General features: G+C 42.5%; 82 protein-coding genes and 1 tRNA gene (2 of these 83 running past the window's edge). 17 read left to right on the forward strand and 66 right to left on the reverse strand.

Going from position 1 to position 115,343, the window contains the following annotated elements:
* The 3 genes in view from NQ505_RS04655 to NQ505_RS04665 are tightly spaced (at most 27 nt apart) and all read left to right on the forward strand, a layout consistent with a single transcriptional unit that may run on beyond the window.
* A protein-coding gene (locus NQ505_RS04655; RefSeq protein ID WP_009001380.1) for a SusC/RagA family TonB-linked outer membrane protein crosses the window boundary here: on the forward strand, positions 1–1,262 show its 3' end. Its footprint begins 2,101 nt before the window's first position; only the last 1,262 of its 3,363 coding nucleotides appear in the window; its start codon lies beyond the left edge, outside the window; the stop codon is at positions 1,260–1,262.
* A 4-nt stretch (positions 1,263–1,266) separates the two neighbouring features.
* Complete coding sequence (locus tag NQ505_RS04660; protein ID WP_009001379.1) at positions 1,267–2,856, forward strand: RagB/SusD family nutrient uptake outer membrane protein; 1,590 nt, start codon at positions 1,267–1,269, stop codon at positions 2,854–2,856.
* 27 nt (positions 2,857–2,883) lie between these two features.
* Positions 2,884–4,989, forward strand: a complete 2,106-nt coding sequence (locus tag NQ505_RS04665; protein ID WP_009001378.1) for a sensor histidine kinase — start codon at positions 2,884–2,886, stop codon at positions 4,987–4,989.
* 562 nt (positions 4,990–5,551) lie between these two features.
* Here the strand turns inward: NQ505_RS04665 and NQ505_RS04670 are convergent.
* From NQ505_RS04670 to metK, 16 genes are all read right to left on the reverse strand, one after another.
* Positions 5,552–5,622 (reverse strand) — tRNA-Gln (locus NQ505_RS04670).
* A 108-nt stretch (positions 5,623–5,730) separates the two neighbouring features.
* A complete protein-coding gene (gene tyrS, locus NQ505_RS04675; protein WP_009001377.1) occupies positions 5,731–7,023 on the reverse strand; it encodes a tyrosine--tRNA ligase in 1,293 nt (430 codons plus the stop codon).
* 86 nt (positions 7,024–7,109) lie between these two features.
* Complete coding sequence (locus tag NQ505_RS04680) at positions 7,110–7,802, reverse strand: TatD family hydrolase (protein WP_009001376.1); 693 nt, start codon at positions 7,800–7,802, stop codon at positions 7,110–7,112.
* Positions 7,803–7,826: 24 nt separating this feature from the next.
* Entirely contained in the window at positions 7,827–8,102 is a 276-nt protein-coding gene (gene yidD, locus NQ505_RS04685) for a membrane protein insertion efficiency factor YidD (protein WP_004298909.1), read from the reverse strand.
* Entirely contained in the window at positions 8,099–8,488 is a 390-nt protein-coding gene (gene rnpA, locus NQ505_RS04690; protein WP_004298908.1) for a ribonuclease P protein component, read from the reverse strand. Before rnpA ends, yidD begins: the two co-directional genes overlap by 4 nt.
* A gap of 5 nt (positions 8,489–8,493) precedes the next feature.
* Positions 8,494–9,240: a uroporphyrinogen-III synthase gene (locus NQ505_RS04695; protein WP_004322581.1), complete on the reverse strand. Its 747-nt coding sequence runs from the start codon at positions 9,238–9,240 to the stop codon at positions 8,494–8,496.
* 4 nt (positions 9,241–9,244) lie between these two features.
* The gene (locus NQ505_RS04700) at positions 9,245–10,078 is read right to left on the reverse strand and encodes a DUF4271 domain-containing protein (RefSeq protein ID WP_004324188.1); all 834 of its coding nucleotides are present in this window, start codon (positions 10,076–10,078) and stop codon (positions 9,245–9,247) included.
* On the reverse strand, positions 10,075–10,662 hold the full coding sequence (locus NQ505_RS04705) for a TIGR00730 family Rossman fold protein (protein ID WP_008646994.1): 588 nt from the start codon (positions 10,660–10,662) through the stop codon (positions 10,075–10,077). Before NQ505_RS04705 ends, NQ505_RS04700 begins: the two co-directional genes overlap by 4 nt.
* A gap of 79 nt (positions 10,663–10,741) precedes the next feature.
* Positions 10,742–12,982 carry a carboxypeptidase-like regulatory domain-containing protein gene (locus NQ505_RS04710; RefSeq protein WP_009001375.1) on the reverse strand — a complete coding sequence of 747 codons (2,241 nt, stop codon included), beginning with the start codon at positions 12,980–12,982 and terminating at the stop codon, positions 10,742–10,744.
* Positions 12,982–13,989 (reverse strand): DUF4249 family protein, encoded by a 1,008-nt coding sequence (locus NQ505_RS04715; RefSeq protein WP_004313691.1) that lies wholly within the window; start codon positions 13,987–13,989, stop codon positions 12,982–12,984. The genes NQ505_RS04710 and NQ505_RS04715 overlap by 1 nt, the downstream gene beginning before the upstream one ends.
* A 15-nt stretch (positions 13,990–14,004) precedes the next feature.
* Entirely contained in the window at positions 14,005–14,997 is a 993-nt protein-coding gene (locus NQ505_RS04720) for a DsbA family protein (protein ID WP_009001374.1), read from the reverse strand.
* 73 nt (positions 14,998–15,070) lie between these two features.
* Entirely contained in the window at positions 15,071–15,766 is a 696-nt protein-coding gene (locus NQ505_RS04725; RefSeq protein WP_232293072.1) for a hypothetical protein, read from the reverse strand.
* 2 nt (positions 15,767–15,768) lie between these two features.
* Positions 15,769–15,972 carry a hypothetical protein gene (locus tag NQ505_RS04730; protein ID WP_232293071.1) on the reverse strand — a complete coding sequence of 68 codons (204 nt, stop codon included), beginning with the start codon at positions 15,970–15,972 and terminating at the stop codon, positions 15,769–15,771.
* A 929-nt stretch (positions 15,973–16,901) separates the two neighbouring features.
* Entirely contained in the window at positions 16,902–17,273 is a 372-nt protein-coding gene (locus NQ505_RS04735) for a DUF3244 domain-containing protein (protein WP_009001373.1), read from the reverse strand.
* Between the two features lie 126 nt (positions 17,274–17,399).
* Positions 17,400–19,067 (reverse strand): tetratricopeptide repeat protein, encoded by a 1,668-nt coding sequence (locus NQ505_RS04740; protein ID WP_009001371.1) that lies wholly within the window; start codon positions 19,065–19,067, stop codon positions 17,400–17,402.
* Between the two features lie 180 nt (positions 19,068–19,247).
* Positions 19,248–20,540 (reverse strand): methionine adenosyltransferase, encoded by a 1,293-nt coding sequence (gene metK, locus NQ505_RS04745; protein WP_004298895.1) that lies wholly within the window; start codon positions 20,538–20,540, stop codon positions 19,248–19,250.
* 230 nt (positions 20,541–20,770) lie between these two features.
* On the opposite strand from metK, the gene NQ505_RS04750 reads away from it, so the two are divergent.
* Positions 20,771–20,959 (forward strand): hypothetical protein, encoded by a 189-nt coding sequence (locus NQ505_RS04750; RefSeq protein WP_009001370.1) that lies wholly within the window; start codon positions 20,771–20,773, stop codon positions 20,957–20,959.
* On the opposite strand, the gene folK is transcribed toward NQ505_RS04750, so the two are convergent.
* From folK to NQ505_RS04845, 19 genes are all read right to left on the reverse strand, one after another.
* On the reverse strand, positions 20,934–21,419 hold the full coding sequence (folK, locus tag NQ505_RS04755; RefSeq protein ID WP_009001369.1) for a 2-amino-4-hydroxy-6-hydroxymethyldihydropteridine diphosphokinase: 486 nt from the start codon (positions 21,417–21,419) through the stop codon (positions 20,934–20,936). The two genes, NQ505_RS04750 and folK, sit on opposite strands and share 26 nt — an antisense overlap.
* A complete protein-coding gene (queA, locus tag NQ505_RS04760; protein WP_004298889.1) occupies positions 21,419–22,477 on the reverse strand; it encodes a tRNA preQ1(34) S-adenosylmethionine ribosyltransferase-isomerase QueA in 1,059 nt (352 codons plus the stop codon). Before queA ends, folK begins: the two co-directional genes overlap by 1 nt.
* A 17-nt stretch (positions 22,478–22,494) precedes the next feature.
* A complete protein-coding gene (gene truB, locus NQ505_RS04765) occupies positions 22,495–23,217 on the reverse strand; it encodes a tRNA pseudouridine(55) synthase TruB (RefSeq protein ID WP_009001368.1) in 723 nt (240 codons plus the stop codon).
* Positions 23,217–24,071 (reverse strand): undecaprenyl-diphosphate phosphatase, encoded by an 855-nt coding sequence (locus NQ505_RS04770; RefSeq protein WP_009001367.1) that lies wholly within the window; start codon positions 24,069–24,071, stop codon positions 23,217–23,219. Before NQ505_RS04770 ends, truB begins: the two co-directional genes overlap by 1 nt.
* Positions 24,072–24,073: 2 nt before the next feature.
* Complete coding sequence (locus tag NQ505_RS04775; RefSeq protein WP_009001366.1) at positions 24,074–24,316, reverse strand: DUF3098 domain-containing protein; 243 nt, start codon at positions 24,314–24,316, stop codon at positions 24,074–24,076.
* Positions 24,317–24,429: 113 nt separating this feature from the next.
* Positions 24,430–25,311, reverse strand: a complete 882-nt coding sequence (locus tag NQ505_RS04780; protein ID WP_009001365.1) for a cell division protein FtsX — start codon at positions 25,309–25,311, stop codon at positions 24,430–24,432.
* Between the two features lie 3 nt (positions 25,312–25,314).
* Positions 25,315–26,214, reverse strand: a complete 900-nt coding sequence (locus tag NQ505_RS04785) for a methyltransferase domain-containing protein (RefSeq protein ID WP_009001364.1) — start codon at positions 26,212–26,214, stop codon at positions 25,315–25,317.
* A gap of 192 nt (positions 26,215–26,406) precedes the next feature.
* A complete protein-coding gene (locus NQ505_RS04790) occupies positions 26,407–26,535 on the reverse strand; it encodes a hypothetical protein (protein ID WP_015531948.1) in 129 nt (42 codons plus the stop codon).
* A gap of 186 nt (positions 26,536–26,721) precedes the next feature.
* Positions 26,722–26,979: a hypothetical protein gene (locus NQ505_RS04795; RefSeq protein WP_008641562.1), complete on the reverse strand. Its 258-nt coding sequence runs from the start codon at positions 26,977–26,979 to the stop codon at positions 26,722–26,724.
* Between the two features lie 4 nt (positions 26,980–26,983).
* Complete coding sequence (locus NQ505_RS04800; RefSeq protein WP_009001363.1) at positions 26,984–27,214, reverse strand: hypothetical protein; 231 nt, start codon at positions 27,212–27,214, stop codon at positions 26,984–26,986.
* 242 nt (positions 27,215–27,456) lie between these two features.
* A complete protein-coding gene (locus tag NQ505_RS04805) occupies positions 27,457–27,639 on the reverse strand; it encodes a hypothetical protein (protein WP_009001362.1) in 183 nt (60 codons plus the stop codon).
* A gap of 141 nt (positions 27,640–27,780) precedes the next feature.
* The gene (locus NQ505_RS04810) at positions 27,781–28,056 is read right to left on the reverse strand and encodes an Imm27 family immunity protein (RefSeq protein WP_008641559.1); all 276 of its coding nucleotides are present in this window, start codon (positions 28,054–28,056) and stop codon (positions 27,781–27,783) included.
* Entirely contained in the window at positions 28,056–32,366 is a 4,311-nt protein-coding gene (locus tag NQ505_RS04815) for a polymorphic toxin type 10 domain-containing protein (RefSeq protein WP_009001360.1), read from the reverse strand. The genes NQ505_RS04810 and NQ505_RS04815 overlap by 1 nt, the downstream gene beginning before the upstream one ends.
* Positions 32,363–35,368, reverse strand: a complete 3,006-nt coding sequence (locus NQ505_RS04820) for a hypothetical protein (RefSeq protein WP_009001359.1) — start codon at positions 35,366–35,368, stop codon at positions 32,363–32,365. Before NQ505_RS04820 ends, NQ505_RS04815 begins: the two co-directional genes overlap by 4 nt.
* Before the next feature lie 98 nt (positions 35,369–35,466).
* On the reverse strand, positions 35,467–35,562 hold the full coding sequence (locus NQ505_RS04825; RefSeq protein ID WP_005681936.1) for a smalltalk protein: 96 nt from the start codon (positions 35,560–35,562) through the stop codon (positions 35,467–35,469).
* Positions 35,563–35,567: 5 nt separating this feature from the next.
* Positions 35,568–36,095 (reverse strand): N-acetylmuramoyl-L-alanine amidase, encoded by a 528-nt coding sequence (locus NQ505_RS04830; RefSeq protein ID WP_009001358.1) that lies wholly within the window; start codon positions 36,093–36,095, stop codon positions 35,568–35,570.
* 84 nt (positions 36,096–36,179) lie between these two features.
* On the reverse strand, positions 36,180–36,683 hold the full coding sequence (locus tag NQ505_RS04835; protein WP_009001357.1) for an HU family DNA-binding protein: 504 nt from the start codon (positions 36,681–36,683) through the stop codon (positions 36,180–36,182).
* Positions 36,684–36,805: 122 nt separating this feature from the next.
* Positions 36,806–37,696 carry a DUF4373 domain-containing protein gene (locus NQ505_RS04840; protein ID WP_009001356.1) on the reverse strand — a complete coding sequence of 297 codons (891 nt, stop codon included), beginning with the start codon at positions 37,694–37,696 and terminating at the stop codon, positions 36,806–36,808.
* On the reverse strand, positions 37,684–38,004 hold the full coding sequence (locus NQ505_RS04845) for a hypothetical protein (protein WP_008641543.1): 321 nt from the start codon (positions 38,002–38,004) through the stop codon (positions 37,684–37,686). Before NQ505_RS04845 ends, NQ505_RS04840 begins: the two co-directional genes overlap by 13 nt.
* Before the next feature lie 441 nt (positions 38,005–38,445).
* Here NQ505_RS04845 and NQ505_RS04850 point away from each other — a divergent pair, with 441 nt between their 5' ends.
* Positions 38,446–39,159 carry a helix-turn-helix domain-containing protein gene (locus NQ505_RS04850; protein ID WP_009001355.1) on the forward strand — a complete coding sequence of 238 codons (714 nt, stop codon included), beginning with the start codon at positions 38,446–38,448 and terminating at the stop codon, positions 39,157–39,159.
* A 196-nt stretch (positions 39,160–39,355) separates the two neighbouring features.
* Here NQ505_RS04850 and miaB read toward each other — a convergent pair whose 3' ends face one another.
* Entirely contained in the window at positions 39,356–40,738 is a 1,383-nt protein-coding gene (gene miaB, locus NQ505_RS04855) for a tRNA (N6-isopentenyl adenosine(37)-C2)-methylthiotransferase MiaB (RefSeq protein ID WP_009001354.1), read from the reverse strand.
* Positions 40,739–41,074: 336 nt separating this feature from the next.
* Between miaB and NQ505_RS04860 the strand changes: the two genes are divergently transcribed.
* Positions 41,075–41,557, forward strand: a complete 483-nt coding sequence (locus tag NQ505_RS04860; RefSeq protein WP_009001353.1) for a hypothetical protein — start codon at positions 41,075–41,077, stop codon at positions 41,555–41,557.
* A 151-nt stretch (positions 41,558–41,708) separates the two neighbouring features.
* Positions 41,709–43,208: an acetyl-CoA hydrolase/transferase family protein gene (locus NQ505_RS04865; protein WP_009001352.1), complete on the forward strand. Its 1,500-nt coding sequence runs from the start codon at positions 41,709–41,711 to the stop codon at positions 43,206–43,208.
* Positions 43,209–43,430: 222 nt separating this feature from the next.
* On the opposite strand, the gene dacB is transcribed toward NQ505_RS04865, so the two are convergent.
* The 4 genes from dacB to NQ505_RS04885 form a co-directional block, all read right to left on the reverse strand.
* On the reverse strand, positions 43,431–44,837 hold the full coding sequence (gene dacB, locus NQ505_RS04870; RefSeq protein ID WP_009001351.1) for a D-alanyl-D-alanine carboxypeptidase/D-alanyl-D-alanine-endopeptidase: 1,407 nt from the start codon (positions 44,835–44,837) through the stop codon (positions 43,431–43,433).
* Between the two features lie 46 nt (positions 44,838–44,883).
* A complete protein-coding gene (locus NQ505_RS04875; RefSeq protein WP_009001350.1) occupies positions 44,884–46,086 on the reverse strand; it encodes a TlpA disulfide reductase family protein in 1,203 nt (400 codons plus the stop codon).
* Positions 46,087–46,150: 64 nt separating this feature from the next.
* Positions 46,151–47,494 (reverse strand): dihydrolipoyl dehydrogenase, encoded by a 1,344-nt coding sequence (lpdA, locus tag NQ505_RS04880; RefSeq protein ID WP_009001349.1) that lies wholly within the window; start codon positions 47,492–47,494, stop codon positions 46,151–46,153.
* 41 nt (positions 47,495–47,535) lie between these two features.
* Complete coding sequence (locus NQ505_RS04885) at positions 47,536–47,988, reverse strand: PH domain-containing protein (protein WP_009001348.1); 453 nt, start codon at positions 47,986–47,988, stop codon at positions 47,536–47,538.
* 106 nt (positions 47,989–48,094) lie between these two features.
* On the opposite strand from NQ505_RS04885, the gene nadB reads away from it, so the two are divergent.
* Positions 48,095–49,666, forward strand: coding sequence for an L-aspartate oxidase (gene nadB, locus NQ505_RS04890; RefSeq protein ID WP_008641519.1), 1,572 nt, complete (start codon positions 48,095–48,097; stop codon positions 49,664–49,666).
* A 110-nt stretch (positions 49,667–49,776) separates the two neighbouring features.
* Here the strand turns inward: nadB and rbr are convergent, their stop codons facing one another.
* Positions 49,777–50,355 (reverse strand): rubrerythrin, encoded by a 579-nt coding sequence (rbr, locus tag NQ505_RS04895; RefSeq protein WP_004302842.1) that lies wholly within the window; start codon positions 50,353–50,355, stop codon positions 49,777–49,779.
* A gap of 249 nt (positions 50,356–50,604) precedes the next feature.
* Here rbr and NQ505_RS04900 point away from each other — a divergent pair, with 249 nt between their 5' ends.
* Entirely contained in the window at positions 50,605–52,284 is a 1,680-nt protein-coding gene (locus NQ505_RS04900) for a SulP family inorganic anion transporter (RefSeq protein WP_009001347.1), read from the forward strand.
* A gap of 108 nt (positions 52,285–52,392) precedes the next feature.
* Here the strand turns inward: NQ505_RS04900 and NQ505_RS04905 are convergent, their stop codons facing one another.
* From NQ505_RS04905 to NQ505_RS04915, 3 genes are read right to left on the reverse strand one after another with little or no spacing between them, the layout of a single operon-like run.
* A complete protein-coding gene (locus NQ505_RS04905; protein WP_009001346.1) occupies positions 52,393–53,757 on the reverse strand; it encodes an efflux transporter outer membrane subunit in 1,365 nt (454 codons plus the stop codon).
* A gap of 12 nt (positions 53,758–53,769) precedes the next feature.
* Complete coding sequence (locus tag NQ505_RS04910) at positions 53,770–56,949, reverse strand: efflux RND transporter permease subunit (protein ID WP_032854078.1); 3,180 nt, start codon at positions 56,947–56,949, stop codon at positions 53,770–53,772.
* 14 nt (positions 56,950–56,963) lie between these two features.
* Positions 56,964–58,070 carry an efflux RND transporter periplasmic adaptor subunit gene (locus NQ505_RS04915; RefSeq protein ID WP_009001344.1) on the reverse strand — a complete coding sequence of 369 codons (1,107 nt, stop codon included), beginning with the start codon at positions 58,068–58,070 and terminating at the stop codon, positions 56,964–56,966.
* A gap of 223 nt (positions 58,071–58,293) precedes the next feature.
* On the opposite strand from NQ505_RS04915, the gene NQ505_RS04920 reads away from it, so the two are divergent.
* Positions 58,294–59,208 carry a helix-turn-helix domain-containing protein gene (locus NQ505_RS04920; RefSeq protein ID WP_009001343.1) on the forward strand — a complete coding sequence of 305 codons (915 nt, stop codon included), beginning with the start codon at positions 58,294–58,296 and terminating at the stop codon, positions 59,206–59,208.
* A 538-nt stretch (positions 59,209–59,746) separates the two neighbouring features.
* Here NQ505_RS04920 and NQ505_RS04925 read toward each other — a convergent pair.
* Genes NQ505_RS04925 through NQ505_RS04955 form a run of 7 tightly spaced genes read right to left on the reverse strand, consistent with a single transcriptional unit; the run spans position 59,747 to position 72,402 of the window.
* Positions 59,747–61,786 carry a fimbrillin family protein gene (locus tag NQ505_RS04925; RefSeq protein ID WP_009001342.1) on the reverse strand — a complete coding sequence of 680 codons (2,040 nt, stop codon included), beginning with the start codon at positions 61,784–61,786 and terminating at the stop codon, positions 59,747–59,749.
* Positions 61,787–61,815: 29 nt separating this feature from the next.
* On the reverse strand, positions 61,816–62,289 hold the full coding sequence (locus tag NQ505_RS04930) for a hypothetical protein (protein WP_009001341.1): 474 nt from the start codon (positions 62,287–62,289) through the stop codon (positions 61,816–61,818).
* A gap of 12 nt (positions 62,290–62,301) precedes the next feature.
* On the reverse strand, positions 62,302–63,483 hold the full coding sequence (locus NQ505_RS04935) for a glycoside hydrolase family 88 protein (protein WP_009001340.1): 1,182 nt from the start codon (positions 63,481–63,483) through the stop codon (positions 62,302–62,304).
* A 14-nt stretch (positions 63,484–63,497) separates the two neighbouring features.
* Positions 63,498–65,429 (reverse strand): heparinase II/III family protein, encoded by a 1,932-nt coding sequence (locus NQ505_RS04940; RefSeq protein WP_009001339.1) that lies wholly within the window; start codon positions 65,427–65,429, stop codon positions 63,498–63,500.
* A gap of 24 nt (positions 65,430–65,453) precedes the next feature.
* A complete protein-coding gene (locus NQ505_RS04945; protein ID WP_009001338.1) occupies positions 65,454–67,268 on the reverse strand; it encodes a heparinase II/III family protein in 1,815 nt (604 codons plus the stop codon).
* Between the two features lie 20 nt (positions 67,269–67,288).
* Positions 67,289–69,100: a RagB/SusD family nutrient uptake outer membrane protein gene (locus NQ505_RS04950; protein WP_009001337.1), complete on the reverse strand. Its 1,812-nt coding sequence runs from the start codon at positions 69,098–69,100 to the stop codon at positions 67,289–67,291.
* A 29-nt stretch (positions 69,101–69,129) separates the two neighbouring features.
* A complete protein-coding gene (locus NQ505_RS04955) occupies positions 69,130–72,402 on the reverse strand; it encodes a SusC/RagA family TonB-linked outer membrane protein (protein WP_009001336.1) in 3,273 nt (1,090 codons plus the stop codon).
* A gap of 266 nt (positions 72,403–72,668) precedes the next feature.
* Here NQ505_RS04955 and NQ505_RS04960 point away from each other — a divergent pair, with 266 nt between their 5' ends.
* Both NQ505_RS04960 and NQ505_RS04965 read left to right on the forward strand, forming a co-directional pair.
* On the forward strand, positions 72,669–74,102 hold the full coding sequence (locus NQ505_RS04960) for a sialate O-acetylesterase (RefSeq protein WP_009001335.1): 1,434 nt from the start codon (positions 72,669–72,671) through the stop codon (positions 74,100–74,102).
* A gap of 167 nt (positions 74,103–74,269) precedes the next feature.
* The gene (locus NQ505_RS04965) at positions 74,270–78,238 is read left to right on the forward strand and encodes a hybrid sensor histidine kinase/response regulator transcription factor (protein WP_009001334.1); all 3,969 of its coding nucleotides are present in this window, start codon (positions 74,270–74,272) and stop codon (positions 78,236–78,238) included.
* Positions 78,239–78,581: 343 nt separating this feature from the next.
* On the opposite strand, the gene NQ505_RS04970 is transcribed toward NQ505_RS04965, so the two are convergent.
* The 10 genes from NQ505_RS04970 to NQ505_RS05015 form a co-directional block, all read right to left on the reverse strand.
* Entirely contained in the window at positions 78,582–79,355 is a 774-nt protein-coding gene (locus tag NQ505_RS04970) for a radical SAM protein (RefSeq protein ID WP_004302827.1), read from the reverse strand.
* Positions 79,356–79,435: 80 nt separating this feature from the next.
* The gene (locus tag NQ505_RS04975) at positions 79,436–81,493 is read right to left on the reverse strand and encodes a DUF5117 domain-containing protein (protein WP_009001333.1); all 2,058 of its coding nucleotides are present in this window, start codon (positions 81,491–81,493) and stop codon (positions 79,436–79,438) included.
* Positions 81,494–81,518: 25 nt separating this feature from the next.
* Positions 81,519–83,867 (reverse strand): zinc-dependent metalloprotease, encoded by a 2,349-nt coding sequence (locus tag NQ505_RS04980; RefSeq protein ID WP_008646934.1) that lies wholly within the window; start codon positions 83,865–83,867, stop codon positions 81,519–81,521.
* A gap of 15 nt (positions 83,868–83,882) precedes the next feature.
* Positions 83,883–85,550 (reverse strand): PKD-like family lipoprotein, encoded by a 1,668-nt coding sequence (locus NQ505_RS04985; protein ID WP_004308449.1) that lies wholly within the window; start codon positions 85,548–85,550, stop codon positions 83,883–83,885.
* 16 nt (positions 85,551–85,566) lie between these two features.
* Positions 85,567–86,247: a DUF4843 domain-containing protein gene (locus tag NQ505_RS04990; protein WP_009001332.1), complete on the reverse strand. Its 681-nt coding sequence runs from the start codon at positions 86,245–86,247 to the stop codon at positions 85,567–85,569.
* A gap of 9 nt (positions 86,248–86,256) precedes the next feature.
* Positions 86,257–87,780: a RagB/SusD family nutrient uptake outer membrane protein gene (locus tag NQ505_RS04995; protein WP_009001331.1), complete on the reverse strand. Its 1,524-nt coding sequence runs from the start codon at positions 87,778–87,780 to the stop codon at positions 86,257–86,259.
* A gap of 16 nt (positions 87,781–87,796) precedes the next feature.
* Positions 87,797–91,147 (reverse strand): SusC/RagA family TonB-linked outer membrane protein, encoded by a 3,351-nt coding sequence (locus NQ505_RS05000; RefSeq protein ID WP_009001330.1) that lies wholly within the window; start codon positions 91,145–91,147, stop codon positions 87,797–87,799.
* 132 nt (positions 91,148–91,279) lie between these two features.
* Positions 91,280–92,455, reverse strand: coding sequence for a FecR family protein (locus NQ505_RS05005; protein ID WP_009001329.1), 1,176 nt, complete (start codon positions 92,453–92,455; stop codon positions 91,280–91,282).
* Positions 92,456–92,494: 39 nt separating this feature from the next.
* A complete protein-coding gene (locus NQ505_RS05010) occupies positions 92,495–92,998 on the reverse strand; it encodes a sigma-70 family RNA polymerase sigma factor (RefSeq protein ID WP_009001328.1) in 504 nt (167 codons plus the stop codon).
* A 43-nt stretch (positions 92,999–93,041) separates the two neighbouring features.
* Positions 93,042–95,090 carry a helix-hairpin-helix domain-containing protein gene (locus NQ505_RS05015; protein ID WP_009001327.1) on the reverse strand — a complete coding sequence of 683 codons (2,049 nt, stop codon included), beginning with the start codon at positions 95,088–95,090 and terminating at the stop codon, positions 93,042–93,044.
* Between the two features lie 144 nt (positions 95,091–95,234).
* Between NQ505_RS05015 and NQ505_RS05020 the strand changes: the two genes are divergently transcribed.
* A complete protein-coding gene (locus NQ505_RS05020; protein ID WP_004324145.1) occupies positions 95,235–95,813 on the forward strand; it encodes a DUF4294 domain-containing protein in 579 nt (192 codons plus the stop codon).
* Positions 95,814–95,850: 37 nt separating this feature from the next.
* Here NQ505_RS05020 and NQ505_RS05025 read toward each other — a convergent pair whose 3' ends face one another.
* Both NQ505_RS05025 and NQ505_RS05030 read right to left on the reverse strand, forming a co-directional pair.
* The gene (locus tag NQ505_RS05025; protein ID WP_009001326.1) at positions 95,851–96,768 is read right to left on the reverse strand and encodes a DUF4380 domain-containing protein; all 918 of its coding nucleotides are present in this window, start codon (positions 96,766–96,768) and stop codon (positions 95,851–95,853) included.
* Complete coding sequence (locus tag NQ505_RS05030) at positions 96,765–99,044, reverse strand: GH92 family glycosyl hydrolase (protein WP_083852357.1); 2,280 nt, start codon at positions 99,042–99,044, stop codon at positions 96,765–96,767. The genes NQ505_RS05025 and NQ505_RS05030 overlap by 4 nt, the downstream gene beginning before the upstream one ends.
* Before the next feature lie 413 nt (positions 99,045–99,457).
* On the opposite strand from NQ505_RS05030, the gene NQ505_RS05035 reads away from it, so the two are divergent.
* The 4 genes from NQ505_RS05035 to NQ505_RS05050 are packed head-to-tail and all read left to right on the forward strand — an operon-like array spanning position 99,458 to position 107,558.
* Positions 99,458–102,517 carry a SusC/RagA family TonB-linked outer membrane protein gene (locus tag NQ505_RS05035; protein WP_009001324.1) on the forward strand — a complete coding sequence of 1,020 codons (3,060 nt, stop codon included), beginning with the start codon at positions 99,458–99,460 and terminating at the stop codon, positions 102,515–102,517.
* 19 nt (positions 102,518–102,536) lie between these two features.
* Positions 102,537–104,147 (forward strand): RagB/SusD family nutrient uptake outer membrane protein, encoded by a 1,611-nt coding sequence (locus NQ505_RS05040; protein WP_004324141.1) that lies wholly within the window; start codon positions 102,537–102,539, stop codon positions 104,145–104,147.
* A gap of 2 nt (positions 104,148–104,149) precedes the next feature.
* Positions 104,150–105,916 (forward strand): hypothetical protein, encoded by a 1,767-nt coding sequence (locus tag NQ505_RS05045; protein WP_004324140.1) that lies wholly within the window; start codon positions 104,150–104,152, stop codon positions 105,914–105,916.
* Between the two features lie 7 nt (positions 105,917–105,923).
* Positions 105,924–107,558, forward strand: a complete 1,635-nt coding sequence (locus NQ505_RS05050; RefSeq protein WP_004324139.1) for a family 78 glycoside hydrolase catalytic domain — start codon at positions 105,924–105,926, stop codon at positions 107,556–107,558.
* Positions 107,559–108,226: 668 nt separating this feature from the next.
* Here the strand turns inward: NQ505_RS05050 and NQ505_RS05055 are convergent.
* The 3 genes in view from NQ505_RS05055 to NQ505_RS05065 are tightly spaced (at most 35 nt apart) and all read right to left on the reverse strand, a layout consistent with a single transcriptional unit that may run on beyond the window.
* Positions 108,227–111,475 carry a glycoside hydrolase family 2 TIM barrel-domain containing protein gene (locus tag NQ505_RS05055; RefSeq protein ID WP_259827696.1) on the reverse strand — a complete coding sequence of 1,083 codons (3,249 nt, stop codon included), beginning with the start codon at positions 111,473–111,475 and terminating at the stop codon, positions 108,227–108,229.
* A gap of 35 nt (positions 111,476–111,510) precedes the next feature.
* The gene (locus NQ505_RS05060) at positions 111,511–115,143 is read right to left on the reverse strand and encodes a hypothetical protein (protein ID WP_009001322.1); all 3,633 of its coding nucleotides are present in this window, start codon (positions 115,141–115,143) and stop codon (positions 111,511–111,513) included.
* Positions 115,144–115,169: 26 nt separating this feature from the next.
* On the reverse strand, positions 115,170–115,343 hold the end of the coding sequence (locus tag NQ505_RS05065) for a glycoside hydrolase family 105 protein (RefSeq protein WP_009001321.1). It continues 1,638 nt past the right edge of the window; 174 of the gene's 1,812 nt are visible here — the last part of the coding sequence; the start codon falls outside the window, past its right edge; its stop codon occupies positions 115,170–115,172.

A 115,343-nucleotide genomic window follows, 5' to 3' on the forward strand; every position in this document is an offset into this window, starting at 1 on the left:
GGGTTTCTTACGGGCAAGTGGGAAACGATAACTTCGGAAGCAGTAATGGCCTGTACCAGTGGATGTCTCTCTACGGCTCTGCCGTCAACGGTGGAGAAGCCGCTTACTACAAAGTGCAGAACGAAAACCCGGAACTAAAATGGGAAACGAATTCTTCGCTGAATATCGGTCTGGAAACTCGTCTTTTCAACCGTGTGAACCTAAGTTTCGAATACTATAACAAGCATTCGGACGACTTGCTGTTCAAGTTTATCCAACCACTATCTGCCGGTGCCACTGACTCATCGACAGGCCTTTCCACCGTCTGGCGAAACATTGGAGACGTTTCCAATAAAGGATGGGAATTCTCTGCCGACGGGGATATCATCCGCAACCGGGAATGGGAATGGAATGTAGGTTTGAACCTTTCCAAAGTGAAAAACAAGATCGGAAAACTGCCGGATAAAGATCGGGAAGAGGGAATTACGAACGGAGATTTCCAGAAGTTCAAAGAGGGACACAGCATTTATGAATTCTGGCTGTACCAGTATGCTGGCGTAGACCAGATGACAGGTCGCAGTGTATATCTGCCGGACTTCAACGCTTATTACATTGCCGGAGAGGATGGAAAAACACCCGTAAACGGAGAAGAGAGCACCGAAGGCAAAAATCCGATTCCGACAGACAGTTGGGTAGACATCAACGGACAATATTATACAGGCGACCCGAGATATGCACGCAAAGACTGGTCGGGCAGTTCATTACCGAAGATAAACGGCTCGGTCACCACCTCTCTCCGCTGGAAAGACCTGACTCTGTCCGCCCTGATGATTTTCAGTTGTGGTTCCAAAGTCTTCGACCAGCCTTATCAGACACTGACATCGGTAGGCGTACATTCATTGACTCCCGATTTACTGAATGCATGGACAGCAATCCCCGAAGGCATGACGCCCACATCGCCCAACCGTCTCGATCCATCGGGTATTCCGCAAGTGAATCTGGATGCAACAATCAATGGATATAACAGTCAGAAAGCATCTACACGCTATATTGTAAGCGGCGACTATCTAAGCATCAAGAACATCACCCTCTCCTATCGGCTGCCCGCCACATGGAGCAAACGATTGACACTCGGTGGCATCCGTTTGCATGCTGCCATAGAGAATGTCGCCCTGTTCAGCAAACGCAAAGGACTGAACCCGGTACAGACCTTTGACGGAATCGTCAACAATTATACGAGTATCGCCCGTGTTTTCTCGTTCGGAGTCAACATTAACTTATAGCCCTATGAAGAAAGAAGCCATACACATGAAATTCATGAATCACTCCATAGAATTCTGCCTGCTCCTGACGCTGTTGTGTTACTCCTGCGCCAGCGACTATCTGGATACCGCCCCTACCAATCAGGTATCTCCTGCCGATTTATTCAAGGATGAAGCATACGCTGCCTACGCCGTCAGCGGATTGGAGAAGTTGATGAAAACCACTTACCCCACTAATAAACTCGATGGCGTGTCATTCAACGGTGAAGGTTCTGTCAAACTGATGTATGCCGAGTATCAGGGGGCTGACATGTATTGTCCCCGCAACAATTTCTATACGATATTCAACGGGGCTTCTCATGCCATACCTACCAGTGGTTACACGGAGTATATGTGGCATTATTACTACAAAGTAATCAGTAATGCCAACGCTATTATAAACTATGTCGACCCCGAAGGTAGTCATAAATTCAAATATATCTATGCGCAGGCACTAACCTACCGTGCCTATTGTTATCTGCAACTGCTGCAGTTCTACTCGCCACGCTGGTGTGATTCGCAAAACGGCAGTGCTGACGGGGTGGTTCTCCGGCTCAATACATCTTCTACCGGCGACTGTCCTCTTTCTTCTATGCTGGCCTGCTACGAACAGATTTACAACGACCTTAACCAGGCCATCACCTATTATCAGGCATCCGGAATTGCCCGCAAAGAAGACGAGAATCACAAAATCAATGTGAATGCCGCTTACGCCACCTATGCCCGTGCCGCACTCACCCGTGAGGATTGGAGTACTGCCGCCCATTACGCTGCACTGGCACGTGCCGGTTATCCGCTTATGAATGCCGATGAATATTTCGACGGATTCAGTACCGTCAACCGCGAATGGATATGGAGTATCTATGACAGTGAAGAAGAATCGCTGGGAAACTCATCCCTCGCCGCACGCCTTGCATACAACTCCTCCTCTACTCTTGTATGCACTTATCCGGCCTGTATCAACCGTGAACTGTACGATGCATTACCGGAAAGTGATATCCGTAGGGGACTTTTTCTCGATCCGCTCGAATATACTTATAACACGGGTGGTATAACAAACAATGGTCTGGGCGGAAGTGCACTCACCAGTTACGCCCAAGGGTTGTATCCCGACCTGAATACTTCAGCAAAAATATACGCTTATATGTCGTTCAAATTTAAGTGTATCGACAAAGTAGGTGCCATGCCTTTCAACCTTTTCCGCAGTTCGGAGATGTATCTCATCGAAGCAGAAGCCAACTGCCACCTGACGCCTCCAAAAGAAGCGGAAGCAAGGCAATTACTGAAAGAACTGATCCGCGACAGCGGACGCGACCCTCAATATACTTGCGACAAGAGCGGTCAGGCACTGCTCGACGAAATAAAGTTCTACCGCCGCATCGAACTATGGGGCGAAGGATTCAGCTGGTTTGACTTCAAACGGCGCAAAGACACCATCGTACGCCACACCTTCGAAGACGGAGGAAACTACATGACCAACGCAGCCGTAACTATCAACCCGGAAGACGCCAACAACTGGATGTGGGTGATTCCCGCCAAAGAATACGAATATAACAATGCCATAAATAAACAATAAGAACACTGTAAATCCATAGTAATCAAGATGAAAATAGTCAGGTACATCAGTATATGTTTGTTGTTCACCTTTATCGGATCTCTCCTTCCAACCAAGGCGCAGGACAATCCGTACAAGATAGACCACTCTCTTTATCTACTTTATGAGGAGGCAACTAAACACCGTAACAACGCAACCGGACTGGAAATAGCTGATACTATCTATACCAAAGCCATCCGGATCAACGATAAAAAGGCACAATGCCTCGCTCTTACCATTCCGGTAATCTACTATTTCAATAATGGGAAAACGGAATTACTGGAGAAAGCAATCAGCAGGCTTCAGGAAATATCCCGAAAGAACAACTACCTGCAATATTACTACTTTGGCAGCATCTACAAAGTTAATTACCTGATGAACACAGGTAATACCCTGCGCGCGCTCCAGGAGGCTGAACTGACCAAAGAACAGGCATTTGCCGACGACTATCCCTACGGTATCTCCACTTGCCTGCGAATGATGGGAAACATTTACTTTGCGCGCAGGGAAAACCGGACGGCACTGGATTACTACCAACAATCACTGGTATACACACAGGAGAAGCTCCCTGAACAGGATATATCTTATATATACTGGAACATATCCATGCTCCAACAAAACCTGAAACAATATGAAGCAGCCTACGAGAATGCCGAGAAAGGAATCAAGTGTGCCAAGACTTCAACCAACAAATATGCCTGTATGCTGCGCAAATGCACACTTTTATACGCGCTCGACAGGGAGGAGGAATTCAAAAGCTATTATCAGGAATGTTTAAAAGCGACCGAAAAACATGGTGAAACCAGAAGGAATGAACTGAATAAGTTGAAGATATACAATTATATACTCAACCAACAATATGATAAAGCGCATGCTCTCGCCGACTCCACCTCTATCTTACATGAGAGAATAGCTTTTCAGGCAAATATTTACGCAAAAGAGCAGAAGTACAAAGACGCTTACCAGGCGCTTCAGAAGCTCCAGAGTTTACAGGATTCTCTGAACCAACTCATACAGACTGCCGACCTGTCGGAACTGAATGTGCGTATCGGCAACGAACAACTGAAAAGAAAAGCGCAAGCCTTGCAGCTGGAAAACACACAATTAAACCTGCAAAAGACAACGCTCGAACTGCAACAAACAAAATCACAAGTGGAAATCGAGAAGATGAACGCCGAAAATAACGAGCTACTACTAAGAAACCGTAACCTGGAGCTTGCACAATTCAAAGCGGAAACCGAACGTACACAGAGTCTTATGGTAGCTAAACAGGCAGAATCCGAACGCCAGCTGATGATATTGAAATTCATCCTGATATTCTTCTGTTTCTTTGCCATAGCCCTCACACTCTACCTTTATCTACGCAGAAAATCAATCAGACAACTGCAAGAGAAAAACGAAGAACTGACGATTGCCCGCGACCGTGCCGAACAGGCAGACAAGATGAAGACTCATTTCATGCAGAACATGAGCCACGAAATCCGTACCCCGCTCAATGCCATCGTAGGATTCTCACAATTATTATCCAACCCGGATCTGCCATTGGAAGATGAAGAAAAGCTAGAATTCAGCTCGCTCGTCCAACACAACTCCGAGCTGCTCACCACGCTTGTCAACGATATTCTTGACCTTTCCGCACTGGAAAGCGGCAAATACACCATGAACCTGACTTCCTGCCATTGCAACGAAATGTGCAGGCTCATACTCTCTACCGTGATGGATCGAAAAGCAGAAGGAGTGAAGCTTTATTATACCTCTGAAGTGGCAGACGATTTCCAGATCACCACAGATGAGCAACGCCTGCAACAAGTGCTTATCAACTTCCTTACCAACGCAGAGAAGCACACGGAAAAAGGGGAAATCCATCTGCATTGCTCACTGACCGAGCATCCCGACAGAATCACGTTCTCTGTCAGCGACACCGGACCGGGCATTCCTGCCGATAAGATGGATAGTGTATTCGAACGCTTCAAGAAGTTGGATGAGTTCAAACAGGGATCAGGACTGGGACTAAATATATGCCGCACCATAGCCGAACGATTACATGGAGAAGTTAAAGTAGACAAGAGCTACACCAATGGTGCACGTTTTTTGCTTATACTGCCATTAAAATAAGATTAGCTATTGACTTTCCTCTTTTTATTTTGTATCTTTGAGGAACAGAAAAAGAAAAAAGTAATATGAGTTATATAAAAATCAAGACATAATAACACATTATCAAAACATATATTTCCATATATGGAAGAACCGAATGGGAGAAAATCAGTATTGATTTTCTCCCATTTTGTATATATAAATCACAAACATTCTGATAATTCTCTGAAAATAGTTTCTAATAAACTCAGATACCGTTCTTAATAAACTCTCCCACTATTTATTAAAAACAGTATTCGGATTTATTATAGAACTGTAAATATATTATTGCTAACAATATAGAAGTCTATTCAAATATGAGTAAGGCAAACATCGAAACAGTCAATATTACGTACAAATAAGCTATAACAAATTTCTTACATCCTAATAGAGGGATACTTCTTCAAGGCATATAAAGATTCATCAAAAGACGGGAAATAGGTACGTGACCATAAATAGATCATCGTATTAGCTTAAGAGGTGACTTTGTATCCACACAAAAAGAAAAAGCCCCGAAAGATATTCTCTTTCAGGGCCTCTCTTGTTGTCCTACCAAGATTCGAACTTAGACAAACAGAACCAAAAACTGTTGTGCTACCATTACACCATAGGACAAACTCATTGTGCTTTCTGTTAAAAAGCGGTGCAAAGATAGAGATTTGCAAGCAAACCTCCAAATATTTCGTTCACTTTTTTATATTCTATCGAGTGAATCGTGCATTATTACTTTGCAATCAGCAGATAATAGTTCTTTTTACCGCGCTGAACAAGCAGATATTTCTCATCGAGCAGGTCGGCAGTCGTAATTACCTCATCAAAGGCCGCCAGCTTCTCCTTATTCAACGAAACGCCACCGCCCTGAACCAACTTACGCATTTCACCTTTCGACGCAAATACGGCCGCATTATCAACGAATAGATCAACAGCCTTTACTCCTTCTGCCAATGCATCACGGGAAATCTCAAACTGAGGCACTCCTTCGAATACAGCAAGCAGCGTATCTTCATCCAATTTGCGCAGAGCTTCCGAAGTCGCATTACCGAACAAAATGTTCGATGCGTCTACTGCTGCGTTATAATCATCTTCAGAATGAACCATCACAGTCACTTCCTTAGCCAGACGTTTCTGGAGAAGACGCAAATGCGGAGCTTCCTGATGTTCGGCAATTAATGCTTCAATTTCTTCTTTCTCGATAGAAGTGAAGATTTTAATATAACGTTCGGCATCGGAGTCGCTTACATTCAACCAGAACTGATAGAACTTGTATGGTGAAGTATAGCGAGGGTCCAGCCAGATATTTCCGGATTCTGTTTTACCAAACTTACCACCATCAGCCTTTGTAATCAGCGGGCAAGTCAATGCGAATACCTCTCCCCCATTGGTACGACGGATCAATTCGGCACCGGTAGTGATGTTTCCCCACTGGTCGGAACCACCCATTTGGAGTTTACAACCCTTTGTTTCATACAAATGAAGGAAGTCATATCCTTGAAGTAGTTGGTAAGTGAACTCGGTAAATGACAATCCATCACGCGCTTCACCATTCAGACGACGTTTCACAGAGTCTTTCGCCATCATATAGTTTACAGTGATGTGCTTACCTACTTCGCGAACAAAATCGAGGAAAGTGAAGTCTTTCATCCAGTCGTAATTGTTCACCAGCTCGGCACGGTTAGGTACATCCGACTCGAAGTCGAGGAACTTGGCAAGCTGATTCTTGATACATGCCTGATTGTGACGCAATGTTTCTTCGTCCAGCAGGTTACGTTCTGCCGATTTACCGGAAGGGTCACCAATCATACCTGTAGCGCCACCGATCAGTGCCAACGGCTTATGACCGCAGCGTTGGAAATGACGAAGGATCATCACTCCACAAAGGTGACCAATGTGTAGCGAATCGGCAGTCGGGTCGATACCCAAGTAGGCAGTCACCTGCTCTTTGCTTAACAACTCTTCTGTTCCCGGCATGATGTCCTGCAACATGCCACGCCATCTCAATTCTTCTACAAAATTCATCGTATTACTCTTTAATTATTTGGTTTTTATTGTATTTCAATTCCATGTGCGACAAAAGTACGACTCTTTCTCGGAAGATACAACTCTTACGCCCTAAAAAAGACATTTTGGATATTCCGGCGAATCACCTCACGCAACGCTTCCACTTCTACCCCACGCACCCCGGCTGCCTGACACAGGATATCTTCAATATCAAGCAAGCTGTCATCCGTTTCCAAAAACAGGCGTTCATCGGGGACTATCCGTATTGTTTCATCGGGGTAATATTCTCCAAAAGAAAGATAAAACCCTTTCTTCAACAACTGTACAGCCTGCTCCGGTTTTCCACGAAAGCCATGCCATATCCAAGGTTGTTGAGGGCGAGATTCTTTTTTCACACCCAGCAGTTCTTCCATTGCTTTCACGCAGTGGATAATCAACGGCAAACCGAGCTTTTCCGACAACTTTACCTGTTCCTTAAACACCGCTAACTGAAGCTCCATCGAGGCTTTTGCCAATTTATCCAGCCCCGCCTCTCCTACAGCTACAAACTGCTTTCTCTGCAGCTGCTGTTGAAGAAAGCTCAATTGCTGACTGACATTATTCTCTCTCACCTCCCAAGGATGAATACCGATAGAATAATAAGATCCTCTACCCACAGCCACTTCCACATTCTCTGCCAGAGGCATATACAATGGAGAGTCTGCCAATAACGGATAATTGATGATGGATTTTCCTTGGGAATCAACTTCCTGTTTATGAGTATGGATATCTAAAATATCAGTCACCTTCTTTTTCATTTCCTATTTCTCGTTTCAGTTGTCTCAAGGCACGGGATCATAACCGGAACCACCCCAGGGATGGCATCGCAGAATACGCCGCACAGCAAGATAAAGTCCCTTTATAGGACCATGTTTCTTAATTGCTTCGAGCGCATACGCTGAACAAGTAGGCGTGAACCGACAAGAGGGAGGAGTAAGGGGTGAAATACAAATCCGGTAAAAATAGATGGGAACAAGCAGGAAGAAGGAAAATACCTTTCTCAAAATTCCCGTAACGAATACCCACGCGGTAGATATCCGGGAGTTATGAGGTTTCATGAGAATAGTTTTTCGGAGATGCGCGCAAGCGCTATTTTCATTTTCTCTTCCAGCTCGGCAGTAGCAACAAGCTCGTCCGACAGATAGATAAAGGCAACGGCTAACCGTTGCTCCCGGCGTTGCAGTTCGTCTACCAGAAGAGACTTGTTCTTCCGGTAGGCTTCACGTATCTGGCGTTTCACCCGGTTGCGTTTCACCGCCCGTTTAAAACGACGTTTCGATACACTGATTAATATGGAAGCAGGAGCCTCGCCCTGCTCGACAGGCATATATACAACGCGTATCGGAAAGATGGAAAACGATTTAGAAACACCGCCTTCAAACATCTTTCCGATCAAAATTTTACTATTCAGCCTTTCGGCTTTACACAAAGTATATATACCCACTCTGTTTATTTATTGTTTTCCTTGATAAACATGTCAAGTGCGGCAGTCATTGACGGAGCCTGCACCGTAGGAGCCTCAAGATCCAGACGGAGACCTGCGTCACGTACAGCCTGTGCGGTAGTAGATCCGAACGTTCCGATCTTAATCTCTTTCTGATTAAAATCCGGGAAGTTCTTCTTCAAAGAAGTCACTCCGGCAGGGCTGAAGAACACTAACATATCATAATCAAACTCTTCGTCCGGTGTAAAGTCGTTGCTCACCGTGCGATACATCACAGCTTCCGTATGCTGAATGTTGTTCTTGTCGAGCAGGTTTTTCACATCGTCATTATGTACGTCTGACATCGGAACGAGATACTTCTCCGTTTTATGCTTCACGATGGAAGGAATCAGGTCTTCAATCTTTCCAGTAGCTCCAAAGAAGATCTTACGCTTACGATATTGCACATATTTTTGAATATACAATGCAACAGCTTCCGTCACACAGAAATACTTCATAGTTTCGGGAATTGTCACGCGCAATTCAGTACACAAAGTGAAAAAATGGTCAATAGCATGGCGCGAAGTGAATATTACGGCAGTGTGGTCGAGAATCGAAATTTTCTGTTGCCGAAATTCTTTCGCCGAAAGACTTTCAACCTTAATAAAGGGCCGGAAATCTATTTTAACGCCATACTTTTCAGCTATGTCGTAATAGGGAGATTTCTCTGACGCAGGCTTAGGCTGCGACACTAGTACTTTTTTAATTTTCAACGTCCTAAAATTTTATTAGCAAAATATTGTTCATTTGAATCATACCCTGATACAGTAAAAGACAAGGTACTATTTCAAGAGCGCAAAAGTACAAAATTAATAGGAAAAGCCCGCTAAATTGATGAAAAAAAAGCTTTATCCACTTATAAAACATCAATATTTTAGTGAAAATTAAAATAATAGACCCAATTATAACCAAATTCGTTAGACTCAAATCAAAATAAACTAGGAAAAGAACGAACGGAAAAAGGGCAAATCCGACATAATATATGAGCGCAGAATACGATTCCAGCCATATATTTGTCTTATTTTTATCAAAAAACGTCCACCCCAGAAACATATAAAGCAACCATTTTAGTAAGAAATAAGCGAGGCAAAAACCAACGTAAATACCCAGCAAAAGGAGGGAGGATACATGGTCCATCAGAGCAGGACATGTATCATGAAAATAATTGAGAAATGTGATGCCCGACAAGACACAGGTCTGCAATACAAGCACAAGGAGATAACGCACATCAGCCGCCGTAGAGCTATCAAAAATGCTCGTCCGTTCGCGATGTAACACAAAGTCTTTCACCTGTTGGGAGAGAAATTTCTTTCCACGTGCCAAGGCAATGGAGGAGAGAAAGAAGCAAACCAGCAATGTCAGCGCAATAGCATCATCCGTACGGGGAGAGTAGGAGATAGGGGTTCCTTCAAAGCCAGAATCAACCTCTTGTACAGCATGAAGATCGGCCAACTGCAGGCTATCACTGTCTGCCTTTGCCGGACTAATCTGTTTCTGCTGGAGAAGAGACAAGGTATCCGTGTTCTGGGAACTTAGTGTATCACCTATCATATCGCTGCAAATTTACGAATGGAAATATCCCATACAGGAGTCTCATAAAGCAGCTGAACTGCTTCTTCCGGTGTCTGCGCCACTTTCCATATATCACCGTGTTGGCGTCGCATAAAGTTTTCATCGATTGCTTTTTCAAGCATTTCGAGCAATGGATCGAAAAATCTGTTTGTATTGAGAATTATAATCGGATTGAGATACAACCCCAATTGTTTCCAAGTGATAATTTCCAGCAATTCTTCAAGGGTACCGCATCCACCCGGCAAAGCGATGATACCATCACTCAAATTGGCCATCTTCTGTTTGCGTTCGTGCATGGATTCTACCTCGATCAGCTCTGTCAGTCCAGTATGATGCCAGTTTTGTTCCACCATGAAGCGGGGAATCACTCCGGTCACTTCACCGCCATTTTTCAACACAGCATCTGCCACAGAGCACATCAGACCGATACTTCCAGCTCCGTTTATCAAACGGATATGGTGTTCGGCAAGCAGACGGCCGAGAGTCTCGGCTGCTTGAAAGTAAACAGCATCTATCTTGGTACTGGAAGCGCTATATACGCATACGGAATTTATCTGGTTCATCACTCTTTACGGGGTTTATGGTTGTAACGAGTGCAAAAGTACAAAAAAACATAGAATAACAGACTATAGTTCAAACTAACTAGAATGTAAATTGATAAGAGATAGATGGCAGTGCACCATACAAATACATTTTATGCATGCCAATATCAGAGAAATCATAGTCATCTCTACTCGTATAGATAGTAAACACATTTTTTCTGTTATATACATTCATCACAGAAAGAATCAATCGACCTCTTTTGCCAGTTTTACAAGTCATGGATAAATTCAATTCATGAAAGGCAGGAGCACGATAACCATTTCTTGTAGAATAGATATAGAAAGCTGTACCGTTCACCCGGTAATGAGCAATAGGCAATGTCAGATTCATCCCTGAATTGTACGAGAAGGTAGCTGCAAAAGCACACCTCCGCTTACGTCCGGCCTCATAATTCAGAAATATCTTCAAGCTATGTGGACGATCATAGACAGGCGGATATTCCTTATCTTCGAGAGCAGCAATATAATTTCGGGCATGTGAAAGAGTATAGCTAATCCAGCCGGTTAGCCGCCCTCTGTTTTTAGATACATAGAATTCCGCTCCATAGGCCTTTGAATAACCTGTGTTCAACTGTGTTTCTATCTGATTATTTAAAAAGATATTTGCATTATCTACAAAATCAACGATATGATCCGTCTTTCTATAATAAGTCTCCAGAGAAAATGTATACATTCCTTTTTCCAGACTTTTCTCATACCCTAAAGCCACTTGTTTCATCACTGCAGGTTTCAGTTGTCTATTAGCAGGTACCCACATATCTGAAGGAATACCGACAGAGGAATTAGACAACATATGCAGGTTTTGTGAAGACTGCGTGAAAGCTGCATGCAAACGGTTCCCGGTTCCGGGAGAGTAGGACAACTCAGCTCTCGGTTCAGGCATTATGTAACCCTTTTGCTTGAGTTCTCCCACTTTAGGAGTATAAAAAACGGGGAAACGAATTCCTCCACTCAGCCGCCATACTGATGAAATCTTATAGGTTGCTTCTCCATAGGCTGCCATATCCAACAGGGACCGCCTATCCATTCGATAAGGAACCACATTACTAAAGTCTCCCCAGCTACTAATACTCCCAGGCATTGTGGTAAATACATGCGCAGAGAGACCACTCCTGATATGCAGTACATTGTTAACAGCATAATCTGCATCATATTTCAATTGATAAGATTGGATATTCGATTTCCATAAGAACTTCATTCCATCTGTTATTGATTTATAGCGATAATAATAATTGCTAAAAATAGCACTGAAGTTTCCCGACAACCGATCTGTCCAAACATGATTCCATCGGAATGTAGCAGTAGTATTTCCCCAATTCATACCATAACTGCGTACCAGTTGATTAAAAAAAGTATGATCGCCGCCATTATATACTGAAAAGAAAATCCGGTTCCGGTCATTTAATGTAGAATTAATTTTGGCGTTCACATCATAAAAGCTCATTTTAGTACCACGAAACTGTTTCAGTACGTTAAGTACAGCTCCCGGATAAGCAAACCTACCAGCTACCAGGTAAGATGTTTTCCCTTTCTTTATCGGACCTTCCAACTGGATTTTGGAGGCGACAACTCCAATTGTAGCACTCCGGTGTTTCTCCTGATTGTTTCCTTCGCGCATTTTGACATCAATAACAGACGAAGTTCTTCCACCATACTTCAATGGAAAATAAGATTTATAAAGACTCACTTGCTGTATAGCGTCATTATTGAACACAGAAAAGAAAGACAATGCATGATTCGGGTTATAAACCATTGCCTCATCCAGCAATATCAAGTTACCCCATTGATTACTCCCTCGAACAGATATATTATTGGAACCTTCATTGCCACTAATGACTCCCGGAAGATATTGTAATGACTTCAATACATCAGGTTCACTTCCTAAAGTGGGAAGTGCCTGAATATCTTTCTGGTTCAATGTCAACTGTCCTCCTGCTTTCTGATTTCCCATTACCTCTACATCACTTAGTTGATAGTTATCGGGCATCAAAGCAAAATTATGAACCGAATTTGCAGTCAGAGTCAACGTATCCATTTGGGTTACATAGCCCAGCATCGAACATCTTAAGACACAACGTCCACCTTTAATACGAATGGAATATAGCCCATACGTATTGGCAGCTACTCCTGTTCTCGACATCAGGTCTCCAATGTTAGCATCCGAGAGCACTTCTCCGGTTTTTCTGTCGGTCACACGACCTCTGACAGTAATCGTCTGAGCATTACATATGGTGAAATTTCCACAGCAGGATAATATAAATAATAACAGGTATTTTTCCATCAAATCCTATGTTTCTTATAAAAATAGATTTCAGAGATAGCACTGACACGGAATATTCCATAAGCACCATTATCAATGTTACTTTTTACAGAGGTCGGACGCGGAGAGAAAGTTCCACCATCCGAACGTATTTGCTTAATCATTTGATCAAACACCTGATAGCAATTTTCAGATATGGACTGCATTTTTATCCAAATGGAATCACTTACAGGATAGCTAAACCCCGGACGATTAGGGAGTACAAACTGCTCTCCCTCGCTCACAACATAGTCTATCACATTTTCCGCCAAATATTCATCATCCAAAATAGAATATGGCCAACCGGCACTATTCGTTGTTCCATAATATAGATTATAAACAGATGCGACACGAAGCACTTTTGAAGAACAAAAATCTGTTTTAAGCAAATAATAGTTATGCTCTTCAGGAGGATTATAAAAACTGATACATGGAGTTTCATTAGGTTCACCTTCTCCAGTATCAATACGTTTCATTACTATTTTGTCTATTGGAGTTTTAGGCACCATCCGCTCACATGCTGTATATTCCTTTCCTTTGTATTTGATATGAAGTTCGTAGGTATGATTTTCAACTCCATAAATCTTATTAGTAACATAAAGTCCACCAGGCGTTTCACCAGGAAGCCATTTCATATAAACAGTAACATCTTTATCTCTATAGTGATCATAAAATCGAAAATCCTGATAACCAGTCAATTTGGCATTCTGTAATGTATCTCTTATACCTGTTGTCAAATCAACAATAACAATTTCTGCATCATTAATCCTATCAAAACTACGATTTTCAGGGTATTTCAGTTTAGTTGACGGTTTACTTAATACAAAATAATAGGGTGGGGGTTCATCGGTTATCACTCCATCAAATACTATGGCATCTTCCGGGATCGGCATACCTACATCAAACGGCTCCTCACAAGCAATACAAAGATATAAAGCCTGCATTAGAAACAGATAAGTTATCTTATTCAGATTAAAGTAAAGTCTCATCTTTTATCTTTTGTGTTATAGTTCATACTCCAATAGTCTGGACAATTCTTCATAGCTGTTTGTGACGTACACCAAACGATCATTAATTATGATGGTAGGAGTAGCCATCAGCCCCCTTTCTACTAACTGATTGATGACCTTATCCATCTTCTTATATTTGTCAGAAGAATGTAAGTAGGCATCAAATTCTGTCATATTCAATCTTTTAGACTTTGCTAAGTTATATATAAAAGCGGAATCTGCTACTCCTGAATAGTTAAATATAGTATCATGAAAAGTCCAGAATTGTTTTTGCTCACCAGCAGCCTCACATGCCAAAGCTGCTAACGAAGGAGCATCTGCAAAATGCACAAAACCAAATTTAACCCGCTCTTTATAATTGTCATAGAGCTTGGACAATGTCTTTTCAAATTGTACACAGCGCTCACAATTATAATCAGAGGCAACAATAAAAGAAACAGGAGAGTCTAAATTCCCCCTATAATATACACACAAATCCCTCACAACACATTCCGGCTGTTTTGGAGGATATAAAAATCTTTTAATATCCGCCTTTTGATATAAAGAATCAACCAATGCCTGAACAATCCGACTCCGAAGTTTCTGTTGATAAGATAGTTTCTCCTCCAAAGAACCTTTCACTAACGGGATTAATTCACCTTTTACATAAAAGCTTTGTGTATTAAATCCATATCGTTTTTTCAAACTATCCTGCCCTACACATATTTTCTGCTGAACAAACCAATCGATAAACTCTTCCAAAGACATGTTTTCTTCTTTAGCTGCATCTTCTAACAGTTTCTGTTTGATCAGACCTGCAAGTACCCGGCTTTTGATTTCATACGCTGTATTCAATATATCAAAAATCTCTTGTTTACTTTGAGACGCCAATTCTGAAAGAAGAATCTGTTCTCCATTCACTTCTGTAACAACATCATTCTTATTTATAACAGGAGTATTGCAAGCAATAAAAAGAAAAGAGAAGAGAAAGAAATACAATATTTTCATGTCTATATACTAATTAAATCAATTCTTATTGGCAAGTTTTACCAATAAGAATTGATTATAAACAGATTAATTACTAGATAACTGATCGCACCAATTTTGTGAAATTCGTTTTATCCGTATTAAGACATACGTGATATCTTGTATTTTTATCCAGTTGGACTCCATAAAATGTACCATGCGGATCACTTTGATGTTGGTGTCCCATCCATACTTGTGCCCAATTTTTATTATTATGATCTTCATCATCAAAATACAAATTACCTGAAGCCATATCAGCAGGAGCAATGACCCCATAATTAATACCTGCAGGTCCCATTGGAATATCCCCCCATTTAGTCATATTCCTATTTATATTCCATGCCAATGTAGCATTAGAATCTAATTTAGACATTCCAGAAATGTGCATTACATCATAATAATTAGGATCATCAGACCACACACCATTATGACCACCATCTTCCGTATCATGATAACGGACCAATGTCATAGTTTCTAAAGGTACATCCTCAAACAAAAAGACTCCCCCCGGATAACGAAATCCCGCATCCACCATACAAAATTCGAGACGCATATTATCTCCACCATCAACATACGTATCTCCAACATTACCACTTACGCTAGTTTTACTATTTCCGTTTTCACAATCAATTTTTATTGATAAATACTTGTAATTACCACAAGAACCAACCCTGAAAACTCCGACCCTAGGCGATGTTGCACCATAAGCCGTACGCATTACCTTCTCTTTAGCAACTTCCATACGTCCCATAATTAATTGTCCTTCAAAACCTGAATGGAATCTTCATCACCCGAAGTTTCGCATTTTAGACCATTATCACCCGCTTCTAACGTACCTAGCTCATACTCATTGTTCAAGCCATTTAATTCGGATTCTGTATCCAGTAATACAGAACTTCCTGCACAAGAGCAGCATAAAGCTACCATTGTTCCCAAAACCAATAGTTTTTCTTTCATCTTGGTTAAATTTAAATTTGTTTTTATTTAAGAGAAAATCTCTGAAAAGTATTTTTCATCCAAATACATTATGGCAATATCTATTTAACAGGATAAATTATTTATTCATCCCATTCCATATTTTTAGAATAGCCATAGTAGATTAAAATAGATGTCGATTAAACAACATCTACGAACTCCCCAAAAAGTTATTAGGAAAAACAAAAATTGAATGCGAACGCATTTGAGTAACATCCTTCAAAGCTACCCAACCTCTCTTAATTTGTTCCATCGCATAAATACTTATACTTGATTGGAATAAGATAGCTGATAATAAAAAGAATAGAAGTTTCATTTCCATGATGTCTGTGTGTTAGGTTCTGTGTGTCAAAAGTACGTAAGCATAATGAAAGAAACGAATTTCACTTGGTAACATAAGTAACAGTAGCGCATAAAATAGGAAACAAGAGGTTACACACACAAATTATCTAACAGATAATCCTAATAATATATTCAAATAGCTTAGCAGTCATCCCATTTACCTCATCATACCCCATCAAAAAAAATCTTGGACTTCTTATTCAGAAGTCCAAGAGCTTTTCTCACAGAGAATACATCTATCACAGATTTCTCATCTACTAACAGGTGTATCACATTGTTGCTGAATGAACTTCATTATCCGAACTATAAAATCGTTCGAACACCCTACCAGTAGTATTTCAGCACACAACTAAAAAAAGTGATTTTAATTTTACGTTTCAATATACCTTAATGGACCTTTCACAAGGCTTATTAAGCCCACGAATAAAAGTTAACCGATTCTTTCCCCTTTCGGTCATCTAAATCGTCATTTCAGCAATGCGCCATATATTTCAGCAGCGGGGCTTCAACAGTTAATGATTTAGGTATATCATCTTATGTTAGTTGCAAATAATATATATTCCAAAGATTTAATCTAATTCAAAATCTCCGATAAAGGCTTCCTTCGGAAGTTGTATCTCCAAAGTATATTTACCTTTTTCCTCACCTGCAAGATCAATATAAACCTTATCTACATTTAAATCAGTAGATGTATAAACGACTTCTCCTGTCTCTGCATCCTTGATGGTAACAGTTACAGTAGGAACAGTAGAAAGAAGGTCAATAGTCAACAATGAGTTTTCAATAAAAGCATCAGGAGAAACAGGAATAGACCGATGTTGCACCTGAGTTTTAGTTCTTAATTTAATTTGGCGTGCAGTTACCATTTCATCCGCATAAGAAAACATACTTACTTGAAGTAAAACTGTCAACAACAAAAAAGGTAAAAATTTAGCTTTCATAATAAATGGGTTTAAAATTTCGCTCCAAAAATACACAGATGAAACAAAAGAAACGATTTTTATGTGGTAACAATGGTAACAGCAAGTTATTCAAAAGCAAAAAGAGCAAAAACGAATCAATATATCTCACTGATTATCAGCACCAAAAACACGTTCAAAAATTTGTGTATCCATTTTATTCTTTATACGATTTTTACGTGTCTTAAGAGCATCTGACGTAGCATCCATTAGCTCCATCATGACAGTTTTTGAACAACAAAGCAATGAAAGAACACAATAAAATACATCATCACCAGTTAAAGCCGGACAACGTTCTTTCAGATTTACCATCACATCAACGAATGCATTAGAAATGGTAGAACGTATCTCCTTCCTTAAACTACGCATTGCCAATAATTGTTTCGGAGTTGCTTTCTCTAGTATTTCTAATTGTTCATAACAATCTGTTGTTTTAAGTACAGATATACATAATTGAATCTGTTGTTCTGTCAACTCCGACCTTTTCTTATCTATATGCTCTTTATTAGATTCAGACACTTCCTCTTCTTTTAACAACATAGTATCCACTCGCTTTTGAGTTAGTTCGTGTTGCAAAGCTATATAATACTTCTTTCTTTTTCTGTCATTCCACATAAAATAGAAAACGCATATAATCATCAAAGAAAAAAATGCAGTAATCAAAATGAAAATCAGCGTTCTAGTACGCTCCGACAACAATCTCTTATGTTCTTCTAATTGATGTTTATCCATAAGTCGATTAAGTTCCTCATTGTCTGTCATAAATTGAATAGAATCATAAAGTTTCTTATATGCATCCATGTTCTCTGTCGCTGTTTTCCATTCACCTCTTTTCTTTGCTATCTGATACATCCCATCATAACATACGGCCCTCCCATTAATATCAAGAGAACCCATTTCTTTATTAAAAAAATAACTGGCAGAGTCAAGCTTATTCAAATTAAACATAATTTCAGCTTTCAACAAATAAGCATTAGCTGCTTCATCATGCCCCATTACCATAATAGCTTTCGATATATATTGATCCGCTCGGATATAATCTTTCTTTTCATTGTAAATCATAGCAAAATCATGATAAATCGCTCCTATCATACTAGAATCCTGTACTACTAATGCACAATCAAGAGCTTGCTGATAATAGTATAAAGCACTATCTTTCTCATTTTGCGAAAAGAATATGCCTGCAATTCCTCTTAATGGATATACCTGCGCACTTTCTCCTTCCAATATCTGATAAGCTGTACGATATGCTTCCATGGCTACGTTGTTTAAACCATCTTTTTCATAACATTCCGCAAGATTATCATATATCATTGCCAAGAATTCATTCCGAATAGGCATCAGACGAATTGCAGCCAAATATTCTTCTACAGCAAATGAAGTATACCCTTTCTCTAAATAAGTAGCTCCCCAATAATAATGAGCTTTTGCAGCACGTACACTTTTCTTCTTATCACCATAGTATTCAACAGCCGTTTTTATCAGCGAGTCATCTCCTAAAACAATATAATTTTTATGCCTTGCTTGCGTAAGCAATAGCGCATAAAGTGCTCTGTCAGCACGTGGTAATTTCTGTGGGGAGGAAATTGATTCCAAAATGGATAATGCACTATCAGGATATATTTCCATCAATGAGTCAGCAGATAGTAGCAATGGACTCTTCACCGAAGAAGAGCAGGAAGATAGAGAGACAGACATCAGAATGCTACCTACGCTGACAAGTAAACTAAAGAACAACAATAAATAGCGTTTAGGATAACAACATCTTGTTTTCATTAGGCAGTCCGTTTATTTACAGGCCAAAAGTAGCAAATTCCGGCAAAAGAAGTTTAATATCCAAAAGATATTTATTTAAATATAACTTATTTAAAATCAAGAGCCACAACCTCATATCCTACTAGAAGGAGTTGAGATTGTGGCTCTTATCGAATGAGCTAAGCTCGCTTTCAGACTGTTTTACAGACCAAAAGCAGCTTTAATTTTATCTACGTAGTCGAGTTTCTCCCATGTAAAGAGTTCCACTTCCACTGTTTTATCTCCTTCGTAACGAGAAGAAAACTTCTTCGTTATCACTTGCGGTTCACGTCCCATGTGACCATAAGCGGCTGTTTCCTGATAAATAGGATTACGAAGTTTCAGACGTTCTTCGATTGCTTTCGGGCGAAGATCGAACAACTGATCGATAACGCGGGCAATCTCACCATCCGTCATGTTAACGTGGGAACGGCCATAAGTATCTACAAAAATATTGATCGGACGAGCCACACCGATAGCATAGCTCACCTGTACAAGCATTTCATCTGCTACACCTGCCGCAACCATATTCTTTGCGATATGGCGTGCTGCATAAGCTGCACTACGGTCTACCTTGCTAGGATCTTTTCCGGAGAAAGCACCACCACCGTGAGCACCTTTACCACCATAAGTATCAACGATAATCTTACGACCTGTCAAACCGGTATCTCCGTGAGGACCACCAATTACGAACTTGCCCGTAGGATTCACATGATAAATGATTTTATCATTAAACAGTGCCAACACTTTATCGTGATGGATAGAAGCAATGACACGAGGCATCAGAATTTCAATCACATCACGGCGGATGATAGACAGCATTTCTTCGTCAGCTTTCAGCTGGGCAGCTTGAGAATCATCTTCCGGTTGGATAAAGTCATCATGTTGCGTAGAAACAACGATTGTATCGATGCGAACAGGAGTTCCGTTGTCATCATATTCAATAGTAACCTGGCTTTTGGCATCGGGGCGGAGGTAAGTCATCACCTTTCCTTCACGACGAATGTCGGCCAGCACTTGCAGAATGCGGTGTGCCAGATCAAGAGAAAGCGGCATGTAGTTTTCCGTTTCATTGGTAGCGTAGCCAAACATCATACCCTGGTCGCCTGCACCCTGTTCCATCGGGTCTTGACGCTCTACACCACGGTTGATATCGGGACTTTGCTCATGAATAGCGGAAAGTACGCCACAAGAGTTACTTTCGAACATGTACTCTCCTTTGGTATAACCGATTTTCTTAATCACTTCGCGCGCGATGAGCTGGAGGTCAACGTACGCTTTAGTTTTCACTTCACCCGCTAGCACCACTTGTCCGGTAGTCACTAGTGTTTCGCAAGCTACTTTCGAACTGGGGTCGTAAGCCAACAGTTTGTCAAGCACGGCATCCGATATTTGATCGGCTACCTTGTCGGGGTGTCCTTCTGACACCGATTCGGATGTAAATAAGTATCCCATCTTTTTAAATTAAGAATTAAAAATTGAAAATTAAAAAATGAGAGAGAGTAGGAGAGGCGAGTGCTGCAAAGGATAAACCGAAAGGCGTCAATCAGACGTGTTTTAGCATTTTTTTCCGTGGTTGCAAGCTACTCAAATCTGTCCACACTTTCATTTCGGGTACAAAGATAAAGAGATTTCGGAGATAATGAGTATCTTTGCCCTGTATTTAACACATAAATAGATTTATAATGATTCTAAATAAGAAATTTAAAACGCTTTTAGTGTTGGCACTTTATATAGGCTTCACGATTGCTATCTATGCCATTGTCTGCCATTTTATCGATAAGCCGTTTCAGGAAATTCATTTGCTGTATGCAGTATTGATAGGATGCATTGCCTATTTGCCGGTATTTATTGCGGAGAAAAAGAAGAAGTAAGCTCCTTCATCGTTTTGCCAAGTACCGGATGCACTAATCCGGGAGCAATTTCTGCCAGTGGTTTCATTACGAAGTCACGTTCTGCCATCAACGGATGGGGGAGGATCAACTTTGCTCCGGAAGGAGAAGTGGTGGAAAGTATCAAATCACCATAAAGCAGCAGATCAATATCAATCAGGCGGTCGCTATATATGCCGTTGACGGATTTCTTCGTACGTCCCAATTCCTGTTCAATCGCCTGCGTTCTCTGTAAAACGTCTATGGGAGCCAATTCGGTATCTACACAAACCGCTGCATTCAGGAAACTGTTATCGGAAGAAAATCCCCAAGGGGCAGTTATGTAAAAAGCAGACAGGGAAACGATTTTCCCTACCTGCTCTTCTATTTTTTGCACGGCATCCCGAAGATTTTGTTCTTTATCCCCAAGGTTAGTGCCGAGTCCCAGATAAACTTTTGCCATTATTTGTCCAAAATCAGCATTGCATCTCCATACGTGCCGAAACGGTAACCTTCTTTCAATGCTACATGATAAGCATCCATCACCTGGTCATAACCACCAAAAGCAGCTACAATCATCAGTAAGGTAGAAAGCGGCATGTGGAAATTGGAAATCATTGAATTGGCTACGGTAAATTCATACGGAGGAAAGATAAACTTGTTAGTCCATCCTTCAAATTCCTTGAGATGTCCGTCGGTGCTGACTGCACTTTCAATAGCACGCATCACTGTCGTACCTACCGCACATACATTTCTACCGTTATCTTTGGCACGATTCACGGTTTTCACCGCCATTTCGTTTACAAACATCTGTTCCGAATCCATCTTATGCTTCGTCAAGTCCTCTACGTCGATGTCGCGGAAGTTACCCAGACCAGCGTGCAAAGTGATATATGCGAAGTCTACACCTTTGATTTCCAGACGTTTCATCAACTCACGGCTGAAGTGTAAGCTAGCAGTCGGAGCAGTCACCGCACCTTCGTTCTTTGCAAAAATAGACTGGAAGCGTTCAGCATCTTCCGGTTCTACGGGACGGTTGATAATGGAGTGGGGGAGTGGAGTTTCACCCAGAGAATACAGTGCCTTTTTGAACTCGTCATGAGGTCCGTCGTAAAGGAAACGGAGCGTACGTCCGCGAGAAGTGGTATTATCAATCACTTCAGCCACCATTGAATCGTCCGGACCGAAATATAGCTTGTTACCGATACGTATCTTACGTGCCGGATCAACCAATACGTCCCACAAACGAAGTTCTTCATTCAACTCACGCAACAAGAATACCTCGATACGAGCACCTGTCTTCTCCTTGTTACCATACAAGCGGGCAGGAAACACTTTCGTATCATTGAATATAAACACATCTTTATCATCAAAGTAGTCCAACACATCTTTGAACATCTTGTGCTCAATCTTACCTGTATTACGATGCAATACCATCAAACGCGACTCATCTCTATATTTCATAGGATGTAGAGCGATCTTATCCTCGGGTAACTTAAATTTGAATTGTGATAATTTCATATCTATTCCTTATTACGTTAATTATTTTCTTCCTCATTTTCTATTTCCTGCCCGTCGATCCACTCTTTAAAGTGTTCGGGGTTCAGACAGTCTTCCAACCGGACATCACCTACACGGGTACGGATCAATCCTGTCAGGTGAGCTCCGCTATGGAGTGCTTCGCCAATGTCGCGGGCCAGGGCACGGATATAGGTCCCTTTGCTGCATACGACACGGATTTGAATCATCGGTTCCGGATCATCCAGGCGACATTCCAGCAATTCAATCTCGTCGATAACAAGCTGTTTTGCTTTTAGTTCGACTTCCTCTCCTTTCCGGGCCAGTTCGTAAGCACGCTTACCGTCTACCATACAGGCAGAGAAGGCAGGAGGTACCTGATCGATGGCACCAATAAAGTGCGTCAGCACTTCTTCCACCAATTCCCTCGTGATATGTTCGGTAGGATAGGTGGCATCTATTTCATGTTCCAAATCGTATGACGGAGTAGTGGCACCCAAACGCAACGTCGCGACGTACTCCTTCGTATGATATTGAAACTCTTCTATTCGTTTTGTCGCCTTGCCTGTGCATAAAATCATCACCCCTGTTGCAAGCGGGTCCAGTGTTCCGGCATGGCCGACTTTTAGTTTTTTCACTCCTATCCGGCGGCAAATATGATAGCGGGCATGCCCTACTACTTTAAATGAAGTCCATCCGAAAGGTTTATTGAAAAACAGTACTTCTCCTTTTTTAAAATTCATCAGCCAATTTCTAAGTTGTATCCAAGCAGCAGCATTACCAGAATGGTTCCGCCAACAATAATTCTGTACCATCCAAATGCTTTAAAGCCATATTTCGTAACAAAGCTAATAAAGAACTTGATAGCCAGCAAAGCAACGACAAAAGCCACCACATTACCGATAATAAGTGCCGGCATGTTGTTAACCAGAATCTCGGTTCCACCATCCAGGAAGAGTTTCAAGACCTTGTAGCCGGTTGCTGCAAACATAGTTGGCACGGCAAGGAAGAATGAAAACTCGGCAGCATCCTTACGAGTCAGCTTTTGAGACATACCTCCGACGATGGTAGCCATCGAACGGGATACACCCGGTATCATTGCAATACATTGAAACAAACCGATATTGAATGCCTTTTTTTCTGTCAGCACGGTATCTTCGCTTCCTTTCGAGAAAATCTTATCGCAGAACAGCATGAATATACCACCGATAACCAGCATCACTGCCACTATCGCTACACTTTCCAGCATCTCGTCTATCTTATCGCTAAACAGGAAACCCAAAATTGCAGCAGGAATAAAGGCAACCAGCAGCTTCCAGTAAAAATCGAATTTATGCAAAAAACACTTTAAAGCGGAAGCGCCTGCAGGAGCCGGTGTATGATTCAACCGGAAAAAACGTTTCCAGTAAAGGCAGACAACTGAAAGAATTGCGCCAAACTGAATAATTACAGTAAACGCTTTTACAAATTCTGTACTTTCTACCCCTAGTATGTTTTGTGTAATAATCATGTGTCCTGTAGAAGAAACCGGTAAAAACTCTGTCAACCCTTCTACAATAGCAATAATAATCGTCTCAAATGTTGTTAAATCTCCCATCTTTATTCTTCTGTTTTTTGTGTTTTAGGTTTGCGCAATACTGCATAAATCATAGATATAAAGCCAAACAGGCAAACGACCGGCGCTACCTTGATTCTGCGTACACTGAAAATATCGGGTTCAAAAAGCGTTTCGGACGATGTAGGTCCCGTCATCAATAGAAAGCCGATAATAACAATCGCCATCCCTATTGCGAGCAAGATAAAGTTCACTTTATCAAAGGCAAATTTCTGCTTGTCAGACATAGTTTATTTAATTACAAATTACTAATTTCAATCATTCCCTTAATCTATCAGTCGGTTGTTACGGATGCCAGTCACACGCAAACACAGGTTTGCCGTCAGCCATTCGCCATCCGCTAAATATAGTACAGGCTGTTTGCTTTCATTCTCAAGTATTTATTCATAGAGAAATAGGCGCATAGCCACGTTATTACAATTCCAAACGCCAATACGCTTGCACAGACTATCAACATGACTTCAGGCGTGATGACCTGAAGCAATTCCTGTTCATACGTCACGGCCCAATAAGCGGTCCCCATCAATATGGAATCGGCAACGATGGCTGCCAATATCCCGCTCCATACATTCTTTCGAAGGAATGGCCCCCGGATGAATCCCCAACTCGCCCCTACCAGTTTCATGGTGTGAATGAGGAAGCGTTTGGAGTAAATAGCCAGTCTTATGGTATTGTTTATCAAGGCAAAAGAGATAAAAGTAAGCACTACTGCCAAGGCAAGCAGTACCAGACTGATATTTCGTATGTTATCATTCACGGCGTCAATCAACTCCTTTCGATAGAGCACATCTTGTATGTTGGTGTTCTTTTTAATCAATTTCTCTATCTTCGCAATGCTGTCCGAGTTGGCATAGTCAGAATGGAGTTTGATTTCGATGGAAGCGGTAAAAGGGTTATAGCCCAGGAATTCTTCCGGATCTGTTCCCATTGCTTCCGTCTGTTCTTTCAATGCTTGTTTTTTAGAGATATATTCGGATTGTTTCACGAAAGGTTCCTGATTCAGCTTCTTCTGAAGTTTCAGTATATCCGCTTCTTTCATGTCGTCACTGATAAGAACGGAGAAACTGATATTCTCGCGGACATATACGGAAAGATTGTGCGCTGTCAATACGAAAAAGACAACCAGTCCCAGCAACAGCAATACCAGTGTCGTACTGATACTCGACGTGATGAACTGCATGTCGAAAATCGAACCTGACTTATATTTGTTTTGATTTCCCATGCGTTATCTCTTTTTTCGGAATACATAAATCATTGAACTGCTGCGTTCTTTCCTTCCCAAAGCATTGAACCAGGCCAACGTCCCGGCAAACATCCCTTTCAGGAAACTGCATGAACTGCCACGATGTTTCTCGCTCAACATAGATACGTAAAACGCATCGAACGGCATCGGATGACGTGCCGCCATAATAAAACCATGGCGGGAAGCCAACTGTTGTATAGTGCCCGGAGTGAAATGCCAAAGATGACGGGGAACGTCATAAGCCGCCCAATACTCACCGTAGCGCTTGGCATCATAAGAAGAGCAGTTGGGTACTGCCACAATCAATACTCCTTTTTCTGTCAGCAGTTCGCGAAGCGTCTCCCAAGTCTCATTCAAAGATTCGAGATGCTCCATCACATGCCAGAGAGTGATGACATCAAAACTAGCAGGAGCAAACTCTTTCAGAGCCGATTCGGGCTTTACATCCAGTTCGAAATGTGTTTTTGCAAACTCACGTGCCTGCGGACTTTTCTCCACTGCCTCTACCTTCCATCCCCGACGAACCATTGTATCGGAAAAATAGCCGGTTCCCGTACCTATATCAAGCAAACGCCCCGTCTTGCGATGCGCTTCCTTAGCTACCAAGCGCGCTTTGCGGCCCAGCATATAAGAACGTACGTAATGGTAGATATTATTCATCGCGCCCTTGCGCGTATCAGTGTGGGAGATGTAGTCGGGAGTCTCATAATACTTGCCTATCTCTGCTTCCACGGGAACTCCTTGTGTGAATGTAAATCCACAGTCCTCACACGAATGCAGTTCAAACTGTTCGCCCGAAGCATAAAAATCCGTACAAGTCATGACGCGTTTCAAGTGCGTACCGCCACACACCGGACAAGCATTTATACTGAGTTTCTCCATTAATTTCTAAGCAAAATTAAGTGCTGCCTCGAATGACAAGACAACACTATACCCGAATTTGGTGCAAAGAAACAAATAAAAAGTGATGTAATGGGCTTTCGTTAAGGACTTTTAATAGAAGAGTTGCCCCGATACAAGATGAGAGTAGTTTTGACAGCTCATATCGGAACAAGATATCTTTTTGAAGAAAGATTAAAAAGTCAGATTAACGGAAAAGCCCATGTTTCTGTAGCTGGGTTGACGGAAGTTGTCTATGCCCTGCCCCCAGGTTCCGGTGCTTGCCGTAGATTCCGGATCAAATGGAGCTTTATTGTACAACATAAGCAAGTTACGTCCTACTAATACCACCTATACATCTTGTATGCACTTCACCCATCAACTATTATGTGTATTGTTCGGAACGTTGCTCCTTTGGCATCATAATAAAGAATATAAAATACCCTGATACAAATTGGTTGTTTTCTAATCAACTTATACCAGGGTAAAACACGAGAATGGTAAGAAATATTAATCCTCCTCTATGATTCTTACTGTACCATCATCTCTATCAAAGGCATTGATGTATATCAATTCCAGATGTGTTATATGCTCAAAGCCATCAAGAACTAGATCCTCATCAAGTCTATCTAACTCATTGCCTTCAATTAGATCATAAGTTGTCTCATTTTTCTCTCTCAAATAAGTTAAATAATGAATCATATCATCAATACCTTCATTGTCGAGATACACTCTACTTTCCATTCCACTTGTTATTACGCTAATCATAATATTAATAGTTTACAAATAATTTTTTCTTTTCAATATTCTTAGGCTTAGGTTTTGGATAGTTCACATCAATATGAGGCGGCTCTATCATTTTCTTTCTACCAATTCTTGTAGGACCTCCTTCATCCAAATTATAAGAATATCCAGATTTATTATTAGAATAAGTTTTATTAAGTCCTGTTTCACGATCAACAACAACTACTTTCAGTTTTCCTGCATCTACATGCTTATCCATCGATGTCCTGACCTAGTCAAGTGTCATATTCTTGAATGGATTACCTAACCCTTTCACCTTTTCTACACCCGAACTCGCTTTTCCTAACGTTCCGGTAACTTTTCCTACCCCTGCTCCTGTTGTTACGGCATCAAATGCGATATCTCCCCACTGATTCCCAATAACCTCTGCGAATATAAAATACCCTGATACAAATTACCCATTTTCTAAGCAAATTATATCAGGGCAAATTAAACAAACTATTAAATATAGGGTAAATTTAACGTTACTAAAATAGGCTCAATTTGATTATTCGATAACTCCACCCTTTTTAAGATGGATATAACAGCTTCGATATCTTTTTTCTCAACTGCTTTATAAAATTCATCTATTAAGCCACTAACATAAAGACATTCATTGACAGTCATACCTTCATATTTATTCATATTATTATGGTTTTAATACGATAAAATCCGCAATATTTACATGATCTAGATTAATAATAGAGTTAATGTAAATTAGATTTGCTATATATCGCGTATGCGTGTACTTTTGTAGCATAAATTATAACGACCATAAAGACAATATTAAATTTTATATTTATTTTTAGCCTCAAGCTGTGATATATTCTTAAGTGATGGTGGTCCTCCTCCTTCCCAATCTGAATGTGGATATGACAACTCCCAATATCGTCCGTCATTAGGGTCTTGATATAGCCGTTGCCACCCATCATCAGTCATTGCTATTTCTGATAAATAATTAACGATTAAATCTTTAATACGCATAGATACATTATCATCTTTTACATTCCCATTTTCTAATAACCAGGAACCTGCAAATTCAGTTTCATTTGAATATATCATTATTTTACAATTTTAATTATGGCATCTTTAGGTATTTGTTGATTTGGTATAGTAAATTCTCTAGCTCCCCCTAAAGTTCTTCCTTTTCCTACAAATCCAGGATTTGTTCTATTTATTGGAGAAGCAAGACCATTCATCGGAGTTCTAAATTCAATCACCTTAAATCCAGAACTACTTTGAGGTATTGTCAATTTATTAGCTATCTGCATTGCATTTAATCCCTTTATGTCTTTAGCTGCGGTAACAAATACATCAGATTGATTAGGAGCTCCAAGCATAGAAGTTTTTATTCCATCAGGGATGACACGAGCAACCTTTTGAGGTATACTATTAGTTACAAGGGTCTGCCCTTTGTAAAGTCCAGTACCTCTTCCTACTCCTGCACCTACCGCTGTTGTTACGGCATCAAACGCGATATCTCCCCACTGATTCCCAATAACTTCTGCTGAAGTCATGGTACCATTGGCCTTATCATATGCGATGGCTTGTGCCACATCCAGTTGATTAAACGTACTGCCTAACGGACTCATTGGACTTCTTAGCACTTGCTCACCAACACCAAACCCTGCTTCGGTAGGAGTTACGCTCTTTATAGAATTCACTACATTCGTAACGGTTTCCACCGGATGAGTAACGGCATTCCAAAAACTAACAAACGGTTGAGAGAAGCCTTTGCCAAAAGATGCCCAGAAACCCGGAGGAATTTCCGTAACCATCCCTGTTGGATCAATAAACCTCACCGGATTTCCCAGGCAATACGCATACGGAGACCACAAATAATATTTCTCCGCCATCGGATCTACAACATGCCATCTCCCTAACGCCACATCATAATGTCTCGCTCCATAATCATACCAGTCAAGACCACCTTGTCTATCCAGTTCCTTACCGTTGTACTTGTAAGGCTGGACAGATGAAGTCGAAGCAAATGTACCACCAAAAGGATAATAATGATTCACCTCCTCCACACTGCCATTCTGTCCCACAACCACACGATTATTACCCTGGTGATCTTTCAAGTAATAATGATACTTGCCATCAACAAGGGAGATATATCCCAACTCCGTCAACAAAGTAGTGAGCACACCATTTTCATAGATCGCATCGTCAAAGTAATCAGTAGTTGTGGTCTTTCCGGCTATTACGTGCGTTGTTCGGAACATTGTTCCTTTGGCATCATAAAGATAGGAAATAACACCTCCATCCTCAAACTCTATACGGCTGGGTAAATTTAAATAATTATACTGAATTTCAGAAATCTTTTTGTTTAAATCTTGTATTAAATTTCCGTTTGAGTCATAATAGTATTCGACCGGCAGATCTGCTCCATCTTTAAATTCAAAACTATCAGCATGGGCAGAACCTGTTACACTATCAGATACAGCCTTCAATTGATTTCCATTATAACTCATGACAAGGTTATCTATTAAGCCATATTCATCCTCTGATCTCTTTCCGCATCTTTTAATACCAAGGATATTCCCATTTTTATCATACCCGGTTATCTCTTCATTAAAACGATCCTGATTGACATTCAAGCCTTCACCTTCACCATATACAGCACGAAGCAGGCGGCTTCTGCCATCATACATAAATTTATAACCTCTTTTCATACCATCAGCCTCCCATGTCATACTACTAATATTTCCATTATAACAGGGAATCCCCAATCCGTCCACATAATGCAATTGCTCTACAAACCCTGCATTACTATCAATACCGGTCAGCCAGCTACGTATATTATAGGCATTTTCTGTAATTACCGAATCTTTTCCATGAATACGTTCCAGTCTTTTTAGCCTTCCTAACTTGTCATAACCATACAACAGATCAATAGTATCCTTATCTACGACACAATGTCTTTCGTGAATCAGCCTTCCTGCACGATCATAACTATACAATTTATTTAAAACTCCTCCTTCGTATTCCGAGCGGACACTCACAGGCTGCTTGAGAAAATTAAAAAGCGATTTATTTACTTTCTTATTTCCACCCGATGTCGTCTTACGTTCCTGAATCAGATTATGATAATAATCATAATAATAACTGGCATACTGGTATTCTTCCGTTCCCAATATTCGAACGATACTTCCTGTTAGTTGTTCTTTGCAATGAGGTGAACTCTGGCTATTCTCATAGTGTTCCCCGTAATTATTATCAAATACATACCATAGTGAAGACAAAGAATCCGGCAATAAGTTCTGATATTCATAAGTATCATAAAAATAAACCTGTTGTATGTCCAAATAATGATTCTGCAATCCATAAATAGTATATCCATAGCAAGGCAAATCTGTATTTGAAGTAAATTCAGCATAAATATCCTCTGAAGCACAATTCTGAAAATCAGGCGTACCGCGGTAAACACCGGTCAACACAGAGCGCCCCGACAAATCTTCCAAATGAAAAGCCCATTCATTATTTGCCCGTTCTTTTCCATTTTGAGTAAAAATCAATCGGTCGCAACGATCATACACTAATTCTACCCACTCGCAACCAGGCTGTTTTTTCCCAATACAACGGTTACGGGTATCGTACTTATACAAGAAAGCATAATCGGATAAAACAGAAGCACTATCCGTAAGAGAACCTGAACAAAAATTGGCAGAACACATCGGAGGAAGAACAACCCGTAAATTTCCGAATATATCATATATATAGTATGTGTCATCCATTCCTTCATTACCATTTATACTGCGAATCAGTACGATCCTTCCTTCTTTATCCGTAAATTCATACCTTACATGATTGTCTTCATCAACCTCTTTTACGACATATAGTTCCCCGGAAGCATAGGTTCCTGCACAACTAACAAAAAGTCGTGTTCTATCAGTCGGCACGGTATAACGCAAGCACACCAATGAATCGCACAAGTCCAACAAGGTAGTATCTTTGGATACGTTTGTTAAATATCTGCTATTAACCCCTTTTCCCCGATTATGCCATTCCATACCCGGACCATATCGGCTCTCCACTTTCCCTATAGCCGAATTTTCATATAACGTTTTTGTATAAGGCATAACATCGTTTCCATTAGACAAAACAGAACTATTCCTCAACTCTTCCGCTTCGACAAATGCACCACAATTGCCGGGTTCCGATACCCCAGGCAGCCATTCTCTAAATAAACGTCCCATTTTATCATACTCTGTAATTGACAACAAATCCGTATCATCAACACTATGCTTCACTTTGACATTTTCAATGGAACGCCCCAAACCGTCAAAATATTCAACATCATCCCTGAATTCCATTCCATCCGGAGTAGTATAAGTACGCGTATGTATATAATTCTTTGACGAAAGGTTCAATTTCTCACGCACCTTTATAGACACAATATTCGAAGTATATACATCAACCCCGTCATTAGCCATCATTCTGAAATAAGTGGTTTGATACAGCGGACCCGGCTGATATACTGTTCTCAAATCCGGTACATCAAAGACATCTACCCAATGTATCTGGTCATGACTGTATTGCCACCATCTGAACAAATCATCCCTCATCCCGTCATTATCCACCCAAACACCATAAGAAGTTTCACCCGGATTAATAGGTTCCTCCTGTGTAGGTAAAAGCAACAAGAAAACATCATCGGTAAAATTCCAATTCTGTTCAACTTTTACGGTAACTTTATACTTCTGGTAGTTACTCATGTCTATAGAAAAATTGCTATTACGTGAAAATCCACGATACAAAAGTTCAATCTGCCCACTACGGTTATCCCCGAAATTTCTCATAACTTCTATTTTTACAGTAGCAGGATGATCCGTGTTTTCCCATCCGGTATACAGGAAACTACACCAATCAGATGTATTTTCTCCAAGCCATAATTCTGTACAAATAAAATCACCAGGCAGCGAAGGACAATGCTTAGTAAGATCAATATAAGCCTCCCCGCCTCTATTGGTAAAAGACAAAGGTTCTGTGAGCCTTTTCACTCTAATATCCGAAGAATATGCAACCAAGGTACCACTTACAACCTTTCTTCTGATATATACCCCTTCCGCTCTGTATGTATTGAAGTATTGGGATGAAACCAAGCATCCCCCCTCATAGTCAGATTGAGCAAGCCGGGTAATCTCACTCCATTCATTTGAATCAGTATACCGGTATTCCCACGATATAGAATAAGTCCCGTTCCCCCCTGAAGGAGAAACTACGTCTTTAAGTAGAATATCACTCCCAAAATATTGATGATAGCCTATTTTTCCCGCAAATAAAGGAGTGACAGTATTATTTTGTGCCGTTAGACAAGTGCCTGTACCCAACAATATTAATAATATTATGATCCGAAGTTGTTTTATCATAGCTTATAATTGTATTTAAATTCCTGAATTAATTGTTTTCTTCCGTTTCTTTCCAAATAAGATTCTTTAAGGTGACCAAACTGATCATAGCCATATCTAGTAGTAAAGCCATCAGAAGTAGTTATTGAAGTAACCCCGACGTACGGTTTATACAGAAACGTTTTAATAAAGACCGGATGGTTATCTCTAAAAGCCATCCGTAGTTTATTTAGCTCACGCTCTAATTGATATTCTCCATATCCTTGCAGATAGGATAAATCATTATTTTCATGACCTAAAACGCTTTTTACAGAGTCGTATGTCGTCCCTTGTATTTCCGCTATAGGATATTTATAATTATATCCCCATATATAGCAGGTATGATTATTATTTTTATCAACATATTCTAATATATTTCCTTTTTTATCATACGATACATAAGTCATTTCTCTTTTCAGCCCAAGGGGACCATCGTGAGATATATCAACATAAGCAGGTAATAGCAGATTTTGATACAGCCCATATTTTATCTGTTCACGATAAACTTCCTTACCATTATATTCGGTTATAGTTTCAACCGGATAATCGAGCATATTCCTTTCTACCATAAGATTACTTATGGCATCTGTATAGTTATAGGGGTACTTTATATTCTTTATCCTACAATCACCACCACCATTTTGAGAGGTACGAATAACTTTTATCAACTGGTTCTTATCATCATAGACATAACCTTCTTCTGACACAACTGTTCCCCCGTCAAAATATTCACTAACGACTTTCTTACTCAACAAATCCCTTCCGGACATGACCGAGTAAGTCATATATTTGAAAAGAGATGGCCTGGAAAGCTCGATCGTATGAGCAAAATCATACGTATCCTGATAAACAGAAATAACAACTTGCTCCATTTTAATTCCTCCGTCCATAACCAGACCAGCGCTTCTACAATAGGTATAATCTTCCTTTTTAACTAAACGTCCGTCCGAATTAAAGTACCGGCATGATGCAATGTTAGTCTTTATTCCATATTGATATCTGTGTATATAAGATTTCCATCCCCGGTTATTCAGTAAATCAGGGCTCCCTACATATTTCTCATTAGTATTTTCAGGCATCACATCTATATAAAGAGGTTGGGGAAGATTAAAAAGATACGAAATCTTATTTTCACCCTTTTCCTGTTTGTTATATACATGTACTTGCGGATATTCTACGAAAAAATTACTACTAATGTTAGCATCTCCAAAAGCCACCGGAGAATAAATACGTGAGCAAAATGAGACATAATCATAAAGCCCTGGAGATGTTCTATATTGTATTCTGTTCTGTTTCACATCTGCAAAGGTTTCACAACTCAAATGAAAACTAGGAACACCAATTCCATCCTCATTTTCTCCATATTTATACCTTTGCTCATGTAAATTGCCATTATCATCATAAGTTTTAACATTACTCAATCTGATACCGGCCCCCTTCACACGAGCGGAATTCAATAAATACTCATTGGGTTCATATATGAATTCTTGTGACCCACCGGTAGGAAAATATATCTTCTTCAAAGAAAAAAGATGTGCTTTTGTGTTATCCGAATCATTTTTGAAGTTCACATTTGGAATAATCCGGGATAATTTCTTGATGACATCATCGTACAAGCTTGCTCCAGGAACGGGTTTAAAAAACACAAAACTATCATCTACAAATTCACGGCTTATTACAGGCAGATCCACTTTATCCAACGATGTGGAAGAATACAAATAATATCCCCATAAATCAGATGTATAATGCGTATTATCATATTCACCCAATCCTAAGTCAGAAGGTGTATAATATGACAAGTAATATTTTTGGCCATCCATTTCCAGCCTGTCTAAAAAGAAATGCGGTCGTTTGTTCATCCCGGAATATGAGAGGTTGATTTGTTTTATAATATCACCAGACTGTTTATCGACAACGGTTATACTATCTACTGCGTTGGAGTAAATGCCATCTGCCGACGCACGAAAGAAATTCACTTTTATTCCATTCGCCTCAATCCCTGACAATAAGAAAGTTGTATAGTTGGGTAAAGTTATATTAAAGTTCAGCGCAGTGCTTAATTCATATTCTTGTTGTACTCGGACATCTCCTTCATCTTGTACGTACATACGGTAAGCATAAGAATCATTTACAGACAACGTCTTATATTCCGGCTCTGTAATAGAACGGTCCGTATATCCGACATAGTCAAAACGAACCGTATCATTTTTCGCCGTTACAATACTTTTCAGAGCCCATCCTGTAGTTCCCGACGAAATATCCGTTCGATAGGCGTCCTCATGAACATGTTCGCTGGCATTACCACCATAATTATAAGTAATACCATGTCCATCAACAATTTGAAACCCGGTCAGCAATCCTCCTGTTAAGATAGGAGTAATTTGGCAATTTATCTTTTCCAGGATTTCAACCTTATCCAATGTAGACGGATCTGGAAAAACAAAATGACCACTCTCGCTTAATGTACTAAATGTAAAAATATCACATCCCTGGTCCCACGATGCGACAGAGAAATAGGAGACATTACCCATTATTCCAGACGAAAAAGCAGACAGATATTTGTCTACATCGATATGATTATTCAATTTATTTAAATCATCAAATAATGTAGGCACTCTTTTCATTGCTTCATCCGGATAGCCAATAATCGTCCTAGATATTCTGGCGGCAGGGGATAATGTCCAGCCCACTCCGACATCACCAGACGGTTGTTTATATTTGACTCCACAAGTATTATATGAGATATTAATGGGAATATTGAGGCCTTTCACTTCAATATCATATAAATTGATATCAATAGTCTTTTCTCCACGAGCTGAAATATCATTATTGAAATATTTCTCATAAAAATTTTCTATTAACTGACTTTGGGGAGAAGACGGCATCACATCCGGTGACTTAAACTGCTGCGCCATAGCAATTGAGTAACTGAAAGTCACTACAATGAGTAAAAAAATCTTCTGTATATATATTGTTTTCTGCATTTTAATAAATATTTTTATATTTCTAATTATCTATCGTTCAATTAATTATCTAACCATCAAAATTGCAGGACGGCGCGCACGTCCCACAATTCAACTAATTACAGATTCATCGCATTAGCGCCCAAAACGCCAGCCAAAGCCGAAGCCACTGCGATAACCACCTTAAGGATCATATCCCATACTGATTTCTTCATTGCCATCATTTACCTCCTTTCTGTTCTTTAATGTGTTGTGATACTCTGTGTTCTTCCGTGTTTTCTGTTTTGATAGCAAACTCCTCAAGTTCCTTGAATTCCTTTGCCACCTCAAAACACGGGCACGATTTAATCCACTCTTCCGACTCTATCTCACCGTTTCTGTTCAAGTCCGGTGAAAGATCCCGGTGTCCGCATACCCGGCAGCCGGGGAATTTCTCCTGTAGTTGCCCGACGAGTTGCCGGAGCGTGGCCCGCTGCGCCGGAGTCCGGGTATCTGCCGGGCGTTCCCGGCAGTCCAGACCACCCTCATAGCAGATACCTATTGAATGAGCATTGAAACCTTTTGCGTGCGCTCCGACACGTTCGATGGGGCGGGTGAGGTGCACTGTTCCATCCTTGCGGATGTAGTAGTGATAGCCTGTTCCGTTGAATCCCCGACGTCGGTGCAACCGGTCCAAATCTTCCGGAGAGAGCGTACAATCCCCCCGCGTGGCACTGCAGTGCACCACGATTAAATTAATAATTCGCATGTTAGTGGATAATTAGTTTACTAGCCTAGTTAAAAAGTTCCGTTTAGTCAGCCATTCGTGTTTGTGTTGCGTCATACAGACAGGCTATGCTGCCGGATCCGGTGCTTCTCCACTGCCGCCGGAACCACCACCGTCATCGGGTTCACCGCTATTTCCGCCACCCGAAGCCGAAGTATCGGCAAGGTCGAAACGGACGCACTTAGCACCTGTCACCAAAGAACGGGTAGCGGTGGTACGGTCGGGATTCTTGGTATAGTTGGGCAGGAAGCGGACGGTAAGGGAAGCCTGGGCAGCCGATACTTTTTCCGGCAGTTCCACCCCTTTGCCGTTGGACTTCATCACCATACGGAAAGTCCCGAAGCCGTCGAGCGTTACACTTTCCGATGCTTGCAGATGCTGGGCAGCCACTGTCACCAGATTATCGAGCGTATTCTTCACGTCACCGGTGGAGAGAGACGAGTAAGCGGCTATCTCTTTGGCGAGTTGGGTGGTTGACACATTGGCCGTGTATATCACACGGGGATGAAATAATTTCTTTTTGTTCTTGTCTTCCAGAACGGACTGGAAGGGTTTGTACAATACTGGCATAATTGTAATAGTTTTTACGTGTTAATAAATTAGTTTAGTGTTGTCCTTAAGCTTAATAACACTGTAAAGATACGGGTATTATTCAGACTGACCCAATCATTTTTTCAAAGTGCGTTCATAAATTAATTAATTACGCTCAAAAGGTAATGTCCCGGCAATTTGATTTTTCCATTGCTCCCGCGAATGTTGCTGAATCCCTTCCACACAGGGTTCCCGATAGCTCCGAAGTTGCTTTTCAGGATAATAGCGTATTGCTCGGAAGGCGGAATCTTGTAAGAGTGAAGGTTCTCCAGCAATCCCCCGAAGTTACGCTGCGTGCCGTCGGACGGTGGTTGCAGGTTGTCGATGTCGTCCTGTGTCATCGCCTTCCTTCTTTTCAAGATTTTTCCTCCTCCGTTCTCTCCTTGAGGAGAGTCAGAGAGGTGGTTTAATTTGTTTTGGTTTGTTTTAATTTGTTTTTCTTTGTTTTGTGTACCCGATGTCGACATTTCGGCTTCCGATGTTGCAGAATCGGTGGTTGATGTTACAGGATCGGCAGTTGGTGTTACAGCATCGACTGTTTTGTTATCAGTATCATCCGCACAGCTTTTGCTACTTTGAGAAGGGTGATACGATGCAAGCTCCTCCGCTTCCAACAGGCAGTAGTCCGGCTCTATCAACGAACTGCTGCGCCGCTTGGTGATAAAGAGGTACTGCCGTTGGATATCGGCGGAAGTCAGGATGCCGTATTGGCGGAAAAGCCCGGCATCAAACAGGCCACATTCCACGGACAGGGCGATGATACGTTTCACATCATCCATATCCGTGTTGTAAAGGCTGTCCGTCAGTTCATCGTAAAATTCATCACCGGCAGAGATATAATATCCTTTTCCGGCATAGATGTACGACAGTGTTTCTACCAATGTGGCAAAAGCAGCATCACCTTCCCGCTTCATGACACGACGCACCACACGGTCGTGCATGAAACTGGTGCTCATGGGGAAATAATCCAACCCCTGTTTTATTCTTCCCATAGTGCGTGTAGTTTTTCCTTTTCCTGCTTCCGGCGAATACTGTCCGCCACCACCTGACGGGCATGGCGGATAAGGAGCATCCGCAAAGCGTAGTCCTTTACCTCGGTTATTACCGGATAAGAAAGAGGTTTGTTTTCAAATGATATATTTTTATCCTGATTGCGATGTCTGCGCGTGTTTGCCTTACGGCATTCCTTGCAGTAATTATCTGAAGCCCGGGTACGCTGATTCATATAAAAGGCTTCCTGTGGGAGCTTACGCTTGCAACATCCGCAGATGTGTAGAGATTGATTCATAATGGTTTCCATACTGCTTTCCGTTTTTACAATTTTCATATTTAAATATTCGTGTGTATATTAGAGATATATCGCTTGCGCGCAGGACATATAGTTGCTGTATATTGGAGATATATCGGCTGCACATTGGGTATATAGATGCTAGACGCAAGATATATAGATGGTGTAAGCGGGCTCAATATTACTTCCGCCCGTCCGGCACGGCTTCCTTAAAAAGGGGGTGAATGAGGTATTTTGCAACCTTTCGTAAACTTTTTGCGGTTTCTCATGGTTTTTCTATTTAAAATTTATAATTTTGAAACATCTTTGTGATTTCGTTGCTACAAAGATAAAACAGTTTTCACAAAGAAAACAAACGATTTTAAGAATTAACTTTAAAAAAGTAGATAACAAATTATCAATGAGCAATTAACGAGTTTATGAATTTTTACATCAAAAATAAACGATAATAGAATGGACACATTTTTGGATGTTACAGGAATAGTGAAGCGTGCCAAACAGGCGCTAAACTTCAAGAACGACAGCGAATTAGCTGAATATTTAGGCGTCTCACGCGCTACAGTATCCAATTGGGGTGCACGAAATAGCATTGACTTCCGCCTGTTACTCGATAAATTCGGGGACAAGGTGGACTACAATTGGCTATTATTGGGAAAGGGAAATCCGAAACACCAGTCAAGATATTGCGAAAGCGAACTGGTGCAGGGAGAAGTCGAGATTATACACAATCCGAAAACACCCGAACCAATAGACGACCGCAGCGTGACATTATACGATATTACGGCAGCTGCGAACCTGAAAACATTGTTCACCAACAAAAAGCAGTATGCACTGGGAAAGATATTAATTCCGAATATTTCCGTCTGCGACGGAGCAGTCTACGTCAACGGAGACAGCATGTATCCTATATTGAAATCGGGAGACATTATCGGATATAAAGAAATCAGCAGCTTCGATAATGTCATTTACGGGGAAATATATCTGGTGTCGTTTATGATTGACGGAGACGAGTATCTGGCAGTGAAATACGTGAACCGTTCCGATAAGGAGGGATATCTCAAACTAGTGAGCTACAATACACACCACGAACCGATGGACATTCCATTTGCGGTCATCAATGCAATGGCGATTGTGAAGTTCTCCATCAGGAGGCACATGATGATGTGAATCTCATCGTAAAAGAGAGCCAAGAACACGGAAAAAACACAGAGGACACAAAAGACACAGAGATTAAAGAAAATAATACCTCTGCGTTTTTTGCGTCCTCTGCAATGAGAAATATAGTAAGCCGTAAGTAGCACATTAAATGAAATAATCTGCTAATTCGTGCAATATTTGTTCGATCTTAAAATTCTCTTGCGAACTAATTTGAGACGACCTCTTCCCCTTTCAGCGTAGCCGAACTGGCTTCCGTGACACGCACGTTGACAAAATCACCTACACGGTGCGTACCTCTGTCGAACACCACCACACGGTTCTGCTCCGTACGGCCGAACAGCTGGTCGCGCGAACGCTTGGAAACTCCTTCTACAAGCACCTCATACGTTTTACCGATGCAACGCTGGTTGGATTCGGCAGACAGACGGTTCTGCAAAGCGATAATTTCGTTCAGGCGGCGTACTTTCACCTCTTCGGACACATTATCTTCGAGATGCTTCGATGCATACGTTCCCGGACGTTCGGAGTATTTAAACATGAAAGCAGCATCGTATCCACATTCTTCCATCAGCGAAAGTGACAAGGCATGATCCTCTTCCGTTTCAGAATGAAAACCGGAGAAAATATCGGTAGTCAATCCGCAATCGGGGATGATACGTTTGATAGCTGCCACCCGGTCCAGATACCACTCACGGGTATATTTACGGTTCATCAGTTTCAGAATACGCGAACTGCCGCTCTGCACAGGCAGATGGATATGTTTACACACATTGGGGACTTGCGCAATTACTTCCAACGTCTCATCGCTCATGTCTTTCGGATGGGAAGTTGTGAAACGAATACGCACTCCCGGAGCAGCTTCAGCCACTGTTCGGAGCAACATCGGGAAAGTAACCACTTCACCTGTCGGTCTTTCAAAACGGTAAGAGTTGACGTTCTGCCCCAACAAGGTGACTTCCTTATAGCCTTTCGCCACGAGGTCTGCCACTTCATTCAGGATGCTTTCTACGTCACGGCTACGCTCGCGTCCACGAGTATAGGGCACAATGCAATAGGTGCAGAAGTTATTGCAGCCACGCATGATGGATACAAAACCCGAAATATGATTGCCGCAGATACGCGACGGAATCACATCCCGATAAGTCTCGGTAGTGGAAAGTTCCACATTGATTGCTTTTTCACCGGTTTCTACGGCGGCAATCAGGTCGGGCAACGTCAGGTAAGCATCCGGCCCCACAACGAGGTCGACATGATGATTCGTTATCAGATCATCCTTTACCCGTTCGGCCATACAGCCCAATACACCTACAATCAGGTGCTTTTTCTTTTTCTTCAGCGAGTGGAAAAACTCCAGGCGATTCAGAATCTTCTGCTCCGCATTGTCGCGGATAGAACAAGTATTCATAAACACGGCATCGGCTTCCTCCAGCGTTTCGGCTACGGAATAACCCGCCATTTGCATCACCGAGGCAATCACCTCACTGTCGGCTACGTTCATCTGGCAGCCATAGGTTTCGATAAACAACTTTTTGTTGTCATCATTCATTTCAGTTGCGGATTTAAAGTCCGCTCCCGTTAATTCGTTCATACTCAAATCTTAGTTTAAAAATTCGGATGCAAAGATACGGCTTCGCTTTCAATAAGTAGTGAATTGATATCAAAATAACGCAAAAACTTATGATTTGGCAAGCAAATTTGTAATTAATGTTAAGGGAATAAACATTTTTAGGCGATATGCTTGGCAAATTTAAATTTATTTTTCACATTTGTGCAATGAAAGAAACATTAGATTTTTTCATAGTTAAGGTTTAGGTTAAAAAAATTAAGGGGAGCTGTGAAGCTGCCCTTTTTTCATACCCAAATGTTAGTTCAAACCAGATAAAATGCCTACCTTTGGCGGATAACTATTTAGAAGTGAAGCACAATGGAAGATTTTTTGAAATTTCTCTTGATAGCAGGTGTCATTCTTGTGGGAATATTCAAAGAGGTGAATAAAAATAGCAAGTCGAAAAAGGCTCAAAATAAACGCCCTGTTCCCCCAATGTCATCTCCCACAGAAATAGATCCGGATGTTGTTCCTATGCCCGAAGCATGGGGCAGAGGCAAATCGCTCGACGAATTGTTCCCACCCGCATCTTCTTACGAGCCAACCGTAGCCAAACCGGCTGCGAAACCAATATCGAAACCGGTTGCACAACCGGCGTCGAAATCCAAAAAGAAAAAAGAAGAAGTATCCGTCGCTGCATCCTTGGCAAACAGTGCCGCACAGGATGAGCGAAATACCAGGCAAGGCTCTCACTATAACACTCCTCACGAATCACCCAACGAACAAGACTTCACGATTCATTCGGCAGAAGAAGCCCGACGCGCTATTATCTGGGGAGAAATACTTCAACGAAAGTATTAGAAAAGGAGAAATGAAAGCATTGCCAAATGCACTAAATATATCAGAGAAGATTAAATATTACACATTGGTTATAAGAACATTGAGCTAAGAGCATTGAGCAATAACTAACCATAATTTATCAACTGTTTTTTAACACGAAATTTACTATTTTATGTCATTCAATCGTATTTCGGCAGCGGAAGCTGCAAGCCTAATCAAACATGGCTACAACATCGGCCTAAGCGGATTTACTCCCGCCGGAACGGCCAAGGCTGTAACAGCCGAACTCGCAAAAATTGCTGAAGCAGAACATGCGAAAGGAAACCCGTTTCAAGTAGGAATTTTCACAGGCGCATCGACAGGGGAATCCTGTGACGGCGTACTGTCACGTGCCAAAGCCATCCGCTACCGCGCTCCTTATACTACCAACGCCGACTTCCGCAAAGCTGTGAACAACGGAGAGATTGCCTACAACGACATACACCTCTCACAAATGGCACAGGAAGTGCGCTACGGGTTCATGGGCAAAGTGAACGTAGCCATCATCGAAGCCTGCGAAGTGACTCCCGACGGAAAGATTTATCTGACTGCCGCCGGTGGTATTTCGCCGACCATCTGCCGTCTTGCCGACCAGATTATCGTGGAGTTGAACAGCGCACACAGCAAATCCGGTATGGGTATGCACGACGTATACGAACCGCTCGACCCACCTTACCGCCGCGAAATACCGATCTACAAACCGAGTGACCGTATCGGACTGCCTTACGTTCAGGTAGACCCGAAAAAGATTATAGGCGTAGTGGAAACCAACTGGCCGGATGAAGCGCGTTCTTTCGCTGCTGCTGATCCGTTGACCGACAAAATCGGTCAGAATGTTGCCGACTTCCTTGCTGCCGACATGAAACGCGGTATCATCCCGTCTAGTTTCTTGCCTTTGCAATCGGGTGTAGGAAACATCGCCAACGCTGTACTCGGTGCATTGGGACGTGACAAAACGATTCCTGCATTTGAGATGTATACAGAGGTTATCCAGAATTCCGTGATCGGATTGATTCGCGAAGGACGTATCAAATTTGGTAGCGCCTGCTCACTGACTGTTACAAACGACTGTCTGGAAGGCATTTACAACGATATGGATTTCTTCCGCGATAAACTGGTTCTCCGTCCGTCGGAAATTTCCAACAACCCGGAAGTGGTTCGCCGTCTCGGTATCATTTCTATCAATACAGCCATCGAAGTTGACCTGTACGGAAACGTAAACTCAACTCATATCTCCGGAACTAAAATGATGAACGGTATCGGTGGTTCGGGCGACTTTACCCGCAACGCTTACATCTCTATCTTCACTTGTCCGTCTGTGGCAAAAGAAGGTAAGATCAGTGCAATCGTACCGATGGTTTCTCACCTCGACCACAGCGAGCACTCTGTAAACATCGTTATCACCGAGCAAGGTGTTGCCGATCTTCGTGGCAAGAGCCCGAAAGAACGCGCACAAGCCATCATCGAAAACTGTGCACATCCCGACTACAAAGAGCTTCTTTGGGATTACCTCAAACTGGCAGGTAACAGAGCGCAGACTCCGCACGCTATACACGCTGCACTGGGTATGCACGCAGAGTTGGCTAAGAGTGGCGATATGAAGAATACCAATTGGGCTGAATACGCTAAGTAAACAGAATATAGAATTTACAGTATTCGATTCAAAACAAGTATAATTGTATTCTCTGGTAAACAAAATCCAACGATTTTTGCTTATTAGAGAATACAATTATCTTTTTGTAGAAGAATCAATAAGCCCTCCATGGAGAATAGATACCTCCCCTTGACAACATAGAAATTGGATTCAACAACGAGATTCCACTCTTGTTGTTCGGACTGATGCATCAATATTAGCCTATTTCCCGATAATCGCCTCACATACCTTATCCTGAAACGCTCTCGCTTTAGCAGCCGAAAGCACATTCTGGTTCATAATGGCAAATGCCACTTCATGCCCGTTCTTCATCTTCAGATAGCCTGCAAGCGCATTTATTGCCGTAAACGAGCCTGTTTTGGCATGAACATTCCGGAAAGCAGGAGTACCTTTCATCCGGAATTTTAAAGTTCCGTCAACCCCGCCAACAGGAAGTGATTTATATAACATCTGAAACACTTCTGTTTGCGAGTACGCATATTTTAGAAAGTCGACCAGCAGGGCAGGAGAGAGGTAATTATAATTGGACAGTCCGCAACCGTCGGCAATCTTATAGTCTTTCGGGTCATGCCCCAAGCGGCGGATCAGCTTCATTATTTCGACAATACCATCTTCGGCAGCTACTTGCTTCTTTCCCGTAGCCTGCGCTCCCAGGCGACAGAGAAATGCTTCCGCATTGAGGTTATCACTCTCTTTCATCAGTTGGTTCAGCACTTTCTGCACAGAAGTGTTCCAGCAAGCCATACGCTCTACTCTCACACTGTCGCGAGGTAATTCGGCAAAGCCATACGACTGGGGAGTCGTGATTCCTTTCCCACGAAGGCGTTCCAGGAAAGTGTGCATAAAAAAACGGGGAGAATCATAGATGTTGACATCATCTTTTCGAATCGAAGTGACATTGCCCGAAATAAGGAGATTGTTTCCATTCGTCAGCCAGTCTCTTGTGAAAGAGAATTTCCCGGCAGAAGAGGTACGTGTTTTCGTCTGATTCGTCACTGTATAATAGGAAGACAGAGGCTGGCAGGAAACACTTGCCGTATCGCCCTGCACCGTGGATGGAACTACGGAAACCTGTACAGTCCCCTTGCAGAACATCAGCGGAGAGAGATAAGGCTGATAACCCGCAGGTGTATCGTCCCACGCCCATCCGCTGCCCCAATAAAGGGAGTCTTTCATTGAAACGTCACCATAGACCTGCCCGTTAATAACCGAAAAAGGGAAAGTGATTACCTCTTCTATCAATGAATCCATCGACTGGCTGTCAAATTCCGGATCGAATCCGCCTACCACATACAGGTTGCCTTGCAAGGTATCATGCTCTATCACGCCATCGTGCCATACTTCGGTGCGGAAAGGCTCGTTGGCTCCGGGGCGGGAAAGTGCAGTAATAGCCGTCAACAGCTTCATGGTAGAGGCAGGACGTGAAAGTTTCTCCGCACGATAGTTATAAAGTGATTTCTTAGCCGTCAGATCGTAGACGGATATGCCGATTTCGGATGCTTCGGGGAGCATCTTCTTGATAAGCGAATCTATCCGAGAGAAATTCTGTTGTCCCCAAAGTGGCAACAAACAAACTGAAAGGGCGACTAACAAAAGACTTTTTTTCATATAACACTGTTTATAACATCAACAAATGATCGTATCTTACCTCTATCTATTTCAAGTTTTTCTCTACCTGTCCAAGAAGCGAACCGGCGCCATAGCCGGACCATACATCCTGGATTTTTCCATCAGGGGCAATCAATACATAATGAGGGATTCCCCGTACCTGATAATTTAGGGCAAGACCGGTACGTCCTTTACGAAGTTCGTTCCACTGGTTACCGCCCATTCCTTTCGTCTTGATATACTCTTTCCAACGTGCTTTCGGGTCCTCACTAATACTAATCACAGTCATTTTATCCTTGTACAGATCCATCACCTTCTCCATTTCGGGTATCGACTCCACGCAAGGACCACACCCGCTACTCCAGAAATCGAGTAAGATGAATTTTCCTTTGAACTCGGAAATATGACGGAGAGAATCATTCGCATCATATAGGTCTCCATCCACCATCATATCTCCAACTCCTACGGTAGCGGGAGGATAAACATAGGCTGTAATCTCCTGTCCGTCACCTGTTTGTTTATCAGCTTCGGACATTCGGGCATAGAGTTTTTTCACCTCTTCTTCATAAGGCATGATGGTTTTATATTTCATCATGGAAGCAAAAAACAGTAACCTGTCCATCCACACCGGGGAGACGGGAGCTTCTTCCATGTATTCCATTTCCTTTTTCCAGATTTCCTGCTGCAACGGCATTGACAGTTTCCGGATAGAATCTATCTTGGCCCACGCCTGACTTTCAAACTCCCGGTCGCCCGGATGGTCAATGAACATCATCCGTTGCCAGTCATATTCCGCTGCCATGTATTGCATCAATTCTTTCTGTTGGGCCATCGCGCAAGCCGTAAAGCGATTTTCTTCCTGCTGTTCCGGCACATCGCTTACTACTTCCCATGTTTTCACTAGTTTATCCTGCCCCTTGATTTCGATGTATTCCCCCGGTGCGATCCACACCTCCAGCCATGTACCCGGGAAGCCCCGGTTATCAGACATAATCAGCATTTTCCGTGTGGTAGAAACCGTGTCGCGGAAAGAGAACTGCCCATTCATAAGCGTATCTCTCAAGACACAGTTGAGAATATTTCCGTCTTCCTCGTACAGGCCGATCACAATGCTGTCAGGAAGATTGGCCAGTTCGCCCTGAATCAAATATTCATTGGCAGCAACTGACGCTTTACGATTGGATGTACAACGACACATCACCATACAAACTATTGCCAATAAGACCGGAGTGATTATATATTTTCTCATCATATATTTGATTTTATCAGTAAGATACCCGCATCAATGAACGATCGCAGATATCGGAATCCGTTTATAACACTTCCCGGAAAATCTCTCCTACCGTAGGATGCGGGAAAACAATCTTTTTCCATTGCGCTGCCGTCAGTCCGAGTTCAATGGCAGTCCCCGCAAGAGTGATAATCTCCGAAGCGGGATTTCCCAATACGTGAGCGCCAATCACCCGCTGCTGTTCATCCAGCAGTACTTTGCAAACTCCGTTCACGCCTTCATTCTCCGCCACAAAACGGCCGGAGTAAGCCATCGGTAGTTTGATAACCTGATAATCGATTCCTTTCGTTGAAGCCGATTCCTCCGTTTCACCCACTCCGGCAATCTCCGGATTGGTATAGACTACGCCCGGAATAGCCCGGTAACTCATGGTGTCTTCTTTCCCCAAAATGGAATGTACGGCAACTTCTGCCTCACGAACGGCCGTATGGGCGAGCAAAGAGAATCCTGTCAGGTCACCACACACATACACACCCGATACAGAAGTCTGCATCTTTTCATTAACTTTGATAATACCACGCTCTGTTTTCTCCAGATTCAGGTTTTCGAGTCCGAAACCTTTCGTCACAGGACGGCGACCGACACTCATCAACAGCTTTTCTGCTATGACACTACTGTTCCCCTCTGCATTCTCATAAGAGACTACAGCTCCTTCGACCGTTTGCGACAAGCCGATAACTTTCGTACCAAGCAGGAATTTAATACCACGTTTGGCATATTCCGCACGGAGCAAGGCGGAAAGCTCTTTATCCATTCCACCCAGGATTTCGTCCATCATCTCAACCACCGTCACCTGTACTCCCAAACTGTTGAAGAACGATGCGAACTCCATCCCGATCACTCCGCCACCGACAATGACCAGAGAAGCCGGCAATTCCTTACTATCCAAAGCATCCCTATGCGTCCAGTAGTTCACTGCATCCACTCCCGGGATAGGGGGAATAAAGGTTTCCGAGCCTGTACAAAGTATCAGATTCTCTCCTTCGTAAGTCTCTTCTCCGCAGCAAACTGTATTCTTATCAATGATCTGTGCTTCTCCTGATACGATCGTAACATTGTTGGCAGTCAGCTTTGCTTTCACTCCCAGCACCAGTTTACGCACTACCTTACTTTTACGCGCTATTATCTTAGGCAAATCGAAAGAGACTTCCGGGATATTGACTGCATACTTTGACGCATGTTTTGCACTGTCATAAGTCTTTGCCGAATACAACAACGTTTTCGTAGGAATACAGCCTTCATTCAGACAGACACCACCCAGACTATTCTTTTCGATAAGCAATACGCTCAAACCGGCTTTACCGGCAGCTTCGGCAGCCGTATATCCCGCAGGACCGCCACCGATGATAATCACTTGATATTTCATAGTATATAATCAGTTAATCTTTTCATTATTATCAAAACATGCTATGGTTCATCCCCTTGAGGGTCTACAGAGTCTATTGCCTCCAGGTCTTTGATCTTCTTTTCGAACATTCTCTTTTCGAGCAGTTCTGCAAATTCCTGTTCCTTGACAGGCATCACCGAAACAAATTTCCCTTTTCCGTATTCTATCAAGATATAATCCGTCACCGAGAAACTACCGAACTTCATGGAATGGTATTTCCTGACTGTGGTGATTTCGGAAAGCGGAATTACCTTCTTACGAATAAAACGGCCGCGTGAAACCTCCAGATTACCGTCTGTAGTTAATGTATAAGCAGTGTGTATAATCTGTTCGATTACTACAATCAGCATAAGCATGAACAGTACGGCTACTAAGATATATTTACACCACAATGCGCCGACGGCATTCACAGTAAGCACTACCAACAGGAAATATTGGTACCAGGCGATGCGGGCATGGAAAATTCGATTCATTTTGTCAGATTTTTGCCTGCAAGGTAGCAATTTTATGAATTAGTGACAACGAAAAGTACAACGAAGTAACTTATTTTGTAGCTTTGCGGTGAGAAATAACAAGATTATGGTAAGAAAATTCGATTTCCTCGTTATCGGTTCCGGAATTGCCGGTATGAGTTTTGCGCTGAAAGTGGCGCACAAAGGTAAAGTTGCTCTTATCTGTAAAAGCGGGCTGGAAGAGGCCAACACGTACTTCGCCCAGGGAGGGGTAGCCTCCGTCACCAACCTTCTGGTGGATAATTTCGACAAGCACATTGAAGATACGATGATTGCAGGCGACTGGATCAGCAACCGTGCCGCAGTAGAAAAGGTAGTGCGCGAAGCTCCCGCACAGATTGAAGAACTGATTAAGTGGGGAGTGGACTTTGACAAAAACGAGAAAGGCGAATTTGACTTGCACCGCGAAGGAGGACACTCGGAGTTCCGTATTCTTCACCATAAAGACAATACAGGAGCAGAGATTCAGGACAGTCTGATTAAAGCCGTGCAACGGCATCCGAATATCACGGTCATCGAAAACCAATTTGCCATTGAAATCCTGACACAGCATCACTTGGGGGTTACCGTAACCCGCCAGACACCGGATATTAAATGTTACGGCGCTTATATCCTCGATCCGAAAACGGGAAAAGTAGATACGTATCTTGCCAAAGTGACATTGATGGCTACCGGTGGAGTAGGAGCCGTTTATAAAACGACCACTAACCCGCTAGTCGCTACCGGAGACGGTATCGCTATGGTGTATCGTGCCAAAGGTACGGTGAAGGATATGGAGTTTGTACAGTTCCACCCTACCGCCCTGTATCACCCGGGAGATCGTCCTTCTTTCCTGATAACGGAAGCGATGCGCGGCTACGGAGGCGTACTGCGCACCATGGATGGCAAAGAGTTCATGCAAAAATACGATCCCCGTCTTTCCCTGGCTCCCCGTGACATCGTGGCACGTGCCATCGACAACGAGATGAAGAATCGTGGAGACGACCATGTATATCTGGATGTTACCCACAAAGATCCCGAAGAAACAAAGAAACATTTCCCCAATATTTACGAGAAATGTCTTAGCCTGGGCATCGACATCACTAAAGATTATATCCCGGTAGCCCCGGCCGCCCATTATCTCTGCGGAGGTATCCTTGTCGACCTGGACGGACAATCTTCCATCGAACGTCTTTATGCCGTGGGAGAATGTTCCTGCACCGGATTGCATGGTGGTAACCGCCTGGCTTCAAACTCATTGATAGAAGCAGTGGTATATGCCGACGCTGCTGCCAAACACAGTCTGCAAGCGGTCGATCAATATTCTTATAATGAAGATATTCCCGAATGGAATGATGAGGGAACCCGCTCGCCGGAAGAAATGGTGCTCATTACACAGAGCATGAAGGAAGTGAACCAGATTATGAGTACTTATGTAGGTATTGTCCGTAGCGACCTCCGTCTGAAACGTGCGTGGGACCGACTGGATATTATCTACGAGGAGACTGAAAGTCTGTTCAAGCGTAGCGTTGCGTCCAGAGAAATCTGCGAATTGCGTAATATGGTGAACGTGGGTTATCTGATTATGCGCCAGGCAATGGAGCGTAAGGAGAGTCGCGGGTTGCATTATACGATTGATTATCCGCACGTGAAGAAATAACAAGAAAGAGAGCAATTGCTATTTACAAAGGCAATATATCCTATAAAAACAGAAAATGCCGCTTGCAGTAATTTGTAAGCGGCATTTCTTTATTCTACTTAATCTATTGATTAATAGTTTTCTTTCTTCACCTCGAAATAAGCCTGCGGATGCAAACATGCCGGGCAAACTTCAGGAGCTTCCTTACCTACAGTGATGTAACCGCAGTTACGGCATTGCCATACCACTTCGCCTTCTTTAGCGAATACAGTCATATTTTCGATGTTGTTCACGAAAGCAAGGTATCTTTCTTCGTGACCTTTTTCTGCGATGGAGATATTGCGATACATAGCAGCAATCATCGGGAAACCTTCCTGTTCTGCCACATCAGCAAAGTGAGGATAATCCAGTGACCATTCTTCATGTTCACCTGCTGCAGCAGCGCGAAGATTTTCAAGTGTAGTACCGATTACGCCAGCCGGATAGCTAGCTGTGATTTCTACCATACCACCTTCGAGGAACTTAAACATACGTTTTGCATGTTCTTTTTCCTGATCGGCTGTTTCTGTAAAGATAGCTGCAATTTGTTCGTAACCTTCTTTTTTAGCGACACTTGCAAAATAAGTGTAACGCATTCTAGCTTGTGATTCTCCTGCGAATGAAGTCAACAGATTTTTCTCTGTTTGAGTTCCTTTAATACTCTTAGCCATAATTCTATTTATATTTTAAATTGGTTGATTACCAAACGTAACTTGTCGTACTATTTATAACGCAAATATAAGAGATTTGTTCATAACAAGCCACCTTTTCTTGATGAATAAAAACTATCGGCTCATCGATGAAATCTATCAATAGATAAATAGTATGTTCAAAAACATACTTCTTTCGATTATTTTATATAATTTTGCAACCTCCACTTTGCAAAAAAGAACGAAGTACACGTATAACAACATATAAAAATGAAGCTATTTGAATTTAAACCCAAACTGGTTTCTTGTCTAAAGAATTATTCGAAAGAAACGTTTATGGCGGACCTGATGGCCGGTATCATCGTAGGTATCGTGGCACTCCCATTGGCCATCGCCTTCGGTATCGCTTCGGGAGTCTCACCCGAAAAAGGTATTATCACCGCTATCATTGCCGGATTTATCATTTCTTTATTGGGCGGCAGCAAAGTCCAGATCGGTGGTCCGACAGGAGCATTTATCGTCATTATCTACGGCATCATACAGCAATACGGTGAAGCCGGACTGATTGTAGCTACACTCATGGCAGGTGTACTCCTTATTTTATTAGGAGTGTTCAAGCTCGGAGCAGTTATCAAGTTCATCCCTTATCCTATCATCGTCGGATTTACCAGTGGTATCGCTGTCACTATTTTCACGACCCAAATCGCCGATATTTTCGGACTGTCTTTCGGAGACGAGAAAGTGCCGGGGGACTTCGTCGGTAAGTGGATGATCTATTTCCGTCACTTCGATACGATCAATTGGTGGAACACCATTGTAAGCATTGTCAGTATTATTATTATCGCCATCACTCCGAAATTCTCAAAGAAAATTCCCGGTTCACTGATTGCTATCATCGTTGTCACAGTAGCCGTTTATCTGATGAAAACTTTCGGAGGTATCGACTGCATCCAGACCATCGGTGACCGTTTTACCATTAAATCGGAATTGCCCGATGCCGTTGTACCTGCACTGGATTGGGAAGCTATCAGAGAATTATTCCCGGTAGCCATCACCATTGCCGTACTGGGAGCTATCGAATCCCTGTTGTCTGCCACCGTAGCCGATGGTGTGATAGGCGACCGCCACGACTCCAATACAGAGCTGATTGCTCAGGGAGCAGCCAATATCATAGCTCCCCTGTTCGGAGGTATTCCCGCTACCGGAGCCATCGCCCGTACCATGACAAATATCAACAATGGAGGTAAGACACCGATAGCCGGAATTATTCATGCAGTGATACTGCTGCTGATTCTACTCTTCCTGATGCCGCTTGCACAATATATCCCGATGGCGTGCCTTGCCGGGGTACTGGTCATCGTATCTTACAACATGAGTGGATGGCGTGTATTCAGAGCTTTACTGAAGAATCCGAAATCGGATGTCACCGTATTGCTGATTACTTTCTTCCTGACCGTTATCTTCGACTTGACAGTCGCTATCGAAGTAGGATTGATAATCGCCTGCGTCCTCTTTATGAAACGTGTTATGGAGACTACCGAAATCTCGGTGATTACCGATGAAATCGACCCCAATAAAGAATCGGATCTTGCCGTACACGAAGAAAACCTGATGATTCCCAAAGGCATAGAGGTATACGAAATCAACGGTCCTTACTTCTTCGGTATCGCTACCAAATTTGAAGAAACCATGGCTCAACTGGGAGATCGTCCGGAGGTACGTATTATCCGTATGCGTAAGGTTCCGTTCATCGACTCCACAGGTATTCATAATCTGACTACCCTCTGCGAGATGTCACAGAAGGAAAAAACCACCGTTATCCTTTCCGGAGTAAACGAGAACGTGCATAACGTACTGGAAAAAGCCGGATTCTACGAACTGCTGGGAAAAGAGAATATCTGTCCGAATATCAATGTCGCATTGGAGAGGGCAAAGAGCTTGATAAAATAAGTGACGCACTACATAAAGACAATTTACCATAAAACGGGCTGCCACAGAATCACTTCTCCGGCAGCCCTTCTTTCTCTAAATTAAAAAACAGAGAGAGTATGATGTCATTTACTCCTGACCTCCCCCTAAAGCACGGTATAGGTTAATTAAACTTTGTATTTCAGTAAAATGATTGGCCGTTTGCGACAGTTGCACACTAAGCAATGACTGGCGGGCGGTAAGCACTTCCAGATAGGTAGTATTACCATGCTCCATCAATAGCGAAGTACTTTGTAAAGCCGTTTGCAGGGAAGCGATCTGCTTGTCCAGCAAAAGTCTTTTTCCCTGACTGGTCTGATAGGCAATCAACGCATCATTTACTTCGCTGCCGGCATTGAGCAATGTCTGCTGAAAACCGAGAGCGGCTTCTTCCTGTTGCGCACGGGCAATGCGGTATTGTGCCACCACCTGCCCTCTGTTAAAGAGCGGCTGCGTAAGCGAACCTACCGCTGACGCGAGAAACTTACCCGGATTAAGAATCAAAGACCCGGCAGAGTTCGTCCATCCGGCACTTCCGCTTAAAGTGATAGAAGGATAGAAAGCCGAACGTGCCGCATTGGTTCCATAGAACGCTGCTTCCAGTGTCCGCTCGGCAGAACGGACATCGGGACGGGAAGAAAGCATCCGGACAGGAATCCCTATCGAAAGATCCGTAGGAAACTGCTGCTTTGCCAGCATACCGCGCTCATAATTACGGGGTGTCTCCGCCAATAATAAGGCAAGGCTATTCTCCACCTGACTGATCTGCTGCTGCAAATCGAGTACAGAACTCTGCACCTGATAATAAGCAGCTTCCATCTGCGACACAGCGGATTCGTTTGCCAGTCCGGCATTCATCAGAGCGCGGGTGGAGGCCACGGTTTCTTTCCATGCCGTCTCCGTCTGACGGGAAAGGTCGAGTTGCTCATCCAGCATCAGCAGGGTATAGTAAGTATTGGCTATGCCTGTTATCAACTGGGTACGGACAGCCTGACGATAATCCTCGCTTTGAGCATAAAGTGCTTTCGCCTGTTTTTTGGCATTGCGCATACGACCGAATACGTCCAGCTCCCAACTGGCAGTAACGGGCAATGAATAAGCCTGCGTAGCCTTGTGTGTATCAAAACTGTTCACCGTTCCCTGCGGGGAAAGGGCAAAAGCAGGCAGAAAAGCAAGTTTGGCAGACATCAGTGCCGCCTGTGCCTGTTCCACACGAAGCTGGGCGGACTGATAGTCGGTATTAGTCTGTAATCCCACTTCGATGAGGGATTGCAGATAAGGATCGGTGAAAAGTTCCCGCCAGTCCATATTACCCAGACTGGCAGTGTCCTCGGCCACCACTTCCTCCCCATAAAGATGGTCGGGGACGACAGTGGCGGGTTTGTATTTGGTATAGATGCCACAACCGCTCAACGACAGACTGATGGCAACTAATGTGATGATATTCTTCTTCATTCTTTCTTTCATTTAGTTACGTTCGCGTTCAACTTCACTCTTTTCTTTCTCTAAAAGCACCTGTACGTCTGCTTCCTCCTCCATCGGTTTGCGGATTTTCTCCTGCAAAAATTCAAAGATGATGTAGAAAACCGGAACGACAAAGAGCAATGCCAGTGTCCCGACAACCATACCGCCTACTACACCCGTACCCAGCGAACTGTTACCGTTGGCACCTGCACCGGAAGAGAACATCAGCGGAAGCATACCGAAAATCATCGTCAATACCGTCATCAGGATAGGACGCAAGCGGACTTGTGCGGCAGAGTAAGCAGATTCCACGATACCCATTCCTTTGCGACGGCGCTCTATGGCGTACTCTGTAATCAGAATTGCTGTCTTAGCCAACAAACCGATTAACATAATCACCCCTGTCTGCAGATAGATATTATTCTCCAATCCAAGGAATTTGGCGAAAAGGAACGAACCCATCAGTCCGAACGGCACGGAGAAGATAACGGCGAACGGCACGAGGAAACTCTCGTAAAGACAGGCCAGAATCAGATAGATCAGGAAGACACAAATCGCATAGATAAAGACTGTCTGTGCACCACCGCTACTTGCTTCTTCGCGTGCCATACCACCATATTCGTATCCGTAACCTGCCGGCAAAGATTGTGCGGCTACTTCTTCAATGACTTTCTGCACCTCACCGGAAGAGTAACCGTCGGCAGGATTCACATTGGCAGTGATGGTACTGTAAAGATTGAAACGGTTGGCCGTTTCCGGTCCCAGCACTTGCTTCAGCGTTACGAACTGGCTTACCGGAGCCATCTCCGTACCATTGCGTACAAACATATTGTTCAATGCCTGTTCGTCGAGACGATATTCAGGTGAAGCCTGCATCATCACACGATATACTTTACCATACTGATTGTAGTTGGAAATATACGCACCACCGCAATAGCTCCCCACTGCATCGAGCACCGCACTTGGCGAAATACCCGCACGCTTACATTTGGCAGCATCCACTTCCACCGATATCTGCGGGAAGTTAATAGCATAAGAGGTATAAGCCATTGCTACCTCCGGACGCTGGTTCAAAGCACCGAGGAACTGTACAGCCGCTTCGTAGAACGTAGCCAGATCACCCCCCGTCATGTCCTGAAGGTTCAGTTCAAGGGAATTACCCATACCGTAACCCGGAATCATGGCAGGCTGGAAGCTGAATACTTGCGCTTCCTTTAAAGATTGGAATTGTGCATTGAGGCGGGAAACCACGGCATCCGAGCTATGTTCCTTACCTTTTCGTTCACTCCAGTCCTTCAAGCGGATAATGATTGTACCGTAAGAAGTTCCCTGCCCGGATATAAGTCCATACCCTGCCACGCGGGCATAGTGTTCTATTTCAGGTGTATCTTTCAGGATATTTTCCAAACGGTCCATCACCTTCGTTGTTTCTTCGAGCGTGCTTCCCGGTGAAATGCTGACATTCACCATGATAACACCCTGATCCTCCTGCGGCACAAGTCCCGTCTTGGTGGTACTCATCAGATAAACCAACAGGGCAACGGCAACTGCCAACAAAGTCCATACCATCCAACGATGGCGGATGAAGAACATCACACCTCTCTTATATTTACCCAGTACGGCATTGAACGAAGCATTATACGCAGCGCGTACCCGTCCGTTAATACTCTTAGCGCTCTTGGTTCCGTCCGACGGACGCATCATGATGGCGCACAAAGCAGGACAAAGCGTCAAGGCCGAAATCATGGAGATACCTACGGCAGTTGCCATTGTGATACCGAACTGTGTATAGAACACGCCCGAAGTTCCTCCCATAAATGTAACGGGAATAAACACAGCCATAAACACACAGGTACAGGAAACGATAGCCATCGTCACATCGCCCATTGCATCTTTAGTGGCAAGATAAGGCGACTTATACCCGGCATCAAACTTGGACTGCACCGCTTCCACCACCACAATAGCATCATCCACCACCGTACCGATGGCAAGCACCAAGGCAAACAGCGTCAGGATGTTCAGACTGAATCCCGCAGCCACCAGACAGGCAAACGTACCTACCAATGATACGATAATGGAGATGGAAGGGATAAGAGTGCTTTTAAGATCCTGCAAGAAGAAATATACCACAAGGATTACCAGGATGATGGCAATAATTAGTGTCTCCACCACATTGTGTATGGAAGCGAAAAGGAAGTCGTTCGAACTCATCATGGTGACAAACTCCGTTCCTTCCGGCAGATTTTTCTCCATCCGCTCTATCTGCGCGGTAATCTCTTTATTAACAGCGGTAGCATTGGAACCAGCTGTCTGGAAAATCATATAGAGAACGGCAGGCTGACTGTCCATCTCACTACGGAAACTATATGTCATAGTGCCCAGCTCTACTTCCGCCACATCTTTCAAGCGGAGTATCGATCCGTCCTCACGCGAACGGACAACCGTATTCTGAAATTCCTCCACGCTCTTCAGGCGTCCGCGATATTTCATCGTAAACTGGAAAACGTTCTGCGAACTCTCACCCAGCGAACCGGTAGGAGCTTCAATATTCTGCTCACCCAGTACAGCGGTGATGTCCGACGGTACCAGCCCGTATTGTGCCATCCGTTCCGGTTTCAGCCAGATACGCATACTATACGTATCACCCAGCTCCATGACGTCTCCCACTCCCTCGATACGTTTTATCTGGGGAATAACATTGATGTCCAAGTAATTGGCCAGGAAAGTCTGGTCATAACGGCCATCAGTGCAGACCAAAGCACCGATCTGCAAGAAACTGGTCTGGCGCTTCATCGTGCTTACACCGACTTTCGTAACTTCGGCCGGAAGTAATCCCTGCGCCTTAGCTACACGGTTCTGTACGTTGACTGCTGCCATATCGGGGTCTGTGCCCTGTTTGAAGTAAACCTGAATAATAGCCAAACCTGCATTGGAGGCACTCGAACTGATATACATCATGTCTTCCACACCGTTGATACTCTCTTCCAGGGGCATGATGACACTGTTCATCACTGCCTCGGCATCAGCACCGGTATAGCTGGCAGTCACATATACCGTCGGAGGTGCAATATCGGGATATTGCTCCACGGGCAACGTGAAGAGTGAAATAAGCCCGATAGCCAGAATCAATACGGAAATGGAGATTGCCATCACCGGCCTCTTTATAAACATATTTCCTTTCATAATCAGTCTCCTTCTTATTTAACTTGCGTGCCTTCGCGCACCAGTCCGGCGCCTTCCGATACAATTTCATCACCGGCTTTCAGTCCGCTCAACACTACATATTCGCGTCCGTCATTGATACCGGCCACAGTTATCAGGGTAGAGACAGCCTTACCGTCCACTACCTTATATACAATAATCTTGTCCTGCATCCGCACGGTAGCCGTCTGCGGAATGGCAATACAGTCTTTATAGATACTCGGCACTACTACCGTGCCCGATGCTCCGCTATGAAGCAACCGTGATTCGTTGGGGAACACCACACGTGCTACGACAGTACCCGTCTGGCGGTCGATGACTCCGCTGATGGATTCAATGACACCTTTCTTATCATAAACCGAATTGTCGTTCAAGTGCAATTCCACTTCCGGCATATTCTTCAATGCCTCATCCATATCACCATACTGGCGGGTAAGGGCAAGCAACTGATTCTCGGTCATGGAAAAATAGACATACATATCCGAGTTGTCGCTGACTGTGGTAAGCGGATAAGGCATATTAGCACCTACCAATGCACCCACGCGATAAGGCAATGCGCCTACTACTCCGTCACTGGGACTTTTCACCTCGGTATAAGAAAGGTTGTTGCGGGCACTGATTTCCTGGGCTTCGGCCTGTGAGAGTTGTGCCTTGGCAGTGAGATAAGTGTTCTCGGCTGTTTTCAGACTAAATTCGGAAACAACTTTCTGTGCATACAGTTCTTTGTTGCTCTTGTAAGTCAATTCGGCGGTACCCAGCCCGGCACGTGCTGCTTCTACATTGGCAGTGGCAGTTTTCAGTGCAGCCTTGTAGGGAACCTGGTCGATAACGAAGAGTAATTGTCCCCGGCGTACTTTCTGTCCTTCGGTCACACAGAGTTTCTCAATCGTTCCCGACACCTGTGGATAGATGTCAATATCCTGCCGCCCGCGTATAGTCGCCGAATAGGAAGAAGAAAACTCTTTGTCCACCGCTTCTATCTGCATTACTGCATAAGAAGAAGATTTCACTCCCGCATCCGATGCCTGCTTGCAAGATGCCATCCACACTGTACAACCGACAATCCCTATCAGCCGTATCCATTTTTTGCTTACTGTAATCATACTTTCTCTTTTGTTCTTTTGTTAAATCCTGGACAAAAGTAGGAGAAAAGAACAAGGCAATAGTGACCAATTTCCCTCCATAGATGTCCTATTCTCTCCTTTTTCATTTATTATAGCTAACTATTTGTCAATAAACGACATATCAGACAATTATAAAGGCAATCAGGACATTCCGTTTTCCGCTTTATTCACCAACTTTGCAAAAAGAAAAAAAGAAAAGAATATGGAAAAAGAGAACATCAGACCAATAGATATAAAAGACTTTAAGGACAGTCAGCATGCACTGGACTATATAGATAATGATTTTGCAATAGTCAACAGCTTGGAAGGAATTCCTGATAATAATGATATTGTCAGACTGGAATGTTTCATCATCGCCGTCTGTATAGAAGGGTGCATCCAACTGGACATCAACTACCGGACTTACCAGTTGAAGGCAGGCGATCTATTGCTCGGCCTTCCCAATACCGTCATCAGCCATACGATGTTAAGCCCTAAATATAAGGTAAGGCTTGCAGGATTCTCCACCCGTTTTCTGCAACGTATCATTAAAATGGAAAAGGAGACGTGGAACACAGCCGTTCATATCCATAACAATCCGGTGAAGTCCGTAAGCGACGAAGAAGACAATTCTGTTTTCGGATTCTACCGGGATTTAATTGTGGCCAAGATAAATGATGAACCTCATTGCTACCACAGGGAAGTGATGCAGCATCTCTTTTCCGCTCTCTTCTGTGAGATGTTGGGGCAGCTTCATAAGGAAATCGAGTGCTCCGACAAGTCGGATCGTTCGAGAGAGAATATCAAGCAGGTGAATTATACCTTACGGAAATTCATGGAGCTATTATCAAGAGACAAAGGTATACACCGCTCGGTGAGTTATTTTGCCAACGAGCTCTGTTATACGCCCAAACATTTTTCAAAGGTTATCAAGCAGGCGTGTGGCAGAACTCCGTCAGACTTGATTAATGAAACGGCTATGGAGCAAATAAAATACCGGTTGAAGCATTCGGACAAGTCTATCAAAGAAATTGCGGAAGAGTTCAACTTCCCCAATCAATCCTTCTTCGGGAAATATGTAAAAGCATATTTGGGAACATCACCGGCCAGTTACCGGAGCAGAAAAGAGGATATATGAAGAAACGCATATTTTATCTATTCTGTACCTCATAATTCGAGCTCCTCTCTTCTGAATCAGAAAAAACGCCTGTAATTTAAAACAGCACAATTCGCAAGCGATACCAAACGTCTATTATTGCTAGACAAATTGCAGTAAAGCAGACCTTTTAAAAGTATAAAAGGCCACTATATCATCAGACATATATCAGATTGCTATTTACAAACCAACAGAAAAGAAAGACAAACCAGCTCTAATTCTGCTCTCCCAAAACCCAGTTTCGCTTCCTTTAAAAGGAACCGACGGTTTGTTTATACCAAAGAGAGCGTTTGTTTTAAACAAACCGAAGCTTTGATTACACCAAACCGATGGTTTAGTGACACCATATATTGCATATTTCAAGGAAATAAATGCAATATAAAAAGAAAAGCGCATATTCTTGCAACTGAATATGCACTTTTTCTTCTATTAGGTCCTTTTATCTTATTCCGGTTTTCTTCTGAATCTTAAAAATGGAACAGAAATGGAAAACTCTAATTCCTCATACAGCCCCATAAGCCTAACGATTCTCGGTATCTTTCATACACCGTACAGAGAATGCATGAGAACGACCGGAAGAGTGAGTCCACGTCTTATCGGAAACTTTATAATACAGAGAAGTAGCTCCCTGATCCTTGTCATTTCCATAACTGCTTGCCGATGAGTTAGACCAATAGCAAGCGGCACCCTTACTGGCATCCAATCCTGTATTGTTGCCATTATTACCACCGTTGGAACCCCACTTACAACCTGCCAACGGCCAATAAGCATAGTTCGTACCGTCATAGCAATATTTAAATACCGCAGTTGCGCTCTGTTTCACAAATTCACCTTTCTGTTCTATCTCATCCAATACGCGAGGAGATACAACCCGGTAACCTTTCGGACAAGGATCATAAATAGATTTATGACCGTCAGAAGGATTGAGATAAGTGCTCGATTCATTCGGGTTACCCCAGAAGTCATCTTTACGATCAGTACGTGCACCGGTCCATGCGCCCAGATACCAGTCGGATTTTGTATTCTCTACATTATTGGTATAAAGCAATGCACGGGGATTTTCTATAGAGAATCGGACGTTGGTGGCTTCGGTAGGTATATTAGTACCCACGGTTCCCGACCAGCCGACCGGCGTAGGACGTCCCCATTGGAAGTAAACACCGTTTTGCTTCCAGTTGTCTCCTTCGCACGTCATATAAGTACCCAGATTACGATCCAACACTACATATCCCGTATTACCATAAGGGTGTTCTGCCGGAGTAGGGGTCATCCAGATAATAAAACTCCAGATGACGGTAGTCTGATCCGCTCCATAGATAGCCACCTGACCGCAACCGCCGTCATAGCCTCCACTTACTTTATAGGTGTTGATCGTAATATTGTAATCACTGCCAATAGGAGAGATGTCCGTAGTAGAGCCATTCACGGCAATCATCTTATGATTAACGTTCAAATCGCAACCCAGAATAGTTTTGGCATACTTGGGTTCTTCCACTTCCATAAAGTTACCACGTGCTTTCACACTCATCGTATTGCTCACGCCACTGGTAGAAATATTCGTCAACAGACAGTTGGACTCGCCATAAGCCCATCCTCCTGCCAGCAGACGTGTCTCTACCGGCTCGTACCATTCGCAGGAATTATCCGAAAGTTTCAGGTTGTTGACAGCAATCGTATTGACAGCATTGGCTTTCAGTTGCTTTCCTTCTTTGAGAATAGGAATTGTAACAGTCTGCTGGTCATTCTCCAGAGTGATGACAATGTACACTTCTTTGCCGCTCAAATCGGCAGGATATGTAGTCAGGTATATATCCTGTGCGGAAGCGAGCAGTTCGGGAGTAGTCAGTGAAACAGTGGCATACGGTTTCACATCCGTACCGTAGGTCAGTTCGTCCGTATCCAAATCTGCTGTGAATACACCGGAAAGAGGAGTCTTTGTCTCCTTGTCATATAAAGAGACACTCTTGAGTTTGTACGTAGAAAGCTCCTGGGACGAGATACTGAACTTCACATACGCCATCGCATGGTTCAACGTAAACTTAGCAAGCATATCCGGACCGCTGACCGTAGCCTTGGCAAACGCAAAACCATACTTTCCAATATGACGGCTATCGCCGGGACGGCTTTGTTCCTGCTCAACGGACAGGGTAGAAGTAATCTTGTTATCATTTTCTGCCAGTTCCGCACTTGCCCGGTAAGGATAGTAAATAAGAAGTTCCGTAGTTCCTTCTTCCGCCATCTTCACGTCGTCCGAAGTAAAAACACCGGAGTTTTGTCCGATCGACTCATCACTCAATAAAGACTGCACATTATTGATGTCGGTTCCTGCCGTACGGGAGAACACACCCAAGGCATCCCCTTCGCTCCAGAGCACCGGATAAACGTCCCCAGTTTTGTCACCGATAGAAACACGCGTCTGCGGAGACGAGAGTCCAACCAATGTCAGACATGAACCTGCCGTTGCCGGTTTTTTGCCCTTATCGGACGAAATAAGTTCGTCCTGCATGCAACTTGTCATCATGAGAATCATTGCACCTATTGCAAATAATCTATTTTTCATACCATTCATTCTTTTGAGTTACACCATTTTTACCATTCATTTTCTTCCAGATCACCGGCAGAACCGCCGTCACTCCATGCGCCTTCCGTTCCTGAAGCTTTCCAGGTCTGGAAAGCGGAACACACGGCACGTCCTTCGGCATTATAGGCGATGATCGCACTGATGTAATTCACTCCCGGACGTAATCCTTCGGTGATTTTGCGTGTATAGGGCAGAGATACGGGTTCTCCGTTCTCTTCTACGAATTTCACCAGCTTCACTTCAATGTTATAGTCAAAGCCGATGTCGGCCACCGGATAGAAATCAATGACTTTCGCTCCGAATGTAGTACCTGTTTGCTGTTCGGAAGTAATCAGAGCCGTATTGTCTGCAATCTCCGAAACTGTTAGGTTCATGGTGGGGATGACACGTGGAGCCGAATCATCCTTGTCCGAACAGGAGGCACTTATCAGCAGTAGTACGAAGATAAATGCCATGCTTATATGTAAGTTCTTCATAATCATATTGTATTAGTCTTATTTTTGTAAATTCTTATACCGCAGCAATGCTTCTAAAAAGTAATAATCGGCATACGTCAGGGGGACATCTACTTCGCTTTTATCAGGAAGTGCACCCACGCTGTGCTTCAGGATGAAACATTCGTTCGTACCCGGTTCTGCCAGATACTCTTTCGAGGCAAGCGTACGGAGTTGCTTTTCTGCCATGGCAAGATAAGATTCCTTGGCTTCCGTGCCGGGGATATAACGGCTTAGTTCGATAAAGGCGGAGGCCATGATAGCCGCAGCGGAAGCATCCCGATAGGTCTGCTCTTCTACCGGAGCGTCGAAATCCCAGTAGGGAATACCGTCAGCAGGTAGACGGCGGAGCAGCATATCGGCGATATGCCCGGCTTGCAACAGATAATTCTGATACCCCGTCAGGCGGAACATCATCGTATAGCTATACAAGGCCCATGCCTGTCCGCGACTCCAGGAGGAATCGTCCGAGAAGCCCTGCACTGTTTGCTTGCCGCGCACCGCACCCGTTTCAGGATCATAATCCACCAGATGATAGGTGGAATAATCATCCCGGAAGTGATGCTGGATAGTGGTATTGGCATGCGTACAGGCAATGTTCTGCAAAGAGTCGTCGGCGTAGGCTTTCGACATGGACAACAGCAGTTCAAGGTTCATCATATTGTCAATAATCACCGGAAACTTCCAGTCGCAGCCTTTGCGTACAAAGTCCCAGCTACGAATCACACCGGCAGCAGGATTGAAGCGGGTTGACAAGGATTTGGCGCCCTGATAGAGCACTTGTTTATAAGCCTCATTACCTGTCAGCCGGAAAGCATTGCCGTAACTGCAATTCAACTGGAAACCGACATCGTGGTCCCTGGTCACGTATTGTATAGAGTCGAGTTTCAGCGTGTTCTTCTCGGCCAGTGTTTTCACTGCGTCCTTCCGGGTATATTCGTAGATATACCAGAGGGAACCGGGGTAGAAGCCGCTACACCACCAATAGATATTCGAGGGAACAAACTCACCGTCGGCAGAGAGCGTGCGGGGAAGTGTCTTTTCTGTCAGGTGGGTGTCCATAGCCGTGTATTGTTGCTCCGCAACGGTAAATACACGGTCAATCAACGCCTCCATCGGCTCCTGCTTCGTGCAGGAGGCCAATGTCAAAAGTCCGAGTATAGATATTAATAGGATTCTCATACGTTCCATTCTTTTTATTTAGGGGACAGGGTTGTGGTAAATGTGGCGGTCTGATTGGCGGTGACCGTTGCTTCAAAGCCGACCATATAGGTGCCCGGATTAGCCTGGTCATAAGAGTTCTCACTGGTGGTACTCCATTGCTTGTAGGTAGGCTTCACGCTTCCGCTGGCTGTGAGATACATCACTTTGCTTCCGTTCGTTAGTACGATGCGGTTACTTTCCACCGTCGGAACGGCAGGCGTCACCATGCACCAGCGTACTTTGGCGGATTTATCCGTTCTCGCCTTGATCTCATCCATAACCACTAAATCTTTATCGTTCACGATTTTCACGGTACGGGTAGCGGACGCAGCCTGATCGGACACTACTTCTGTCAGATCGAAAGTGGCTCCCAATTCCGTAGCGGTATTGATAGTAGTAGTCAGCGTAGCCGCCCCATTTACCCGGTGACGGGCGTCATTGATTGAAATCGTGCTATGATTCAAGTTATTCAAACGAAATACATCCCAACGCATCGAGTTCTGTCCCATATCCCAAAGATTACCGCCTAAGCCGGCTAATACCGACTCGAGCGTTGTATAACTTTGCAGACCGAAATCCATCGACCAACGCACTCCATACGCATCGTATACAAATGAACCGGCATCCATGTGCCCGTGGCTCGAACCTGCCTTGCCGCCTTTGATTCCGAGGTATTTGTCCGTATCGGTGTATGTCCAGTCGGTATGTACCATCACCACGGGCGTTTCCCCTTTTCCACTCCATAGTTTATTGGAAGGAGCGGAGATTGCGTCCAGATTCAGATTATTGGCAAACGCCATAATCATCGGCAACAGGCGGTTTTCGGCACAAGAAGCGTATTCGCCGTTCTTCAGCATTTTCAGCTCATTATATAATAAGGATGGATTACTGTATTTATCGGCAAACCACCACGAAGCCAATGCCGCGGTAGAAGAGGGGGCACAGTCGGAATAATTAAAAAACTTGCTGTTCAAGCCTGTCATATACAGCATATACTCTGCAGTCTTGGAGAATCCCGGTGTATCGGAAAGCCCGTTATCCGTGCCAAGCGTACTGTTGAGGGCGGCAAGCATCAATACCTGATAGAGCGTGCCGTAACACCAGTAACCGCTGCCCTCCGGATAGTTGCCATCGGGAGAATACATCACTTCCAATGCAGGTTTGTTGGATTCTAACGCCTTTTCAATCATGTCCTTTGCTTCGGAAGGATTGTTTTCATAGGAAGCCAGTGCCGCACAAACCAGTCCGCCATTACAAACCTGGTTCCAGTTGTTGGTGGCTTCGTAGAAGTTGAGGTTCCAGTTCTTATCTTGTGCCTGCTGGAAGGCAAACTTCAACAATGCGTTGGCCGCTTTCGTACGGGTGGCTACGCTTAATTCGTTGTAGAGCCAGTCGTAGCCGAACGCAACAGCCGTAGCCATTTCGCCTACATCGAGAAAGTGGCGTTTCGAGTTCCAGTCGGGAAAGTTGCAGACAGCGTTGATATCCGTTTCCGCTTTAGTCAGGTATTTGGCATCGCCGGTCATCCGGTAGGCATAAGCGCAGGTGAAAATACGCAGTAACGCATCGCGAGACACATCGAGGATACGTTTGTTGCTGGCATCCAATTTATAAGTCAGTGCCGTGGCGTTCATCCCTTTGCTGTTGCACACTCCCATAATGGTATTATGGAGCAAGGTCAGATTGGCACTCGAATTGGCATCCACTTTGGCTTTCAACGCAGTGAAGGCTTCAGCGTTCATCAACAGGCGGGGATGATTATCCGCGGTCAGTTTGGAATAATCCAGTCCACCCTCCGGCTCCGTGGGATTCGGTTTCTCATGGGTAGATCCCGGACGGAATCTGTTCTCATCTTCATCGGAACAACTAACGGCTGTTCCCACAAAGAAAGCTATGATGATTGTTTTAAAAAGAATCGTTTTCATGGTTCAATGAATTTATTTGTATTACTACTTCAAAGGAATAAGTCGTACTTTCAGTTGCGCGGTACGATTGGCAGGAATCACCGTCTCAAAGCCCACGCGAATGGTTCCCGGATTGCGGAAATCATATTCATGCGGGGGCACGTTCGACCAGGTTTTCATTTCTACTTCCGTATCGGCATCTACCGTCAGCAGCATCCGTTGGCCGTCTTTGGTCAATTCCATCCGGTTCTTGCCCGTTATTTTGGCTTCCGCCGGAGTGACCATAATCCAGGATACGGTAGCTTCCTTGTCACCCGTCTCCAAGCGGTCGGTCACTTCCAGATGGTCTTTCTGATCCAATATCACGGTGCGGACGGCTTTCTTCACGCTGTTGGCAAACACACTCGACAGGTCTACTTCCGCCCCTTTCTGTTTCTTCGACTCGAAAGTACGGGTGATCGGGGCATTGCTCTCTACCAAATGGCGTTCTCCGTTAATCGTCAACGTATTGTGAGCGATATTGCTTAGCCGGAATACTTCCCAGCGTTGTCCGTTCTGCGACATATTCCACAGGTCCACTCCCTTACTTTCGAGTGTGATATAACTCTGCATCCCCAAGTCCATCGCCCAACGCACTCCGTCTCTCTCGAAGATAAACGACCCGGCATCCATGTGTGCATGAGAGGTAGAGGGCGAACCTCCTTTCACTCCCAGATAGGTATCTTTCTTGCTGTCCCATCCGCCACGGTAGATAAACACAGGCGTATCTCCACGGTTAAACCAGAAGTTTTTCTTCGGCTTTCCGATCCGGTTCAGGTCGAGCTGTGAACAGAACACCAGCAGGCTGGGCAGTAAACGGTCTTCGGCAAACTGCATATCCGGGCGGTCGAGATACTGACGTTCAATCCACAACAGGGAAAGGTCTTTCGCCTTGCCTGCAAACCAGAACATCATCATATTACACTCTGCCTCTACCGGAGAGTCCGAGAAACAGAAACAGTCTCCGCTCGGAGCCGTCATATACTGCATGAAACGGGCAGATTCCATGAAGCCGGGGGCTTGGGAGAGCCCATTGTCTGTGCCGAAAGCACTTTCGAGCGCAGCAATGAGCATTACCTGAAAACTTGTCCCGTACCCCCAATATCCGAACCCTTCGGGATAACCTCCGTCGGGGCCATAACCTACCATCGCTTTCGGATTTGTCTCCATGCATTTCTCTATGATGCCTTTCGATACCTCCGGAATCTCTTCAAAAAGAGCCAGCGCGCCATACGCCAATCCACTATTACATACGGAATTCCAGTTATTCTTGGCTGTATAGAACCAGGCATGACGGGTGTTCTTTGCCGCGTCGAACCCTTTCGCGATGATTGCTTCGCGCACCACCCGGCGGGTGTCGGGCTGCAAAGAGTCATACAGCCAGTCATAACCGATAGCCAATGCCATTACCATCTCACCCACATCCAGGAAATGAGTAGGGTTCCAGTCGGTGAAATGACTAACGGCCAGCATCTCCTGTTCCGCACGGAGAGCGTATTTCTGATCTCCCGTCATACGGTAAGCGTAAGACAGGTAGTAGATACGCTTCAATGCGATGCGCGAAATCGCCAGCAGGCGTTTACCCTCTTTGATACGTTCCACAGGCTGTTCCGTAAGTGTCCGGTCGCAAAGTTCCATGATCCGCTGGTGAACAGTGGCCAACGGGGGATACTCCGCAATGGCTTTCCTGATGGCTTCTTCTCCTCCCTCCGGCAGTAACAACCGGGGATGAGGCGCTATCTTGCCATAATCAAACTGTTGCGCAACTACACCCGTGCAACCGGATACAAAAATGAGTAATAGTAAAAGTATTTTCTTCATCCTTATTCAAATCTTTATGATTAATACGCCCAACCGCTTCGTTTAGTCAGGTTCGGGTTCTTTTGCGTTTCAACGATAGGAGCAGTCCACGGCCACATATAATCGGTGTAATACCAGTTATACTCTACCATATCGCCCCACCAGGACTTGCCGCCATTCACGTCTTTTCCCTGGAATTTGGTTTCTTTGTAGGTTCCCCAACGTACTTCATCGAAGAAGTTGATTCCTTCCAGGCAGAATTCCACGCGACGTTCATAGCGTATCCTTTCGAGCATGTCTTCTTTTCCGTTCACTGCGCACGGACCGCTTCCGCCCTCTGTCAGTGCGGGCATGTGGGCACGGGTACGTACTTTATTCACCAAACGGATGGCTTCTCCCAACTGATCGGTCTGCGCCAATGCTTCGGCATACTGCAACAGTACATCGGTATAGCGAATCAACGGCCAGTCGGTATGGCAACGGCTCCGGCTAATCAAACGGCCTTTCTCAAACTCATTGTACTTGCGATAGCAGTAGAAAGCAGAAGTACGTTTATCGAGCCAGAAGTCTCCGCCATTCGTTCCCTGTTCCTTCAACGGCCAACGGAGTTGTTTACCGATCTGGTTGGCATCTCCTGCATAATTAGGCTTGTAGCAGTCCACCGGCACATAAGGAGTGACGACGGTCTGTTGCAGACGCGGGTCACGGTTGTCATACGCCTTTTTGATACGGGCTTCATTACCACTGTTGAGATAATATTTCTGATAGATATCTTCGCCTACCCGTTTGATAAGGGCATTCTTTTGTGAAGACATGGATTCCAATCCATCACGGCAGAAGAAGATTTCACGCTGTTGCGGAGTCAACAAGTCCCAATCTTCCAAGCCGTCTACTTCCGACCATTTGAAGTCCGATCCGTCGGCGTTCTTATAGTAATCTACAAAGTCTGCGGAAGGTTTTATTTCCGTCCAGCCATCATACGTATCGCGGGCACCGGTCATTTGCTGAATGTTATCACAATAACCGGTTTCTTCGCTGAACTGGAGCGAGAAGATCATTTCTTTATCCTTTTCGTTTTCATATTTGAAAAAGTCGGCATATTCGCCTGTCCACAAGCCATAACCGCACGTTTCCACTTCTTTGAAATCGTTGCCCGCTTCCTTGTATTGCTTCTTCCACATATATACCATACCACGCAGGGCATAAGCGGCTCCTTTAGAAGGACGGCCGTAGTTTTCATTCAGCGTGTTATTGGGGAAGTCGGGATTGTTGATGCAATACGTCAAATCATCCAGAATGACTTGCCATACCTCATCTACCGAAGATTGACCACGGGTACAGTCTTCGTTATTGATGGGTTCCAGATAAACGGGGACGCCCTGATAAAGCATATTCAGACGATTGTACGCCCAGGCACGAAGGAAGCGGGCTTCGCATTGGTAACGCGCCAGTTTATCAGCGCTCATATCCGCTTTATGCAGATTGGCAATCGCATCGTTACACGCATGGATGATGGTGTAACAGAACTTCCATTCATACCACACCTGAAAGTCATTGGCAGGCTTGGTAGCCAGCGAAAGCAGTTCCACCGGATAGTTATTGGAATAATAATCGGTCGCGAAGCTCATGGCTTCGATTCCCTGACGGTTCAGTCCGTCGGCGCGGCGAAGCTGGGTGGAGGAGAGTTGGGTGGCATAGAACGGGAAATAGAGCCCTGCCATTCCCTTGTCGGCAAGCTCTTCCGTGGTCCACATGTTTTCACTTGCGATCTGGTCTTCCGGAGCCACATCGAGAATATCCATGCAGGAGGTAGCCACCAGCGCCATCGTTAAAATCATTAATATCTTTTTCATATCAGATTCTGTTTTTTAGTTCTACATCATTAAAAGGTAATCTGTCCGCCAAAAGAGATCTGACGCATCAACGGATAACCGATTTCTGTTCCTATCTCCGGATCGAGTCCCGGATAACTGGTGATCGTCAGGATATTGTCCATCGACACGAAAGCACGGAGCTTGCTTACAAAGAACTTACTGGAAATCCGCTGCGGCAACGTATAGCCTATCTGGATATTCTTCAACTTGAAATAGTCGGCCTTATATTCGTTCCAGTCGCTCTGGATTCTGTTATTATACGTAGTTCCATACGTCAGACGGGGGTATTTGCCCGACTGGTTGGTACGCGGATCGTCCGGATTGGAAGGATCGAAGAAGTAATGATTATCGGCAATATGTTCGATAATGCCATATCCGTGACTCACGAGCGTGGAGTTGTAGTAATCCGTATTCCAGTTGAGGTAATGTCCGAAAGCTCCCGACCACAACATGGAGAAATCAATATTCTTGTAAGAGAAAGCACAGTTGAAGCCCAGGTTGAATTTCGGCACACTGGTATGACCGGAGAAATCCCTGTCGTTCGTATCACCATAGTTCATATCCCCATTGCTGTCGGCATAGAGAATGTCACCATACCAAAGCTGGTCTTTGGCAATCGTCTTCATTCCTCCGAATGAATAACCGGAGTCAATCATGGCCTGTACCCATACCATGTCTTCCTTTGTACGTATCATTCCGTCCTTCGGTCCCGCATGGATGTCCACCGCACCTCCGGTATAGCCTTCACCGGAACCTCTGTACACCTTATACATATAGGTTTCACCCAGTTGGCGACCTTCGCAGATGTATCCTCCGAATCCGGATTCGGACACATCACTGAAGTTGTTGACATAGCTGACTTTGTTTCCCTGTGCATCATACGTCCAGTATTTCTGGAGATCGCCCTTGAATTTCATTACCTTATTGGCATTGAAAGAGAAGTTCATGCCTACCCGGTATTCAAAGTCTTTTCCAATACGGTCGTTCCAGTTCAGGGTAAATTCTACACCGCGGTTGCGCACTTCACCCAGATTTTCGGGAGCAGAGCCAACAACACCCATCGAGAGATAGAGTTCGGGATGGTAGAGAATGTCTGAAGTATATTTATTATAGTAGTCTATTTCACCCGTCAGGCGGTTGTTGAAGAAACCGAAATCAAGTCCGATGTCGGTTGTTGCGGTACTTTCCCAATGCAGTTTGTCGTTGCTTAGTTTTTTACGTACCAGTCCTTTGGTTCCTTCACCTTCGATTACGACATTACCTGTGGCGTAGTTTGCCTGCCAGTCGTAGTTGCCCGTAGAATTGTTACCTGTCTTTCCCCAGGAAACACGCAGTTTCAGGTTGGAGAGATAGTCCGATGCTCCTTGCATGAACGATTCTTCCGAGATACGCCATCCACCGGAGAACGAAGGGAAATACCCCCAACGCTGGTTCACACCGAAACGGGAGGAGGCATCGGCACGAAGGTTGGCTTCGAAGAGATAACGTCCTTTATATCCGTAGTTGACACGGCCGAAGTAAGAGAGCAGTCCCCACTTGGCAGGTGCCGAGCTGGAAGAGCTGACGAGAGTTTCATAGGTGCTCAATTCGTTCAGTGTCCAGTCAGTAGCTCCTTTACGGGAAACGGCAAAGCTCTTGCTGTAATATTCCTGTGCGGAATATCCGAGTAATGCGCCCAGATCGTGGTCTTTCTTGATGGTGGTTTGATAGCGTACCAGTATTTCGGCACTCTGACGCCAGGTGCGCGCGCTTGTATTGGTAATGGAAGCGTTCTCCAGTGCGCTTTCGCTGACACGTTGGTCGGTCACGTAGTCCCAATAACCATTCTGGCGGCTATAGGAAGACTTGTCAGTAAATGTCGGTGAATAGTTGAATGTACCTTCGATGTTGAGACCTTTATAAGGAGTGATAATTCCGTAGACTGAAGCGTTGAGACGCCATACGGTATTGAAACCGGTAGCTCCCGCCATCTGCCCGAAGATATTATTGGCATTGGAAGATTCTTCACTTGCCAGTGCGGGACGTCCCCAGTAGTTCGGTTCGCCCGGATATACGGCCGGAGTAGTCTGGTAGAGATACTTGAATCCATTGCTGATGTTTGCCATCCCGTAATCTTGCTTTTGTCCGTAAAGGCGGGTACCGACGGTCATCCATTTCACAATCTTGGCTTCCAGATTGGTACGGAAATTGATTTTCTGCGTACTTGAATCGAGGTTCCAGCGGTTCATGACTCCCTGATTGTCGAGATAGCCCAAAGAGAGCATATACTTCACTTTCTCCGAGCTGCCGGAGACAGAGAGGTTGTGTTCCTGCGAATATCCGGTGTCGAATACTTCGTCGAACCAATCTGTGTTCGGATAGGCCACGTAATTGGGCACTCCGTACTCATTCAGTCCGTTCGGATCGGCAGAAGCAGCCCTCCAGCGGTCAATGCTTTCCTGCGAGAAAATACCTTTGGTATTCACATTTTCGCAAGCCTCGTTGACCAGTCCCATATAGCGGGCGTAGTCGCTTACGAAAGAGAGATTGTTGTAAGGCATCTGCACGACTCCCGAATAAGAATAGGAGATTTGCGGTTTACCTTTTCCGCTTTTGGTGGTGATGAGGATCACTCCGTTAGCGGCACGCGTACCGTAAATAGCTGTGGAGGCAGCGTCTTTCAGTACGGAGATACTTTCAATGTCGTTGGGGTTCACGTTGTCCATGCTCCATTCAATACCGTCTACCAGTACCAATGGGGAGTTGGTATTGAACGTACCGTTACCACGCACGCGGATGGTGGCGCCGTCCGATCCGGGTTGTCCCGAAGCCTGCGTCACGTTCATACCGGCAGCGAGTCCCGAAAGAGCGGAAGAAACACTCATGATGGGACGTCCCTCCGTCTGGTCGGCAAAGTTGATGGAAGTCACGGAGCCGGTCAGGTTCACTTTCTTCTGCACACCGTAACCCACTACCACTACTTCATCCAGTATTTTCGTTTCCACCTTCATCTGGACGTCGAGTTTCGTGCGTCCGTTCAAGGGAAGCGTGGTGGTCTGATAACCAATGTAACTGAAAGAAACAGAAGGTTTGGCAGAAGTTGTTTTTAAGGTGTAGTGCCCGTTCAGGTCTGTCAGGACACCGTTCGTTGTACCTACTTCGACGACGGAAACACCCGGCAGGGTTTCTCCATTCTCATCGATCACTACTCCACTTACTGTAGCAGATGTCTGTGCCCACACCACATCTGTCAGTAAAAAGAGCGAAGCCAATAAAAATAATAGATAGTGCTTCTTTTTCATTTTATTAAATTTAATGAAACAATTAGGTTGTTAAATACTCACAATGCAAAGAAATGGGATATTTAACCAACCTAATAATACTGTCTAGGCGATTGATGCCACTAATTAAGAAAATTCGGCGGAGAATGGAAAGGAAAAACCAGCTTTTAAGATTTCGACTAGCTTTTATCAGAAAATGACTAGCTAATTTTATTCCATATTTAAAAATTGATTGTATTTTTGTCGGATACCTAATAACTATTCGTCGAATATCTAATAAAAACAGTATGAAAAAACATTTTCTACTTCTGATTCTATCACTTTTATTCCTACCGCTTGCACAAGGCAAAGTAAAACTCCCCGCAATGATGGGAGATCACATGGTGCTTCAACAGAACAGTTCCGTTAAATTATGGGGTTGGGCAGACGGCAAAAAAGTAACCGTCACTACTTCATGGAACAACCGGACTTATCAGGCATCTACCGACAAAGACGGGGCCTGGCTGGTGAAAGTGGACACTCCCAAAGGAAGTTATACACCTTATTCTATTACAATCAGCGATGGGACTCCGGTCACTCTCTCGGATATACTGATAGGGGAGGTGTGGATCTGCTCCGGACAGTCGAACATGGAAATGCGCATGATGGGAAATGCCGCACAGCCCATTGACAACTCACTTGAAACGCTTCTAAACTCGGGAAATTACCGCGACCGTATTCGCTTTATTACCGTACCGAGAACCAATGATACAGAGCGCCGCACGGATTTTGAAAAAAGAAAATGGGAAGTTTCGTCACCTGAAACGACCATTGATTGCAGTGCCGCCGCCTATTTCTTTGCCAGACAACTGACTGAAAGTCTTCATCTTCCGGTAGGGCTGGTTATCAACAGTTGGGGAGGTTCGGCTATCGAAGCATGGATAGATGAACCGACATTGAAAACCGTCGAAGGTATGGACGTAGAAGCTGCCAAAGATCCTAAAAGAGGGGTGCATCAGCGTCTGGAATGTCTGTACAACTCGATGTTATGGCCTGTTAAGAACTTCACGGCAAAGGGTTTCCTCTGGTATCAGGGAGAATCGAACATATCCAACTATCAGTTCTATGCTCCGATGATGACTGCCATGGTGCAGCTATGGAGAAACGTATGGGAGGCTCCCGATATGCCTTTCTATTATGTGCAGATTGCTCCTTACAAATATGAAAACAGCAGCAATACGGGGGCCGCTTTATTGCGTGAAGCACAGATGGAAGCATTGAAAACGATTCCTAATTCGGGCATGATACCCACTACGGATATTGGTGATGAGTTTTGTATCCACCCATCGCCAAAGGATGTGGTAGGACTCCGGCTGGCTACGCTTGCGTTGACTAAAACATACAGCATCGGCCGATTGCCATCCAACGGTCCGATGATGACTAAAGTAGACTATGAGGGAAACAAGGCCATAGTGACATTCAATAACGCACCTGCGGGACTGTTCCCTACTTTCGCCCAACTGGAGGGGTTCGAGATTGCAGGAGCCGACAAAAAGTTCTATCCGGCGAAAGCGAAGATTATAGGACGTACCAACACGGTGGAAGTATCGAGTGAAGAGGTTGCCCAACCGGTTGCCGTGCGCTATGCTTTCCGTAATTATGTAGGAAATATCACTCTGCGCAACACTTTCGGATTGAGCGCTTTCCCGTTCCGCACGGATACGTGGGATGACGTAAAATAAAGAGCCCTACAGAGGGGATAGTTACCCGGTTTACAGGAGATATAGATCCAATCTGTTGGCAATATATGTCCTGCGCGTTGGGTATATAGATCCAACATGCAGGGTATATAGATCCTGCAAACAGGAGATATATTGCCTATAAACAGGAGATACAAAGAAGGGAAATTATGAAACGATCCATCTTATCTATATGTATATTGCTGGCATCGGTTTCTCTGGTCTTCGCCAATATCTACAAGAAATATGACGTTAGATCAGGGTTATCGGGCAATTGTGTCCGGAGCATCCTTCAGGATAGCATCGGATATATGTGGTTTGCCACACAGGACGGGTTGAATCGTTTCAATGGTATCGAGTTTACCAACTACGGACATTCGTCAGAAAACGGCGGAAACAGTTATATGAATATAGTAACCATTTGCCGCCATCAGGATAACAATCAGATCTGGGTGGCAAGCACGGAAAAGCTGTATTTATTCGACTCGCAGGAAGAGAAATTCTCCGTATTCGACAAACAGACGGAAGACGGGGTGACAGTCAACAGTGTCTTCGGAATGGCTTATGACAATGACGGGCAGTTATGGATTGGAACAACCAACGGATTGTTTGTCTACAATGAAAAAAAAGGCACGTTGAGGCAGTATCTACATTCTCTTTCCGATCCTCATTCATTACCGGATAATCATGTGTGGGTGATTTATAACGACTCGTTCGGGACGATCTGGATAGGCACCCGGAATGGTTTGGCAAAGTATAACCAGCGTACGGACAATTTCACAGGGTATATATCCGAAGAGACTTCTTTCGGACGCCCTGCCTGCAACGAGATTATCTCTTTGATGGAAAGCTCGCAGGGAGTGCTATGGGCGGGTACCTGGTATGGAGGGCTGGCACGTTTCAATAAGGAAACGGGGCAATTCCGCTATTACTTCGGAGAAGGGGATACTCTCACCATTCCGCGCATCCGTACCCTGTTTCAACGGACGGCCAATTCTTTCTATCTTGGCTCCGACGACGGGCTTTATACCTTCAACACTGCCACAGGAGAGTGTCTGCCAACTGACGATGAACAGAACAAGGAAAGCATCTATGCCTGTTATCAGGACAGGGAAGGGGGAATTTGGATAGGGAGTTATTTCAGTGGAGTGAGTTACCTGTCTCCCAAGCATAAGGATATCGAGTGGTATTATCCCAATGGTACGAATTCTCTTTCGGGAAATGTAATCAGCCAGTTTTGTGAAGATCCCGACGGTAATATCTGGATTGCTACTGAAGACGGAGGATTGAATCTCTTCGATCCCCGCACGAGGAAGTTTAAGAATCATCTATTGAAAAGCAGTAATCTCAATATCGGTTATCACAATATCCATGCGCTGCTCTACAATGAAGGAAAGTTATGGATCGGCAGTTTCTCCCGGGGATTATATATCCTGGATATCCAAACGGGAAAAACGAAGAACTATCGCCACAACCGTACTAACCCGCATTCCATTCCTAACGATCATATCTACTCCATTTATCAAACGAAAGATGGCAGTATTTATTTGGGCACTCTGTCCGGGTTCTGCCAGTATGATCCGAACAGTGATTCGTTCCGGACACTGGAACCTTTAAGTCATATCTTTATCTACGATATGGTGGAAGACCAGTATGGGGATTTATGGCTGGCAAGTAAAAGGGATGGTATCTGGCGTTACAACCGCCAGACCGGTAAGCTGCACAACTACCGTAACGATCCGGCTAATCCCGCTTCTCCCTGTAGCAACTGGGTCATTCGTGTGTATATCGATCATAAACAGAATCTATGGTTTTGTACCGAGGGAGGCGGCATCTGCCGTTATCACTACCAGGAGGACCGTTTTGAAAATTTCTCCACCAAAGAGAATCTGCCGAACAATATCATTTACGGCATACTGGACGATCAATCGGGTAACTATTGGCTTTCTTCCAACAGGGGGCTGATCCGGTATGAGCCGCAAAACAAGCGGGCACAACTTTATACCATTGAAGACAGATTGCAAAGTAACCAGTTCAATTTCCGCTCTTCCATGCAAGCCCGTGACGGGAAATTTTATTTCGGTGGGGTGAATGGATTCAATAGTTTCTATCCGTTCAAATTATCGATCAATAAGGTAAAACCTACGGCATCTATTTCGGCAGTGTATATGCACAGTCCCGATGATAAGGTGAGCCTTAGCAAACGCATTCCTGCCCTTAGCGGACAGGTGACTATTCCTTATCAGGTAGTTTCGTTCGACATCACATTTGAAAGTCTAAGTTATGTGGCTCCCAGCAAGAATTTATATGCCTACAAACTGGACGGCATCCATAAGGAATGGATATACACGGACAAACATAACGTATCATTTCTCAACCTGCCTCCGGGTGAATATACGTTCCGTGTGAAATCGAGTAACAACGATGAATATTGGAGTAATGACGACTGTTGCCTGCATATTGAAGTTCTTCCTCCACCCTGGAAGACGATCTACGCCAAGATTTTCTATTTACTAATTGCATGTGGTCTCGCATATTTCCTGGTACAGCTTTATTTACGTAAGCAGCAGGCTGTGAAAATAAGAAAGATGAAAGAGATGGAACAAATAAAGAATCAGGAGTTGTTCCAGTCGAAAATTACATTCTTCACTCAAGTGGCGCATGAAATCAAGACTCCGGTAAGCCTTATCAAAGCTCCGCTGGAAGCTATTCTGGAAACACATGAATGGAACAGTGAAGTGGAAAGCAACCTGTCTGTGATACGGAAGAACACCAACCGGTTGATGGAGCTTATCAAACAATTGCTCGACTTCCGCAAAGTGGACAAGGAAGGTTATACGCTTTCATTCAATGAAGTGGATATCAACCGGATGATAGAGGACATCATCGACCGTTTCCGTGCCATCTCCCTGACCGGAATATCTTTCAGCGTCTCTCTGCCGAAAGAGCACCTGCAATATAATGTAGACCAAGAGGCGCTGACTAAAATTGTCAGCAACCTGTTGACAAATGCCATGAAATATGCCCGTACCCGCATTATGGTAATTATGGACGAACATCTGTCTTCTGAAGGGCGCACGCTCTCCCTGTGTGTGCGTGACGACGGTCCGGGTATTCCACAAGAGGAGTGCAGCAAGGTTTTCGAACCGTTTTATCAGGTAGGAAACACAGGAAACAACGGATCGGGAGTGGGAATCGGATTGAGTCTCGTCAAATTGTTGGTGGAGAAGCATAAAGGAAAGGTTTATATCAATCCCGGCTATACGGAAGGATGCGAGGTATGTGTGGAAATTCCGTATTTGGAGAAAAGCATCTCTGTCAGCCCTTCCATCACTTCCATGCCCGACAAGGTTCCCGCTTCGGAGGAAGAGGGCGAACCCGCCGGTTACTCTCTTCTGGTAGTGGAAGACACGACGGATATGCTGGAGTTTCTGGCTAAAAATCTGGGAAATACCTATACCATCCATACAGCCACCAATGGCAAGGAAGCCTTGGAATGTCTGGAGACAACGACAGTAGATCTTATTATCAGCGACATCGTCATGCCCCACATGGACGGATTCGAATTGTTAAAGTCCATCCGTTCCGACAATATGCTTTGTCATATCCCGTTTATTCTGCTTTCGGCACTCGACAGCATCGATTCAAAAATTGCGGGTCTCGACTATGGCGCGGACGCTTATATAGAAAAGCCTTTCTCGCTAAGTCACATGAAAGCCACCATCAATAATCTGCTGGAAAACCGACGTATGCTTTTCAACCACTTTACAACGGTACCGAATATGTCGTACGACCAGACATTAATGAACAAAACAGACGTGAAATGGCTGAACACAATCAATGAAATCATTACCCGCAATTTCACCAATGAAGAATTTACCATTGATAAGATGGCGGAAGAAATGGCTATCAGCCGTTCCAACTTACAGCGCAAATTGAAAGGATTGACCGGAATGCCGCCCAATGACTATATCCGGTTGATACGGCTCAAAACAGCCGGAGAACTTTTGCGGGAAGGGGAATACCGGATTAACGAAGTCTGCTACATCGTAGGATTTAATAATCCTTCATACTTCGCGCGCTGCTTTCAGAAACAGTTCGGGATATTGCCGAAAGATTATGTGAAGAAAGGAAGCTAGCCTTTCATATAAGAAACCGAACAACCAAAGAGGTATTAATGAGCTGACCGCTCTTGACTTTGCTCACAATATTGAGTTTTTCTTCAAATGAATGTCGCATAAAAAACTGCACTCCTAAAGTTTTGTGTCTAACTTTTGGGGTGCAGTTCAATTATCAGGGAAGTACATTTCTCATCGCAGTGAGAATATACCCTTGTCAGAATAGGCTGAAACAGCTCATGAAGCCAATAAAAGGGCGAGCAATAGAATAGGAAGTAAAACTTCTGAATTCTATTAATTCGCCCTCTTATATTAACTCTCTTACGTATTATCTATTAGAAATATATCCCTGTTGAATTATATTTCAATAAGAAGCTGTTGCCGGAATACCTTCCTTTTCCAATAAAGCCACAATACGGTCTAACTCTTCATGCGTAGCCTTTTGCAAATCGTGGTCGGGAGTCTCCCGGTCGATCGTATAAATCATTACTTGACGGGGAGCGATTTCTTTCACTGCTTCTATCCAGGGAAGCACATACTTGTCGGATGTATTATCCATGTCTTTTCCCTGATAACCTCCTTTCAGGAACATCGTCTGTACGATGCAGTTTCCTTTGAACTCTTTCATCTTTTCGATGATCTTCTTAACAGAGTATTTTCCGTTAGGACGGTCCAACAGATGAATGTATTCTTCATCCACCGTATCCAGTTTCAGGATATTATTATCTATCTTGTTCAGTGCTTCGAATACGGCAGGACGGTCGATAAATGTAGAGTTACTCAATACACTTACTTTCGCTTTTGGGAAATACTTGTCGCGAAGCGCAAGTGTATCTTCTATGATTTCCGGGAAGTAGGGATGCGCAGTCGGTTCACCGTTTCCGGCAAAGGTCAGTACATCGGGAGCGGAACCGTTTGCCTGCATATCTTTCAGTTTCTCTTCGAGAGCCGTGCGGACTTCTTCACGGGTAGGGAGAAGCTTCTTCGTACGACGTTCGGCATTGAAGCCACACTCACAGTAAATGCAGTCGAACGAACAAACCTTACCGTCTTCCGGTAATAAATTGATTCCCAAAGAAACGCCCAAACGGCGGGAATGAATAGGGCCGAAGATGGGTGAAGGAAAAATAATAGTCATTTTATTCTACTTATTTATTCATAAATCATAGCAAAGATAACCCAAAACTTACAGGTTATCCTATCTGTACGACTATTTTTTCACTTAATTCTTCCCATAAGTAAAGTGTACATATCACGCACCTCTGTCTGGGGATGTATCGTACTAAGCTTCTCCAATCTGTTGTACAGACTATGCAATTCATCCTTTAAACGCTTCGTTGTACTAGTATGTTTTGCATTTTCCTGTATTATATCCAACCATGCGTCCAGACATATCAACTGGATATCCATTTGTTCATAGCTTACAGCAGCCGACGGATCAAAATCATTGAACAGCCCTTTATACAAATCCCGGAAGAAATCGTCATCACTATATCCTTTTTGATTACTATGTAATGCTTGCAATCTAAGAGCCGATATTGTTTCTATACTTAGTAAGTGCTTGAACATCTTTACCAATTCCGGATATAGAATGTTATTTCTTGCTTCCAGTAAATTCTCTTTTACATACGTACATTCCATCTTTTCTACAGGATGAAATAAATAGTTATCCAGTTCGAGCATTGCTTGATGTTGTGCATCTGCCGGTTGGGAACTTCCCACTGTTTCAGCTATTCCCATCAGGTAACTTCCATATTGACGAATAGCCTTCCTGTATATATCAGTGAGTGAACTTCCTTTGTCCCTTTTTCCTCCTTTATACACAATCTTATCCAATTGATTTAGTATAATCTGCAGATTTGACACCTTTGCTGCATAATCGGATGGAGGAAGAGAATGGGTCCCATCCGGCAGGTTTTTATCTATCCATCGACGGAGTTGCTCCCGTTCATCATAGCAATTCCTACTTCCTTTGAGAGGATTATAACCAAAATAAATAGCCCGGCAAGCATCTTCCCCTACTTTCACAGTCGTTCCGCACGAGTTTTTGGACAGATTTCCGCGTAAACCTAAAAGATGCCCGATTTCCCCTGTTATTTCATTTTGCAACAACTCTTTTTCCACTTCCTTTGCATAACGGTCGGCTATGATACGCGGATCCGAAGCGCCACAACTCAACAAATAGTCATCCAATTTTCCTTTTTGAAATCCATGTCCGATATTCACCCGACATGACAGTATTTCTCCGGTACGAGGATGACAGGTAAAGTCGCTCTTTATCCCCGGCATCATCAAATCATAAGAAACGAAAGCACGCTGTTCGGCCGGAATAATCTTGCTGTCTGCATACTTCACTTGTAAAGCATCCCGGATACCTGCCTTGCGGAATGCAGTATTCCATACCAATATTCCTTCTTTCACAACTTGAAAATATTCCTTCGGAAAAAGCGTATCTACATAAAAAGTAAGCGGTTTCGACATATCCCAACGAAGAATTAATGAATCTTCTACCATACAATAAGGATCTTGGGAATAATCTTTAAAAGTCAATGTCTGATAGGGTATCCTGTGATCTGCCAGGCGGATCTGATCTTTCTTTTGAGAGAGCAAACGTACTACACAAGTAACCTCCAAAGGTATGCTGCCTTCAGGTAATATAATGGCAGAGCTGGAAAACATATATCTTTCCGCCTCAACCCCGTGATAACGCCTGACCGTAAATGACACCCCTCCTTCAAAAGGATGTATTTTTGTTACCTCTGACAGTTCCGGAACCAACGAACGGATAAAACCATGATTATAGCTGAACCAGTCATTGCCATTTATCAGATATTTTGTTATTCGGATAATGGCTCCTTGTTCTTTCGAATAAGCCACTACCGGATAGCTATCACCGGCAGGTTGTATATTTGACAACGAAAACGACCGCTGATATACACTCTTTTCATCCAGAATACGCTCTGTATAAAACGGCTTTTGGAAACAAATCGTAGCTTTATCAGGAGACATGATGCGTACTACCCCCAAACCGGTAACGGGACGATTCAGTAAATCGAAGCCTCTATCTATCTGTCCGCGAACTTCAATCTCCCGCCCGATATATTCACGGGGTATTTCCAGATAAACCTCCTTCTCCGCTACATATACAGGAAATACACCCTCTATTTTTTTCATTCCGGTGACAAAGAATTCATCAAACGCTTTGACGGAATCTTGTGCCTGGAGCCATGCGGCCATACACAACAATATAATAATCACATATTTTCTTTTATTCATGAGCCTCTTTATTTGCTTTTCATCCTTAAAATATAATGCTATCTACCAGAAACATAGCACGTTTTTTAGCAACCGGTTCTGCTACCCTATTACTATAATCAAGCCCCTCTTTCTTAATTCTATTCAAAGCTTGCATAACAGAAACTAATAATTTCGAGGAGGTTATCTTTTCCGACCGATCCAGTAAATCACAGAGTTTATTTACATAAAGCGTCTGTATCTTATGCTTCGCTTCACTTACAGGAACATTATCAGTCCATTCAACGAATAACCCTTCATGCATACTTTCCAAAAACTCATTTACAGATAACATATCCTCACAAGCATTCTCTGATTCTTCCACCTTCCGAAGAGAACGGATTATTTCCGACATAAGTTCCTCATAAAAACGGTCGAATTCTTGACTGGCATCTATTTCTAATTTATGGGTAAACGATTTATTAAACATCCACGCAGGAGGCTGTAATACATAAGTCTGTATAAAGTTCATCACCTTCTTATTGTAATCAGCCTTTTCCGGTATATAAATATTCTCATCATCGGCTTCCGCAAGACGTTTTCCGCCCAAATGCGACAAAACATGCTGTACCCACTGTTTATAATGATTCAATACCGCTTCATAACGCCCCTGTAATACATATAAAGACGTTTTGTCCGTTACATGCCAGACATCCGGATGTTCACACAAATATTTCAGATTCTCTATTCCTTGTGTATTGACAATAACATGGTCATTACCTAAGTCTTCCGCCTGCGCCCGTACATCTATCCCACCTGAAAAATGCAAGGAAGGATCTTTCTGTTTTTCCTGATTCCAACGCTCTCTGTTCTCTTCTCTTTCAGAAGCATCCTTACCCGGAAATATACGGTATCCCCATTCAATAGCCCACTTATCATATTCGCCGACACGTACCCGCCTGTTTTTCAAATCAACCTTATCTTGAGGACGCAAAGCGTAATTATATCGTACATAGTCCATTATGGAACTTCCTATACTATATCGACTCAAAAAGTCATTATCACGCAACTGGTCTATGGAATAATGGGAACTACCCAGAAAGTTATGTTCCAATCCCAATGTGTGACCCACTTCATGAATGAATACTTGTTTTATCTGTTCCAATTGCAAAGAGTCCGGAAATTCTATGTTCCATGCCTGCGGGTCATTGGCTCCACATTGAGCAAAATACCATTTTTGCTCCAAATTCAACACGCTGCTGAAAATACCGACGTGACAAGCAATAATCTCTCCGGACCGGGATTCACAAGGAGTCGGCCCATAAGCATTATTCTGTCCTGATATCTTCCATGAAATAAACGGATAAGTACTGTCATAAATACTAAAATCCGGATCTTCTTCGGCAGTGGGAGCCAATCGTGCATCAATGGCATTCTTAAATCCGGCTTGCTCGAAAGCAGGACGCCAGTCACGTACTGCCTCAATAATGCAACCAATATACTTTTCCGGCGTGTTGCGATCTATATAAAAGATAATAGGTTGTATCGGCTCCACTAATTCCCCTTTCATGTACTTTTCCTTGTCTTCCGGCTTTATCTCCAAACGCCACCGTTTGATAACAGCTTTCCGGACAGCGGGCTGATCGCCTTGAAAACATTCCTTGCCGATGGAAAAGTAGGCTCCGCTATTTGCAGAAACTGCTTCCAATGGCTTTTTTGATAATAATTTAATGCAAACACCCGTATCCCAATCACCAATATAAGACGGAGAAACAGGTTTGCCGGGCATTCCTATTGACGAACTTCGATAAGCCCGTGATATATGAACCAACAAGCGGTTGTCATATCCCTTGATTTCCTTGATGCAATCTTTCTCTTTTAAACGTGAACCTACCAATAAATCAAAAGATACAATATCGAGCGTAAACAAAGGGAAATCTTTTAATACCTCGCCAATCTCTATCAAACTACTTCCTTGAGTCTTTGCTTTGACCGGCAATCTTTTATAAAGTCTGCTATTCCCACGTTGGGCAGCAATCTTTGCATATATCCCTGCAGGATTTTCAATAATCCTTTCATTCAACGGATCTACTATCCACAATTCATCACCCTGTTTCCTGAAACTGAAGAATACCGGACCTATCATATCACCCGAATATCCGAATTTCTTCTCCATATCCCGATCCGGACGGGCAGGAGCAGTCAAGATAGTAGTTGTTACGGCAAATTCACGTCCAATCAATGAATCCGGAATTTCCCAATATATATGTTTACCACTTCGATAAGTAGTAAACATACCGGGAATAACTTCCACTGGTGCTCCTTCTTTTAGAAAAGTAGCCATATTTGGCTGTTGCCCGTACAAAAAAGTACAGGCAACTGCAAGAAATATTGCACTGATAATTCCTTTTAGCATAAAGAGCGATTTATACTATTCATAATTATAGCTAATATCAACAATCTTCCCAATGAGTTGCTCGGGATCTTCGTAAACACAAATGCTGTTTTCTTCGCGGGATACATCACCTGCCACTGTCAGTTGCAATTCTACAACTACACCTTTATCAGCTGTATTGATGCCTAATCCGAGAGACATGCCGAGTTTCTCCTTATATTCACCAGTCTCCTCATCGTCATCTTCCTCTCTCACACTTTCAGAATCTTTAAATTTCAATGCAACTATCTGTGCTGACGGATCAGTTTCATAAGTATAAAGTTCAATTGCCCTTCCGCGATCAAGATCAATGCGATATAATTTATTACCCGATGTCATAAATATAAGATTTGCCGTATACGCGTAAGAAGCTGCAAATTTTGCTGTTTCTACATTTACTTCGGACGGTAAGGCAATCGTATACTGGGCAGCACAAATCGGATCTTCATCTTGCGCACTGAATTTAAACACAGTCAGCTCTTTTCCGTTCCGAGGAGAAGCAATCGCATAAGCAAAATTTCCCCAATTTCCACCCGTAACAATATCATGTATTTCTAAAGACGGATCAATTACATCCGGATCAAACAAATTAGATTCGTCTGACATTGAATACGTGGATACAGGCTTCTGGTCACTCCATTTAGTACCATAATTACGTATATTTTGAGTAGCCTGATTCATCATATAATCATAATAACCCGGAATAGATGCACTAAGAAAACGATGACTTTCAGAATCAAAAAACAAAAAGCCTCCTCCATACGAACCATAAGCAGAAATAGCAGGAAACTCACTTTCCTTTTTTACCGAGAAAGGTACACAAAATCCATCCATAGGAGCACAATATGCTTTTCCACTATTCACAAACAACTCACCATGAGTACTCATCTTATAGAACTCAATATTCAACGGTTCCCCTTTTCCCGCTGGTTCAAAAAGTATTTTATTCGACGGATATCTCGTTATTAAAGTACTTGGAGTCAACAAGGCCAAGCCCCGATCGGTTACCACCATTAACGCCGGACTTACTTTAAAACCAAAAAAACCCAGCATACTACTTAAAAACGAATCTCCATAATTTTTTCTTGCACTTACCGCCAAAGGTTTTCCTTCTAACGGAAATGACTGATTCAGTTCTGATTTAAAGACATCCGGATAAACATAATATCCTTCCGGAGTACCCTCTATCGCTCCTAATACTCCCTTTCCTTCTTTTTCCTGCAATACAAACCAGCAAGGATTTAAAGGACGAATAATTGCAACTTCACCTATCTGATACCAGGTTGTTCCATTCTTTTTATCCGTAATGACCAACATTAAACCTATATTTTCCGATTCATAAGGCTCGACTGTTACTTTACATTCTTTGCCTACGGAATAATCTTTATAATCACTAAGTCTGTCCGACCCCGCTTTCTTTCCTTCGATTGTTTTCTTCCATTGAAACACAAGGTTTTCCTCATTTTGCTCCAAAGTCTGAGAAATCTCGGGTATAATTGAAATTTCCACTGCTTCCTCTTTAGGCATACGTACCTTCGTTTCAGGTATTACGATAGCCATCGTATTTACATCATGATAATCGTAATCTCCCTTGTCATCGTAACAGCCTGTTTGCAATAAAGCCGATCCGACAAAACTTGCTATATAGATGATATATTTTCTCATAACATTTCTTTTAGTCTTATTCATAATCAATTTCATCACCGTCTTCGCCTAGAATAGGAGGATTTCCTGCTTCAATGTATTCTTTGTAAGCTTGTTTGACCTTGTCAACATCCTCATCTTCCAGATCATTCCACACACGTTGGCATACATCCATAATAAACATATACTTATTATCACTATAACTGCCAAATATCCAATCTTCCCACTCATCCGGCTTCAGTTCCCACCTGACATTTAACACTTCCTGATTCTTTTCTACCAATCCTTTGTCAAACTGATGGAGAGGGTTATCCAAATCAAATTCCAAGTAACAACCATACACATTTCTACCGGACTCTACTTTCGGTCGGTTAATCTTATAGTAAAATACCTGGCAAACCGTATCAAGTTCAGCATATGTATACTTGCTTTCCAATAGTACATCTACTGAATTCTGATAATCGCTATTCGGGGTAACTTTCACACAGAAATCACGATTCTCTTTCAAAAGATCCCCTTGTATTCTTACCGTAAAACTGTCTACAGCATAAGGGTCATCTATCTTCACATAGTCCGTATCAACCAAAGTACGGACATGTGTGCTACTATAGAAATTGATACGAGGTGTCTGGTCATATAAGTCTATCTCGTTTTCACTGCATCCCACATAGATGCCGCAAACAAGAATAGCTAAAACAAAATATATAATACGTTTCATAATGCTTCATCATTTAGAGTTGTTTCCAAAAATATACTCATCATCCGGCAACGTCATCTGATAATGGGCTTCAGTCATCGTTTCAATCCCACAACCATGATAGGTGCTATAATTATGCGCTTTCAGGAAGTAGAAAAGCTGACCTTCCGCGAAATATTCTTTTCTATATTCTTTCATTATCTCATTGATACGTTTAGTCTGATTTTTGTCTTCTTCCGAAGTAGTATCAAGATCATCATATCCGGTAGTTATAATCTCGTCACTGTAAGAGATACCACGTGCAAAACGTACGGTATTCAATGCATCAGCACTTTCTGATGCAGAAGATGCACATTCCGCTACAATATAATACATTTCGGGCAAGCGTATCAAAGGAACTGCATTAGCACCGGAATAAGCATATCCGCCATTCAACGGTTTCTGGTTATATTTTCTACAAAAAACATCTGTTTGACTTGCCCCATTAACAACTTCAAACATTTCCGTATTTTTTCTCCAGTCGGTATTCCCTGCATCGGCTGTTTCATAGAAGAATTTGAATTTATCTCCATCCAGATAGAAACGTTGCTGATTATTGGTATTCTCCATATCCATATAGTTACCAATAAGCAAGTTGGAGAATTCATTCACTGTTATTCCAAATATTTGCTCTGCATAGCGTATGGAATTGTAATTGGAAGCAGTCTGCGACTTGTACAATGCAAAATACTTAGAGGCAGCAATTACCTCTTTAGCATACTCCGTGGCCAATCCTTTGCTTTCCGCATCCCCTTTGTAACAATATACACGGGCCAGCATAGCTTTAACCGCATATAGATTCATACGAAATTCACGATTGACAAGAAAACTATTTTTCTTTGTAAAATCTTCATCCGTCTGGTCGGTAAAGAAATCAAGAGGATCATTCTCTTTCAGTAATTTTTCTGCGTCATTCAAATCTTTGAGAATAGCATCAACCACTTCATTGGCTGCCAGGACAGGAGTAGCATCTTTATCAAAAGTAGTACGGTAGGGTATAGCTTTGGATGCAGGATGTTCCTTATAAACAGGACCGAACATACGCAGCAAATCAAAATGAAGAAAAGCACGAAGCCCAAGTGCTTCTCCCTTCATAGTTTCATAATAGCGTTCGGTAACTAGGACATCTTTATTTTTGTCTACATACTCCAGGAAGTTATTAATATTGGCTATGATATTATACATCGTTGAGTAAATCCCATTCTTCTTACTCAAAAACATGTTCTCATAATCAAATACAATACTCTGGTCGAAAACGGCATTTGTATTATATCCCGGATAATCAGAATATAATCCTGCCAGTTCATCCAAATAAGCATAAGTCAAGTCTCCGGCATACAATGTCTGGGTTCCCAACTTCAAATAAATACCTGTAAGCGCATCCTTAAATCCGGATTCCGACTCAAATTGCTTGTCGGTAGGAATAGAAGTCTTCGGAGATACATCCAACCAGTCGCTGCAAGACATAAGTCCCAGCATGGTTGTTGCTAATAGTATATATATTATCTGTTTCATACAAATATGTTTTTAATTAGAAAGCAACATTCAAAGCAAAAGTAAACTGACGGGAATACGGATAGTACAGACCTCTTTCGCGTTTCACTGTAGACCAATAGAAAAAGTCTTCCATATTAAACGTCACTTTGGCGGAGCTCAATCCCCAATGGCTGATAAATTTTGTATTAGTACGATCCATGCGATAGTAGACAGACAACGAACTTCCCTGGAATATATTTTCATCCATGATAAACCGAGAAGTAGCTTTCGTTTCCCAACCACTGGGGGTAAGAGTACGGAATTGTGCCTTGTCACCCGGTTTAGCCCAACGCAACTGACTTACCCGCCGGTCTACATTATATTTCAGATTGGCATTTTCCACCTTGTCAAGCAAAGTCTGATTATATACCTGACCGCCAAACTGGTATCTGAAACTGACATCTGCTCCCCAACCTTTATATGTAAAGGAAGAATTAATATATCCTTGCCATGTAGGTTCCGTATTACCGATAGGTACTACATCATTCGCACTCCAGTTAACGGCGCTTGTCATTTCTCCGTTACGCTTTAATAATATTTCATCTCCGGAAGCCGGATCAATGCCTAATGAACGTACTACCCAAATGCGCGACAAAGATTCACCTTCTTCATAACGTGGCAATGGTGTATCAGTCAGATTTGATGCATTCATATCATTCCTGTGTTTCATTGCTTCTGATATCTCCAGCAATTTGTCCGTATTATGAGAACCGTTTACCGTAATGGTCCAATAAGCCTGCTTGGCAGTATTCTTATAAGGAATAGCCGAAAGAGAAATTTCCCAACCTTTATTCTCTATCTTACCCAGGTTTTCCGGATAACTACCGAAGCCAAGAGAAGGAGCAAGGCTTATCGAAGTAACCATATTATCTGTTATTTTCCGGTAATACTCCACACGTGCGGTAAGACGCTGGTCAAAGAAACCGAGTTCCAAAGCAAGGTTAGTGCTTTTCGTTGTCTGCCATTTTAAACTTTCATTATGCATAGCCAGGATTTCCGAACCTGTTGCATCCGATGAGTAATAAGGAAGCAGCAAATTAGAGTATGTATAATAACCATGTGCCTGATAAGGATCAAAACCTTGCGAACCGGTCGTACCGTATGTACCCCTCAAAATGAAATCGGAAATAAAAGATACATCTTTCATGAAGTTCTCTTTTTTCAAATCCCAGCGCAATCCTGTTGACCAGAAAGGAGCCCAACGGTTATTTTTTCCAAACTGTGAAGAACCGTCCAAGCGTATATTAAAGTCGAACGAATACTTATATTTATAAGAATAACCTCCGGCAGCCACCCAACCGATAGAGCGTGTTGTCCTCTCATCGCCCGTCACTTTCTCGTTATATTTCTTACCAAACAACAAGTTATCCATATTATCATTCGGGAAACCGGTCACATAGTTTCCATAAGTCTCCGAATTATTCTCCAATACACTCATGCGTGCATTAGCAGTCAGATAATGGTCTTTCAATTGCTTGTTCCAGCTTCCTGTCAAATCGATTCCCCAACTGACAGCTTCACTCTGGCTTCTGCGGTAATCACCTCTTAAGGTAGGATCGGTCACATTATCAAAAAGCGTATGTTGTGCAGGACGGAAAATATCACGATGTCCTACACTCTTAGATAAATTGAAAGCTCCTTCAAACCGCAATTCATTAGTAGGATTATATTCCACCTTGAAAAGTTCACGTACTGTAAAGTTCTTGCTTTGGTCTTTACTGTTGAATGTCGTATTGTACATCGGATTCAGATAACTCGATTCACCGCCTACTCCTTCAAAATTATCAAGCCGTTTCTGTATCTCCCCGTTCTCTCCATACGGACGCAAATAAGGATTCAAGCGGGTATATTCACTGAAACTTCCCCACGGAGACTCATTAGCTACCGAATTATCCAACGTAATGCTATTCTTTAATAACACTTTTTTCAGACGATACTGAAAATCAAGCGATCCGGTCAATACATCACGCTTACTGTCTTTCATCACACCCGGAGAACTATTGTATCCTACATACATCCGATAACGCAAGGCTTCATCACCACCTTCCAATGTAACGGTATGCCGTTGTTGGAAAGCTGTTTGCAAAGGTTTGTCCAACCAGTACGTATTTACTCCCGCCAATACTTCACGCAATTTAGACTGATAGAGCTGCCATTTTTCAACAGTCTCGCCACCGTATGTATAAAGTCCGCTTTTTAACTCTGCATCTATCTTCTCTCTTGCATTCATCAAGTTATATCCGGTCATATCCGGAGCTTCAATACGAAGTTCCCCACCATAAGTCACCCAAATCCGTCCCGGTTTGGGCGTCTTGCTTTCGATAACAATTACTCCATTTGCCGCACGTGAACCGTAGATAGCCGTAGCTGCCGCATCTTTCAACAAAACGATAGAAGCAACACGATCGGGATCCATATCGGCAAGTGTCTGTATACTGATTTCAAATCCGTCCATGATAAGCAACGGTTGGTTGGCATACGTCTCATACTCGCCCTGAACTGCCAGCACATCATTACTGGTAGAATTAAAATCTACAGATTGTGTGCCCATATCCATATTTGCACTACCACGCATACGCATATCAGGCAAACCATTCGGATTAGATCCCATATTGATATTATCCACAATACGAAGTCCAGGAGCGACAGCGGCTATCGCTTTAGCCACATTGTTCGTACTATATTTCTTCAGATCCTCACCTTTGATAGTAACAGCCGAACCGGTAAATCCTTCTTTCTTTCTGTTAAACATACCTGTCACCACTACTTCATCCAGCGCCCTTGTATCAGATTTCATCACTACCGACATATAAGATGAAGGATGCAAAAACTGGGTTTCCAAACCTACATACGATATTCTGACACGGCTATCTTTCGGAACATCAGAAAGCTGAAAATTACCATTATTGTCTGTGATAGTACGGATATTACTAGGATCTTCCACTATAATAGTGGCACCAACCACCGGAAGCCCGTCTTCTTCGGAAAGCACTTTTCCTTTTACTTGTGAGAAAAACTTTTTAGAATCCTTTTGTGTGATATTGATGAATTGTCCGTCAATGTGATATTTCAACGGATTTTTTCCAATAATCACCTTCAACGCTTCATCAACTGTAGCTTTTTCTACTTTTCCGGTAGAAGTATAAGAGCTAATTTCATCATAGATAAAAAGAACTTTATACCCCGATACTTTTTCAAAACGTTTAAAAATAGAGGGTAACCCTTCATTTTTAAACTCCATTGTTATTTGCTTTTCTTTACCTGTCTGTGCTTCTACACGCCATGAATAGGCAAAAAGGAAAAGCAAGAATAAAACAATGAACTTCTGTGCCTGATTTCTTTTCATAAGCCTGAATAGTTAAATAATATTTCATTCTTTTAATTGTATACGAAGTTTAAAAAAGAATGGTTACCCTTAAAATAGTTTTTTTTCAGAAATATATTTTTCTATTCAGATTTATATCTTTTTGCTTGCTTTTTATTCGATAATTAGTTTTCCTGCTTCAAAATAAGCATGTATTCTCTCCATTCGATTCAATAATTCAATCAAGTGAAAGATGTCCTGATGACGATTTGCAAAGAAATGCATACGAAGATCCATGATTTTGCTATTGCGGAACTCAATATCTATATTATACCAACGTCCTATTTCTTTCATCATGTCAACCAGAGCAACATCGTCAAAATAGAAAAATCCTTCCTTCCAATACAAAAATGATTCAATATCCACCTCATTCACGGCAAATGTTCCGTCAGAAGAAAGTTGTACGCTTTGTCCTGGCACCATTTCAACACTATGGACTCCACAAGTATCGCTCACAGCCACTTTTCCTGTAATGAGCGTAACACGGACATCAGTAGGAGAGTAGCTACGTACATTAAATTCCGTTCCCAATACACGAATCTGCAGATTTCCACTTTTCACGATAAAAGGATGTGCTGCATCTTTAGCAACTTTAAAATAGGCTTCACCTTCCAAAGAGACGACTCGTTCTTTTCCTTTGAAAACAGTAGGATAAGCCAAACGACTGTCTGAATTCAAAAATACTTCAGTCCCCTCGGATAAAACAACTTTAAATGTCTCTCCTCTAGGAATACTTAATCTATGTATCTGTACTTTCTGTTTCCCTACTTCCTTGGTTTCTGTCTGAAGGAGAGCACGACTATAATCTATTTCCTTAGAAGACAACTGCGCAGTAGAGTAAGACGAAAGAGATTCTACCACTTCTTTCAATGGCTTTATTTCTTTCTCATCATTCACTTGTAAAGTGACTTCCCGGGCAATATGATTGGCTTGAAACACTTTAATGATTTCCGGTTGTGAGGAAATCATCATTGCACGCAAAACTAAAATGATAGCAACAGCCGCCGCTACACCTGTGACACTAGCCCACAGTATGCGTGTATTTTTTCTTCGATCATTCTTAGAATGTTTATTACGAAAATCTGCCAGTTCTTTCCGGACATCAATTGCCAGTAAATTTTGCTCTTTCTGCATCTCTATCACAACCTCCGTCAAATCAGAACATGCTTGCAAACATTCCTCATCTTCTTCCAAATTATGCAATTGACCAGCAGTTATACGCGAACGATTCTCCATAATTTCCAGGAGTTCTTCTTCCGACTTACTTATATTTATATTCTTTTCATCCATAAATAATGTATTCAATCTATATATATTTACGTTTTAAAGTCAATTCCGGTTACCCTTTTGGCCTAATTCTTCGCGAAGAATACGTAAAGCCTTTACTATATTCTTATGAATAGCCGCGACACTTACATTTAATTCTTCGGCTACTTCTTTATATTTCTTATTATGAATATAGCATGCTTCCAAAATATGATAATTATAAGGAGTCAACTTCTTCATAGCTTCACGAATACGCAAAACACGAGAATCAGAATTTTGCGAATCGCCTTCTATCATTTTATCAGTCAATTGCGCAGTAAACTCTACATATTCTTCATGAATATTTTGCTTGCGAAGGTAATCTATGCAACGTGTACGGATGATTGTATAAAGATAAGTTTTCGCCGTTGCTTCTTCTATCTTTTCATAATTACGCCACAAATACTCAAAAGCATCACTTACGATATCCCTGCATACTTCAGCATCATTTATGAAATAGTATGCAAAATATACAAACTGTGCATACCATTCATTAAACATTTTGTCAAAAGTAGCCCTGTCATCCATTTAATATCGTATTCTTCTGTTATTTCTGGCAGACAAATATACATTAAAACTTAATACGTAGTTGCATTTGTACATCTGCTTTTTTATTTCCATAGATTAAATCATTGCCGGAACCAATCTCATTCCGGTCTAAATAAATGGTTTCTCCAAACTTGGTTATCAATAGAAAGTGTTTGTTCAGTTCATATCTCAAACGGATACTACACCGGAATCCACGACCTTGAAAAGACGGAGTATAAAACGTATAAAGCAATCCGCTTTCCGAAGCATATACACGCGAGTCATAATCGTCTGTAAAAAAGTAACTGCCCTGAACGTCAGCAAACAGCCTGGCCCAAGGCAGTTGGGAGGATATCATTTGTGTAACCTGATATCCTTTATTAGCAGCTCTGTCCTGAGAATGAAAATGATTATAATCTAAAGTTGTACGACTGCTTAACACATCTCCCAAAGAATAGTTCAAACGATAGCGAAGTTGATGGTGAAAAATAGGAAGTGTTAGTGTTCCTTTACTACCTGTCCAGTCACGCTCTTTTTGTTTATAACGATACCTTAGATACATGGATAAATTGCTGTATGGAGTAAAAGTGGTTTGGAACAGAGCATCTGTTCCGCGGGAGGGTTTATTCACTCTGTATTTTTTCCACGGAAAGGAAAATAAATCGAATGAGGCGAAAAACTTCCAATAAGCAAAAGGAGAAGTTTCCAAGCCGATATAATATCCCTGTTCATTTTGTGTCGTACTTCCTTCACCGAATGAATGGGCAAACATAGCCCAATAGTTATAAGAATAAAACCGATGTATCAACATGATTTGAGTGTTTTGAACCGGTGAATATTGCAAACGATTCAAAGAAGCCCAACCTTGTTTTCCGATTGCCGTCTCTCCCTGAAAAGAAAAACGATGCCATCGGTAAGCATAATCTATTCCCAGATTATAGAAGTTATTTCCATGAAGATTGTATTTGGAATAACCTGTTAATTCCGGTTCGTATGGTCGGTTGAAAAGGTAGTAAATACCGGTGATACCCAATCGGATACGGTTGTGTTGATAACTCACGTGTCCACCTGTTAATTGCATGGTGAACAGGTTCTTTTTATCCGCTTCCTTTTGACTTCGATGCAGCCCGGTTTTGTAGATAGAAGTGATTGTTCCATCAGTGATTACTCCATCCAGAGAACGGTGTGAATAGAAACCAGAAATATCCCAATCTTTTGTCAAAGAAACAGTGGCAGCTACTCCTCGAAAATAGTTGTATTCGTCAGCAGAAGAATGTTTCTTTATCCCGCTATTACGGTTATTGAAAGAAGAAGCGTAAACTGTTTTTCCCATCAAATAATCAGTACTAATCACCAGACCTTGTCCGAAACTAAGCCGATAGTTACCAACAGCTAATGCTTTTAATCGTCCACAATCTTTTAATAACAGATAAAAGGAATAATAATCATAGCCGTAGCGATTATGTAAAGCTCCAAAAGGTTCTCCGGCATCTTTTTCAGCAACGACTCCTGCATAGAGCCGGTCACTGTATCGGAAACTGTATTTCACAGAGTTATAAACAGAAGGTCCTAAATAGGTATGTTCATAACCTTTTCGCTTATAAAATGGTATATCAAAGCGGGTTAAGAGTTCATTCTTTCCATACTTCGCTGCGTTTTTCAACAGGCTTTTCCACCGGAAAGCAGATTCATTGTTAATAGCTTTTATACAGACGAAAGGCAGTAAATACTGGATTGTTTGCTTATCCATCTCTTCTACCAGTTGAAGTTCATAGATGGTTTTCATCTGTCCATGTATATAGATGTAGGCCAACAGATGTTCAATCTGAATATCACTAAGGAAAGGAAACTGTTCGAGTTGTTCACGGGTAGCAACATTCAAATTTACTGGTTCTTGCATACGATTGGAAAGTTCTTCCAATTCATTTTCCCAATTAGGAGTATTAACAGAGTTATCAGTTCCGTTATTAACAGATAAATCTTCAAGAATATCTTCTAAAAGACTTTCAGAAGGGTTTTGAGCACTACAAGCAGGAATTATTAACAGGCTGTTTATAATACTTATCAACCGTAAAAGTTGAATCGTTTTCATCAATAAAATGGTTTATTCTTCCTGCTTTTTAACAGATAAGGGCGCAAAGATACTTTAAATAGGTTAACATCGAAGAGAAATGTCTGAATAATAAAATTTTAATTCTATTTTTGTATCGTGAAAAGAAGGCTTAACATAGTAGTAATGACGCTGTTTGCTATTGTTTGTTGTTCGTTGCGCCTGCAAGCTCAAGAAAAACAAAGCATCAATGGATATTTGGTTCCGATGTGCATCTACAACGGAGATACCATTCCATGTGTCCAGTTAAGAACTGTGTATATTTTCCGTCCGTTGAAATTCAAGAATGAAAAAGAACGCCAGGAATATTATCGCCTGATCCGCAATGTGAAAAAGGTATATCCTATCTCCAGAGAAATTAACCAGGCCATCATCGAAACTTACGAATATCTTCAGACATTACCCAATGAGAAAGCCCGCCAGAAACATATCAAACGTGTTGAAAAAGGCTTGAAAGATCAATATACTCCCCGAATGAAGAAACTTTCTTTTGCACAGGGAAAACTGTTGATTAAATTAATAGACCGCCAAAGCAATTCTACCAGCTATGAACTGGTGAAAGCATTTATGGGACCTTTCAAAGCGGGATTCTATCAGACTTTTGCTGCATTGTTCGGAGCCAGTTTAAAAAAAGAATATGATCCGCAAGGTGAAGACAAACTAACGGAACGTGTAGTGTTGATGGTGGAGAACGGGCAGATCTGATTCAACAACATTTTATAAATACAGGAAAGAACAAATTTTACCCATGCACCTTTGGCTCATTCATCTGTCTTTTCAGATTGTCAATCCAATCAGATTGTTTTTTATCGGATACATCTTTCAAGAACCATTTTTGTCGATACATCAAGGACCCTCCAGGTTGCAACTCTACATACTTTCCGTGATTCTCGAGTTCTAGATAACGTCCCTTCGGTGCTACAAAAATTTCTACTTCGCCTTGCCTGGGAGGAACCTCATCCGGCCTAATGTCCGGGAAACATTTAACAAACAAAAGCCCTCTATAATAATGTGCCATCCAACCTCCATAAACAGTCGAGAATAACTTCTGACCGCGTTCATTAGTACCATCCGGACACGGAACCCATACCATACCTTTATCTTCATACCCTCCTGTTACATCAGATTTATTCATCTGATCCGTTTCTCCTACAGGAAAAAAGCTCAAACCTCCATACACTCTCGTCACATCCCAAGGGGCCAGCCTCTTTAGCTGACGAGATACATTCCGGACAGAATAATGAATCAAGATAGATGAATCTCTTTCCGATATAGAAAACTCTTTGGTGACAGATACACCGCTTATCGAATCCGGCGAACTTACCAACCGAAGAATTTGTTTATCTATCTCTGCTTGGTAAGGTAACTCATCAACACATTGATATTGAGGCCAATATTCAGATTGAGGAGACAACCAAAACGTTGCTCCATAATATTTACTATGTACAGAATCAGAAGTCAACAACTCCCTATCTTCACATTTAAAAGAAACAATCCGACCACCCTTTCCCGCCGATACACTGAAAGAAAGATTAGCAAAAGACAAAACATACACATCATCTTGTTTTTCTATCCGGCTTTCTCTTCGCAAAGAAGATTGGCAACCAAAGCACAAGCAAGATATAAAGAGAAATAATAGAATTTTCGGGGTTCTCATCATTCGTTCAGAGTTTCGGACATAGACGGAGGTAATATAGCATGTTTAAAGTTACCCGGAACCGGACTCATCGTAAATTCTAAGGTCCCTCCATTTACTATATCGGCATGTGTAATAAAAAGTTTATTATAAGCTCTACCATTTAGTTTCACCGATTGCACATATATGTTCTCATCACTCCAACCTACTGTTTTTACTTTAAAAGACTTGTCTCCAATCGAAATTTCAGCCTTTTCTACCATCGGCTTTCCCAATATATATATTCCTTCTGCCGGATTCACAGGATAAAATCCCATCGCACTGAAAACATACCAAGCCGACATCTGTCCGCAATCTTCATTACCACACAATCCATCCGGCTGATCGGTATATAAAGTAGACATGATTTCATGCAATCGCTGTTGAGCCTTATGGGGTTGACCCGCATAATTATAAAGATAAGCTACATGATGGCTAGGTTCATTGCCATGCGCATACTGACCGATAAGCCCGGTTATGTCTATTGGAACATCATGACCTGACATACCTACAGGCATGGAAAACAAAGTATCAAGGACACTAGCAAATTCTTCACTGCCTCCATACAAATTTATCAATCCTTGCACATCATGAGGAACAAAGAAAGAATATTGCCACGAGTTCCCTTCCACCCAATCACATTCCCCATAAGATGAAAAGAAAGGATCAAAAGGACGACGGAAGCTACCTTGACTTGAAAAACCGTTCATTAATTTATATTCTTTATCAAAGTATGTTCTATAACCGGAAGACCGTCTCATAAAATAGTTATAATCATCTATTTTACCCAAGTCTTTCGCCATTTGAGCTATGCACCAATCGTCATAACAATATTCCAAAGCTGTAGAAACAGATTTATTATAAACATCATAAGGAATATAGCCGTATTGCTTCAACTCTTTCACGCCAAAGTTGTCCTGCATGGCTGATGTCTTCATAGCTTGATACACTTTTTCCACATCATAATTTCTTATTCCTTTGAAGTAAGCGTCTACAATGACGGGAACAGCATGATAACCAATCATGCAAATTGTCTCATTTGACCACAATGGCCACACTGGCAGTAGCCCATACTGTTCATATTGCGCAAGCATGGATTGTATCAGATCATTCACCTTATCTGGAGCAATCAACGTTAATAATGGATTTTCAGCACGAAATGTGTCCCACAGCGACAACACCGTATAATTATCAAACCCTTCGGCCATGTGTGTCTGTTTATCAAATCCCAAATACTCTTTATTCACATCATTATATAAATAAGGAGCCAATAAAGAATGGTACAAAGCTGTGTAAAAAATTGTTTTATTTTTATCAGGAGCTCCTACTTTAATCTTTGATAATTCCTTTTCCCAAACTGACTGTGTCTCACTAAGCGTTTTGTTAAAATCCCAATGCGGTATTTCTTCCGAAAGATTTTGGAGTGCATTTTCCGCACTCACAGCAGAAATCCCTACTTTTACTAACACCATCTCATTGAGCGAGGTTTCAAAATTAAGAATAGCTTTTATATTTTTACCGGAAGCTTGCTTTTCCTGAATAAACTGCTCATCTGTAGCAATGGACAAGTCAAATACCTTAGATACTTTTAAAGCAAAAAACAGTTGTTGCTCACTCCAGTATTTTTCTCCGGGTTCACCCCAACCTTTTGTTTTTCTCTCACCTATTATCGTACAACTGTCTATCTTATTTATAGAAGTAAAAAGCACAGAATCAGTCGCAAAATGATGTGATAAATCCAATATAATATGAGAAGATTCACTTTCAGGAAATGTATAACGATGGAAACCGCAACGAGGCGATACTGTCAGTTCGGCCATAATATCATAATCTTTCAACCTTACTTTATAATACCCCGGAGATGCAGACTCCTCATCATGTGAAAAACGGGAACGATACCCTTCATCCGGTTTACTTTTCGATCCCGGACTTAATTTCAAATTTCCCGTCACAGGCATCAACATTACGTCCATCAGGTCGGAACGTCCTGTACCCGAAAGATGCGTATGAGAAAAACCAATGATCGAACTATCAGAATAATGATACCCGGAACACCAGTCCCATCCTTCCAGTCCTGTATCAGGACTTAATTGTAGCATTCCAAAAGGGTATGCTGCCCCCGGAAACGTATGTCCATGTCCGCCTGTTCCTATCAGCGGATCGACAAAGTCTAACAAACTATCCGCACTAATTGTGCTATTTTCGTACTTGCACCCGGATAGGGTACATAACGCCATGATGGTCCATATTATTTTTCTCATCTTTCTCCAATATTTATGAAGCAAATTTATCCGGAATTCCTCGTACATACACCCACAAAAGGCTAAGAAAAAAGAGAAAAAGGAAAATCAAAACACAAACAAAACATGAACAAATCAATATAATAACCACATATACAGAAAGTTAGTCTCAAGTTCATTCCTATTTAAGTCATAACCACTACAAAGAAAAAACAAACTCCCGATACAATCACCCCAGAACACAAAACATTTATCCTAATTGAGAGATAAACAAAACAGCGATCATCAGCCAAACCATCGACCAAAGCACTTTTTGTTTGCACTTTGTTCACGTTTTGTCTTTACTTTATTCCTTTTTTTATTCGGCTACATTGCCCTAAAACAATACTTTTACAGCAAAATTCATTTCTTGTATAACTTTAAAATTTAAAACAATGAAAAAATGCTTAAAGGTTAAGCTTTTGATATTGATATTCCTTACTGGAATACAATATGTAAGCGCACAAGGTACAGCAGTCAATGGAACTGTCGTTTCCGATCAGAATGAACCGCTGGTAGGTGTTACAGTAACTGAAGCAGGAACTACAAACGGAGTAATAACCGACATGGACGGTAAGTTTTCGATTAAGCTGAAAAATGCTACAGGAAATCTGACCTTCAGCTATGTAGGATTCGCTACGCAAACAATTGCTGTAAATAATCAAAGTAAAAATCTGAAAATCGTATTAGCCGAAGATTCTAAACAGTTGGACGAAGTCATCGTAGTGGGTTATGGTGTACAAAAGAAAGCTAATGTATCAGGATCCATTACATCTTTGGGATCACGCGACTTACACACGATGTCTACCAATGATGCCTCACAGGCTTTACAAGGAAAAGCTCCTGTATATATATCAAGGCAAAGCGGGCAGCCCGGTGCAAGTTCTTCTATCATCATGCGCGGTGTAGGAACACTGAACAAAGCCACTCCGCTTTGGATTATTGACGGAGTCCCCGGAATGCCACTGGACAACTTTAACGAAGTAGAATCTATTCAATTATTGAAAGACGCTGCATCCGCTGCCATCTACGGTATCGAAGCTGCCAATGGAGTCGTGTTAGTGACAACCAAAAAAGGATCTAAAGGAAAAATAGCTGTAAACTACAACGGATATGTAAAAGTAAACCATGCACTCGGACTACCAGAAACGCTGGGAACCCAAGGCTACATTGATATGTACAAAGCCAGATGGATGTCTAACAATCCGGATAAGGGTGAACCTACAACTAACGATATTAAATCATTCTATTTCCTGACTCCCAATGAGGTATCTCAACTGCCTAATACCGACTGGGTAGAAGTAATGTTTAACGCCGGAATAGAACATTCCCATAGCATTGACATCTCCGGAGCTTCTGACAGGTCATCTTATTTCCTTTCAGCTATGTATTCCAATGATGAAGGTACTTTTGTAAATACAAACTATAAAAAATGGGCCATCAAGGCCCGATTTGAACAAACTCCATTGAAATGGTTGAAGTTCAGCCAAACTGTAAATTTCAATCACTCGAAAAGGAAACACAATGCATTGGACTGGCAACATATCTTACGTGCCAACCCGGCGATGAATGTATATGACGACACTAACCCGATGAATACAGGATATGGATACTTCACAGACGAATTTAAAGAAACCATTGACTGGCAAGGAGGAAATCCGTTAGAAAGTGCAGACCTGAAAGATCATTGGGAAAAATGGAATACTGCATGGGGAAACTTACAAGCAATCATCACCCCGATAAAAGGACTGGTATGGACTACCAACCTGACAGGAACTCTTAGCAATCATGCGACTTCGCAGTTCTTATATAACACATTTGGAGGTATATCAACCAACTCAATTGATTTTGTAGAAGGAAAAAACATTCAAGGACATCAATTGGATTATGCTCATAATCAAAGTACTTCCTATCTATTAAACACGTACGTAAACTACAATACATTAATCGGTAAACACGATCTTGGAGCAATGATCGGTTTTGAAGTAAGAGAATCACGCAATGATGACGCATCAGGATATGCTGAATGGGGTATACCGGCTCAAGACTTAAGAAGTACTGCTCTTACCGATCATAGAGATGGTACCAACGCTTGGAGCACAGGCAGCAGCTACTCTCTATTCGGACGTATTACTTACGCTTATGATAATCGTTATTTGCTAACAGCAAACTTCAGAAATGATGCCAGTGACATATTCGCTCCGGGCAAAAGAAGTGCTTTCTTCCCGTCTGTTTCTATCGGTTGGAACATAGCCAATGAAAAGTTCTTTAAAGTGGAAAAAATAAATGATCTGAAACTAAGATTTGGTATCGGAGAAATAGGAAACAACAGTATCGACAAAAACTGGTGGAGACAAGAATATAAATTGCAAACCAACGGTACTTGGCTGGCCCAAAAAACTCCAAATAAAGACGTAACATGGGAAAAAACAAGAATAACCAATATAGGAATAGACCTTGGTGCATGGAATAATGCTTTCACAGCTACTATCGACTTATATAACAAGAAAACCCGCGATGCATTGATCGAACAAAAATTACCTTCAACTATCGGTGTTGGTAGCAATACTTATAAATTGAACAAAGGAGAAATTAGTAACAAAGGTATTGAGTTGGCTTTGTCATACAGAGGTTCAATTAATCATTTTAACTACCTCGTAAGTGGAAATATCTCATACAACAAGAATAAAGTATTAAACATTGGTAATGCCAGCTATTTGTCCGGAGGAAACTTCAATCGTACGCTCGTAAACGGACCAGTAGCAGCATTCTGGGGATACGTAGCAGACGGACTATATCAAACACAAGCAGAAATAGATGCCTTGAATGCTATATCAATGGAAAAATGGGGAGTAGCATACGATGCAGGAAACATAGGCCCGGGAGATATTAAATTTAAAGACTTGAACGGAGACGGACGTATCAATGATGAAGATATGACTTCAATAGGTAATCCTTGGCCAACATACGTATATGGATTCAATGTAAACTTGGAATACAAGGGTTTTGAGTTCAACATGAACTGGCAAGGTGTAGCCGACAGAGACATATACAACAATACCAAGCAATGCCTGGAAAATATGAATGCCGACTGGAACTCAACTCCGGATGTGTGGAATGCATGGACACCCAACAATACCCATACCAGCCAGCCTCGTCTGGGTAATGCTACTCACAACTATCAGTTACCCAACTCATACATGGTTGAGGACGGTTCATACTTAAGATTAAAAAATATTCAGTTAGGATATAGTTTCGGAAAATCAATAGTATCTAAAATGAAATTATCAAAACTGAAAATTTATGTAGGAGTAGAAAATGCACTGACATTCACCAAATTCAAAGGATTTGATCCTGAATTTATAGGTAATAACAATGCTGAACAGGGAGTTTATAATTTAACTCAATACCCTCAATCCCGGTCTATTTCATTTGGTCTTAATGTTGGTTTTTAATCAGATAAAAAATATAAATATGAAAATTAAATATATGTTCATAGCAGGATGTCTGCTTCTGACATCAGCATGCAGCGATTTTCTGGATCATCCTCTAACAACGTCTGTATCGGACGATAATATTGGAGAAATTATACAAAGAAACCCCACAAAATTAGGCGAGTTTTTAGGAAGTGCTTACAGGTCTCTCGGTTCTATCCATCTTTATGGGAGACAGACCGAATATATGGCAACCATGTCACACGAAATGGATATCGATTGGTTAGGTGAAGAACAACGAAATCAATGGGCTATCAATGGACTCACTTCTACCAACAAGAATGTAGAAGAGGCATACATAAAATATTATAAGGCCTTAGCGTCTACCAATCTCACGCTAGACTTGATAGATCATATAGATTTGGAAGCACTGGATGAAGAGAAAAAAACAATGGTAATGAACTTTCAGGGTGAAAGCTTATTTTTGAGAGCATTTATACATTTCGATTTATTACGCCTATTCGGAGAACAAGGACCTTCTTTCGGAGGAACTTATCCAAATAATAAAGATGCAAAAGGAATTATTCTAAGAGAAGGTGTTGCAGACGCTAGTAATGCAATTACTGCCAGATCGACTATTGAAGAATGTTACCAATTGATAATCAAAGATCTGAAAAAAGCCGAAACCTGTATTGGTGATAATCAGATCCCGGTCAATACTACAATACCCGGTCCCGGTTACACAGACACTGATTATACCAAAGACCAGGGATGGGCTCAAAGACCGGCTGTGCATGCATTACTTGGAAAAGTATATCTGTACATGAGCGACTTTACCAATGCCAAAATAGAATTTGAGAAAGTGATAGGTGACAACCGCTTTAAATTGGACAAACCTGTCAACTTTACAGATTATATTCAGCATACAGATAATAACCCCGAATGTATCTTCTCCCTACAATATTATCTCTCATCAGGAAGTGCTTATGAGGATGCCCCCCAACATCACTTGGTTCGTATTTTCGGAGGAGCTCCGGGTGCCTGGAACAACTATTTCGTCGATCAACGCACTGCAGCGCGATTCGGAAACGATCCTCGACTGAATGAAGCCACACTATACGGTTATAATGTAAAAAAATGGAGTACTGCCACTACAAAACCTGAATTTGAACAAGTGAATACAAGTGACCCCACTTACAGATATTACCAACGCAAGTATATCGACTTCTATAATGTGTCTTCACCTGTGTTCTCAACCAAGAATGTAGACATCATTCGTTTGGCAGATATTTATCTGATGTATGCCGAAGTTATGCTCAAACTGAACTCTGCAGATGTAGCTACCGAGTATGTAAACAAAGTCCGTCGCCGTGCATGGGGTGAAAGCAACTATGACGTACCCGGTACCAAAGGAGAAGATTTTACGACTGTCACTATGGAAATACTTCAAGAAGAACGCTACAAAGAACTATTCTTTGAGAATACCCGTTGGTATGACATCTGTCGTTGGGGAATACTGGAGCAGGAACTGGCTAAATACCCTTCAACAAATGCAGGAACTGTACATTATGATCCACAGGACTATTATCTTCCGATCCCTGAAAGTGAAATGAGATCGAATCCATTAATGAAACAAAGTAAAGGATATTAAGTATGAAAAAGCTGTTGATTTTACTGGCATTTGCTTTTCTGTTCCTCTCTCTCACCTCTGCGTCTTCTTTTGACGAGCGAAAAAAGTATCTTCTTGATTATTACTCCAAAGCCCGGCCGAATGACCAATATTGGGGAGATAATGATATCAAGACAGCAATGGGATTCGTTCTGGCTCGTCTGGAAACAAAGAAAGATGTCAAGTATGCCCTGAATATGCTGAACCGGATGCAGGAAGATGCACCCTTCGATATGTTCGATTGTCATCAGAATATCGATGCGTACCTACGCTTTCAGTCTGTGTACCCGAAAGAACTGAAAGAAAAGGTACGGAAACGCATGACGAACGAGGATTACCTGGCAGATGGAAGTACAGAAAATCATAGACTAATGTTTAAAACAGCTGGATATCTTACCGCACTGGCTTTCCCCGATTGGGGGAAAGCCGACACGGTAATGGCACATTGCCGTTCAGTACTGATGGATGTAATGGATAAGACAGTACGTTATGGTATCAAAGAGTTTGATTCTCCTACGTACGGCACATTCTATATCACTTGCCTTCTTTCTTTGTACGACCACAGCAAGGATGCTGAATTTAAGAAACAGGTGCAAATGACACTTGAATGGCATTTACTTAACATGGCACCCGAATGGTTGAATGGTTATTTCATTTCTTCCTCTTTACGGGAATATTATTTTGCTTGTTCTCCCCACATGATGAGTCCTTATCCACTTTTGGGCTGGTTGTTTTTTGGTGGAGGTCCCAATCCGATATTAGAGCAAAAGTATGAAAACGGAGAATTGATTGTGAACAATGAAGGTTTTTACTGTGTACTGGCAGCCGTTTCTTCCTATCGTGTACCAGAGATTATACAGCATATAGCATCGGATAGAAAGAAGGCATACGTGCATAAAGAATCGCATGATATGACTCCATTTGCACAACTCAATTATCCATGGGGATTCAAGAAATATACATATATCAACAAAACGTATGGATTGGCTAGTCAATGGGATGGAATCAGCTTGGGATGGAGCGCGCAGATGCGCCGGTGGAAACTGGTGTGGGAATCGGATGCGCCGGCAAGTACTTTCTTCCTGACTCACATCAGCCATTATGGTAGATCAGCCGAAAGCCTTTTCGGAGCTACTTGCCGCGAACAAGTGTTACAACACAATGGTACGTTGCTGGCCATGTATAAAATAGAATCGGAAGAACCTCATCCGTATGTGACAGGAGTAGTGCCTATCGACGCGATAAAACAAATGAAAGAGGACGAATCCGGTTGGATATTCTTTGACGGGGGAAGTGTTCTGTTTGCCGTAAAATTCTGTCATCCATACACATGGGACGAAGACCGGGTATTTCGTGGAGTAAAACATAAGATGTTACGCTGCGACCAACGTGGTACTGCCGCAGTCATAGAAACCTGTTTGCCGGATAAATATCAACCCACAGGAACGAAAACAGCTCTGGATCTGTTTGCAGAAGATATACTGAAAACAACGAAACTGGAATACATCGTTACCAATCCAGAATATCGACAGACCATTTATCACTCACTTAGCGGTGATACACTAAAAATTATCTATAATTACGGACGTTTTGTCAACGGAGAAAAGGTGGATTATGAAAATTGGCCTTTGTATTCAAACCCATGGATGGAACAAGCGGTGAACGGACGTTTCCTGAATGTTTCACATGGAAAAGAATCACGCGTGTATGACTTCAGGAATTGGAACGTTATAGATAGCAAAGAGAATTAATAATATGATGAAATCGATCTTATTCAGCCTGACACTGGTATTCACCGCATTGGCTTGTTTTGCACAAGACTATTATGGGAACAACCGTAAGCAGTGGCTACAAAAAGCAGAACAATATAAACCGAAACTTATAATCACAGAGAAAAAGCCGCTGAAAGTAGTGGATATTGTACCCGACACACAATCGTTTCAGAAATACAAAGCAGTAGATGTCAGTCCTATCGACTCTTTATACTCTATGCCTTTCAGACTGAAAAAAGAGATTACGATTGATTTCGGAGAGCATCTGACCGGATATTTTAGTTTCTCGGTAAGAAGCACCGGGCTTGCAGCCGACGGTCCGTTAAGGTTTAAATTGACTTTCGGGGAAGTTCCTTCGGAAGTAGCTGTTCCTTTCGATTCTTATAAAGAAGGCTTAAGCAGGGCATGGCTTCAGGACGAAGTTGTTTCTGTAATGTATGTCCCGCAAACAGTCACTCTTTCACGCAGGCTGGCTTTCCGCTACGTAAAAATCGAGTTGTTGGGCAGTTCTCCTTATTATGATTTCAACATACATGATATGAAATGTATGGCTCAAACTTCTGCCAAAAATATACCTGAAGAGCTTCCGCAAGCAGTTGATCCCATGATAAGGAAAATAGATCGTGTCGGGCTCAATACATTGAAAGAATGTATGCAAACCGTTTACGAGGATGGTCCGAAAAGAGATCAGCGTCTTTGGATCGGCGATTTATATCTGGAAGCCCTTGGCAACAATTATTCTTACAAGCAACACGACCTTACAAAGCGGTGTTTGTATTTGTTGGCCGGATTGAGCGACCTGAACGGATATCTGTTGGCTACAGTAATTGAAAATCCTGTACCGAGAGCCCAGGACAAACAGTTTCTTTATGAATATGCGCTACTGTATAATGTAACATTGAAAGACTACCTGGAAGCAACGGGCGATATGGAAACTGTCAAAGACTTGTGGCCTGTGGCTAAAAAGCAGCTGGATATTGTCCGTACCAATGTCAAGGCCGACGGATTGATGGATTTTGAGAAAGTAAAGAAAGACTGGTGGGTGTTTTTCGATTGGAAAGAGGATTTGTATAAAGAGGCTCCTTTACAAGGAGTATCCATATTCGCACTTAAGGAATCCTATAAACTGGCTCAACTGCTCGGAAAAGAAAAAGAAGTTGCCGACTTGCCTGCATTAACTAACAAAATGATAAAGGCTGCCCGCAAAAACTTATACAACCGGAAAACCGGCCTTTTCGTCGGAACAGGTGACAAGCAGATTTCCTATGCTTCACAGATATGGATGATTTTAAGCGGAGTTGCCAGTAAAGCCGAAGGCAAAAAGGCTTTATCAGCATTGGATACAACACAAAATGTTTGTTATCCCGGCACTCCTTATATGTATCATTATTATATTCAATCGCTGATAGATTGTGGAATGAACCTCGAAGCAAAAGAGGCTTTAATCAATTACTGGGGAGGGATGATCGCCAAAGGAGCCGATACTTTTTGGGAGGCATACGATCCTACAAACGACTTTATTTCTCCATATGATTTCTATCCTATCAACAGTTATTGCCACGCTTGGAGCTGTACACCTGTTTATTTTATCAGGAAATACCCTGAAATATTTCAGAAGTGAAGTGATTCAATACAAGTAACTAAAAATACTTTTAATTCTGTATATCGCAAAAATTTGGAAACGCTCTTTTTATGTTGTATATTTGTAAAACAAGAATATAGATCATCAATCAAAAAAGACGAATAAAATATGGGCTAAAAAAACAAATAAATTACAACAAATAAACTAAGTAATTATATAAAATACAAAAGACAGAAGTTCTGTCAATAGCTAAAGGCTGCGAAATTCCATGAATCACGCAGCCTTTTTTGTTATATAAATTCAATAAAAATACCAGTAAAAGCCTACATATAGTTTTTAATAAACTCGGATAACGTTTCTAATAAACTCTTCAGAAGTTTATTAGAAACGACCAAACTATTCATGCATAAATGATAAATATATTTCAATAAAATAAATATCGCAAAAAACAAACAGCTGTTTACTATGCATATAAACAATAAATTTATAATACATATATAGTATTCCATTTATTATACAAATAGCCTTTTAGGACCGTGTATAGTTGTCATTTTCATCACTGAACTCTAAATGACCAATGCTACGTTTCCTTCTGATGAAAGGATTGAAAGCTCCTAAAGAAAAAATCACCTTTACTACGATACATTGTAGCAAAGGTGATTCATAAGATCATAGCTTTTCGGACGATCTTTTATAAACTTAAAAACCTATTGGAAAACCTTCTTTTTAAGAACCGGATAAATAGAAAAGCTGAAAGACACAGGTTCTGCAAAAAGCACATATTGTTCGAGTGGGGGAGGTCCGCAACTCCTATTACCAATCGGATATGTTTTATAATCGATATTCCATGTGATGTTGTCCGTACGTTTTAATTGGCTTTCATCTATTGCTTCAGACAGGTTTTCAAGGGAGTAATGCATCACGCTGGATTCAATAAATGGCATACCTTCAGCGACAAGTCCAATTCCCTCGTTGTCGGTCAATGACACCCATGAACAATGATATTTGTTTCCATTCTCTTGAGGATATGCATGATGCGTAAACTGTTCATCTACAGTTCCGGAGAATCGGCCCAAACGAGCTCCTGAATGTCTGTCGTTATATGTATCATACGGTCCGTAGCCATACCATGAAAAAGTATCGTTGCCGGATTTTACGGTCATTGTATAACCTATACGGGGGAAGCTGATTATATTGCCAAATGGCTTCAGATCAGTATCTATCTGTACTTTTCCGGAAGGATCAACAATATATTTGGTGGTATATTCCACGTACGACTTATTTCCCGTTTTTTGTGCAACGAACGTTGTTGCCACACTGACTGTACCATTCTTTTCCTCGACCAATTTAAACGATTTCAACTTATGTTGCAAACTATCCAGTCCGGCTTCTACCCATTGACGGGAGATTTCATTCTCCGTTTTGGGACGGTAACCGCCATCATTATGGGTCGGAGCCCGCCACAAATTGATTTGAGGACCTTTCTCAAGGAATTCTTTTCCACCTACGATCCAGCTTTGAATGAGCCCCGCCTTCTTGTTGAACACAATATTTATACGATCATTATAAATACCTATTTCATTCGCTTTCTTCTGTACAGTCAGTTTTCCGCCATTTCCTGTTTTTTCTTCCACCGGAGGATTCACTTTTCCTTCTTGCAAGGTAAATTGCTCCCATGCGATTTCAAATCCTTTAGGTGCCCATATTACATCCTTCTTTAAGTAAGCATTGATTTCGAGAATGAGCTCTCCTTTCTGCCCGGAATCAGAAGTGCCGGTATCTATTTTTACTCGGGCAGAAGTGCCTGGAAAAGCCTCAATATCGGTTAATTCCCCCTTCTTTATCAGTTCACCGCCTGCCATCAATTTCCATGAAAAACGAAATGCAGAAAGCGGCAGATAATTATATTCATTTCTAATGGTCAGTTCCCCGTTAGAATAATCAAAACGGATATGCTGATAGATCTTCTTACATTCATTGATAGCCGGCTTTATTTTCCGGTCGACAAAAACAAGCCCATTAGTGCCGTTGAGGGAAGAAAAATATTCTTTGCCTGTAACACTGTCTTTTCTAATCACGCTCTGATCTACCCAATCCCAGATATAACCGCCTATCAGACGTGGGTATTTTTTCACTGCATTCCAGTATTCCTGATGATTACCCAATGCATTACCTTTAGCGTGAGCATATTCGCACATCAATACCGGACGTGTTTCACCTTCTTGAGTAGCAAGCTTTATAATTCCTTCTACAGACGGATACATGGTACTGACAACATCTACAGCCGGAGGTTCGGGAGGATTCACTGCCGGACGGTTGGTCTTCATAAAATCGATGCCATAACCATATTGTCTTGAACCTCCATTGTGCATATAGGCCTCGAAATGTACAAGGCGGGTAGGATCGTAATCTTTAACCCACGAGGCCCGTGCAGCATTGTTTGCTCCGACACCCGATTCGTTTCCCAATGACCAGAAAATAATAGACGGATGGTTCTTATCTCTTTTTACCATCCCGGCAACGCGTTCCATTTGAGCAAAAAGCCAACACTCATTATTTGAAAGTTCAGCATCGGCCCCACAGGTTTCCACATTCGCTTCGTCCATTACATAGATGCCATATTCGTCGCATAAATCATAAAATGCCGGATCTGCAGGATAATGAGAGGTCCTTACGGAATTAAAACCGAACTGCTTCATTAAAGTCACATCCTGTACCATTCTCTCGTAAGGAACGGTTTTCCCTTCCCATGCGTCATGGTCGTGCCTGTTTACTCCATAGATGTACTCGCGTTTTCCATTCACGCACAGTTCATGTTTATTCTTGAATTCAACTTTGCGAAAACCGATACGGGAACTTCTTGATTCTACTACGTTGCCTTTATGATCCTTTAATGTCAGGACTATGATATACAAGTTAGGCGTTTCGGATGACCATAACAAAGGTGCCTTTACATTTGTTTCCAGATATTTTGCCAATGAAAAATTCTGTTGATACTTTTCGGTCGTAATCGTCTTGACCGGCATTGACATATTCACCCCGAGGGCAGGAGTACCCTCTTTGGTGTATAATCTGGCTTCAAGCATCCAGTCGGAAACATCTACCGTTTTCTTGCTGGATATGACAGGCCGTATACGCAGTTTTGCGTCTTTATAATCCTTGTCCAAATCTGTAATAACAGCAAAGTCCTGTATGAAAACATCAGGGCGTGATTCAATATAAACATCCCGGGTGATGCCATGAAAGCGCCAATGGTCCTGATCTTCAAGATACGAGCCATCACTCCATCTCAACACCTGGACAGCCAATTGGTTCTTTCCTTTTTTTAGAAAAGGAGTCATATCGAATACCGCAGGCAGAGTACCGCCATCTTCATTATAACCTACCTTTTTCCCGTTGACATATAAATAGAAAGCCCCTCTGACTCCGGCAAAATGAATCAATACATTCTGTCCCTCCCATGATGCAGGCACTTCAAATGTCTTCCGGTACAATGCTATATGATTGTCTTTACGCGGTACAAACGGAGGATTGACAGGACGAAATTCATAGCCTTGCCCGCAATAAACCTGATCGCCATACCCTTTCATTTCCCAGGTAGACGGAACAGGTATATTGTCCCAGGAGTCATCATTTGTTTCCGCTTTCATAAAATCAGACGGAAGATTGTCCCAATCTGTAATGAACTTAAACTTCCATGTTCCATTCAATGACTGATACCGGGAGGAGGAAGAGCGTTTCACTTGCAACGCTTCTGTTTCAGTAGGAAATGAAATAGATGTTGCACCGTATGGTTCCCTGTTAATACTGTTAATTAAAGGGTTTTCAAATTCACTTTGCCCGAATCCTATGGGTGGCGTAGCATAACTATCACTACCATCAAAAGGTATTTGTGAAATCCCCTTGACAGACAGACATAATAGAAATATTATAATCAGTTGTTTCTTCATTTTCATTCTACCATTTTCAATAATTAGTATTCTAGCACGCTTTATTTCTCTACGCCAAACTCAACCTCATTCGCCCAATGTTCCTTCCAGTCCGGATGGAATGCTCTGGAGTTTTTCTTCGAAACGCTTCGGCCGCGTGCTAATTCCATACAAGCAGCCCCGGCGCCATCATCGTTGATACGCGCAGAGAATTTAATTTTATCGCCTTTATCAATGGCTTTCTTCACATCCGGTATTTCGGACCATGGAATAGCACATTCATAATACAATGTATTACCTTCACGTGTAGTAATCAGTTTTCCATCTTTTACGGCTCCGTCAAAGGAAGATTTGGGCTGGCGAGGATAGAAGTGTTTTCGCGGCATACCCGGAACAAGCATTCTCCATATTTCAAAACCACCGCCATATTCGGGAGCAACAGTATTCAAAGCGTATTCATAATCTGTACATTTATAACCGATGTAACGCGGCATAGTACCTTTCGTTTCAGCTTCCATACCATCTTCGCCGATTGGAATTACATTGAAAGCAATCAGTATATTATCTGTTGCTATCCCATTGGTGCCATCCGGTAATGTAGGTCTTTTACGGTAAGTGAAACGACGTACCTGCTCGGGCCATACCAAAGGAACCAAATCATCTTGAGAGACAACATGGCAAGTAACATCTTGAGGCAAAGAAGAATCTGAACCGATAAGATAGTATCCTAATTGCCCATATTTACCCAGCCAGTTTCCGACAGTATCAAAATCACGGTTTACAAGTTTCGCTGAAGCACCGGCATTACCCGAATTAACAACATTGTCCGATGAGTCAAAAAAGATACCTGATAATTTTGTTGTGTACCACCAACCATAAGATGAACAACGTATGCGCACATTACCACATAAATCCAATGTCAGATAAGTACCATTCCATAGTTTGTCTATCTTGGTAGAAAGTAATTCTTTGCCACTGTCTTTATCATAAACAGTAACAGACAAGCCATTCTGATTTATACTTGGGAAATAAAAAGAAGTGCGGGTATATTTATCTTTCGGCAAATGAATATCCATACCCATCGACAGAGTAGTAGATGTATTTTCCATATAATTCATCATACGTCCTTTTGCCGAAGGCAATTGCAGTGCTTTTTGATCTGATTCTGCCGCAGGCTGCGTTACTATGGTAGAATGCATGGCATATATGGTCTGCATATAAGCTGTGTCAGGATAGAAATAATCATCATCATTGCGAGTCTCAAATCTCAATGTTCCTTTATTGGGAGTTTTATCCGCAACTTTTGCTGCAAAGTAGAAATAATCGTCATCGTAAGCCAGGTAGGTATGCGCCAATCCTTCCGCATTACTATCAAACTTTTGATATGGATACCATGCAGCTTCCGTCAAAGAAATGCTGGCCTTGGAAGAACCTTCTATCGTTTGTGAAATCATGTTTTGCCAGTCATTCAGATTACCATCTATCTTTATCGTTTTCTTTGCAATATAATTGACATGCATATTTTCCCAATGCACGGCGAATCCATCTTTTCCTGCATCGAAATGAACTTCAAGCGGATAGTTATTGTCCACACTGGCAGTTCCGTTTGTCACTTTCGCTCTGATAGTTTTTGTCTCATTGGGCTTAAACGATACATTCTGCGGATAAGATATATCCAGATTACCGATAGAAACAGATAATACACCTTTTACCGGACGATTGAGGATATTGGTCAGTTGAAGTTCCATTTCCGGTTTGCTGGCAATGGGAGCTGTAAAGTCTTTCGCTATTATTTCGATAGGTTCATACCCCACAATATCCGCCTTACTAATGGCCGAAACAAGTTTGTCAAAGGCTCCCTTCTCACCATTTACACGCATATAATATCCCTGATAATTAAGAGGAATTTCGTAGATTCCATTTTTAGGAGCAATGGCATTTCCATAAAAATCATAAAGCAGAAAAGAGGGATTGGCTTTCAGTATCATTTTCCCGTCTGTGATGGGATAGTATGTATTGAGTTCGTTTTCTATCTTTTTACGTTCAGCACTATTCGCTGGTAATGTTTTTAATTGATGATGCAAATCGACTTTTTTTCTCGCTTCGCTTAAGCTACGCACATTTCTGAAAAGAATATTCTCTGCACCGAATGCTTCACCCAAATCTCCGGCAATCACAATTGTTCCGTCGTCTTTCTTATTTTCGTATCCGTCAAAGATCATTACCCAAGGCAACCCATTTTTAAAAAGAAGCCTGTTAAACTCCCGTTCTCCGATCATACTTTGTGCTGCTCCCACAGCAGCTGCTGCAGACCATGTATTGTGGAGTTTAGGCATTGTCTCCTTTCCTTTTTCAGTACGGACTTCCATACTACGCACTGACCGGTTCGGATCCCCGGAATACATATAACCTCCAAATATCCCCATCGATCTGTCATATCCGGCGGAACGGTTGGCTGCAATGACAAGTCCTACACGGTCGTCGGTATTCCCTACCCAACTTTCGGTATCCCATATTTTCACACGTCCCTTGTTATCCTTGCGCTTATTCCATTCAGGATATAATACTGGCGCCTCCATACCTTGATAGTGAATGGAGAGAAAATCAAAGATAGGTAACATATCCATTGTTCCATCGGCAAAGAATTTATCCAACGCATTCGAATTAGAGTCACCTCCTCCCACAAGAACATCTATGTCTTTCTCCCGGGCTTCAATCACCGCTTCAGCCATTTTCGTATATATCTCTTTATATCTTATCATATCAGCCTGCCAACCGGATATGGAAGTTCCTTCCCACGGTTCGTTCCACAAACAAACAGCTGTTACCGGCCCTTTAGGCCAGCCAAAATCAATACATAATTCTTTTACGAATTTCTTAAAGTCTTCATCCAATTCGGGAAGCCATACTAAATCCTGTTTCGTATGAAGAAATTTCCCATTCTCATCCAAATGCGGCCTGGTAGTACCCAAAGGCATGGACTGTGCCATACGTCCCTCACCAAACATGAGCATAACAGTGATATTATTATCCATGAAATCCTTCATCAATTTCTTTAATTCTTGTCGGAATCCTTGATAATCGGGATTATCAGGTGATACGAAAGGAATACCGTAGCGAATGGACTGAACACCTACTCTATTCAAAAAATCCACTCCCAAGTAATCCAAAGATTGTTTGGGATATTGCATTTTCACTAATGACGGTTTCATGCTATAGGCAAAACTTGTACCCAATCGACGCCCGTACTTTCCAAGATCAAACACAACGGCATATCCTCCAAAATCCTTTATATCGTCTACCGATACAGACGTATTGACATAGCCATTCGGCAAAATTGATAAGTGAACAGGAATCACCTTCTCATAATCAAGCTTAATCATCTGGGGCAGCCAAATATCATTGGGGATTCCTTTCGTTCCATAACGAAAGACGTGTACTTTCGCATCTATATCTATTGATTGTGATGTGTTGTTAATCAACTGAAACTTGAGGCGGATATCATCTCCCGGCCAAAAAACATTAGCAGGAGCAGACGATTCTATCAGATTTACATCGAAATCATAAAATCTTAGTCCATTTTTTACACCCATTATTTCTTCGTAGCCTACCCAATTCTGGGGGTCCTTCATTTGTGCTGTTAATGTCGAGACAGTCATGAAAGATAAAGCTATTAGTACAAGTATCTTTTTCATAATATTATATTTGTTTTTTACATCAGTTATTTGGTGTCTTCATCCATCATCCGCTGCGCTTCTATACCTGCAAATATGACGGCAAATGACCCATGCGTATCATTGTCGAAAAATGGACGGTTCATATAATAGTTCACATCTTCGGTACACATGGTTCCTATACAGATATTATGTACCGTTCCATCGTCTTCGATTTCGGA

Origin of the sequence: Bacteroides sp. D2, from assembly GCF_025147085.1 — a bacterium.
In the GTDB taxonomy this organism is placed as follows: domain Bacteria; phylum Bacteroidota; class Bacteroidia; order Bacteroidales; family Bacteroidaceae; genus Bacteroides.

Bases quoted from the DNA above. Each gene is read 5' to 3' on its own strand.
- NQ505_RS04710 (WP_009001375.1), bottom strand. From the start codon at position 12,982: ATGGAAAAATACCTGTTATTATTTATATTATCCTGCTGTGGAAATTTC.
- NQ505_RS04810 (WP_008641559.1), bottom strand. From the start codon at position 28,056: ATGATATATTCAAATGAAACTGAATTTGCAGGTTCCTGGTTATTAGAA.
- rbr (WP_004302842.1), bottom strand. From the start codon at position 50,355: ATGGCTAAGAGTATTAAAGGAACTCAAACAGAGAAAAATCTGTTGACT.
- NQ505_RS04990 (WP_009001332.1), bottom strand. From the start codon at position 86,247: ATGAAACGTATTATATATTTTGTTTTAGCTATTCTTGTTTGCGGCATC.
- dacB (WP_009001351.1), bottom strand. From the start codon at position 44,837: ATGAAAAAAAGTCTTTTGTTAGTCGCCCTTTCAGTTTGTTTGTTGCCA.
- nadB (WP_008641519.1), top strand. From the start codon at position 48,095: ATGGTAAGAAAATTCGATTTCCTCGTTATCGGTTCCGGAATTGCCGGT.
- yidD (WP_004298909.1), bottom strand. From the start codon at position 8,102: ATGAAACCTCATAACTCCCGGATATCTACCGCGTGGGTATTCGTTACG.
- NQ505_RS04775 (WP_009001366.1), bottom strand. From the start codon at position 24,316: ATGTCTGACAAGCAGAAATTTGCCTTTGATAAAGTGAACTTTATCTTG.
- NQ505_RS04955 (WP_009001336.1), bottom strand. From the start codon at position 72,402: ATGAAAAAGAAGCACTATCTATTATTTTTATTGGCTTCGCTCTTTTTA.
- NQ505_RS04700 (WP_004324188.1), bottom strand. From the start codon at position 10,078: ATGATAGGTGATACACTAAGTTCCCAGAACACGGATACCTTGTCTCTT.
- NQ505_RS05005 (WP_009001329.1), bottom strand. From the start codon at position 92,455: ATGGATGAAAAGAATATAAATATAAGTAAGTCGGAAGAAGAACTCCTG.
- NQ505_RS04665 (WP_009001378.1), top strand. From the start codon at position 2,884: ATGAAAATAGTCAGGTACATCAGTATATGTTTGTTGTTCACCTTTATC.
- NQ505_RS04985 (WP_004308449.1), bottom strand. From the start codon at position 85,550: ATGAGAAAATATATCATCTATATAGCAAGTTTTGTCGGATCGGCTTTA.
- NQ505_RS04900 (WP_009001347.1), top strand. From the start codon at position 50,605: ATGAAGCTATTTGAATTTAAACCCAAACTGGTTTCTTGTCTAAAGAAT.
- NQ505_RS04980 (WP_008646934.1), bottom strand. From the start codon at position 83,867: ATGCTAAAAGGAATTATCAGTGCAATATTTCTTGCAGTTGCCTGTACT.
- NQ505_RS04840 (WP_009001356.1), bottom strand. From the start codon at position 37,696: ATGGGAAGAATAAAACAGGGGTTGGATTATTTCCCCATGAGCACCAGT.
- NQ505_RS04785 (WP_009001364.1), bottom strand. From the start codon at position 26,214: ATGGAGAAACTCAGTATAAATGCTTGTCCGGTGTGTGGCGGTACGCAC.
- NQ505_RS04715 (WP_004313691.1), bottom strand. From the start codon at position 13,989: ATGAGACTTTACTTTAATCTGAATAAGATAACTTATCTGTTTCTAATG.
- NQ505_RS05010 (WP_009001328.1), bottom strand. From the start codon at position 92,998: ATGGATGACAGGGCTACTTTTGACAAAATGTTTAATGAATGGTATGCA.
- queA (WP_004298889.1), bottom strand. From the start codon at position 22,477: ATGAAATTATCACAATTCAAATTTAAGTTACCCGAGGATAAGATCGCT.
- NQ505_RS04705 (WP_008646994.1), bottom strand. From the start codon at position 10,662: ATGAACCAGATAAATTCCGTATGCGTATATAGCGCTTCCAGTACCAAG.
- NQ505_RS04940 (WP_009001339.1), bottom strand. From the start codon at position 65,429: ATGAAAACGATTCTTTTTAAAACAATCATCATAGCTTTCTTTGTGGGA.
- NQ505_RS04965 (WP_009001334.1), top strand. From the start codon at position 74,270: ATGAAACGATCCATCTTATCTATATGTATATTGCTGGCATCGGTTTCT.
- NQ505_RS04815 (WP_009001360.1), bottom strand. From the start codon at position 32,366: ATGATAAAACAACTTCGGATCATAATATTATTAATATTGTTGGGTACA.
- NQ505_RS05050 (WP_004324139.1), top strand. From the start codon at position 105,924: ATGAAATCGATCTTATTCAGCCTGACACTGGTATTCACCGCATTGGCT.
- NQ505_RS05040 (WP_004324141.1), top strand. From the start codon at position 102,537: ATGAAAATTAAATATATGTTCATAGCAGGATGTCTGCTTCTGACATCA.
- NQ505_RS05020 (WP_004324145.1), top strand. From the start codon at position 95,235: ATGACGCTGTTTGCTATTGTTTGTTGTTCGTTGCGCCTGCAAGCTCAA.
- NQ505_RS04720 (WP_009001374.1), bottom strand. From the start codon at position 14,997: ATGAAAATATTGTATTTCTTTCTCTTCTCTTTTCTTTTTATTGCTTGC.
- metK (WP_004298895.1), bottom strand. From the start codon at position 20,540: ATGGGATACTTATTTACATCCGAATCGGTGTCAGAAGGACACCCCGAC.
- truB (WP_009001368.1), bottom strand. From the start codon at position 23,217: ATGAATTTTAAAAAAGGAGAAGTACTGTTTTTCAATAAACCTTTCGGA.
- NQ505_RS05035 (WP_009001324.1), top strand. From the start codon at position 99,458: ATGAAAAAATGCTTAAAGGTTAAGCTTTTGATATTGATATTCCTTACT.
- NQ505_RS04920 (WP_009001343.1), top strand. From the start codon at position 58,294: ATGGAAAAAGAGAACATCAGACCAATAGATATAAAAGACTTTAAGGAC.
- NQ505_RS04740 (WP_009001371.1), bottom strand. From the start codon at position 19,067: ATGAAAACAAGATGTTGTTATCCTAAACGCTATTTATTGTTGTTCTTT.
- NQ505_RS04825 (WP_005681936.1), bottom strand. From the start codon at position 35,562: ATGAAGAAATCAGTATGGGATATGATCCTTAAGGTGGTTATCGCAGTG.
- NQ505_RS04660 (WP_009001379.1), top strand. From the start codon at position 1,267: ATGAAGAAAGAAGCCATACACATGAAATTCATGAATCACTCCATAGAA.
- NQ505_RS04805 (WP_009001362.1), bottom strand. From the start codon at position 27,639: ATGAATAAATATGAAGGTATGACTGTCAATGAATGTCTTTATGTTAGT.
- NQ505_RS04735 (WP_009001373.1), bottom strand. From the start codon at position 17,273: ATGAAAGCTAAATTTTTACCTTTTTTGTTGTTGACAGTTTTACTTCAA.
- NQ505_RS04680 (WP_009001376.1), bottom strand. From the start codon at position 7,802: ATGAAAAAGAAGGTGACTGATATTTTAGATATCCATACTCATAAACAG.
- tyrS (WP_009001377.1), bottom strand. From the start codon at position 7,023: ATGAATTTTGTAGAAGAATTGAGATGGCGTGGCATGTTGCAGGACATC.
- NQ505_RS04930 (WP_009001341.1), bottom strand. From the start codon at position 62,289: ATGATTATGAAGAACTTACATATAAGCATGGCATTTATCTTCGTACTA.
- NQ505_RS04845 (WP_008641543.1), bottom strand. From the start codon at position 38,004: ATGGAAACCATTATGAATCAATCTCTACACATCTGCGGATGTTGCAAG.
- NQ505_RS04730 (WP_232293071.1), bottom strand. From the start codon at position 15,972: ATGAAAGAAAAACTATTGGTTTTGGGAACAATGGTAGCTTTATGCTGC.
- NQ505_RS04850 (WP_009001355.1), top strand. From the start codon at position 38,446: ATGGACACATTTTTGGATGTTACAGGAATAGTGAAGCGTGCCAAACAG.
- NQ505_RS04820 (WP_009001359.1), bottom strand. From the start codon at position 35,368: ATGCAGAAAACAATATATATACAGAAGATTTTTTTACTCATTGTAGTG.
- NQ505_RS05045 (WP_004324140.1), top strand. From the start codon at position 104,150: ATGAAAAAGCTGTTGATTTTACTGGCATTTGCTTTTCTGTTCCTCTCT.
- miaB (WP_009001354.1), bottom strand. From the start codon at position 40,738: ATGAACGAATTAACGGGAGCGGACTTTAAATCCGCAACTGAAATGAAT.
- NQ505_RS04910 (WP_032854078.1), bottom strand. From the start codon at position 56,949: ATGAAAGGAAATATGTTTATAAAGAGGCCGGTGATGGCAATCTCCATT.
- NQ505_RS04790 (WP_015531948.1), bottom strand. From the start codon at position 26,535: ATGTTGTACAATAAAGCTCCATTTGATCCGGAATCTACGGCAAGCACC.
- NQ505_RS04960 (WP_009001335.1), top strand. From the start codon at position 72,669: ATGAAAAAACATTTTCTACTTCTGATTCTATCACTTTTATTCCTACCG.
- NQ505_RS04905 (WP_009001346.1), bottom strand. From the start codon at position 53,757: ATGAAGAAGAATATCATCACATTAGTTGCCATCAGTCTGTCGTTGAGC.
- NQ505_RS05015 (WP_009001327.1), bottom strand. From the start codon at position 95,090: ATGAAAACGATTCAACTTTTACGGTTGATAAGTATTATAAACAGCCTG.
- NQ505_RS04935 (WP_009001340.1), bottom strand. From the start codon at position 63,483: ATGAGAATCCTATTAATATCTATACTCGGACTTTTGACATTGGCCTCC.
- NQ505_RS04865 (WP_009001352.1), top strand. From the start codon at position 41,709: ATGTCATTCAATCGTATTTCGGCAGCGGAAGCTGCAAGCCTAATCAAA.
- NQ505_RS05060 (WP_009001322.1), bottom strand. From the start codon at position 115,143: ATGAAAAAGATACTTGTACTAATAGCTTTATCTTTCATGACTGTCTCG.
- NQ505_RS04950 (WP_009001337.1), bottom strand. From the start codon at position 69,100: ATGAAAAAGATATTAATGATTTTAACGATGGCGCTGGTGGCTACCTCC.
- NQ505_RS04945 (WP_009001338.1), bottom strand. From the start codon at position 67,268: ATGAAGAAAATACTTTTACTATTACTCATTTTTGTATCCGGTTGCACG.
- NQ505_RS04770 (WP_009001367.1), bottom strand. From the start codon at position 24,071: ATGGGAGATTTAACAACATTTGAGACGATTATTATTGCTATTGTAGAA.
- NQ505_RS04970 (WP_004302827.1), bottom strand. From the start codon at position 79,355: ATGACTATTATTTTTCCTTCACCCATCTTCGGCCCTATTCATTCCCGC.
- NQ505_RS04835 (WP_009001357.1), bottom strand. From the start codon at position 36,683: ATGCCAGTATTGTACAAACCCTTCCAGTCCGTTCTGGAAGACAAGAAC.
- NQ505_RS04925 (WP_009001342.1), bottom strand. From the start codon at position 61,786: ATGAAAAATAGATTATTTGCAATAGGTGCAATGATTCTCATGATGACA.
- folK (WP_009001369.1), bottom strand. From the start codon at position 21,419: ATGGCAAAAGTTTATCTGGGACTCGGCACTAACCTTGGGGATAAAGAA.
- NQ505_RS05030 (WP_083852357.1), bottom strand. From the start codon at position 99,044: ATGAGAAAAATAATATGGACCATCATGGCGTTATGTACCCTATCCGGG.
- NQ505_RS04975 (WP_009001333.1), bottom strand. From the start codon at position 81,493: ATGAATAAAAGAAAATATGTGATTATTATATTGTTGTGTATGGCCGCA.
- NQ505_RS04830 (WP_009001358.1), bottom strand. From the start codon at position 36,095: ATGCGAATTATTAATTTAATCGTGGTGCACTGCAGTGCCACGCGGGGG.
- NQ505_RS04795 (WP_008641562.1), bottom strand. From the start codon at position 26,979: ATGATTAGCGTAATAACAAGTGGAATGGAAAGTAGAGTGTATCTCGAC.
- NQ505_RS05055 (WP_259827696.1), bottom strand. From the start codon at position 111,475: ATGAAAATGAAGAAACAACTGATTATAATATTTCTATTATGTCTGTCT.
- NQ505_RS04885 (WP_009001348.1), bottom strand. From the start codon at position 47,988: ATGAATCGAATTTTCCATGCCCGCATCGCCTGGTACCAATATTTCCTG.
- NQ505_RS04780 (WP_009001365.1), bottom strand. From the start codon at position 25,311: ATGGGAAATCAAAACAAATATAAGTCAGGTTCGATTTTCGACATGCAG.
- NQ505_RS04725 (WP_232293072.1), bottom strand. From the start codon at position 15,766: ATGGGACGTATGGAAGTTGCTAAAGAGAAGGTAATGCGTACGGCTTAT.
- NQ505_RS05025 (WP_009001326.1), bottom strand. From the start codon at position 96,768: ATGATGAGAACCCCGAAAATTCTATTATTTCTCTTTATATCTTGCTTG.
- NQ505_RS04875 (WP_009001350.1), bottom strand. From the start codon at position 46,086: ATGAGAAAATATATAATCACTCCGGTCTTATTGGCAATAGTTTGTATG.
- lpdA (WP_009001349.1), bottom strand. From the start codon at position 47,494: ATGAAATATCAAGTGATTATCATCGGTGGCGGTCCTGCGGGATATACG.
- NQ505_RS04860 (WP_009001353.1), top strand. From the start codon at position 41,075: ATGGAAGATTTTTTGAAATTTCTCTTGATAGCAGGTGTCATTCTTGTG.
- NQ505_RS04800 (WP_009001363.1), bottom strand. From the start codon at position 27,214: ATGGATAAGCATGTAGATGCAGGAAAACTGAAAGTAGTTGTTGTTGAT.
- NQ505_RS04915 (WP_009001344.1), bottom strand. From the start codon at position 58,070: ATGATTACAGTAAGCAAAAAATGGATACGGCTGATAGGGATTGTCGGT.
- NQ505_RS04750 (WP_009001370.1), top strand. From the start codon at position 20,771: ATGATTCTAAATAAGAAATTTAAAACGCTTTTAGTGTTGGCACTTTAT.
- NQ505_RS04995 (WP_009001331.1), bottom strand. From the start codon at position 87,780: ATGAAACAGATAATATATATACTATTAGCAACAACCATGCTGGGACTT.
- NQ505_RS05000 (WP_009001330.1), bottom strand. From the start codon at position 91,147: ATGAAAAGAAATCAGGCACAGAAGTTCATTGTTTTATTCTTGCTTTTC.